106 protein-coding genes, 1 tRNA gene and 1 pseudogene (2 of these 108 only partly in view) are annotated in these 112649 nt (G+C 68.1%); 63 read left to right on the top strand and 45 right to left on the bottom strand.

Annotated features, from left to right (window positions below; all coding sequences use genetic code 11):
- The 4 genes in view from fni to mvk are tightly spaced (each overlapping or abutting the next) and all read right to left on the bottom strand, a layout consistent with a single transcriptional unit that may run on beyond the window.
- A protein-coding gene (gene fni, locus JE033_RS07465) for a type 2 isopentenyl-diphosphate Delta-isomerase (RefSeq protein ID WP_200330476.1) crosses the window boundary here: on the bottom strand, nucleotides 1–1120 show its 5' portion. 53 nt of this gene lie to the left of the window's left edge; the window shows 1120 of its 1173 coding nt (coding positions 1–1120); it begins with the start codon at nucleotides 1118–1120; its stop codon lies off the left edge, out of view.
- Nucleotides 1110–2204, bottom strand: coding sequence for a phosphomevalonate kinase (locus JE033_RS07460; protein ID WP_090146191.1), 1095 nt, complete (start codon nucleotides 2202–2204; stop codon nucleotides 1110–1112). Before JE033_RS07460 ends, fni begins: the two co-directional genes overlap by 11 nt.
- A complete protein-coding gene (gene mvaD, locus JE033_RS07455; protein ID WP_200330474.1) occupies nucleotides 2201–3223 on the bottom strand; it encodes a diphosphomevalonate decarboxylase in 1023 nt (340 codons plus the stop codon). The genes JE033_RS07460 and mvaD overlap by 4 nt, the downstream gene beginning before the upstream one ends.
- A complete protein-coding gene (mvk, locus tag JE033_RS07450) occupies nucleotides 3220–4302 on the bottom strand; it encodes a mevalonate kinase (protein WP_200330472.1) in 1083 nt (360 codons plus the stop codon). Before mvk ends, mvaD begins: the two co-directional genes overlap by 4 nt.
- 318 nt (nucleotides 4303–4620) lie before the next feature.
- Here mvk and JE033_RS07445 point away from each other — a divergent pair, with 318 nt between their 5' ends.
- Nucleotides 4621–6489 carry an ABC transporter ATP-binding protein gene (locus JE033_RS07445; protein ID WP_090146197.1) on the top strand — a complete coding sequence of 623 codons (1869 nt, stop codon included), beginning with the start codon at nucleotides 4621–4623 and terminating at the stop codon, nucleotides 6487–6489.
- Between the two features lie 153 nt (nucleotides 6490–6642).
- On the opposite strand, the gene JE033_RS07440 is transcribed toward JE033_RS07445, so the two are convergent.
- Nucleotides 6643–7257 (bottom strand): TetR/AcrR family transcriptional regulator, encoded by a 615-nt coding sequence (locus tag JE033_RS07440; RefSeq protein ID WP_200330470.1) that lies wholly within the window; start codon nucleotides 7255–7257, stop codon nucleotides 6643–6645.
- Nucleotides 7258–7345: 88 nt separating this feature from the next.
- Between JE033_RS07440 and JE033_RS07435 the strand changes: the two genes are divergently transcribed.
- The 3 genes from JE033_RS07435 to JE033_RS07425 all read left to right on the top strand — a co-directional run bounded on the left by JE033_RS07435 (nucleotide 7346) and on the right by JE033_RS07425 (nucleotide 10968).
- Nucleotides 7346–8203, top strand: a complete 858-nt coding sequence (locus tag JE033_RS07435) for a carbon-nitrogen hydrolase family protein (protein WP_200330468.1) — start codon at nucleotides 7346–7348, stop codon at nucleotides 8201–8203.
- Nucleotides 8200–9546 carry an APC family permease gene (locus JE033_RS07430; protein ID WP_200330466.1) on the top strand — a complete coding sequence of 449 codons (1347 nt, stop codon included), beginning with the start codon at nucleotides 8200–8202 and terminating at the stop codon, nucleotides 9544–9546. The genes JE033_RS07435 and JE033_RS07430 overlap by 4 nt, the downstream gene beginning before the upstream one ends.
- A gap of 198 nt (nucleotides 9547–9744) precedes the next feature.
- Nucleotides 9745–10968 (top strand): pyridoxal phosphate-dependent aminotransferase, encoded by a 1224-nt coding sequence (locus JE033_RS07425; protein ID WP_176698257.1) that lies wholly within the window; start codon nucleotides 9745–9747, stop codon nucleotides 10966–10968.
- Nucleotides 10969–10980: 12 nt separating this feature from the next.
- On the opposite strand, the gene JE033_RS07420 is transcribed toward JE033_RS07425, so the two are convergent.
- Entirely contained in the window at nucleotides 10981–11706 is a 726-nt protein-coding gene (locus tag JE033_RS07420; protein WP_200330464.1) for a hypothetical protein, read from the bottom strand.
- A 123-nt stretch (nucleotides 11707–11829) separates the two neighbouring features.
- On the bottom strand, nucleotides 11830–14433 hold the full coding sequence (locus tag JE033_RS07415; RefSeq protein ID WP_200330462.1) for a metallophosphoesterase family protein: 2604 nt from the start codon (nucleotides 14431–14433) through the stop codon (nucleotides 11830–11832).
- 160 nt (nucleotides 14434–14593) lie between these two features.
- Here JE033_RS07415 and JE033_RS07410 point away from each other — a divergent pair, with 160 nt between their 5' ends.
- The 9 genes from JE033_RS07410 (at nucleotide 14594) to JE033_RS07370 (ending at nucleotide 25123) form a co-directional block, all read left to right on the top strand.
- Nucleotides 14594–15052, top strand: coding sequence for a 23S rRNA (pseudouridine(1915)-N(3))-methyltransferase RlmH (locus JE033_RS07410; protein WP_200330460.1), 459 nt, complete (start codon nucleotides 14594–14596; stop codon nucleotides 15050–15052).
- 47 nt (nucleotides 15053–15099) lie between these two features.
- On the top strand, nucleotides 15100–16002 hold the full coding sequence (locus tag JE033_RS07405) for a PfkB family carbohydrate kinase (protein ID WP_200330458.1): 903 nt from the start codon (nucleotides 15100–15102) through the stop codon (nucleotides 16000–16002).
- Nucleotides 16003–16142: 140 nt separating this feature from the next.
- Complete coding sequence (locus JE033_RS07400; RefSeq protein ID WP_200330456.1) at nucleotides 16143–16547, top strand: hypothetical protein; 405 nt, start codon at nucleotides 16143–16145, stop codon at nucleotides 16545–16547.
- A gap of 262 nt (nucleotides 16548–16809) precedes the next feature.
- Nucleotides 16810–17043, top strand: coding sequence for a glutaredoxin-like protein NrdH (nrdH, locus tag JE033_RS07395; protein WP_090146211.1), 234 nt, complete (start codon nucleotides 16810–16812; stop codon nucleotides 17041–17043).
- Between the two features lie 77 nt (nucleotides 17044–17120).
- A complete protein-coding gene (gene nrdI / locus JE033_RS07390; protein WP_090146214.1) occupies nucleotides 17121–17522 on the top strand; it encodes a class Ib ribonucleoside-diphosphate reductase assembly flavoprotein NrdI in 402 nt (133 codons plus the stop codon).
- 26 nt (nucleotides 17523–17548) lie between these two features.
- Complete coding sequence (gene nrdE, locus JE033_RS07385; protein WP_090146217.1) at nucleotides 17549–19690, top strand: class 1b ribonucleoside-diphosphate reductase subunit alpha; 2142 nt, start codon at nucleotides 17549–17551, stop codon at nucleotides 19688–19690.
- A gap of 53 nt (nucleotides 19691–19743) precedes the next feature.
- On the top strand, nucleotides 19744–20712 hold the full coding sequence (gene nrdF, locus JE033_RS07380) for a class 1b ribonucleoside-diphosphate reductase subunit beta (protein WP_010155851.1): 969 nt from the start codon (nucleotides 19744–19746) through the stop codon (nucleotides 20710–20712).
- Between the two features lie 6 nt (nucleotides 20713–20718).
- The gene (locus tag JE033_RS07375; RefSeq protein ID WP_200330454.1) at nucleotides 20719–23232 is read left to right on the top strand and encodes a tetratricopeptide repeat protein; all 2514 of its coding nucleotides are present in this window, start codon (nucleotides 20719–20721) and stop codon (nucleotides 23230–23232) included.
- Between the two features lie 1096 nt (nucleotides 23233–24328).
- Entirely contained in the window at nucleotides 24329–25123 is a 795-nt protein-coding gene (locus JE033_RS07370; RefSeq protein WP_370567919.1) for an alpha/beta fold hydrolase, read from the top strand.
- A 50-nt stretch (nucleotides 25124–25173) separates the two neighbouring features.
- On the opposite strand, the gene nikE is transcribed toward JE033_RS07370, so the two are convergent.
- The 5 genes from nikE to JE033_RS07345 are packed head-to-tail and all read right to left on the bottom strand — an operon-like array spanning nucleotide 25174 to nucleotide 32081.
- Nucleotides 25174–26784: an ABC transporter ATP-binding protein gene (nikE, locus tag JE033_RS07365; protein WP_200330452.1), complete on the bottom strand. Its 1611-nt coding sequence runs from the start codon at nucleotides 26782–26784 to the stop codon at nucleotides 25174–25176.
- Nucleotides 26781–27701, bottom strand: coding sequence for an ABC transporter permease (locus JE033_RS07360; RefSeq protein ID WP_234037118.1), 921 nt, complete (start codon nucleotides 27699–27701; stop codon nucleotides 26781–26783). The genes nikE and JE033_RS07360 overlap by 4 nt, the downstream gene beginning before the upstream one ends.
- Nucleotides 27698–28765, bottom strand: a complete 1068-nt coding sequence (locus JE033_RS07355) for an ABC transporter permease (protein WP_234037117.1) — start codon at nucleotides 28763–28765, stop codon at nucleotides 27698–27700. Before JE033_RS07355 ends, JE033_RS07360 begins: the two co-directional genes overlap by 4 nt.
- Entirely contained in the window at nucleotides 28765–30411 is a 1647-nt protein-coding gene (locus tag JE033_RS07350) for an ABC transporter substrate-binding protein (protein ID WP_370567918.1), read from the bottom strand. Before JE033_RS07350 ends, JE033_RS07355 begins: the two co-directional genes overlap by 1 nt.
- A complete protein-coding gene (locus JE033_RS07345) occupies nucleotides 30408–32081 on the bottom strand; it encodes an amidohydrolase (RefSeq protein WP_090146225.1) in 1674 nt (557 codons plus the stop codon). The genes JE033_RS07350 and JE033_RS07345 overlap by 4 nt, the downstream gene beginning before the upstream one ends.
- Nucleotides 32082–32247: 166 nt before the next feature.
- Between JE033_RS07345 and JE033_RS07340 the strand changes: the two genes are divergently transcribed.
- Complete coding sequence (locus tag JE033_RS07340; RefSeq protein WP_234037116.1) at nucleotides 32248–32919, top strand: TetR/AcrR family transcriptional regulator; 672 nt, start codon at nucleotides 32248–32250, stop codon at nucleotides 32917–32919.
- 73 nt (nucleotides 32920–32992) lie between these two features.
- A complete protein-coding gene (locus JE033_RS07335; RefSeq protein WP_200330450.1) occupies nucleotides 32993–34366 on the top strand; it encodes a M20/M25/M40 family metallo-hydrolase in 1374 nt (457 codons plus the stop codon).
- Nucleotides 34367–34384: 18 nt separating this feature from the next.
- Here JE033_RS07335 and JE033_RS07330 read toward each other — a convergent pair whose 3' ends face one another.
- Nucleotides 34385–35023 carry an isochorismatase family protein gene (locus JE033_RS07330; protein ID WP_200330448.1) on the bottom strand — a complete coding sequence of 213 codons (639 nt, stop codon included), beginning with the start codon at nucleotides 35021–35023 and terminating at the stop codon, nucleotides 34385–34387.
- Between the two features lie 146 nt (nucleotides 35024–35169).
- Between JE033_RS07330 and JE033_RS07325 the strand changes: the two genes are divergently transcribed.
- The gene (locus JE033_RS07325) at nucleotides 35170–36120 is read left to right on the top strand and encodes a GlxA family transcriptional regulator (protein WP_090146232.1); all 951 of its coding nucleotides are present in this window, start codon (nucleotides 35170–35172) and stop codon (nucleotides 36118–36120) included.
- A gap of 22 nt (nucleotides 36121–36142) precedes the next feature.
- On the opposite strand, the gene JE033_RS07320 is transcribed toward JE033_RS07325, so the two are convergent.
- Nucleotides 36143–37315, bottom strand: a complete 1173-nt coding sequence (locus JE033_RS07320; RefSeq protein WP_200330446.1) for a helix-turn-helix domain-containing protein — start codon at nucleotides 37313–37315, stop codon at nucleotides 36143–36145.
- Between the two features lie 159 nt (nucleotides 37316–37474).
- On the opposite strand from JE033_RS07320, the gene JE033_RS07315 reads away from it, so the two are divergent.
- From JE033_RS07315 to JE033_RS07305, 3 genes are all read left to right on the top strand, one after another.
- Nucleotides 37475–38806 (top strand): MFS transporter, encoded by a 1332-nt coding sequence (locus JE033_RS07315; protein WP_090146236.1) that lies wholly within the window; start codon nucleotides 37475–37477, stop codon nucleotides 38804–38806.
- 87 nt (nucleotides 38807–38893) lie between these two features.
- Nucleotides 38894–40576: a thiamine pyrophosphate-dependent enzyme gene (locus JE033_RS07310; RefSeq protein WP_200330444.1), complete on the top strand. Its 1683-nt coding sequence runs from the start codon at nucleotides 38894–38896 to the stop codon at nucleotides 40574–40576.
- A gap of 10 nt (nucleotides 40577–40586) precedes the next feature.
- Nucleotides 40587–42236: an amidohydrolase gene (locus JE033_RS07305; RefSeq protein WP_200330442.1), complete on the top strand. Its 1650-nt coding sequence runs from the start codon at nucleotides 40587–40589 to the stop codon at nucleotides 42234–42236.
- On the opposite strand, the gene JE033_RS14925 is transcribed toward JE033_RS07305, so the two are convergent.
- A complete protein-coding gene (locus tag JE033_RS14925; protein WP_200330440.1) occupies nucleotides 42218–43375 on the bottom strand; it encodes a PucR family transcriptional regulator in 1158 nt (385 codons plus the stop codon). The two genes, JE033_RS07305 and JE033_RS14925, sit on opposite strands and share 19 nt — an antisense overlap.
- A 156-nt stretch (nucleotides 43376–43531) precedes the next feature.
- Between JE033_RS14925 and JE033_RS07295 the strand changes: the two genes are divergently transcribed.
- The 5 genes from JE033_RS07295 to JE033_RS07275 are packed head-to-tail and all read left to right on the top strand — an operon-like array spanning nucleotide 43532 to nucleotide 48939.
- Nucleotides 43532–44884, top strand: a complete 1353-nt coding sequence (locus tag JE033_RS07295; RefSeq protein WP_234037115.1) for an MFS transporter — start codon at nucleotides 43532–43534, stop codon at nucleotides 44882–44884.
- Nucleotides 44881–45264 (top strand): RidA family protein, encoded by a 384-nt coding sequence (locus JE033_RS07290; protein WP_200330438.1) that lies wholly within the window; start codon nucleotides 44881–44883, stop codon nucleotides 45262–45264. The genes JE033_RS07295 and JE033_RS07290 overlap by 4 nt, the downstream gene beginning before the upstream one ends.
- Nucleotides 45261–45893 (top strand): RraA family protein, encoded by a 633-nt coding sequence (locus JE033_RS07285; RefSeq protein WP_090146244.1) that lies wholly within the window; start codon nucleotides 45261–45263, stop codon nucleotides 45891–45893. The genes JE033_RS07290 and JE033_RS07285 overlap by 4 nt, the downstream gene beginning before the upstream one ends.
- A 48-nt stretch (nucleotides 45894–45941) precedes the next feature.
- Entirely contained in the window at nucleotides 45942–47624 is a 1683-nt protein-coding gene (locus tag JE033_RS07280) for a thiamine pyrophosphate-dependent enzyme (RefSeq protein WP_200330436.1), read from the top strand.
- Between the two features lie 49 nt (nucleotides 47625–47673).
- On the top strand, nucleotides 47674–48939 hold the full coding sequence (locus tag JE033_RS07275) for a M20 family metallo-hydrolase (RefSeq protein WP_090146246.1): 1266 nt from the start codon (nucleotides 47674–47676) through the stop codon (nucleotides 48937–48939).
- A 51-nt stretch (nucleotides 48940–48990) separates the two neighbouring features.
- Here JE033_RS07275 and JE033_RS07270 read toward each other — a convergent pair whose 3' ends face one another.
- Together JE033_RS07270 and JE033_RS07265 are read right to left on the bottom strand one after the other, a co-directional pair.
- Nucleotides 48991–50349 (bottom strand): D-alanyl-D-alanine carboxypeptidase, encoded by a 1359-nt coding sequence (locus JE033_RS07270; RefSeq protein ID WP_200330434.1) that lies wholly within the window; start codon nucleotides 50347–50349, stop codon nucleotides 48991–48993.
- A 108-nt stretch (nucleotides 50350–50457) separates the two neighbouring features.
- Nucleotides 50458–51954 (bottom strand): HNH endonuclease signature motif containing protein, encoded by a 1497-nt coding sequence (locus JE033_RS07265; RefSeq protein ID WP_200330432.1) that lies wholly within the window; start codon nucleotides 51952–51954, stop codon nucleotides 50458–50460.
- Nucleotides 51955–52153: 199 nt separating this feature from the next.
- On the opposite strand from JE033_RS07265, the gene JE033_RS07260 reads away from it, so the two are divergent.
- The 3 genes from JE033_RS07260 (at nucleotide 52154) to JE033_RS07250 (ending at nucleotide 55352) form a co-directional block, all read left to right on the top strand.
- The gene (locus JE033_RS07260) at nucleotides 52154–53326 is read left to right on the top strand and encodes an acetyl-CoA C-acyltransferase (protein WP_200330430.1); all 1173 of its coding nucleotides are present in this window, start codon (nucleotides 52154–52156) and stop codon (nucleotides 53324–53326) included.
- A gap of 34 nt (nucleotides 53327–53360) precedes the next feature.
- Nucleotides 53361–54173 (top strand): polyphosphate--glucose phosphotransferase, encoded by an 813-nt coding sequence (gene ppgK / locus JE033_RS07255; protein WP_200330428.1) that lies wholly within the window; start codon nucleotides 53361–53363, stop codon nucleotides 54171–54173.
- A 72-nt stretch (nucleotides 54174–54245) separates the two neighbouring features.
- Nucleotides 54246–55352 carry an FUSC family protein gene (locus JE033_RS07250; protein WP_090146259.1) on the top strand — a complete coding sequence of 369 codons (1107 nt, stop codon included), beginning with the start codon at nucleotides 54246–54248 and terminating at the stop codon, nucleotides 55350–55352.
- 46 nt (nucleotides 55353–55398) lie between these two features.
- On the opposite strand, the gene JE033_RS07245 is transcribed toward JE033_RS07250, so the two are convergent.
- From JE033_RS07245 to JE033_RS07225, 5 genes are all read right to left on the bottom strand, one after another.
- Nucleotides 55399–55890 (bottom strand): DUF3237 domain-containing protein, encoded by a 492-nt coding sequence (locus JE033_RS07245; RefSeq protein WP_090146261.1) that lies wholly within the window; start codon nucleotides 55888–55890, stop codon nucleotides 55399–55401.
- Nucleotides 55887–56375: a MarR family winged helix-turn-helix transcriptional regulator gene (locus JE033_RS07240; protein WP_200330426.1), complete on the bottom strand. Its 489-nt coding sequence runs from the start codon at nucleotides 56373–56375 to the stop codon at nucleotides 55887–55889. Before JE033_RS07240 ends, JE033_RS07245 begins: the two co-directional genes overlap by 4 nt.
- Before the next feature lie 3 nt (nucleotides 56376–56378).
- Nucleotides 56379–57620, bottom strand: coding sequence for a flavin-dependent oxidoreductase (locus tag JE033_RS07235; protein WP_200330424.1), 1242 nt, complete (start codon nucleotides 57618–57620; stop codon nucleotides 56379–56381).
- A 131-nt stretch (nucleotides 57621–57751) separates the two neighbouring features.
- Entirely contained in the window at nucleotides 57752–58765 is a 1014-nt protein-coding gene (locus JE033_RS07230; protein WP_200330422.1) for an aldo/keto reductase family protein, read from the bottom strand.
- Nucleotides 58766–58848: 83 nt separating this feature from the next.
- Nucleotides 58849–59622 carry an SDR family oxidoreductase gene (locus JE033_RS07225; protein ID WP_200330420.1) on the bottom strand — a complete coding sequence of 258 codons (774 nt, stop codon included), beginning with the start codon at nucleotides 59620–59622 and terminating at the stop codon, nucleotides 58849–58851.
- 112 nt (nucleotides 59623–59734) lie between these two features.
- Between JE033_RS07225 and JE033_RS07220 the strand changes: the two genes are divergently transcribed.
- From JE033_RS07220 to JE033_RS07205, 4 genes are read left to right on the top strand one after another with little or no spacing between them, the layout of a single operon-like run.
- Nucleotides 59735–60481: a 3-oxoacid CoA-transferase subunit A gene (locus JE033_RS07220; protein WP_200330418.1), complete on the top strand. Its 747-nt coding sequence runs from the start codon at nucleotides 59735–59737 to the stop codon at nucleotides 60479–60481.
- The gene (locus JE033_RS07215) at nucleotides 60478–61137 is read left to right on the top strand and encodes a 3-oxoacid CoA-transferase subunit B (protein WP_200330416.1); all 660 of its coding nucleotides are present in this window, start codon (nucleotides 60478–60480) and stop codon (nucleotides 61135–61137) included. Before JE033_RS07220 ends, JE033_RS07215 begins: the two co-directional genes overlap by 4 nt.
- On the top strand, nucleotides 61134–62303 hold the full coding sequence (locus tag JE033_RS07210; protein WP_200330414.1) for a thiolase family protein: 1170 nt from the start codon (nucleotides 61134–61136) through the stop codon (nucleotides 62301–62303). The genes JE033_RS07215 and JE033_RS07210 overlap by 4 nt, the downstream gene beginning before the upstream one ends.
- A gap of 41 nt (nucleotides 62304–62344) precedes the next feature.
- Nucleotides 62345–63136: an IclR family transcriptional regulator C-terminal domain-containing protein gene (locus JE033_RS07205; RefSeq protein WP_200330412.1), complete on the top strand. Its 792-nt coding sequence runs from the start codon at nucleotides 62345–62347 to the stop codon at nucleotides 63134–63136.
- Nucleotides 63137–63146: 10 nt separating this feature from the next.
- Here JE033_RS07205 and JE033_RS07200 read toward each other — a convergent pair whose 3' ends face one another.
- Nucleotides 63147–63581, bottom strand: a complete 435-nt coding sequence (locus tag JE033_RS07200; RefSeq protein ID WP_200330410.1) for a hypothetical protein — start codon at nucleotides 63579–63581, stop codon at nucleotides 63147–63149.
- 128 nt (nucleotides 63582–63709) lie between these two features.
- Between JE033_RS07200 and JE033_RS07195 the strand changes: the two genes are divergently transcribed.
- Genes JE033_RS07195 through JE033_RS07180 form a run of 4 tightly spaced genes read left to right on the top strand, consistent with a single transcriptional unit; the run spans nucleotide 63710 to nucleotide 68420 of the window.
- Nucleotides 63710–64573 (top strand): shikimate dehydrogenase, encoded by an 864-nt coding sequence (locus JE033_RS07195; protein WP_200330408.1) that lies wholly within the window; start codon nucleotides 63710–63712, stop codon nucleotides 64571–64573.
- A gap of 28 nt (nucleotides 64574–64601) precedes the next feature.
- Nucleotides 64602–65930, top strand: coding sequence for an MFS transporter (locus tag JE033_RS07190; protein WP_200330406.1), 1329 nt, complete (start codon nucleotides 64602–64604; stop codon nucleotides 65928–65930).
- An 11-nt stretch (nucleotides 65931–65941) separates the two neighbouring features.
- Nucleotides 65942–67717, top strand: coding sequence for a bifunctional sugar phosphate isomerase/epimerase/4-hydroxyphenylpyruvate dioxygenase family protein (locus JE033_RS07185; protein WP_200330404.1), 1776 nt, complete (start codon nucleotides 65942–65944; stop codon nucleotides 67715–67717).
- A gap of 46 nt (nucleotides 67718–67763) precedes the next feature.
- A complete protein-coding gene (locus JE033_RS07180) occupies nucleotides 67764–68420 on the top strand; it encodes a TetR family transcriptional regulator (protein WP_346728787.1) in 657 nt (218 codons plus the stop codon).
- Nucleotides 68421–68473: 53 nt separating this feature from the next.
- On the opposite strand, the gene ddaH is transcribed toward JE033_RS07180, so the two are convergent.
- On the bottom strand, nucleotides 68474–69244 hold the full coding sequence (gene ddaH, locus JE033_RS07175) for a dimethylargininase (RefSeq protein ID WP_305068651.1): 771 nt from the start codon (nucleotides 69242–69244) through the stop codon (nucleotides 68474–68476).
- Between the two features lie 101 nt (nucleotides 69245–69345).
- Between ddaH and JE033_RS07170 the strand changes: the two genes are divergently transcribed.
- Together JE033_RS07170 and JE033_RS07165 are read left to right on the top strand one after the other, a co-directional pair.
- Nucleotides 69346–69987, top strand: coding sequence for a TMEM175 family protein (locus JE033_RS07170; RefSeq protein ID WP_200330402.1), 642 nt, complete (start codon nucleotides 69346–69348; stop codon nucleotides 69985–69987).
- Nucleotides 69988–70103: 116 nt separating this feature from the next.
- Nucleotides 70104–72275 carry an ATP-dependent Clp protease ATP-binding subunit gene (locus JE033_RS07165; RefSeq protein ID WP_090146295.1) on the top strand — a complete coding sequence of 724 codons (2172 nt, stop codon included), beginning with the start codon at nucleotides 70104–70106 and terminating at the stop codon, nucleotides 72273–72275.
- 24 nt (nucleotides 72276–72299) lie between these two features.
- Here JE033_RS07165 and JE033_RS07160 read toward each other — a convergent pair whose 3' ends face one another.
- Nucleotides 72300–73187 (bottom strand): MurR/RpiR family transcriptional regulator, encoded by an 888-nt coding sequence (locus tag JE033_RS07160; RefSeq protein WP_234037114.1) that lies wholly within the window; start codon nucleotides 73185–73187, stop codon nucleotides 72300–72302.
- 121 nt (nucleotides 73188–73308) lie between these two features.
- Here JE033_RS07160 and JE033_RS07155 point away from each other — a divergent pair, with 121 nt between their 5' ends.
- The 6 genes from JE033_RS07155 to JE033_RS07130 are packed head-to-tail and all read left to right on the top strand — an operon-like array spanning nucleotide 73309 to nucleotide 79637.
- Nucleotides 73309–74523 carry a C45 family peptidase gene (locus tag JE033_RS07155; protein ID WP_200330400.1) on the top strand — a complete coding sequence of 405 codons (1215 nt, stop codon included), beginning with the start codon at nucleotides 73309–73311 and terminating at the stop codon, nucleotides 74521–74523.
- A 21-nt stretch (nucleotides 74524–74544) separates the two neighbouring features.
- Nucleotides 74545–76191, top strand: a complete 1647-nt coding sequence (locus JE033_RS07150) for an ABC transporter substrate-binding protein (RefSeq protein WP_200330398.1) — start codon at nucleotides 74545–74547, stop codon at nucleotides 76189–76191.
- Nucleotides 76192–76196: 5 nt separating this feature from the next.
- The gene (locus tag JE033_RS07145; RefSeq protein ID WP_200330396.1) at nucleotides 76197–77147 is read left to right on the top strand and encodes an ABC transporter permease; all 951 of its coding nucleotides are present in this window, start codon (nucleotides 76197–76199) and stop codon (nucleotides 77145–77147) included.
- Nucleotides 77144–77992 (top strand): ABC transporter permease, encoded by an 849-nt coding sequence (locus JE033_RS07140; RefSeq protein WP_090146305.1) that lies wholly within the window; start codon nucleotides 77144–77146, stop codon nucleotides 77990–77992. The genes JE033_RS07145 and JE033_RS07140 overlap by 4 nt, the downstream gene beginning before the upstream one ends.
- Before the next feature lie 5 nt (nucleotides 77993–77997).
- Nucleotides 77998–78792, top strand: a complete 795-nt coding sequence (locus JE033_RS07135; protein WP_200330394.1) for an ABC transporter ATP-binding protein — start codon at nucleotides 77998–78000, stop codon at nucleotides 78790–78792.
- Nucleotides 78789–79637, top strand: a complete 849-nt coding sequence (locus JE033_RS07130) for an ABC transporter ATP-binding protein (RefSeq protein ID WP_200330392.1) — start codon at nucleotides 78789–78791, stop codon at nucleotides 79635–79637. Before JE033_RS07135 ends, JE033_RS07130 begins: the two co-directional genes overlap by 4 nt.
- Nucleotides 79638–79663: 26 nt before the next feature.
- On the opposite strand, the gene JE033_RS07125 is transcribed toward JE033_RS07130, so the two are convergent.
- From JE033_RS07125 to JE033_RS07115, 3 genes are read right to left on the bottom strand one after another with little or no spacing between them, the layout of a single operon-like run.
- Entirely contained in the window at nucleotides 79664–80236 is a 573-nt protein-coding gene (locus JE033_RS07125) for a hypothetical protein (RefSeq protein ID WP_200330390.1), read from the bottom strand.
- Nucleotides 80233–81099, bottom strand: coding sequence for an endonuclease/exonuclease/phosphatase family protein (locus JE033_RS07120; protein ID WP_200330388.1), 867 nt, complete (start codon nucleotides 81097–81099; stop codon nucleotides 80233–80235). The genes JE033_RS07125 and JE033_RS07120 overlap by 4 nt, the downstream gene beginning before the upstream one ends.
- Nucleotides 81096–81896: a glycosyltransferase family 2 protein gene (locus JE033_RS07115; protein WP_336662676.1), complete on the bottom strand. Its 801-nt coding sequence runs from the start codon at nucleotides 81894–81896 to the stop codon at nucleotides 81096–81098. Before JE033_RS07115 ends, JE033_RS07120 begins: the two co-directional genes overlap by 4 nt.
- 159 nt (nucleotides 81897–82055) lie before the next feature.
- On the opposite strand from JE033_RS07115, the gene JE033_RS07110 reads away from it, so the two are divergent.
- Nucleotides 82056–82964, top strand: coding sequence for a PfkB family carbohydrate kinase (locus tag JE033_RS07110; protein WP_200330384.1), 909 nt, complete (start codon nucleotides 82056–82058; stop codon nucleotides 82962–82964).
- Here the strand turns inward: JE033_RS07110 and JE033_RS07105 are convergent.
- Nucleotides 82951–83235 (bottom strand): hypothetical protein, encoded by a 285-nt coding sequence (locus JE033_RS07105; RefSeq protein ID WP_200330382.1) that lies wholly within the window; start codon nucleotides 83233–83235, stop codon nucleotides 82951–82953. The two genes, JE033_RS07110 and JE033_RS07105, sit on opposite strands and share 14 nt — an antisense overlap.
- 340 nt (nucleotides 83236–83575) lie before the next feature.
- Between JE033_RS07105 and JE033_RS07100 the strand changes: the two genes are divergently transcribed.
- The 3 genes from JE033_RS07100 (at nucleotide 83576) to JE033_RS07090 (ending at nucleotide 86218) form a co-directional block, all read left to right on the top strand.
- Nucleotides 83576–84172: an excalibur calcium-binding domain-containing protein gene (locus tag JE033_RS07100; RefSeq protein WP_200330380.1), complete on the top strand. Its 597-nt coding sequence runs from the start codon at nucleotides 83576–83578 to the stop codon at nucleotides 84170–84172.
- A gap of 97 nt (nucleotides 84173–84269) precedes the next feature.
- The gene (locus JE033_RS07095) at nucleotides 84270–85238 is read left to right on the top strand and encodes an aldo/keto reductase (protein ID WP_200330378.1); all 969 of its coding nucleotides are present in this window, start codon (nucleotides 84270–84272) and stop codon (nucleotides 85236–85238) included.
- Between the two features lie 47 nt (nucleotides 85239–85285).
- Entirely contained in the window at nucleotides 85286–86218 is a 933-nt protein-coding gene (locus JE033_RS07090; RefSeq protein WP_200330376.1) for an aldo/keto reductase family oxidoreductase, read from the top strand.
- A 9-nt stretch (nucleotides 86219–86227) separates the two neighbouring features.
- Here the strand turns inward: JE033_RS07090 and JE033_RS07085 are convergent, their stop codons facing one another.
- Nucleotides 86228–87412, bottom strand: coding sequence for an ROK family transcriptional regulator (locus tag JE033_RS07085; RefSeq protein ID WP_090147360.1), 1185 nt, complete (start codon nucleotides 87410–87412; stop codon nucleotides 86228–86230).
- 98 nt (nucleotides 87413–87510) lie between these two features.
- On the opposite strand from JE033_RS07085, the gene JE033_RS07080 reads away from it, so the two are divergent.
- From JE033_RS07080 to JE033_RS07040, 9 genes are all read left to right on the top strand, one after another.
- Entirely contained in the window at nucleotides 87511–88611 is a 1101-nt protein-coding gene (locus tag JE033_RS07080) for a Gfo/Idh/MocA family protein (RefSeq protein WP_234037113.1), read from the top strand.
- Nucleotides 88608–90146 carry a sugar ABC transporter ATP-binding protein gene (locus tag JE033_RS07075; RefSeq protein WP_200330374.1) on the top strand — a complete coding sequence of 513 codons (1539 nt, stop codon included), beginning with the start codon at nucleotides 88608–88610 and terminating at the stop codon, nucleotides 90144–90146. Before JE033_RS07080 ends, JE033_RS07075 begins: the two co-directional genes overlap by 4 nt.
- Nucleotides 90143–91186 (top strand): ABC transporter permease, encoded by a 1044-nt coding sequence (locus JE033_RS07070; protein WP_200330372.1) that lies wholly within the window; start codon nucleotides 90143–90145, stop codon nucleotides 91184–91186. Before JE033_RS07075 ends, JE033_RS07070 begins: the two co-directional genes overlap by 4 nt.
- Nucleotides 91183–92409, top strand: coding sequence for an ABC transporter permease (locus JE033_RS07065; RefSeq protein WP_200330370.1), 1227 nt, complete (start codon nucleotides 91183–91185; stop codon nucleotides 92407–92409). The genes JE033_RS07070 and JE033_RS07065 overlap by 4 nt, the downstream gene beginning before the upstream one ends.
- Complete coding sequence (locus tag JE033_RS07060; protein WP_200330368.1) at nucleotides 92406–93623, top strand: substrate-binding domain-containing protein; 1218 nt, start codon at nucleotides 92406–92408, stop codon at nucleotides 93621–93623. Before JE033_RS07065 ends, JE033_RS07060 begins: the two co-directional genes overlap by 4 nt.
- Before the next feature lie 84 nt (nucleotides 93624–93707).
- Nucleotides 93708–94592, top strand: coding sequence for a sugar phosphate isomerase/epimerase (locus JE033_RS07055; RefSeq protein WP_200330366.1), 885 nt, complete (start codon nucleotides 93708–93710; stop codon nucleotides 94590–94592).
- Nucleotides 94589–95605, top strand: coding sequence for a sugar phosphate isomerase/epimerase (locus JE033_RS07050; RefSeq protein WP_200330364.1), 1017 nt, complete (start codon nucleotides 94589–94591; stop codon nucleotides 95603–95605). Before JE033_RS07055 ends, JE033_RS07050 begins: the two co-directional genes overlap by 4 nt.
- A 174-nt stretch (nucleotides 95606–95779) precedes the next feature.
- Nucleotides 95780–96439 (top strand): TrmH family RNA methyltransferase, encoded by a 660-nt coding sequence (locus tag JE033_RS07045; RefSeq protein ID WP_200330362.1) that lies wholly within the window; start codon nucleotides 95780–95782, stop codon nucleotides 96437–96439.
- Between the two features lie 227 nt (nucleotides 96440–96666).
- Complete coding sequence (locus JE033_RS07040) at nucleotides 96667–97173, top strand: hypothetical protein (protein WP_200330360.1); 507 nt, start codon at nucleotides 96667–96669, stop codon at nucleotides 97171–97173.
- Nucleotides 97174–97194: 21 nt separating this feature from the next.
- On the opposite strand, the gene JE033_RS07035 is transcribed toward JE033_RS07040, so the two are convergent.
- The 3 genes from JE033_RS07035 to JE033_RS07025 are packed head-to-tail and all read right to left on the bottom strand — an operon-like array spanning nucleotide 97195 to nucleotide 99379.
- Nucleotides 97195–97920 carry a GntR family transcriptional regulator gene (locus JE033_RS07035; RefSeq protein WP_090146332.1) on the bottom strand — a complete coding sequence of 242 codons (726 nt, stop codon included), beginning with the start codon at nucleotides 97918–97920 and terminating at the stop codon, nucleotides 97195–97197.
- 14 nt (nucleotides 97921–97934) lie between these two features.
- Complete coding sequence (locus JE033_RS07030) at nucleotides 97935–98738, bottom strand: carbon-nitrogen hydrolase family protein (protein WP_200330358.1); 804 nt, start codon at nucleotides 98736–98738, stop codon at nucleotides 97935–97937.
- Nucleotides 98738–99379, bottom strand: a complete 642-nt coding sequence (locus JE033_RS07025) for an RraA family protein (RefSeq protein ID WP_090146335.1) — start codon at nucleotides 99377–99379, stop codon at nucleotides 98738–98740. The genes JE033_RS07030 and JE033_RS07025 overlap by 1 nt, the downstream gene beginning before the upstream one ends.
- A 380-nt stretch (nucleotides 99380–99759) precedes the next feature.
- On the opposite strand from JE033_RS07025, the gene JE033_RS07020 reads away from it, so the two are divergent.
- The 4 genes from JE033_RS07020 to JE033_RS07005 are packed head-to-tail and all read left to right on the top strand — an operon-like array spanning nucleotide 99760 to nucleotide 103635.
- Nucleotides 99760–100827, top strand: a complete 1068-nt coding sequence (locus JE033_RS07020) for an extracellular solute-binding protein (RefSeq protein ID WP_090146338.1) — start codon at nucleotides 99760–99762, stop codon at nucleotides 100825–100827.
- A gap of 2 nt (nucleotides 100828–100829) precedes the next feature.
- Nucleotides 100830–101930 carry an ABC transporter ATP-binding protein gene (locus JE033_RS07015; protein WP_090146341.1) on the top strand — a complete coding sequence of 367 codons (1101 nt, stop codon included), beginning with the start codon at nucleotides 100830–100832 and terminating at the stop codon, nucleotides 101928–101930.
- A gap of 10 nt (nucleotides 101931–101940) precedes the next feature.
- Nucleotides 101941–102846: an ABC transporter permease gene (locus JE033_RS07010; RefSeq protein ID WP_200330354.1), complete on the top strand. Its 906-nt coding sequence runs from the start codon at nucleotides 101941–101943 to the stop codon at nucleotides 102844–102846.
- 6 nt (nucleotides 102847–102852) lie between these two features.
- The gene (locus tag JE033_RS07005) at nucleotides 102853–103635 is read left to right on the top strand and encodes an ABC transporter permease (protein WP_090146343.1); all 783 of its coding nucleotides are present in this window, start codon (nucleotides 102853–102855) and stop codon (nucleotides 103633–103635) included.
- A gap of 38 nt (nucleotides 103636–103673) precedes the next feature.
- Here JE033_RS07005 and solA read toward each other — a convergent pair whose 3' ends face one another.
- From solA to JE033_RS06990, 3 genes are all read right to left on the bottom strand, one after another.
- Nucleotides 103674–104858: an N-methyl-L-tryptophan oxidase gene (gene solA, locus JE033_RS07000; RefSeq protein WP_090146345.1), complete on the bottom strand. Its 1185-nt coding sequence runs from the start codon at nucleotides 104856–104858 to the stop codon at nucleotides 103674–103676.
- A gap of 50 nt (nucleotides 104859–104908) precedes the next feature.
- Complete coding sequence (locus JE033_RS06995) at nucleotides 104909–106066, bottom strand: tyramine oxidase subunit B (protein WP_200330352.1); 1158 nt, start codon at nucleotides 106064–106066, stop codon at nucleotides 104909–104911.
- A 149-nt stretch (nucleotides 106067–106215) separates the two neighbouring features.
- A complete protein-coding gene (locus JE033_RS06990; RefSeq protein ID WP_200330350.1) occupies nucleotides 106216–106758 on the bottom strand; it encodes a TetR/AcrR family transcriptional regulator in 543 nt (180 codons plus the stop codon).
- On the opposite strand from JE033_RS06990, the pseudogene JE033_RS14920 reads away from it, so the two are divergent.
- The 3 genes and pseudogenes from JE033_RS14920 to JE033_RS06980 all read left to right on the top strand — a co-directional run.
- A pseudogene (locus JE033_RS14920) lies at nucleotides 106731–107057 on the top strand (Ada metal-binding domain-containing protein); the annotation flags it as partial. The gene JE033_RS06990 and the pseudogene JE033_RS14920 overlap by 28 nt on opposite strands.
- Before the next feature lie 39 nt (nucleotides 107058–107096).
- Complete coding sequence (locus JE033_RS06985; protein ID WP_370567935.1) at nucleotides 107097–108383, top strand: helix-turn-helix domain-containing protein; 1287 nt, start codon at nucleotides 107097–107099, stop codon at nucleotides 108381–108383.
- Nucleotides 108380–108949, top strand: coding sequence for a methylated-DNA--[protein]-cysteine S-methyltransferase (locus tag JE033_RS06980; protein ID WP_200330346.1), 570 nt, complete (start codon nucleotides 108380–108382; stop codon nucleotides 108947–108949). The genes JE033_RS06985 and JE033_RS06980 overlap by 4 nt, the downstream gene beginning before the upstream one ends.
- A gap of 24 nt (nucleotides 108950–108973) precedes the next feature.
- Here the strand turns inward: JE033_RS06980 and JE033_RS06975 are convergent, their stop codons facing one another.
- The 9 genes from JE033_RS06975 to JE033_RS06940 form a co-directional block, all read right to left on the bottom strand.
- The gene (locus JE033_RS06975; RefSeq protein WP_090146358.1) at nucleotides 108974–109174 is read right to left on the bottom strand and encodes a hypothetical protein; all 201 of its coding nucleotides are present in this window, start codon (nucleotides 109172–109174) and stop codon (nucleotides 108974–108976) included.
- A gap of 83 nt (nucleotides 109175–109257) precedes the next feature.
- Nucleotides 109258–109668 carry a hypothetical protein gene (locus tag JE033_RS06970; protein WP_090146360.1) on the bottom strand — a complete coding sequence of 137 codons (411 nt, stop codon included), beginning with the start codon at nucleotides 109666–109668 and terminating at the stop codon, nucleotides 109258–109260.
- A gap of 4 nt (nucleotides 109669–109672) precedes the next feature.
- A complete protein-coding gene (locus JE033_RS06965) occupies nucleotides 109673–110185 on the bottom strand; it encodes a DUF2243 domain-containing protein (RefSeq protein WP_234037111.1) in 513 nt (170 codons plus the stop codon).
- A complete protein-coding gene (locus JE033_RS06960; RefSeq protein ID WP_200330344.1) occupies nucleotides 110182–111042 on the bottom strand; it encodes a cytochrome c oxidase assembly protein in 861 nt (286 codons plus the stop codon). The genes JE033_RS06965 and JE033_RS06960 overlap by 4 nt, the downstream gene beginning before the upstream one ends.
- Before the next feature lie 141 nt (nucleotides 111043–111183).
- Nucleotides 111184–111462 carry a hypothetical protein gene (locus JE033_RS06955; RefSeq protein WP_090146368.1) on the bottom strand — a complete coding sequence of 93 codons (279 nt, stop codon included), beginning with the start codon at nucleotides 111460–111462 and terminating at the stop codon, nucleotides 111184–111186.
- A gap of 449 nt (nucleotides 111463–111911) precedes the next feature.
- Entirely contained in the window at nucleotides 111912–112109 is a 198-nt protein-coding gene (locus JE033_RS06950; protein ID WP_090146372.1) for a hypothetical protein, read from the bottom strand.
- Between the two features lie 98 nt (nucleotides 112110–112207).
- A complete protein-coding gene (locus JE033_RS14765) occupies nucleotides 112208–112330 on the bottom strand; it encodes a hypothetical protein (RefSeq protein WP_255536989.1) in 123 nt (40 codons plus the stop codon).
- Nucleotides 112331–112499: 169 nt separating this feature from the next.
- A tRNA-Gly gene (locus JE033_RS06945) sits at nucleotides 112500–112570 on the bottom strand.
- Between the two features lie 68 nt (nucleotides 112571–112638).
- Nucleotides 112639–112649: the 3' portion of a serine hydrolase gene (locus JE033_RS06940; RefSeq protein ID WP_200330342.1), read on the bottom strand. 1246 nt of this gene lie beyond the right edge of the window; only the last 11 of its 1257 coding nucleotides appear in the window; its start codon lies off the right edge, out of view; the stop codon is at nucleotides 112639–112641.

Below are 112649 nucleotides of genomic sequence, written 5' to 3'. Positions count from 1 at the left end.
GGTCGGCGCAGAATTCCCTGAGCCTGCCGCGCAGGATGACATCGGTGGCGAGCAGATCGTCGCGTGTGACCGCGCCGAGCAGCGCGTACACGGCCCGGGTGCGCAGCTTCCAGTCGTCGACGAGCGCGATGAGGCGCTCGGCGCCGCCAGATGCGCCGTCGCTGCCGATGGCGGCGAGGAAGGCGCCGGCGACGCCGACGGCCTGGGCGCCGGCGGCGAGCGCCTTCACCACGTCGAACGGCGTGCGAACGCCTCCCGATGCGAGCAGCGTCGGCGCGTTCCGCGGGGCGTCGAGCAGGCTCGCGAGCGCCGACTGACCGAAGCCGGCGAGCATCGCGTACTCGCCGGCCGAACGACGCGCGTTCTCGATCCGCAGGAAGTCGGTGCCGCCCCGGCCGCCGACATCGGCGATGCCGACGCCGATATCGGAGAGGTGCCGCAGCGCGCTGCGGCTGAGGCCGAAGCCGACCTCTTTCACGACGACGGGCACCGGCGAGGCGGCTGCGAGCTGCTCGACCGACGAGATCCACGACGAGAAGTCGCGCGAGCCCTCCGGCATCGCCGTCTCCTGCACCGCGTTGACGTGGATCTGCAGCGCGTTCGCGCCGAGCAGCTCGACGGCACGCGGAGCGTCGGAGGCGGGCCGGCCGACGCCGAGATTCGCCATGACGAAGCCGTCGGGGTTCTCGGCGCGGATCACGGCGAAACCCCGTGCAGCGTCTGGATCGTCGAGCGCGACCGATACGGAACCGCTGGCCATCGGCAGACCTGTCTCACGCGCTGCGATCGCGAGCTCGCGGTTGATGCGCGTGGTGCGATCGGTTCCGCCCGTCATCCCGTTGACGTAGAACGGCGTCTCCCAGTGCCATTCGCCGGCGGCGTGCTGAGGGCCGGCGCCGAAGGCGATGCCCACACCGAGATCGACGCGCTCGGCGTCGACGCCGTCGAGCGCCTGATGCACGAAGTCGAGGTCGTCGAATTCGTTGTGCGCGGCGCCGTCGCCCTGCTGTCCGAGCGCGAGGTCGACGTGCTCGTCTTTGCGGGCCGCGCGGGAGCCGTCGGTCTCGAGAGCGGGCGGAAGAGCTGCGGACACCTGGTCCGACTCGAGATCAGAATGCATCGACGCCTCCTGACGCGGGGTGCGGAGCGAGGCTGAGGCGACGGATGTCGTTGGCCTCCCACTCGCGCAAGATGGGGTCGGTCGCGAGATCCGCGTCCGCAAGCACGATACCGCAGTCGCCTCCGCCGGCTCCCGACGGCTTGCCCGCAGCCCCGTGGCGCTCGGCGATGTCGCAGAGCGCTTGCAGTTGCGGCGTCTCGATGGTGATGCCCGATGACGCGCTCAACCGCTGCAGCACTCGGCGAGCCCGTCCGATGACCTCGGGGGCTCCCGCCCCGCCCCGTCCGAATGCGTCGACGAGGGCGTCGACGAGAGCGCTGCTGTCTTCGATGAACGTCGCGTACGGTTGGACCGGTGTGCGGCTGTCCGAGGTGCGCACCTGCTCGACGAGCCGTTCAGTCGAGGCCGGAGATCCGGTCCAGCCCACGAGCAGCTGCACCGCGTCGGGGTGGTCGAGCCGCGTCACGCCGCTTCCGGCCCACTGCTGCGATGCCGCCAGCGCGGCGGAGACGCCGTGCGCGGCGCGGTGCGTGCGCAGTGCGCCCCGGTCGGGGGAGGCGTAGCGGATCCAGCCGCCGAAGGTGCTCGCCGCGAGGTCGCCGCCCGAAGCCGTTGGCGCGACCTCGATGGTCGCCAGCAGGGCGAGCTTGAAGCGGTCGACCCGGCTGAGGCCCAGACTGTAGAACTCGTCGAGCGCGGCGACGACGGCGACGGTCACCGCGGCCGACGAGCCGAGCCCGAACTTGCGGCCGCTGACATCGTCGAGTTCGCTGCTGATGTCGAGATCGTAATAGCGGGGCGGGAGGCTGAGCTCCGAGCGCAGCTGTTCGACGGCGGTGATCGCTGCGAAGACGTAGTCGTAGGGCTGGTGCTCGAGCACGATGCGGTCGTTCGCGTCGTCGCGCACCCATACGAGCGGGGAGCGGCCATAGGCGCTCGAACGCACGCGGCCCACCTGCGATCCCTCGGTGAGCTGCACCGTGATGTAGCGGTCGACCGCGACGATCACGGCGGGCTGCCCCGGATCGACGACGGCGTACTCGCCTGCGATGTAGAGCTTGCCGGGCGCGCGCTGCTCGATCATGCGCCGGCTCCGGGTCTGGCTTCCGCCGCCGCAGTCGCTCCCGCATCGATCAGGCGCGCGCCGTCGCCCGCGCCGACGAGCCGCACCGACCCGAAGCCCGCAAGGGCGTCGCGCAGGTCCTCCGCCTGCTCCGGCCGCACGATGACGGCGACGTTCGGGCCGGCGTCCGCAGTCGAGTACGCCTCGAGACCCTGCTCGCGCAATGCCGCGACCGCGTCGAAGACGGCGACGCTCGTGGGAGCGAGGTAGCGGATCGGCGGGTCGCACGACTGGATCACCGCGTGCATGCGCAGAGCGTGCGACTCGGTGATGCGTCCCACCCGGGTGAAATCGTCGGCGGCGCAGGCCTCGAGCATCGCCGCGAGCGACTCCTCGGTCGATGAGATCCACGCGGGGAAGAACGGCGAGGTGAGCGCGGTCCGCCGCATCGCCGCTCGGCTCGAGACGGCCTTCTGAGCGGTATCGACCGTGACGATCACCATCCGCATATCCGGTCCTGCAACGGCTTCGGCGTACGAATGCGCGTCGTCGCCGGCGTGCCAGACGGCGAGGCCGTCGACGAGGCTGCGCGATGCGGACCCGGATCCGCGGCGTGCGAGGCGGCTGAGGTCGCGGCGATCGAGATCGAGGCCGTACGCGGCGGCTGCGGCGGTCGCGAGGGCGGCGAACCCCGAGGCCGAAGACGCGAGCCCCGCCCCCGTCGGTGCCTCGTTCGTGGACGTGACGGTCGCACGGGTCTCGGATCCGGCGAGCTCGCGCACCCGGTCGAGGAACCGGGTGACCCGCCCTGTCGCGTCGGCGGTCGCGACCGCGCCATTCAGGCTGAACGTGTCGATGCCGGTGTCGGTGCCGGTGTCGGTGCCGGTCGCTGCGTCGAGCGCGACGGTCGTCGTCGTGGGGAAGGCGTCGAGCGTCAACGACAGGCTGCCGGCGACGGGCAGAATCAGATCCTCGTCCTGCTTGCCCCAGTACTTCACGAGGGCGATGTTCGGATACGCGCGGGCGGTTGCGGTCGTCATGCGGCGGGAACCTCCACGGTCCAGGTGCGTTCGGCGCCGGCGCCGCGCATGGCGACGCCGATCTGCTCGGCGTGTGCTTCGGAGTCGGCGACCGCGATGATGCAGCCGCCGAGCCCGCCTCCGGTGAGTTTCGCCCCGGTCGCGCCGGCGTCGCACGCGGCGGCGACGATCGCGTCGAGGCGATCCGAGCTGACGCCGACGCGATGCAGGATCGCGTGGGCTTCGCTCATCGCGGCGCCGACCGCACCGCGATCACCCGTAGCGAGATCGTCGATCGAGTGCTCCGCGATCTCGGCGAGTCGCGAGAGCAGGGCGTCGGTCGACGCCGGCTCGCGTGCGCGCAGCGCCTGCACGGATGCCACCGCCTGAGCGGTGGAGCCGGGGTGGCCGGTGTCTGCGAACGCGAGGATCAGCGGCTCGCCGATCCGGATCGGAGCCACCGAGCCGCGGTTGAACCGGATGGCTCCGGTCGCCGCCACGGTGCGGGCGTCGATGCCGCTCGGCGTGCCGTGGGCGACGCGCTCCGCCGTCTGAATGAGGTCGAAGAGCGTCTCGCTGTCGAGCTCGGCGCCCGCGAGGTCGAACGCGGCGCGCGCGATGGCGGCCGCGACCGCGGCGCTCGAGCCGAGGCCTCGCTCGTGCGGAATGGAGCTCGCGATGGTCACGGTCGCGCCGGGCCCCTCCGCGACCGCGCCGGCTGCGCTGCTGTTCGCGGCGGTGCTGCTGTTCGCGGCGGTGCTGCTGTTCGCTTCGCACCGCGCGAGTTCCGGGAGTCCGGCCCGCTCGAGGGCGGCGCGGATCACCGTGACGACCGGGGTGAGTCGCGCTGGCGCACCCGCGACCGGTCCCGTGTAGAGGGAGCTGGCGATCCGGAGCCCCGCAGCGCCGCCCACGTCGATCGTCGCCTCCGCCGTCAGGCTGTCGACGGGGATGGCGATGGCCGGGGCGCCGTAGACGACGGCGTGCTCGCCGAAGAGAATCGCTTTCGCATGCGCGGCGCCGACCCCGCGGCGCTCGCCCGCTGCCGGAACCGGGGATGCCTGAGCAGCGTGCGGTTCCACGCGGGGGGTCTGGGACATTCGGATCCGTTTCGGTCGACTCCCGGGGCGAAATCCGCGCTCGGGCACGCGTGAAGAGGGCCGGACACCTCCGTCCCCCTGCACGTCAGATCTCTTAGGGTATTCGCAACCGCCTGAAGATGCGACCCGGGGGCACTCGCCCGAGCGTGCGCTGACGTACGGGAACACCAGATGAGGCCCGAGTTCGCGCCGAAAATCCGCTGTCGGCGGACGCGGCGGGGTTGCGCAGCGCGCCGATTCGGTGAGTGTCGCGCACCAGCCTCCGGCGAACACGGCCTCCGGAGTGCATCGCGGCGCGCTATTCTCCGAAGCATGAGCATGGGTGGCGGGCCGGTCGGGAGGGGATCCCGCATCTCGGCGGGAGACGCCGAGCTGCAGCGCAAGCTGAACCGCGACGCTCCCGCCGTCGAGGGGCTCGGGCGGCGCATCGCCGCGCTGTTCCGGCCGTACCGCATGCAGCTCGTCGTCATCATCGCGCTGGTGCTGGTGTCTGCGGCGCTCGCCATCCTCCCGCCCCTGCTCACGCAGCGAGTGTTCGACGACGGCCTCTTCCCGCTCGACGGGGGCGGCCCGCATCTCGCAGTGCTCGCCTGGCTCGTCGGGGCGATGATCGCCGTCTTCATCGTCTCCTCCGGGCTCGGGATCGTGCAGACGCTCTTCACGGCGCGCGTCGGCAACCGGGTGATGGGCGACCTCAGAGTGAAACTCTTCTCCCACCTGCAATCGATGGAGCTCGGCTTCTTCACCCGCACGAAGACCGGTGTGATCCAGTCGCGCCTGCAGAACGACGTGGGCGGCGTCGCCAACGTGCTCACGAACACCGTGTCGAACATCATCGGCAACACCGTCACGGTCGTCGCCGCAGCGGTGGCCATGCTGCTGCTGAGCTGGCAGCTGACGCTGATCGCAGTCGTCGTCATGCCGATCCTCGTGATCGCGCAGCGCCGCGTCGGCCAGATCCGCGCCAAGATCGCGGGTCACACGCAGGAATCGCTGTCGGAGATGAGCGCGATCACGCAGGAGGCGCTCTCGATCTCCGGGGTGCTGCTCGCGAAGACCTACTCGCGGCAGAGCGCCGAGACCGAGCGGTACGCCGCCGAGAACCGCAACCAGATCGACCTGCAGGTGCGGCAGACGATGAGCGGGCAGCTGTTCTTCGCGCTCGTGCAGGTCTTTCTCTCCGCGGTGCCGGCGATCGTGTACCTGGTCTCGGGGTGGCTCATCGCACGCGGCCAGGGGGAGGGGTTCGACCCGGGCATCACCGCCGGCACCATCGTCGCGTTCACCACGGTGCAGTCGCGGCTGCTCTTCCCGCTCATCGCGCTCATGCGCATCACGCTCGACCTGCAGACCTCGCAGGCGCTGTTCGCCCGCATCTTCGAGTACCTCGACCTGAAGCCGGCCATCGTCGACGCCGCCGATGCCCGCGAGCCGTCGGATGAGCCCGGCCGCGCGGGCCGCATCGAGTTCGACTCCGTCTCCTTCCGCTACCCCGACGCGGGGCCCGACGATCGGCCCACGCTCGACTCCGTGTCGTTTCACGTGGAACCGGGGGAGTTCGTGGCCTTCGTCGGCGCATCCGGATCGGGCAAGACGACGATCGGGTCGCTCGTCCCCCGCCTGTACGACGCGACAGCGGGCAGCGTGCGCTACGGCGACGACGATGTGCGCGAACTGCGCCAGGAAGGGCTGATGGATCGCATCGGCGTGGTGACGCAGGAGCCCTACCTCTTCCACGCGTCGGTGCTGGCCAACCTGCAGTACGCGAAGCCCGACGCGTCACTGCACGAGGTGCAGGCCGCCGCCCGGCTCGCGAACATCCACGACACGATCGAGAGCTTCGCAGACGGATACGACACCATCGTGGGCGAGCGCGGCTACCGACTCTCGGGTGGCGAGAAGCAGCGCATCGCGATCGCCCGCGTGCTGCTCAAGAACCCGCGCGTGCTGGTGCTCGACGAAGCGACGAGCGCGCTCGACACCGTGAACGAGCGCATCGTGCAGCACGCCCTCGAGGATGCGCGAAGCGGCCGAACGACCATCGCGATCGCGCATCGCCTCTCGACGATCGTCGACGCCGACCGCATCTACGTCGTCGGCGGCGGGCGCATCCTGGAGCACGGCACGCATCAGCAGCTGCTCGCCCTCGGCGGCGCCTACGCCGAGCTCTACGACCAGCAGCAGTAGCGCCGCGCTCGCGGTTGCCCCACCCCACCCCCAATCTGCGAGCGGGGTCACTCTTCGTGCGTGTCGGCACCGCAACACCCACGAAGAGTGACCCCGCTCGCAGTTTTGGGTCGCTCGCAGAGGGGGTGAGGGCGGCGCGGCGGACGGCCGTGACTAGCCGCGGGCGGCGAGCAGATCCGCCCCCGTCAGCGAGGTCGCCACCGACAGGGTGACCCGCAGGGCCTCATCCGACGGAAGGCGGCCGGCCACGACGGGGATCGCGATCCCGTCTTCGACCGCGAGAATCGCGCGGGCCGTCTCCAGGGCTCCGTAGGGCAATCGCATCGTCCCCTCCGCGACGCCCTGGTCGAGGATCTCGCCGAAGAGTCGCAGCTGCTCGGCCTCGAATTCCAGCCCGGAGGCGACGATCCGCTCCCGCCTGATGGCGAGCGCGGAGAGCTCCATCAGCAGTACGGTGGCCGCGCGTGAGCTCGTGCCCGCGTGCGGAACGCCCAACGCGATGCACTCGACGAGGCGCTCTACCGCTGGTGCGATCTCGGAGACCTGCTGGCGGCGCCGCGTGAGGTACTGCTCGGTCGCCGTCTCATAGGTGTCGGCGTAGAGGTCGGCGAGATCCGGGTAGTAGTAGCTGACGGCAGCGGGGGTGAGCGATGCCGCCTCGGCGATGTCGACGAGGCGAGCGCCTGCCTGGCCCCGTTCGATGAGGAGACGGGATGTGACCGATACGAGCTCCCGCTTGCGTGCTTCTTGATTGCGCGGGCGGGCCATGGGTTCATTCTTCCAGACGCGCAGGCCGAGAGCGTTGACACGCGCGCATTAGTTATTTAAAGTTTCAGTAATTAATGGAAGGAAGGCTATGAGCCGATCACTCGGTGTTGCGCTGGTGCAGCACCACGCCACCACACTGTCCGATTTCGAGGAGCATCTCAGAAGGAGCACCGCCGCCCACCCCGAGATGACACTCTGGGTCTACCCCGAATTGCACCTCGACACCCCGGACGGTTCACCCGACGTCGAGCGCCTCGCCCGGCCACTCAGCGATGAGCGGTTCGTTCGGCTCGCCGCCCTCGCCGCCGAACTCGGGATCTGGCTCGTTCCCGGTTCCTTCTACGAGCGCGCCGAAGACGGCCGCGTGCACAACGCGGCAGTGGTGTTCGGTGCCGACGGCGACGTGCACGCGACGTACCGGAAGATCTTCCCGTGGCGCCCGGCAGAGGCCTGCGCTCCCGGCGGGGAGTTCACCGTCTTCGACATGCCGGGCTACGGCCGCATCGGCCTCTCCATCTGCTACGACATCTGGTTCCCGGAGCACGCACGCCACCTGGGGTGGGACGGGGCTGACCTCATCCTGAATCTGGTCCAGACCAACACGAGCGACCGCGATCAAGAGCTCGCGATCGTCCGCGGGAACGCGATCATGAACCAGGTGTGGATCGCCTCCGTGAACGCGGCCGCGCCGACGGGGCGGGGCCGGTCGCTCGTGGTGGATCCCGAGGGCGCGACCCGCATGAGCTCCGCGACCGCCGAACAGGAGATCCTCACCGCCGTGATCGATTTCGGGCAGGTGGAGGCGGTGCGAGCATTCGGCACCGCAGGAGTCTCCCGGCCCTGGTCGCAGTTCCGGGCGAGCGATGCTCCGATCGACCTCCCGCTGTACGGAGGGCGCATCACGCCGACGAATTGGACGCCCCGGCGAGCGGAGACGAACGCATGAGCGCCGACACCGCGCTGCAGACGGCGCAACCCGCGAAGCTTCTCCCGCGGCTCGGCCTGCTCGGCGTCGTGTTCTTCGGGCTCGCCTACATGTCCCCGAGCATCGTCACCTCGACCTTCGGCGTCGTCTCCGAGACGAGTCGGGGCGCCGCACCCACGGCGTACCTCGTGGCCACTGCGGCGATGCTCCTCACCGCGATCGCCTACGCGGTGCTCGCGCGGGCCTACCCCACTGCCGGCTCCGCCTACACCTACGTCGGCAAGACGCTCGGCCGCGTCGTGGGGTTCTTCGCGGGGTGGGTGATCCTGCTCGACTACCTGTTCCTGCCGATGGTGGCCTGGCTGATCCAGTCGACCTATCTGCACGCGCAGTTCCCGGGGATTCCGCTCTGGGTGTGGTTGCTCGTCAACGTGGGCGCGACGACGGTGATCAACCTGCTGGGCATCGCGCTCGCCGATCGCGTGAACATCGTCCTCACGATCACCGCGATGGCGTCCGTCGCCGCCCTCGTCATCGTGCTGCTCCTCTTCCTCGGCCGAGAGGCCGGCGGGGCTCCGTCGACCGCGATGTGGAACGATCAGACGAACATCGTCGCAGTCAGCTCGGCGGCCGCCGTCGCCGCGTACTCGTTCCTCGGCTTCGATGCGATCAGCACCCTGAGCGAGGAGACGAAGCACCCGCGGCGAGACATCCCTCGGGGAATCGTGCTGGCCGTGCTCATCGGCGGGTGCATCTTCGTCGGGGTGTCGTTCCTCATGCAGCTCGTGCACCCGGGCGGCGTGTTCGAGAACGCCGATACCGCGGGATACACCCTGTCGATCTTCGCCGGCGGCGCCGCGTTCACGAACGTCAACAATCTCGTGAGCGTGATCGCAGGATTCGGATCGGGCCTCGCCATCCAGGCCACATCGAGCCGCCTGCTCTTCGTGATGGGACGCGACGGCGTGCTTCCCCGCGCGGTGTTCGGGCGGCTCAGCTCCGCGTTCCGCGTGCCGTGGATCAACATCCTCCTCATCGGGGCGATCGGCATGCTGGGCATGCTCCTCGACATCGGCAAGGCGACGGCGTACATCAACTTCGGGGCCTTCCTGGCATTCGCGCTCGTGAACATCGCGTTCCTCGTCTGGATCTGGCGGAATGCCGCGCCCGCCCGGCCGATCGCGGTCACGGTGCTGCTGAGCGCGATCCCGGTCGCCGGCTTCGCGGTCGATCTGTATCTGTTCTCGAAGCTGCACCCGGAGGCGTACGCGATCGGCGGCGCATGGCTGCTGCTCGGCGTCGTCATGCTCGCCGTCGCGACGCGCGGCTTCCGGCGCCCCGTCCCGGTGCTCTCGGAGCGCTGAGCGGCCCGCCAGCCGTTCGCCGCCTCCTCCCCCCCCCCTGCGAGCGAGGTCACTCTTCGTGCGTGTCGAACCCGCAACACCCACGAAGAGTGACCCCGCTCGCAGTCTTCCGTTCCCCGCTCGCAGTCTCCCTTTCCCCGCTCGCAGTTTTGGGTGGGCGCAGGCGCACCCTGCGGCCGGCACCGTAGGATCGTGACCGTGCGGAACATCACCCAGTCACGGAAGCTCGCAGGGGTGCGCTACGACGTGCGCGGACCGATCCTCCAGGAGGCCGAGCGCCTCGAACGGGAGGGGCATCGGATCCTGAAGCTCAACATCGGCAACCCGGCGCCGTTCGGGTTCGAGGCGCCGCCCGAGATCGTCGAACGTCTGCAGGAGGCCCTCTCGGAGGCGCAGGGATACAGCGATTCGCGGGGCATCCTGCCGGCGCGCGAGGCCGTCGCGCGGTACTACTCGGAGGAGGGCGTCCCGGGCATCACCCCCGACGACGTGTTCATCGGCAACGGGGTGAGCGAGATGATCTCGCTGGTCGTGCAGGCGCTCGTCGATGAGGGCGACGAGATCCTGGTCCCGTCGCCCGACTATCCGTTGTGGACGGCGCAGGTCACCCTGTCGGGCGGCCTCGCGGTGCACTACCCCTGCGACGAGTCGAACGGGTGGATGCCCGATCTCGCAGCGATCGAGCGCCTCGTGACGCCCGCGACGAAGGGCATCGTGCTCATCAACCCGAACAATCCGACGGGCGCGGTGTACTCGGCCGAGCTGGTGCGCGGGTTCGCAGCGCTCGCCGAGCGGCACGGCATCGTGCTGATGGCCGACGAGATCTACGAGCGCATCCTGTACGACGGGGTGGAGCACGAGCACGCCGCGCTGCACGTGCGCGACACGCTCTGCCTCACCTTCAGCGGCCTCTCGAAGGCGCAGCGCGTGGCGGGCTACCGGGCGGGCTGGCTCGCGATCTCCGGCGACCGCGATCGCGCCCGAGACTTCCTCGAAGGCCTGCAGCTGCTCGCGAACATGCGCATGTGCGCGAACGTCCCCGCGCAGCACGCGATCCCCGTGGCGCTCTCGCCCGCCTCGAACTGGTCGGGCATCGCCGAGCTCTGCGCTCCGGGAGGGCGTCTCCGCGATCAGCGCGACACCGCGCACCGACTGCTCACCGAGATTCCCGGTGTGAGCTGCGAGCTGCCCGGAGGGGCGATGTATCTCTTCCCGCGGCTCGACCCCGAGGTGTATCCGATCGTCGACGATCAGCGGTTCGTCATCGACGTGCTGCGGGCGACCCATGTGCTGGTGACGAACGGCCGAGGGTTCAATCTGCCCACGCCGGATCACCTGCGCTTCGTGACCCTGCCGGCGATTCCGGTGCTCACCGAGGCGATCGGGCGCATCGGCGAGTATCTCGAGACGCGGCGGGCGTAGGCTGCCGCGGCCTCAGTGCGTGAGTGCAGGATCGGGAGAGACTGCGAACACGTACCCGCTCCAGCCGGTTGCAGCTGCGGTGATACCTGCGCGGATCGCGGCATCGGCTTCCGCCGCACGCGCCGAGAACGCGGGCGGCCGGTCGGCGAAGACGGCGCGATCCTCGGCGCCAGGCCAGACCGCGGCGGTGACGTTGTCGGTGGGTTCGGCGAGTTGCGTGCCGAGCATGAGGAACTGCTGATCCAGCGACGCGGCGCTCAGGAGGTCGAAGGCGCCTGCGGTAGCCGGCCCGACTCCGATGATGAGGTCGGGCGACTGCGAGTCGGCAGCGCCATCGAGCACTTGGGCGAGCGCCGTGCGCGGATCATCGGTGACGATCACCTCCGCACCGAAACGGTGTTCCGAAGCGAATCGCTGCATGGCGTCGGTCACGACGACCGATGGCGCATCACCCGTGGTGATCACGGTGACCTGCCAATCGGCGACCCAATCGGGGAGGGCGCCGAGCGAGGTCGCATCGAGGGTGGCCCCAGGTGCGAGAGGAGCAGGGGTCGGTTCGCTCGGACCACTGGGTTCGCTGGCGGATCCGCTTGTCGTCTCCGACCCGACCGGCGTCCCGGCTGATGAGACGCTGCACCCCGCCAGGCCGAGACCGAGTGCGACCGAAAGTGCTACCGCGCAGGTGTTCGTGCGCAATCGCTGACGCAGGAGTCGGTGCCGGAGTTGCTGCTCGAACATGGGTCATCTTCCTCGGGCCGATGAGCGGTGGGGTGGGATGGGGTGCGGCGGGGGTGCGGTGGGCGCGGAAACGCTGAAGCGGGGGCCGGGGGCGCAGAACGCCACCCGGCCCCCGCTCACGCATTACTGCTGAACTGCTTGCGCGCGTCGGCGGGCGAGCAGTACACGGGCGAGGATGAAGCCGCCCAGAGCGAGCAGACCGCCGGCGAGCGCGAGCGCTGCTGTTGCATCGTTCGCGCCGGTCGCCGCGAGGCCGCCGTTCGCGGTGCCTGCGGAATCTGCTGCGCCGTCTGCGATGGCTACCGCACCGGTGCTCGTGCCCGATCCTGCGCCTGCTGCCGTGCCGTTGGCCGCGCCAGTGGCAGACGCGCTCGCAGTGCCGGCAGCGGCGCCCGAGGCGTCCGCAACGCCGTCAGCGCCAGCGCCAGCGCCAGCGCCCGCACCCGCACCTGCATCGCTTGCCGCATCCGCTGCCGCCGCGGCCGTGACCTCGAACGGTGTGGAGAGCTCCGTGCCGTCGGCGCGGATGATGACGAGCTCGTGCGCGCCGACCTCGAACTCCGCGGGAATCTGCCACGTCAGTGAGAGTTCGCCCGCGGCGTCAGTGCTGAAGGAGCCCAGCGACACCGGTTCGGAGCGCACCTCGGCCAGGACCGTTTCGTTCGGTTCGAAACCGGCTCCCGTGACCGAGAGCGTGCCGCCCTGCGCGACGACCGAAGCGTCGAGCGCGACCTCGGGCTCGGGCTGCGGCTCGGGCTCGGGAGAGACGGGGCGTCCCTCGTGCTGCAGCGTCACCGTGTCGACGACGCTGTTCACCGCGTCCTCACCGTGCTGCTCGCTCCGCAGTGTGGTGACGGTGATCTCTGCATCGGTGATCGAGACGTTGGAGTAGTTGCGCACCTTCTCCTGGTTGATGACCGATGCGTACCAGGCCTCGGGATCCCTCACGTCGTAGTACTTCGAGCCGCTGGCGGAGTTCGCGGTGACGTAGAGCACGTCGCCATCCTTCGCGGTGACCACGGACTGCCCGGGCACCTCCTCGGCGTTCGCCAGCTCGCCGTCGTTCACCAGGAAGCTGCGCGTGTAGCTGTGATCGTGGCCCTGCAGCACGAGATCGAATCCAAGGTCGGAGATAATCTCGGGCAGCGCGGCGCGCAGATCCTTGATCTGGTTGTCGAAGACGTGCGATGCGACCGAGTAGATCGAGTGGTGGAAGGCGAGCACCTTCCACTTCGCATCGTCGCCGTGCTCGGCGACCACGCGGTTCATGAATTCGATGTGGCTGGCGGTGTCAGAGCTGTTGGAGTTGAGCACGACGTACAGCACGTCCTTGTACTCGAACCAGTAGTTGCCGCCCGACGACGTGGCGCTGGTGGCGGCACCCGAGTCGGGGTCGAGGTTGGGCACGGTGAAGTGCTGCTCGTAGGCCTTCGAGCCGACGTCATGGTTGCCGTTCACCGGAACGAGTGGGTACTCCTGCAACGCGCTCGGGGAGAGGAACGTCTCGTACTGGGCCTCGTTCGAGGCCGTGTTGACCTGGTCGCCCGACGAGAAGAGCAGTTCGGTCTCCGGGTAGGCGTTCAGAGCGACGTCCATGGTGTCGTTCCACCCGGCCTCGTCGGCGGACAGATTGCCGGATGCGCCGACCTGCGGGTCGCCGAAGAACAGGAAGCTGGTGTCGCCCGAGAACGCGGCGGTGGTGATCGGGGAGGCGGCCGACCAGCCGGAGGCATCGGAGCCGACGCGGTAGAGGTACCCGCTGCGCTCGCTGAGGTCGGTGAGCGTGACGCGGTGGTTGAACTCGCCACTGCTCGTCGCGCCGTCGCTCGCTGCGGCGAAGGTCTGCGCGCGCTCGACGGGGAACTCGGCACCGGACTTCGCAGCCTCGGTCGCGGCCGCGGGCGACGGCATGGTCGCCAGCTGCAGCGACTGTGCGGCGTCGCGGGGCGTGTACCAGGTCACGTTGCGGCTGGTCGCATCGGCGCCGATGGTCTGCACGACATCGGTCGGCAGAATCGGCGGCACCTCGTCGACCGCGATGAGTGACGAGAAGTCGAAGTAGATGTCTGAGCTCGTCGCGCGGTCCTGGTAGAGCGCGACTGCGATCGTGTTGGTGCCGGCTTCGAGCGTGTCGGCGGGAATCGAGAACGTCGAGGTCACCGGGTCGCCGCCCGAGTTGCCCGCGTACATGAGGTTGCGCTCGTTCTCGGGTGCGGCTTCGACGCGTTCATCGACGAAGCCGGCGACCTTCTCGCCGTTCACGAAGATCTGTACTGCGTCGTCATAGGTGACGCTCGCCTGCAGCTCTGCGGTGTCGGCGAGTTCGTCCGCGGTGATGTCGACGTTCGTGCGGAAGTGGTAGGTGCGCACCCCCACCTTCGAATCGCCGACGTAGTGGTTGAGCAGCGTCGTGACCGGGAACGATGCGCCGAGGCCGGTAGGGGCCCCGTTCTTCGCGCCGAAGGGAGCCACGCCCGTCTTGAACGTCGAGTCGTCGAACTCGCCCTGCGTCCAGGCGAGCCGGTCGGCCGAGCCCGCGGCCGGGTCGGTGTCATTGTCGGAGTAGGTCCACTGCGTCGACGCCGTATCGATGAGCGGGGCGTCTGGAACGGCGGCCGCGGCGAGGCCGGGAGCGACGAACGCCGGCGCGATGCCGGCGACCGCGGCGACCACGGCGAGGCCGGTGATGAACCGGCGTCGGATGGGGTGCGGAGAGCGATGATGCATGTGAGGTTTCGAGATCCTTCGCTGTTGACGTTGGCCCAGATTCGGGGCCGAGATCACGCTACGAGCGTCGATTGATCAGCGGGCGAACTGCGAATGACGGGCTGGGAACGGCGCATGGCCCTCAGGTGAACAGGTGCGCGGTGCTGGCAGACTGTGGAGCGTGAGCGTCAGAATCCTCGCCGTCGGCAAGAAGCACGAGAGCTGGGTGTCCGACGGCATCGGCCGGTACGAGAAGCGGCTGCGCAAGCCGTTCGACGCGGCGTGGCAGTTGCTGCCGCATTCGTCGCGGGAGGGCGATGCGGCCCGGGCCGAGGAGTCCGACCGGCTGCTCGGCAAGCTGGATCGCGACGCGTTCGTCGTGCTGCTCGACGAACGCGGCCGCAACGTCGACTCTCCGTCGCTCGCGCGCACCCTGCAGGGGGCGTTCGATTCGGGCAAAACGGTCACGGTGATCATCGGCGGCGCGTACGGCGTGGATGACCGGGTGCGGTCGCGCGCCGACTTCGTGTGGAGCCTGTCTCAGCTCGTCTTCCCGCACCAGCTCGTGCGCCTCATGCTCGTCGAGCAGTTGTATCGTTCGCAGGAGATATCGGCGAACCGCTCGTACCATCACGTGTGATGCGATCCGGATCGCCCGCAGTTCTCCGCTCTCCAGGAAGGTCCGCAATGCCGCGTTCGCCCCGCCTTGCCGTCGTCGGCAGCATCAACATCGATCTCATCGCTCGCACGGCGACGCTGCCGCGCCCCGGGGAGACGGTGGGCGGGGGAACCTTCTCACGATTGCCGGGCGGCAAGGGCGCGAATCAGGCGATCGCCGCCGCAGCGCTCGGCATCACGACTCGGATGATCGGCGCGGTGGGCGACGACCCGGATGGGGCGCTGGTGCGCGCCGCGCTCGTCGATGCCGGGGTGGAGGCGTCGGGGGTGCGCACGGCGAGCGAGCCGACCGGCGTGGCGCTGATCGGCATCGACGCCGCCGGGGAGAATCAGATCAGCGTGTGCCCCGGGGCGAATGCGGCGGTGGCGGTGTCGGCCGACGCGTTCGCCCCCGGTGAGGCGGTGCTCGTGCAGCTCGAGGTGCCGATGTCCGTCGTCGTCGATGCGGCGCGCGCCTGCACGGGTTTCTTCGCGGTCAACGCGGCTCCTGCGGCTGAGCTGCCGGCAGAGGTGCTGCAGCGCGCGGATCTCGTGATCGTGAATGAGACCGAGTTCGCGGCGATCCCGGCCCTGCACGGGGACCGGGCGGGCGGTGCTTCGGGTGCCGGTCGTGAGGCCGCGGGCGGCGACGCTCGCGCCGCCGGCCCGCTCGTGGCCGTCAGTCTTGGGGCCGATGGCGCGAAGCTGCTGCGCGACGGCGTCGTCGTGGCGCGTGCCTCGTCGCGGGCAGTGGCGGTGCGCAGCACCGTGGGCGCGGGTGACGCGTTCTGCGCCGCGCTCGTAGCGGCGCTCATCAGTGGTGTGCCGGAGGACGCGGCGCTCGCCGCAGCTTGCGCGGTCGGGGCCGCTGCGGTCGCCGATGAGCGCTCGCAGCCGGCGCTTCTGGCGTTGGAGGAGTATCTGCCGGAGTGAGCCAGGGTCAGACGGGGTGGCCCGGGGTGAGTCGCCTTCGTGCTGATGTCAGTGACGGGCCGTCACCGCGCGAGCAGAGGCGCTCCATATGACTGTTGGCGCGCCCCATGAATGTCGGTGGGTTCCGCGATCATCGACACATGATCCCCTTCCGCCTCTCAGCCCGGCTGCAACCGCGTTCGGCCGCGGCCCCTGCCCTCGCGGCCGTGGTCCCGCGCGCGGCGGTCGGCGCTGCGGTGTCGGCGCAGGAGGCCTCGCAGGGTGCGGTCGTCGTTCCCTGGCGGGTGGCTCAGCGGTCGGCGAGCGGGGTGATCGAAGTGGAGAACACGAGCGCGATGGCTCTGGATGCGGTCCGCTTCTCCCTCGCGGGCGATGGGCTGCTGGGCCTGTCGCTGCCGCGCACCGTGCTGCCCGGTGAGCGGCTGCGCGTAGTGCTGCGCGGCTCACGGGCCGAGGTCGCCTCCGGCGCTCCCGATGCGCTGCTCGTGCTGCGCTGGTTTCAGGCCGATGGAAGGGAGCTGCTGTGGCCTGTTCCGGTGAGTTGAGGGGTGCTCATCCGACCCCTCGCCCGACACGCCGAGACGTGTGTGGAAAGTGGAATTTTTTGGGGCCGACGACGTTGTGGATAAGTGAGGGAGAAGTGCGAAAACGCGCCGAAAGTTCTCCCCAATCCGGCTCCCGGATCCGGGAAAAGTCGGTGCAAAACTACATTGGTGTAACTACATCATGTTGTGGTCGGCCCCGGTGTGGTTCACTAGATGTAGTGCCTCGGACGGGGCGGAAGAGATTTTTACCGAAGGGCGTGACATGGCGATCACCGTATACACCAAGCCGTCGTGCGTACAGTGCACGGCGACCTACCGGGCGCTCGACAGCAAGGGCATCGAGTACGACATTCTCGATCTCTCACAAGACGAAACGGCGCTCGAAGCGGTGAAGGAGCTCGGCTACCTGCAGGCTCCCGTCGTGGTGACCGACGACGAGCACTGGTCGGGCTTCCGCCCCGACAAGATCTCGGAGCTCGCGGGTCGCCTCGCGTAAGGCTGATGGGACGGGGCGGGAACACGCATGGTTCTCGCCCCATTCAGTATTTTCGGCGCTGGAAGAAGGAGGAGCGCATGGCGGATCTCGTCTACTTCTCCAGCGTCTCCGGCAACACGCACCGGTTCGTCGAGAAGCTCGGCCGTCCGGCCGAGCGGATCCCGGTACGCGCGGGCGACGAGCCGCTCCGGGCGACCGAGCCCTACGTACTGCTGCTCCCCACATACGGAGGCGGCCCGGAAACACGGGCCGTGCCGAAGCAGGTCATCAAGTTCCTCAACGTCGAGGAGAACCGCAAGCACCTGCGCGGGGTGATCGCCGCGGGCAACACCAACTTCGGTGAGGCCTACGGAATCGCCGGCGACATCGTCGCCAGGAAGTGCCAAGTGCCCTTCCTCTACCGATTTGAACTCTTTGGAACGCCGGACGACGTCATCGCCGTCCAAGAAGGATTGGAACAGTTTTGGTCTCGACAGTAACAACGGCTGACACGGCACCTGCGGTGATGGAGCCCGGACTCGAATCGTCGAAGATCAGCGACATGGATTATCACGCGCTGAACGCGATGCTCAACCTCTACGACGCCGACGGGAACATTCAGTTCGACCGCGACCGAGAGGCTGCCCGTCAGTACTTCTTGCAGCACGTCAACCAGAACATGGTGTTCTTCCACAACTTCGAAGAGCGCATGCGCTACCTGATCGACAACGACTACTACGAGTCGGCACTGATCGAGCAGTACGGGGTGCCGTTCATCGAAGAGCTGACGAACGAAGCGTACGCGATGAAGTTCCGCTTCCCGACGTTCCTCGGCGCCTTCAAGTTCTTCACCTCCTACGCCCTGAAGACGTTCGACGGCAAGCGCTACCTCGAGCGCTTCGAGGACCGCGTCGTCATGTCGGCGCTCGGCCTCGCCGAGGGCGACCGTGAACTCGCCCGGGGACTCGTGCGGGAGATCGTGTCGGGCCGGTTCCAGCCGGCGACGCCCACCTTCCTGAACCTCGGCAAGGCGCAGCGCGGCGAGCTCGTCTCCTGCTTCCTGCTCCGCATCGAAGACAACATGGAGTCGATCTCGCGCGGCATCAACTCGTCGCTGCAGCTCTCGAAGCGCGGCGGCGGCGTCGCGCTCCTGCTCTCGAACATTCGCGAGACCGGGGCGCCGATCAAGAAGATCGAGAACCAGTCCTCCGGCATCATCCCCGTGATGAAGCTGCTCGAAGACAGCTTCAGCTACGCCAACCAGCTCGGCGCGCGTCAGGGCGCCGGCGCCGTCTACCTGTCGGCGCACCACCCCGACATCATGCGTTTCCTCGACACGAAGCGCGAGAACGCCGACGAGAAGATCCGCATCAAGACGCTGTCGCTCGGCGTCGTGATCCCCGACATCACGTTCGAACTCGCCAAGAAGGGCGAGGACATGTACCTGTTCTCGCCGTACGACGTCGAGCGCGTCTACGGCGTGCCCTTCGGCGACATCTCGATCTCCGAGAAGTACTCGGAGATGGTCGACGACGCGCGCATCAAGAAGACGAAGATCAACGCGCGCCACTTCTTCCAGACGATCGCCGAGCTGCAGTTCGAGTCGGGCTACCCCTACATCGTGTTCGAAGACACCGTGAACCGGGCGAACCCCATCAAGGGCCGCATCAACATGTCGAACCTGTGCTCCGAGATCCTCCAGGTCAACACGCCGACCACGTACAACGAGGACCTGAGCTACGGCGACATCGGCAAGGACATCTCCTGCAACCTCGGCTCGATGAACATCGCCGCGGCGATGGACGGCGGCAACCTCGGCGGCACCGTCGAACTCGCGATCCGCGCCCTCACCTCGGTCAGCGATCAGAGCCACATCTCCTCCGTGCGCTCGATCGAGGACGGCAACGATCAGTCGCACGCCATCGGCCTCGGCCAGATGAACCTGCACGGCTACCTCGCTCGTGAGCACGTGCACTACGGCTCGGAAGAGGGCATCGACTTCACGAACATCTACTTCTACACCGTGCTGTTCCACGCGCTGCAGGCCTCGAACCGCATCGCGATCGAACGAAAGAGCGTCTTCGGCGGTTTCGAGGACTCGCAGTACGCGTCGGGCGAGTTCTTCGACAAGTACACCGAGCAGGAGTGGGCGCCGGCGACGGCGCGCGTCGCCGAGCTGTTCCAGCAGGCGGGCATCGTGATCCCGAACCAGGCGGACTGGCTCGAGCTCAAGGCCAGCGTGATGCAGCACGGCATCTACAACCAGAACCTGCAGGCCGTGCCGCCGACCGGCTCGATCTCGTACATCAACAACTCGACGAGCTCGATCCACCCGATCGCGTCGAAGATCGAGATCCGCAAGGAAGGCAAGCTCGGGCGCGTGTACTACCCGGCTCCGTTCATGACGAACGAGAACCTCGAGTACTACACCGACGCGTACGAGATCGGCCCGGAGAAGATCATCGACACCTACGCCGCGGCCACGCAGCACGTCGATCAGGGCCTGTCGCTCACGCTGTTCTTCAAAGACACGGCGTCGACGCGCGACATCAACAAGGCGCAGATCTACGCATGGCGCAAGGGCATCAAGACGATCTACTACATCCGTCTGCGGCAGCTCGCGCTCGAGGGCACGGACATGTCGGAGTGCGTCAGCTGCATGCTGTGATGCGCCCAACCCGCGCATAGGTATCGAGAATCCACCGGAGTAGAGAGAACCCGATGAACTTCAAGCTGGGCCACGCCGTGCAGGCGATCAACTGGAACCGGATCCAAGACGACAAAGACCTCGAGGTCTGGAACCGTCTGGTCAACAACTTCTGGTTGCCCGAGAAGGTGCCGCTGTCGAACGACGTGCAGTCGTGGGCGACCCTGACCCCGCAGGAGCAGCTGCTCACCATGCGGGTGTTCACGGGCCTCACGCTGCTCGATACCATCCAGGGCACGGTCGGCGCCGTGTCGCTGATCCCCGACGCGATCACCCCTCACGAGGAGGCCGTCTACACGAACATCGCGTTCATGGAGTCGGTGCACGCGAAGAGTTACTCGTCGATCTTCTCGACGCTCTGCTCCACGCAGGAGATCGACGACGCGTTCCGCTGGTCGATGGAGAACCCGAATCTGCAGAAGAAGGCGCAGATCATCACCGACTACTACGAGGGTGACGATCCGCTGAAGCGCAAGGTCGCCTCGACGCTGCTCGAGTCCTTCCTCTTCTACTCCGGCTTCTACCTGCCGATGTACTGGTCGAGCCACGCCAAGCTCACCAACACGGCAGACCTGATCCGCCTCATCATCCGCGACGAGGCCGTGCACGGGTACTACATCGGCTACAAGTTCCAGAAGGGCCTCGAGAACGAGACCGAGGAGCGCCGCCAGGAGCTCAAGGACTACACGTTCTCGCTCATGTACGAGCTCTACGAGAACGAGGTCAAGTACACGGCCGACCTCTACGACCCCGTCGGCCTGACCGAGGACGTCAAGAAGTTCCTCCACTACAACGCCAACAAGGCGCTGATGAACCTCGGATACGAGCCGATGTTCCCGAAGGAGATGACCGACGTCAACCCGGCCATCCTGTCGTCGCTCTCACCCAACGCCGACGAGAACCACGACTTCTTCAGCGGCTCGGGCTCGTCGTACGTCATCGGCAAGGCCGTCGCCACCGAAGACGAGGACTGGGACTTCTAGACTGCAATGCTAGCTGGTGCGTTGGGCGCAATTGCCGCAAGTCTGACAGCGACGGTTTTTGTAGTGGGCTTCGCGTCAGTTAGAGTTCGAGCCCAGAGGGATCTCGCGATTTCGAGAACGGATTCTGCTCTTGCCACTTTGACTGGTGGAGGTTCGAACGGTGGCGTTACCGACCGGGAAGTTGAGAATACGGCAAGGGCCTTTCGAGATGCGCTTGTCGTTGACTCATTGGCAAGATCACTTCTCCTGCTTGCCTGGTTCATTTGGCTTGTGACGCTTGCCTTCGCGATTTTTGCGCTGCAGAGCTCAAGAATGCAATTCACTCCGTACCCTGCTGAATGGAGTATCGATGCGATCGGCGTGATTTTTGTCTTGGTAATTGCTCTCAGCATTTGCGTCGTGGGGTCGCTCGAGTACTGGTGGACTAAGAGTGATCTAAAAGATCGATCCACTAAAAGCGTCGCGGCGAGGGCATCAAGGGCCGTAAGCGAGTTTCGTTCAGGAGCGTCCGATTCAGCTCTCTCAACAGTTGAAGACTTAATTGTGGAGTTTGAGCGGTGGCCATGGCTCTATGCTTTCCGGGCCCGACTCCGTGCAGCAGACGTCGAACTTGCGTTACGGGATATTGACCGAGCACTAGAGTTTGACAAAAGTAATCTCCTCTACATGGTTCAGAAAGCGGAACTTCTCCTTTCCAGAGAGGACCCGACCGCCGCACTCGAGCTGTTGGAGCCGATGGTCAAAGACCACGCCTTTGAAGCCACAGTTCACCGTCTCTTCGGTGCCGCTTGCATGAGAGCGGGAAGGCGGGAGGATGCTCTTAGTTCTTTTGAATCTGCGGTTCGTCTCGACCCTCAGGATGTGGACGCTCATATGGGACGCGCGGAAGTTCGAGTGAGTGATGATGAGCACGTGTCCTTGAACCTCTCTGAACACCTTCGCACGATCGTCATGGATGACGGTGACGAGATTTCGGTTTCCACGGTGCGAGAAATGGCGGCCAGATCCTTAGGCGTACATGATGCAGAAGCTGCGGTCGCCGACCTGAACTTTGTGCTTCTTATGCGACCTAAGGACACGCATGCGCTGCTTCTAAGGGCGCGTGCTTTTATGTTTCTTGCAGATGAAGAAGCCTCAAAAAGTGACTTCACGGCTGCGCTAGACGCTGGGATCTCTCAGGCACAAGTTCATTTCGAAACAGCGATTGCTCTAATTGATCGGTCACTGTATGGTCGAGCGCTTGAAGAGCTGACACTCGCGGTCCGGGGGCTCGAAGGATTTCGGCAAAAGAGGGCCTTGTTTGCTAGAGCGATGCTGTTCGCTTACAAGGGTCAATTCGAAGATTCGTTAAGTGACTTCGAGGCGCTGGAAGCTCTCGAAGGTGACAAGTACCCTTCAGTCGGAATTTTGATCCATAAAGCCGAGACTCTCGTGCGGGCTGGGCAAATCGACGCCGGTATTTCGCTTTTCGAGCGTCTTACTACCCGTGCGCCCGAAGACCTGCACATTGTGAACACAAGGCAAAAAGTACTTCATCATGTTCAGCTTCATGATAGAGCTTTTGACATCGTGGCTAAGGATATCGAGCGAGGCGCTTTCAATGCGGAAACTTATCGGTTGCGCGCGAGCGGATATGTAGCGTGCCAGAGATTCGCATCCGCGCGAGACGATATTCATACTGCGTCTCTTCTTGAGACTCAGCCAGTGCGACTTGAGCTCGACCTTGCCCACCTCGCGAACTTGCGGGGAAACAGTGACGAGGAACTTCTGCACCTAAATTCAGCAGTTGCCTTGGCTGGTGCTGATGATTTTTTTGTTCTTGCAACGAGGTCTTCCTATTGGAAGAAGAATGGCGACTTGGACAACGCCTTAGCTGACATCGATCGAGCGATAGAGCTCTCTCCAAGAAAGGCCACCCTGCACGTAGAACGAGGGTGCATCCTAACCATGCTGGAGCGTCTTGAAGAGGCGTTGACGAGTATTAACTCAGCAATCGAGATCAACGCCGAGGCGATAACTGCGTTCGAGCACAGGGCAATCGTACATTCGGAGCGACGAGAATTTACTCAGGCAGAAGCCGACTTGGCCACGTGTATAGAGCTTGGCCAGAAGAGTGAAAAGTATGCCGCACAACGCGGACGTGATGCGTTCTCGCAACGACACTGGACGAAGTCTGCAGGCTTCTTAAGGGTCGCGCTTTCGACTGCGGACCTCTCGGAAGAAGTAACGGTGGATTTGAAATGGCACCTTGCGGCTGCGTACGACAACTTAGGTCAGTTCTCAGATGCGGAAATGCTCTTTAGGGAACTTTACGCAAAGACGAGTCAGGGTGAACATCAGATGTCACTCGGAATCACCCTGGCGCAGCAAGGTAAGTTGGCAGAGAGTGTTCAAGCCTTCACGAGTTTCCGTGATGCTGTCGAGGGAGATCCCGATGAGATCTTTGAATCTTCCATCAATAGTGAGTTTCTTCTCGAAGATGAAAAAGTTCGTGAAGCCTGGCGGAAGTCAGGAAGATGACAGGTTGAAGGCGATGCAACCGTCCTTCCGACTTTTCAACCGTGCCTAGGTACGAACTATGTCTCGCAAAATTCGACGTTTCCGAGCTACCGTTTCGAGCCCGTGACGCTTCTCCTCATTATTCCGCGATGGAGTCAGACGCGGCCAGCACCCGCTGCGTTTGTAAGCGCATGAGTTGTCTAGATGAAGAACCGACTCTACGAATGCGGAACACTCCGTGAGTAATCCGTCATGTCGAAGTATAAGAACGCGACCACCACGAGTCCGACCGACAGCACGAGCACTAGAGGACGTGCCTGCCGACTCCCTAAATCGCGATTCAAATAGACGGATGCAGGTAGGTCTAGCCCGGAACGCTCTCCACCGAGCCCTCCGTCGAACGGCGTTCAGCGCAGCGGGCCGAGCGTGCGGAGGCGCCGCTTTGGCTCGAACAGCCACCAATCGGCGCTCGGACAAATCGATGCGAACGCGTGGGTAAGGTTGTCGGTAAAAGAGACCAGCGTGTGTTCGCCCCTGCCGAGGGTTGACGGAACGAGCTCGAAGACACAAGCGGGCACGCCACGGCGACCGCCCTCACCACGACGGCGCTCCAGTACGTCAACGGTGTCGTCTTGCTCTAGGGGCTGACGGTGACAACACGCTGCGCGATCTGGATCACTACCTACCTCAAGCGCAGCAGCTTTCCATTAAGGCGGCTGTTGCGGGTCACGATTGGTTCGAACACTGCGACGCGATATGCGAGAAGGACGCGGCGCCAGGGAATGGGGTCGTCGTCAGCCCCGTCGAAGTGGCGCTAGGCGCCGTACTGATCGGGCACGGTCTGAATCTCCGCAGGGGTTCTATTTGGCCGAGATGCGGGCTCGCAGTGTGAGCAGGCGTGCACGAGGCCCGAGCCCCCCCCGGCACCTTCCCTCACCATCTCGAAGTGTTCATATCACCATCGCGGAACTGGGCACTGCGGAAGCCAGTATTATGCGAATTGATGAGTCCAACAGCAGATGGGCTCGCCCGCTCGTACACTTTGTCCGCTACACCTCGGCGTCTGCGCACCGACCGCGACCCGCCCCCAGCCCCGCGCACCCGCCACAATAGAGGGGTGTCGATCCCGCTGATTCCCGAGATGCCAGAGCCCGTGTATGTGATGTCGGAAGAGGGGTTCCGCCTCGCCACCTATACCTGGGGCGACGATGACGCTCCCGTAGTGCTGGCTGTGCACGGCTTCGCGTCGAGCTGCCGCGACAACTGGGTGAGCACGGGCTGGGTCGGCGGGCTGCTGCGCGAGGGATTCCGCGTGCTCGGCATCGATCAGCGCGGGCATGGCATGAGCGAGAAGCCGGTCGAACCGCGCAACTACCAGATGCCGCTCCTGGTCTCTGACGTCGAGGCGGTCCTCGACACGTACATGATCGACCCGGTGCTCTACCTCGGGTACTCGCTGGGCGCGCGCGTCGGCTGGCACGTGGCGGTCGACCTCGGGGACCGGATCGAGCGAGCCGTGCTGGGCGGTATTCCCGACGGGCGCCCGCTCGGCCGCTTGGACCTCGCGCAGGCGAACGCCTACCTCGAGCACGGCACGCCCGTCACGGACCAGGCCACGCAGAACTACGTCAGGCTCGCCGAGCGCGTGCCCGAGAACGATCTCGGAGCGCTCATCGCCCTCGCAGGCGGTATGCGGTTCGGCGACGAGAACCCCGACATGGGGCGTCCGCCGCAGCAGCCCGTGCTCGTCGCGACCGGCACCGAGGATCGCATCTTCGACGACTCGAAGCAGCTCGCCTCGCAGCTGCCGAACGGCACGTTCGTGGAGATCGAAGGACGGCACCACTTCAACGCGCCGGGCGCGCGAGACTTCAAGCGGTTCGGCATCGACTTCCTCCGCGGCGGGGCATAACCGACGCGGCGCCGCCGAAGCGCTCACCCGCCGCCGAAGCGCCCACCCCCCTACGCCGCCTGCAGCCAGAGCGGTTCGGGCCGTGACGCGATCAGGCGCTGCGTGTACTCCTGCTGCGGGTCGGTGAGGATCTGCGTCGTCGTTCCGTACTCGACGACCTCGCCGCGCTGCATCACGAGGGTTTCAGCGCAGATCCGAGAGACGACGGCGAGGTCGTGCGTGACGAAGACGATGGTGAGCCCGAACTGCTCGCGCACCTCCTCGATGAGTTCGAGTACCTGCGCCTGCACCGACACGTCGAGTGCGCTCGTCGCCTCGTCGAGCACGAGCAGCTTCGGCTTCGCGGCGAGCGCCTTCGCGAGCGCGACGCGCTGCCGCTGCCCGCCCGAGAGCGCCTTCGGCCTCGCGGCGAGCTGGTCGGGCCGGATGCCGACGCGCTCCAGCAGCGCGCCGGCCGCCGACTCGGCGTCTCGACGCGTTCCCCCGGCGTGCAGGCGCACGACGTCGGCGACTGAACGGCCGATCGCGATGCGGGGGTCGAGCGAGAGATACGGATCCTGGAACACCATCTGGGTGCTGGATGCGAGTGTCCGGCGTTCGGATCCCGAGAGCGCGCGATCGGGTCGCGTGACGCCCTCGACCACCAGCTCTCCCTCGTCGGTCTGCTCCAACCCGACGAGGATGCGCGCGAGTGTCGATTTGCCCGAGCCCGATTCGCCGACGATGCCGAGCGATCCGCCGCGCGCGAGCGAGAAGTCGACGTCGAAGAGCGCCGTCACATCGTCGCGCCCCGTCACCCGGTAGCGCTTCGTGAGCCCCGAGGCCACGATCAGCGGGGGGTCCACAGGCGCCGAAGCGCCCGCCGCACCGGTGGCAACCTCTCGCACCTCGATGCGCGGTGTCGCGGCGAGCAGCTCGCGAGTGTAAGCCTCACGAGGCGTTTGGAAGATGGACTCGGTCGCACCCGCTTCCACCACGAGCCCGCCGCGCAGCACGACGACGCGCTCGCACAGCGATGCGGCGAGCCCGAGGTCGTGCGTGATGAACAGCATGCCCATCCCTCGTGCCGCCTGCTGCTCGCGGAGCAGATCGACGATGCCGGCCTGGGTGGTGACGTCGAGCGCGGTGGTCGGTTCGTCGCACAGCAGCAGATCGGGTGAATCGAGCAGAGCTGCGGCGATCATCACGCGTTGCAGCATGCCGCCCGAGAGCTGGTGCGGGTACTGGTCGAGCAGCGAGGCGGCACGCGGCAACCCGACCTGCTCCAGCTGAGCCACGGCGCGCGCCGCGGCGTCGGATCGGCTCAGTCCGTGCCAGCGCACCAGTGTCTCGGTCAGGAAGTCGCCGAGTGTGCGCACCGGGTTGATGCCGGCGCGGGGGTCCTGGAAGATCATCGACGCACGTGTGCGGCGGATCGTGCGCAGCTGCGCCTCGCTCGCCGTCACGGTGTCGATGTCGCCGACGCGTACCGACCCTGCGAGCGATGCGTGGTCGGGGAACAGGCCGAGAGCAGCCCGGGTGGTGAGCGATTTGCCCGATCCGGATTCGCCGACGAGGGCCACGGATTCGCCGGAGGCGACCGACAGCGACACCCCGTTCAGCAGCGGGCCGCGTCCGGGAACGCGCAGGGAGAGATCTGCGATATCGAGGAGCTGGGTCATGAGAAGTTGCCTCCGATGCGGTCGGACAGTTCTTCGCCGATGATGTTGATGGCGACCACCACGAGCACGACGACTGCGGCGGGCACGAACGTCGGCAGGAGCGCCCCGCTCATGAGTGCCCCGCGGCTCTCATTGATCATGGAGCCCCAGTCGGCGGTGGGGGCCTGCACGCCGAGGCCGATGAACGACAGGGCGGCGAGGTCGGCGAGCACGTAGCCGAAGTTGAGCGTCGACTGGGCGCCGACGGTCGGCACGACGTTCGGGAGCACGCGGCGCAGGGCGATCCACGATCCGCGGAACCCGAGCACTCGATAGGCCTGCACGTAGGGGCGGGTGCGCTCCGCCACGATGAGCCCGCGGGTGAGCCGGGCGACGTAGGGGATGTAGGCGATGGTCATGGCGAGCACCGGGGCGAAGAGTCCCTTGCCGAAGAGCGCGACCGCGAGAATCGCGAGCAGCATCGCCGGGAACGAGAACAGGAAGTCGAAGACGCGCGAGAGCACGGCGTCGATCCATCCGCCGCGCCACGCGGCGATGAGGCCGAGCAGGAGGCCCAGCACGGTCGAGCCGATGACGACGATGAGCGGACCGATGAGGGAGGTGCGCGCGCCGAACATCAGTCGGGTGAGCAGATCGCGGCCGAGCGCGTCGGTGCCGAGCCAGTGCGCCCAGCTGGGGCCGGAGAGCACGTTCTGCAGGTCGACGTGATCGGGGTCGTAGGGGGCGATCAGCGTCGCGAGCGCCGCGGCGAGTACGACGATCGCGACGAAGACGAGCGACACCGTGGCCTGGACGGAGAAGCGCCTGCGCCGCAGCGACTTCGGCACGGTGAGGGCGCGGGTGGCGTTCGGCGGGACATCCGGAGACGATCCTGAGGCGGCGGGCCGCGGTGCGGCCTGGGAGGCAGAGGTGCTCATCGGGTCTCCGATCCTGCGGCGATGCGGGGGTCGATCAGCGGTTGGATGAGATCGACGATGGTGTTGATGGTGACGAAGGCGACGACGACGACGAGCACGATGGCCTGGACGACCGGGAAGTCCAGTCGATCGACCGACTGCACGAGCAGCGACCCCATGCCGGCGAGTCCGAACGTCTGCTCGACGATCGCGCTCGAGACGAGGAGACCTGCGACGAGCACGCCGCTGACGAGCAGGATCGGACCGACCGCGTTGCGCAGTACGTGCCGCAAGACCACCGATGACCGGGTGAGTCCGCGGCTGGTGGCCACCTCGACGTGCTCGCGCACGAACTGCTCGTTCATCGAGGAGCGGGTGACCCGGGCGATGAGCGCGACGAACGCGAGGCCGAGGGCGAATGCGGGGAGGATCAGGTGCATGAAGCGGTCCCAGCCGGCGTCTCCGCTGCCGAAGGAGGGGAACCAGCCGAGTTGCACGGCGAATACCGCGATGAGCAGGATCGCGATGACGAAGGCGGGCATCGCGCCGAGCGCCGTCGACGTCATCAGGATCACGCGATCCGTCAGCTTGCCGCGCCGCAGACTGGCGAAGATGCCGGCCGCGAGCCCGAAGAGCACGATGATCACCGCGGCGAGGGCGACGAGTTCGAGGGTGACCGGGAGCCGGGCCAGTAGCACGCTCGACACGTCGTCGCGGTATTGGAGCGAGCGGCCGAAGTCGCCGCGCACCACGCCGCTGATCCACGAGAGGTACTGCTCGATCGGGGGCTTGTCGAGGCCGTACTGCTTCGTGACCTCGGCGATGGCCTCCGGGCTCGGGCTCCGGCCGCGCAGGAGGAAGCGCGCCGGGTCGCCCGGCACGACGAAGCGGGAGAAGAATACGACGAGCGAGGCGGCGAACAACGTCGCCACGAGGCCGACGAGGCGTCCCAGCACGAACCGCGCGGTCGTCCCACCGCGGCGGCCGCGACTGCGGCGCCCCCCGCGCTGAGGGCCGGACGAGGTGCCGTCCTCGCGCAGTCGCACGGCCCGCGTCTCGTTTGCAGCAGCGCCAGTTGATGTCATCACTCCGCCTTCCCGATCGTCGCGGCCCAGGGGTAGTACATGTAGTAGATCGATGGATCGACGCCCGTGATCCGGTCGCCGAGCCACAGGGTCGTCGGTACGTCGAAGAGCGGAATCCAGGGGAGCTCCTCGCTCGTGAGGCGCTGCGCTTCGGCGGCCAGATGGGAGCGCTCGAATGCGTCGTCCGTCTGCAGCGCCTCGTTCACGATGGTGTCGAACTCGTCGTTCGACCACTGGCCGTAGTTCGAGAACTCGCCGGTGCGCAGCACCGCGTACATCTCGAGCGGGTCGGTACTCGAGAGGTACCAGCGCGTCGTCATCAGGTCGACGCCCTCGAGCGCGGTGGGGTCGGAGAACAGCAGCGTGTACGCGTTCGGGGTGCGGGTGTCGATCTCGATGTCGAGGCCGATCTCGGCGCCCGCCGACGCGACCGCCTGGGAGATGACATCGAAGGAGGCGTCGAGCGACGCAGTCGCGTACGTGATCTTCGCGCCCTCGGCGCCGGCCTCCTGGACGAGGCGCCGCGCCTCTTCGAGGTCGTAGTCGTGGTTCCGCAGGTCCTCGAATGCGGTTGTCGCGGCCTCTGGGTCGCCATTGATCCACACCGATTCGGATGTGAGCGCGTCGGTCGGCGTCGCGTAGCCCTGCACGGCGGCGCGCACGAGCGCCTCGCGATCGAGCGCCATGGTCAGAGCCTGGCGCACGCGCACGTCGCCGAGCGGGCCGTCCATGTCAGACACGATGAGGCTCTGCACCGTCGCGTTCAGGCCGAAGTGCACGCTGCCGGTGTCGCTCGCCCGCAGCACGTCGATGGCGTTGCTCGGGATCGTCCACGCGCCATCGATCTCGCCGGTCTGCAGCGCGTTGACGCGCGCGTTCGGGTCGGTGAGGATCACGAAGGTCATCTGCTCGGCCTTCGCGCGCAGCTCGGGATCCCAGTAGTCGTCGAAGCGGTCGAGGGTGATCGACTCGCCCGAGCGCCACTCGCCGAAGGAGAACGGGCCCGTGCAGTTGACCCCGGTCGACTGGTTGCCGTAGTCGGCACCCGCCGCTTCGGTGGTCGCCGCCGACTGGATGACGCCGGGGGCCGCTGACATCAGCTGATTGAACTGCGAGTCGGGTACGACGGTGCGCACGGTCACCTCGTGCTCGCCCGTCTGCTCGATCGTGTCGACGTTCTTGAAGGTGTCGTACCAGAACGACGCCACCTCGGGATCGAGGTGCCGCATCAACGAGACGACGACGTCGTTCGGGGTCATCTCGGTGCCGTCGTGGAACTTGACGCCTTCGCGGATCGTGTAGACCCAGGTGAGCTGGTCGGGGTGCTCGAAACCGGTGGCGAGGCCGGGCGAGACCGACAGGTCGGAGTTCCAGCGGAGCAGGGAGTCGCAGACGTTCGAGAGCACCGTGTTGTCGGCGTAGTCGAATGCATATGCCGGGTCGAGCGAATACGGCTCGGTGCCGAGCGCCCACGTGTACGAGTCGATCTCGCCCACGGGAGCGGGAGTGCTCGCCTCCAGCTCGAAGGTGCCGGCATCCTTGCCGACGGCGCTCTGCCCGCAGCCGACGAGGCCGGTGACGAGCAGGATCGCCGTGCCGACGGCGGCCGTACCGCGCATGCCGCGGCGGGTCAGGCGGCGGGTCACGCTGCGTCCTCCGCTCGCGAGTACACGCGCTCGCCGCCGATCCACGTCTCGTCGACGCGCGCGGTGTGCAGATCTGCAGGGGCGAGGTCGAAGAGATTGCGGTCGAGAATGGCGAGGTCGGCGTAGTAGCCGGGCTCGATGCGCCCGGTGACGTGATCGAGGTGGTTCACTCGTGCCGTGCCCTGCGTGTAGGCGTCGAGCGCCTGCGCGAGGGTGAGCCGCTGCGACTCGGGGCCGAGCGGGGGCAGGTCGTTGTGCGGCGAGCGCCGGTTCACTGCGATGTGGATCGCCTGCACGGGGTCGGGGCTCGAGACTGACCAGTCGCTTCCCGCTGCGAGGCGCGCACCCGATGCGACGAGTTCGCCGAAGGGGTAGTGGTGCTCTTCGGCGTCGTCGGCCAGGAAGGGCAGCGTGAGCGTGTCCAGCTGATCCTCGTGGCACGCCCACAGCGCCTGAATGTTCGCGGTCGCTTCGAGCGGGGCGAAGCGGGCCACGTCCTCCGAGCGCACGACCTGCAGGTGCGCGAGGTGATGGCGGTTTCCGCTCGCGCCGTTCTCCTGTCGGGCGTGCTCCACGGCGTCGAGCGCGTCGGTGACCGCACGGTCGCCGAGCGCGTGGAAGTGCACCTGCATCCCTTCGCGGTCGAGGGCGGCCACGAAGCGCGCCATGTCGCGTGGGTCGAAGAACGAGATGCCGCGATTCTCGGTCGCGTTGCCGTGGTGATCCCGGTAGCACTCGTGCATCGCAGCGGTGAAGTTCTCGGCGACGCCGTCGACCATGACCTTCACGGAGGCGAGCGAGAGCTGGTCGGGGTGGCACTGGCTCGCGACCTCGTCGCGGCGGGCGAGGATCGGCCCGAGCTGGGCGTCGCCGTCCTCCCGGTTCCACCACTGCGCTCCGCGCACGCGCACCTTGAGCGCGCCGTCCCGCGCTGCGCGCAGGTACACCGGCACCGTGTCGGGGCTGCCCATGAATTCGCCGACCGCTGCGTCCTGCCAGGCGGTGATGCCGAAGGAGAGGAGGTGCTGCTGCGCGGCGAGGAGCCCGGCGTACGCCTGCTCGAGTGTGGGCCGCGGCCGCACGGCGCCGAAGAGGCTCATCGCTCCCTCGTGGGCGGTGCCGGCCGGGGTGCCGTCGGGTTCGCGCTCGAAGCGCCCGTCGGCTGGGTCGGCCGTCTCTGCGGTGATCCCGGCGAGCTCGAAGGCGCGGGTGTTCGCCCACGCGCCGTGGTGGTCGCGATTCTCGAGCAGCACCGGCCGGTCGGGCACGATCTCGTCGAGCATCTGACGGGTGGGGGTGCCGCCGGGGAAGGCGTCCATCGACCAGCCGGCCCCCTGGATCCAGGGGAGATCGGGGTGCGCGTCGGCGTACGCGGCGACGACGGCGAGCGTGTCCGCTGCCGTCTCGCAGCCCGAGAGATCGCAGCTCAGCAGCTCGACCCCCGCCATGACGGGGTGCACGTGCGCGTCCTGGAACCCGGCGATCACCAGTCGTCCGTCGAGGTCGACGCGGGTGGTCGCTGATTCGGCGAGGCGTGCCACCTCGTCGGGGTCGGTCGAGAGTATGCGTCCGTCGGCGATGGCGACCCCGCCGTAGACGGGGGAGCTCTCGGTTCCGGTGTAGACCCATCCGTGCTCGAGCACGGTGTCAGCGGTCGGGGTGTGCGTCACCGCAGCCTCCTTCGGCGTATCTTCTTCGATGCGTAGGTGTTCAAGGTATGCGCTATCGAGCGCTGAGTCAACGTTGTTGACATGATCGTTGACCTTCCGTGACGCCGCCTGGTTACACTGATCCCACACCGGAATGCGCCGGATGCACCGATCAAGATGGAGGCCGATGGTGGCGAGTGGTCCGAGCACGAGACGCGTGCGGCTCGATCAGCGCACCATCGTCGACGGGGTGCTCGAGCTCGCCCGCACCGAACCGACCTCGCGGGTCACCTTCAAACGTCTCGGCGAGCATCTCGGCGTCGACGCCTCGGCGATGTACCGCCACTTCCGCAACAAGGACGAACTGGTGCGGGCCTCGCTCGACCGCATCAGCGGCTGGGCGTCAGAAGCCGGCCGTGCATCCTCCGGTACGTGGCGCGAACGGCTCGAGATCGTCGTGACGCGCACCGCGGAGCTGAGTCTCGAGTACCCGGCGATCGGCAAGGAGGGCGCGGTCACCGACCCGGCCGGCCCCGGAGATGCCTCGGCCGTCGAATTCCTGCTCGAGATGCTCGTCGAGGCCGGGTTGAGCGGTGACGCGCTCATCCGGTTCTACGCGGCGATCTCGGGGTTCATGCTGGCGCACTCCTCGGCGATGGCGAACGAGGCCTTCCAGCGGGGCCACGCCGCCCGCGACGGATCGATTCCCTGGATCAGCACCTTCGGGCCCATCACCCTCAGCGACTACCCGCTCGTGGACGCCCACCGCGATGCGCTGCTCGCAGTCGACGGCATGGCGGTGTACCGCGCCGGCGTCTCCGCGATCCTCGATTCCGTCGAACGCGCTGTTACGGCCTGATCCTCGCCGTTTCCATCCCGAGTAGGGTGGAGGGGTGAAGCGGGCGCGGCCCGGGAAGAGGAGGTGGCTGGCGGTGTCTGAACGCGGCGATGCATCGAGTGCTCCGACCTTGACCGCCCCCGCGAGCGGGTCGGCAGCCGACACCATCGCGCTGCTGCGATCGCTCATCCGCGAGGCCTGCGTCAACGACGGCAGTGTCGCATCGGGGCAGGAGATTCGCAGCGTGCGGGTGCTGCAGCGCTTCCTCGCAGAGGCCGTCGCCACGGGCCGCGTGGAGACGCACGTGCTCGAATCGGCTCCCGGCAGGGCCTCGCTCGTCGCGCGGCTGCGCGGAACCGCCCCGGATGCTCCCTCGCTCGGACTGCTCGGGCACCTCGACGTCGTGCCCGTGGATCCCGACGGGTGGACCAGAAACCCCTTCGGCGGTGATCTCATCGACGGAGAGATCTGGGGCCGCGGCGCCGTGGACATGCTCTACCTCACCGCCGCATTCGCCTGCGTGCTGCGCGACGCGGCGCTGGCACCGGAGCCGCCGCGAGGCGACCTCGTGCTGCTCGCGGTCGCAGATGAAGAGGGCGGCGGGGAGTACGGCATCCACTGGCTCGTACGGCAGCACCCGGAGGCGGTGCGCGTCACCGAAGCGCTCTCCGAGTCGGGTGGCATGCGCATGGGGCGTCACGTGGCGATCGAGGTGGCCGAGAAGGGGTCCGCCGGTCGGCGGCTCATCATCCACGGCAAACCCGGCCACGCCTCGATCCCGTACGGCGCGAAAAGCGCGTCGTACCGCGTGGGCGAGGTGCTGCAGCGTCTGGGTGAGGTGATGCCCGCCGCGCAGCTCGGTCCGCTGTGGAACGCGTTCGTCGGCGCGCGTATTCAGGATCCAGCGCTGGCCGAGCGACTGCGCGATCCGGTGCGCCTCGACGCCGCGCTTCCGCACCTCGGCGGCATCGCCGGATACGCCCACGCGGTCTCGCGCATCACCATGTCGCCGACGGTGCTGCGCGCCGGCATGACGCACAACGTGATTCCCGCGATGGGCACGATCGACCTCGACATCCGCACCCTTCCTGGCACGACGGACGCCGAGGTCGATCGCCTGCTGCGCGCCGTGCTCGGGCCCCTCGCCGACGACATCGAGATCGAGCACCTGCGCGGGTGGGCCGCCACGGCCTCGCCGTCGGACACGCCGCTCTTCGCCGCGATCGAGCGCGCGGTCGAGGCGGTCGCCGACGCCCCGGTCGTACCGATCATGGCGGCGGGCGGTTCAGACGCACGAGTGCTGCGCGAACTCGGCATTCCAGCGTACGGATTCGGCTTGCTCGGCCCCGAGTGGAGCTATGAGCGGTACCGCGAGGGCGTGCACGGCAACGATGAGCGCATCGACGTGGAGTCGGTCACCCTCTCGCTCGAAGCCTTGCAGCGCATCGTGGCCGATCGTCTCCGCTGAGCTCGGAGCCGGCTCCCGTTACGACTGCACCGCGTGCTGAGCGCCGGCGATGGCCGACTCGACGAGGTTGCTCGCGGGCACCGAGGTGCCGGCAGCGGTGGCGGTCAGCCACTCATCGGTCGACGCGACGGCGGCCCAGTTGGACTGCAGCAGCGCCATCAGCGTCTGGTGCACGGTCGTGGCCGAGGCCGATCCCGCCGCGTTCGACAGGTGAATCGCTCCGGTCGCGTCTGACAGGACCTCGGTGGTGAAGCCGAGCACCTCTGCCTCCGCAGCCGATGCCAGAATGCAGTTGTTCGTCATGTAACCGGCCAGCGTGACGGTGTCGATGTCGCGCTCGCGCAGCCACTCAGCGAGACCGGTGCCCGGGTAGACGGAGCTGTACTGCTTGACGACGTGCTTCCAGTCGTCGGTGCGGTGCCGTTCGATCTCGGGGTGCAGCGCGAACGACGCGCTGCCGGGGCTGAAGACCGGGGCACCCTCTCCGCCGTCGTGCTGCACGACGACGACGGGCATGCCGGCCTCGGTCGCAGCCGCGATCGCGGCGGTGGTCTTCGCGAGTGAATCGGTGATGCTCGGGTAGTGGATCTCGAGTGGGCCGTCGAAGTACTGCTGCTGGATGTCGACGAGGACGAGGGCGCGGCGCGGGGATGCCATGGGATGCTCCTGGAGGTCAGCGGGTGCGCATCCGGGTGCGGATGCTCTCCCTACGATCTGCCATCGGAGCCCCCCTCACAAGTGGCAGAAATGCCGCGATATGATGGTTTCGGGCCAGACTGAATCTCGGAACGACGGGAGCATCGATGCGGATCGCGATATACGCCTTCCCCGGCGTCACCATGTTCCATCTCGCTGTCCCGCAGATGGTCTTCGATGAGGTGCGCCGCCTCGGTCTCGCCGATTGGCGCACCGAGCTGTTCTCGGGCACGGCGGGCGCAATCCGCACCGCTGAAGGGCTGACGCTCAGCGGGGTGCACGGTGCCGATCGCGCGGATGGGGCCGATCTCATCGTGGTGCCCTCGTGGTACGAGGACGGCCGGTCGCCCGATTCCGGCCTCCTCGACCTGCTTCGACTCGGGCACGCGCGAGGAGCGACGATCGCCGGTCTGTGCCTCGGTGCGATTCCCGTGGCCGACGCCGGAATCCTGGCGGGGCGCCGCGCCGTGACGCACTGGCAGGCGTTCGGCGCTGTATCGGAGCGGCACCCCGACATCGATCTCGACGAGACGGTTCTCTACGTCGACCACGGAGACGTGCTCACGGCGGCGGGCACCGCCTCCGGGCTGGACGCGTGCCTGCACATCGTGAGGGGACGTCTCGGCGCCGACGCGGCGAACCGCGTCGCCCGCAGTCTCGTGGTGGCGCCGCATCGTGACGGTGGGCAGGCGCAGTACATCGATCGACCGCTCCCAGCGGCATCGGCCGGAGATCCGGTCTCGGACGTGCTCGATTGGTCGCTCGCCCACCTGGACCAACCCCTCTCCGTCGACCGGCTCGCGCACCGAGCGCACATGAGTCGCAGAACGTTCGTGCGCGCATTCCACGCAGCGACAGGATCCACGCCCGCCGCCTGGGTGCGCGCGCGCCGCCTCGACGAGTCCCGTCGCCTGCTGGAGACGACCCAGTGGTCGGTCGAGCACATCGCGGAGGCGTGCGGATTCGGCAGTCCCGTCACCTTCCGTCAGGGATTCGCCGCGGCATACGGCGTCGCGCCGTCCCGGTATCGCAAGACGTTCGAAGCGGTGCGCGCCTGACGCGATCGGGGTCGGGCGGCGCCTAGGCCCACCCGACGACGAGGCGCGCGGCGTCTGCGGGCACGAGCGGGTCGACGCCGGTGAGATCGGCGAAGCGGCGCAGTCGGTTCGCGAGCGTGTTGCGGTGGCAGAACAGTGCATCGGCGGCCGCGCCGATGCTGCCGGTCTCGAGGTAGCTGCGCGCCGCCTCCTCGAGCCGCGCTCGCTCTGCCGGCGTGCATCGGGCGAGCGCGTCGTGCACATCGGCGAGGATCGGGTTGCCGGCGTCGAGCAGGCTGCGCGCGGCCAACCGCGCCCAGCCGCGACTCCACGTCATGGCGCCGGATTCGTCGGCGACGAAGGCGCGCGCGAGCGACGCCGCGGTGGTGGCGGCGCGTCGCAGGTCGACAACGCCCCCGGGGGCGAGAGTGATGCCGACGCGCAGGTCGAGCACGCGCACGGCGACCTCTGACAGTCGCGACCCGGGAAGGGCGACCTGGCGCATGAATGCGATGAGCGTCTCGCCGAGGTGGTGCGTGAATACCTTCCCGCCCGCCCGCTCGAGCTCGGAGATGTGCACCCGTAGGGCGGCGACGTCGTCATCGACGGCGGCCACGACGTGGAGCGGAGCAGCGTCGCCGAGCCCCAGGTCTGCGGCGATCGTCTCGAGCCGCTCTGATCCCGGTTGCACGTCTTGGAAGAGCGCCGCGATGAGGCCCTGCCGGACTGACGCCTGCTCTTCGTTCATGCGCTGCAGCTCGGCGAGGTACGCCGCTTCGGTCTGGTGCACGTAGTCGTCGACCGTGCGCAGCACGATGTTCGTGTGCCGCACGATGAGCTGCGCGTCTTCGGCGGTCGCCGCCCGGGTGAGCGCTTCCCACAGCACGGTGAAGTCGTGTCGAATGGCCGTCATGAGGGAGGTGAGCGGGATGCCGGCGCGCGCTCGCGACACGCCGACGTCGGTCGCGACCGGCACTGGCGCGGCGAACCCGCCGGCGCGCAGCCCCTCGATCAGGGAGATGAATGAGAGCGTGCCCGTGCGTCGCAGTTCCGAGACGGGAATGGGCGCCGGGTCGTAGCCGGGCACCGTCCCGACCTGCGCGAGGAACCGGTCGGTGAGCGACTCCGGGTCGAGCTCTGCGAGGAGTTCGAGCCATCGATCCCGGTCGGCTGCCTCGGGGGTGTCGCTGAGCGCGTCGGCGGAACGATCATCCATTCGGCCAGTGTATGTGCACATGCACTGAAATCTTGTCGCGTTCGGGGGCGATATGGCACCCGCGATGTGCGGATTCCCTGCAATGATCGAGTACCGACGCCCGCGCAACCGCGCGAGAGCCGCACCTCACGGATCCCGCATCCTCGACGGAGAGAACGCATGAGCGAGACAACCCACACGGCATCGATCGAATACGGTGCCACGCAAGAACTCAGCGTCAAAGACGCCAACAAGGTCGCACTCGGGGCGCTGATCGGCACCGCACTCGAGTGGTACGACTTCTTCCTGTTCAGCGCCGCCGCCGCGCTGGTCTTCAACGTCCAGTACTTCACGAGCGAGAACGCCACTGCGGCGGCGCTCGCATCGTTCGCGACGTTCGGCGTCGGCCTCGCCGCGCGCCCCATCGGCGGCATCATCTTCGGGCGCATGGGTGACCGCATCGGTCGCCGCAAGGTGCTCATGATCACGATCGTCGGCATCGGCATCGTCACCGGCCTCATCGGTCTGCTGCCCACCTACGCCGCCATCGGCATCGCCGCCCCGATCCTGCTCGTGCTGCTGCGCGTGCTCCAGGGCCTCTTCGTCGGCGGCGAGTGGTCGGGCGCCATGACGATCGTGGTCGAGAACGCGCCGCTGCACCTCCGCGCCCGGTACGCGGCGATCCCGCAGATCGGCTCGCCCATCGGCACGATCCTCTCCTCCGGCGGATTCTTCGTGATGACGCTCATCCTGTCGCAGGAGAGCTTCAGCTCCTGGGGCTGGCGCATCCCGTTCCTGATCGCATTCCCGCTGCTCATCGTCGCGGTCTACATCCGCTCGAAGCTCGAGGAATCGCCGGTCTTCCGTCAGCTCGAGGAGTCGGGCGAGATCGACAAGACCCCGGTGGCCAGCACCTTCAAGCACAGCTGGAAGCAGATCATCGTCGGCATGGCAGCAGCACTGCTCGGCGTGGGCGGGTTCTACCTCGTCACCGCGTTCTGCGTGTACTACGGCGTGAACGTGCTCGGCTACGACTCCTCGCTGATGCTGCTCGGCAGCATGGTCGCCGCCACCGTCGAGATCTTCGTCCTCATCTGGGGCGGTGTGCTCGGCTCCAAGTACGGGGCGAGCAAGGTCATCCTGTGGGGCGGCGTGACGTCTGCCGTCGTGGCGATCCCCGCCTTCCTCATGCTGGCCTCCGGCAACCCCGTGCTGGTCGTGCTCTCGATGACGCTCGCCGTCGCGGCCCTGTCGCTGCCGTACGCGGCGTCCGGCACTGTGCTCACCGGGTTGTTCCCGGCGAAGACGCGGTACACCGGCGTCGGCCTGGCGCAGAACACCGCAGGCATGCTCTCGGGCTTCATCCCGCTGCTCGCGACCGGCTTCGTCGCCGCGGCGGCCAACCACTGGTGGCCGGCTGCCGCGATGCTCATCTTCCTGAGCCTCTTCTCGGCATTCGCAGGCGCCGTCGCGCCTCGCCTGAGCGTGAACCTGCCCGGCTTCAAGCACTGATCGAACGGGTCGGTGCGGATCTCCGGAAGGGGACCGCACCGGCCCTTCTCGTTCTCATCCCGTTGTACCCCGGAAGGATCGCACCACATGTCACAGTCGGCAGGCCACCTCATCGTCCGCACCCTCGAGGCGCACGGCGTGCAGCGCGTCTACGCCGTTCCGGGTGAGAGCTACCTCGACGTGCTCGACGGTCTGCACGATTCGTCGATCGACACGGTCGTCTGCAGGCAGGAGGGCGGCGCCGGGTTCATGGCGCTCGCCGAGGGGCGGCTCACCGGCGTGCCGGGTGTCGCGATGGTGACGCGGGGCCCCGGCGCTGCGAACGCGATGATCGCGATCCACACGGCGTGGCAGGACGCGACGGCACTGGTGCTCTTCGTCGGCCTCATCCCGGTCGCCGACCGCGAGCGCGACTCGTTCCAGGAGTTCAGCCTGACGGGCTGGTTCGGTTCGACGGCGAAACGCGTCATGACCATCGACGATGCGGGTCGCGCGGGCGAGCTCGTGGCAGAGGCCTTGCGCACTGCAGCTGCCGGTCGTCCGGGCCCGGTCGTCATCGGTCTGCCGGAGGACGTGCTGGTGGAGCTGACCGACGCCGCGCCGAGCGCGCCCATCGCGGTACCCGACCCGCAGCCCTCGGATGCGGAGATCACCGCGCTCGCCGAGCGGCTGACCCGCGCCGAGCGGCCCGCGATCGTCGCCGGCGGCGACGGCTGGCACGGCGGCGCGGGGCGCGCGCTGCTGGAGTTCGCCGCCGCGGCGGGCGTTCCCGTCTTCACCGACTGGCGCGCCTACGACGCCGTGCCGCACGAGGGTGCGGCGTGGGCCGGTTGGCTCGGATACGGTCGCGCTGACGCGGTAGCGGCGGGGTACGCGGCGGCAGACCTCCTGGTGCTCGTCGGGTGCGGCAGATCCGATGTGATGAGCGACGGATACCGTCTCGGCTTCGGAGCCGAGACGGTGCTCGTGACGATGGACCCGGAGGCCACGATGCATGCCGGGCGCATCGACCAGCAGGTGCTGTCGTCCCCTGCGTCGTTCGTCGCCGCGCTCGGCGCGCTCGACGCCGCGGACATCCGCGGCGACCGAGACGACGCGTGGATGCGCGACCGGTCGGAGGCGCAGCGGCGCTTCGCGGCGCACCGACCGGATGCGTCAGTGCCCGGTGTCGCCGGCGCCTCCGGGATCCCTGCGGAGACCGAGCACCCGGGCGTCGACCTCGGAGTCGCGTTCGGCGAACTCGACGACCGCCTCGAGGGGCAGGCCGTGCTGACGTTCGGCGCGGGCAACGCGACGATCTGGGCGCATCGATTCGTCACCCATCTCACCCCTGCGAGCCTGGTCGGCGCGCGCAACGGCGCGATGGGCCTCGCGGTGCCAGCAGCTGTCGCGGCATCGCTCGCGTTCCCCGATCGCCGTTCGGTCGCGGTCTGCGGCGACGGCGACTTCATGATGAACGGGCAGGAACTCGCCACCGCCTTCGCGCACGGCGGCACGCCGTTGGTCATCGTCGTCGACAACGGCATCTACGGCACGATCGTGCAGCACCAGGAGCGGCACTACCCGGGGCGCCCATCGGGCACGCGCATGGCGAACCCCGACTTCGCCGAGTGGATGCGCGCCTTCGGCGGGCACGGCGAGCGAGTCGAGCACACCGATGACTTCGCCGGAGCGCTCGATCGTGCGCTCGCAGCCGACCGCCCAGCACTCATCCACCTGCTCATCGACGACAGCGTCATGCCGCCCGCCGCCGACGAGATCGCAGCCTGAGGAGATCCCCATGCAACTCGACCTGATTCTCACCGCTCGCGAGATCCTCACCATGGATCCCGCGCGCCCCTCCGTCACATCGGTCGGCGTCCTGAACGGCCGAATCGTCGGCTTCGACGAGGAGATCGCCGGCCTCGAAGCCGTCACGACCCACGATTTCGGCGACGCGTGCGTCACGCCAGGCCTCATCGATGCGCACTGCCATACCGCCTGGTGGGGGCTCGGGCTCGCGTCGATCGATCTCAGCACGACCCGCGGCCTCGATGCCCTGTACGCCCAGATCGCGGCCGAGGTCGAGCGTCTCGACGCCCTCGGAGACGCCGACGCCTGGGTGCACGGCACGGGCTTCAACCAGGCGCACCACGGCGGGGCGTTCCCCGACATCGCGCGTCTCGACGAGATCACCGGCGAACGCCCGCTCTACCTGCGCCACACCTCCGGCCACGCTTCGATCACGAACAGCGCCACGCTCCGGCTCGTCGGCGCGTTCGGGGCCGACTTCGAGAACCCCACCGGCGGCGTCGTCGTGCGAGACCCGCAGGGCGCGCCCACCGGTCTGCTCGAAGAAGCCGCGCAGGGGCTCGTCCAGGCGCTGCTGCTGCCCTACTCGACCGAGCGACTCGTCGAGGCTCTCGAAGCGGCGACCAGCCGGTACGCCGCGCAGGGGATCACGAGCTTCACCGAAGCAGGCGTCGGCGGGGGATGGATCGGCCACAGCCCCATCGAGGTCGCGGCCTACCAGGCGGCGTCCGAGCGGGGACGGTTGCACGCGCGCGCCCAACTGATGCCCGCGATCGACGCGCTCCGGCCGCTCAGCGGGCACGCCTCCGACTTCGCCGGCGAAGGTGCAGGGGCGGGCCTCGATCTCGGCATCCGTGCAGGCTTCGGCGATGACGCCGTGCGCTTCGGGCACGTCAAAGTCTTCCTCGACGGTTCGCTGCTCGGAGCCACAGCGGCCGTGACCGAGGACTACTGCGGGCACGAGCACAACACGGGCTATCTGCTCGACGAGCCGGCGGTCTACCGCGAGCGCGCACTCGGCGCATACCGGGCCGGGTGGCCGCTCGCCCTGCACGCCATCGGCGACGCCGCGATCGATCTCGCCCTCGATCTCATCGAGGAGGCGCAGGATCGCTACGGACGGCTCGACGTTCCGTGCCGCATCGAGCACTTCGGCATCGCCCGACCCGACCAGGTGGAGCGCGCCGGGCGGCTGCGGGTGGCGGTCACGCCGCAGGCCGGGTTCATCAGCGCCTTCGGCGATCAGATGGCGGATCGCGTCGGCCGTGACCGCGCGGACTGGCTGTACCGCGGGCGGTCCGTGATCGACGCCGGCATCATCCTCGCCGGCTCCTCCGACCTGCCGGTCGCTGACAACAATCTGCGTCGCGGCATGCAGGCGGCCGTCGACCGCCGCACGGAGAACGACACCGTGCTCGGCGAGGCCGAGGCCATCACTCCGGAGGAAGCCCTGCGCACGCACACCGAATGGGCGGCGCGCGCGACGGGGCAGTTCGCCGACAAGGGAACGCTCGAGCGCGGCAAGCTCGCCGATTTCACCGTGTTCTCGGCTTCGCCGCTGACGGCGCCCGACCTGGCCGAACTCGGCATCGTCGCCACCGTGCTCGGCGGTGCGCTGAGCTACGACTCGCGATCCTGATCGATCGGGTTCGGGTTCCGGCCGAACGCCAGCAGGGCTCGCGCTGCCTCGGCCGGCACGGTCGGATCCCACCCCGTCACGCGATGAAATGCCTGCAATCGGTTCACCACGGTGTTGCGATGCACGAACATCTCCTCTGCCGTGCGCTTGATCGAGCCGTTCGCGCAGAACCGCGCGAACGTGTCGAGCAGCCGCGCGCGCTCGTCCGCGCGAACCTGCTGCATCGCGTGACGCGCATGGGAGAAGACCTGCGGCATCGCTGACAGGACCGTGTCGGACGCGAGGGCGAGCCAGAGGTCGTTCTCATCGCTCAGCCGCCCGGGTGTCGCGAAGGGGAGCAGCTGGTGGGCGAACTCGACAGCCGGCGGCACTGCGGCGAGGCCTCGAACCGTGGAGATCTGCACGCCGCCGATGCTCGTCAGCGGATGATCGCCTGCCACGCGCGGTCTGACGAACAGCACGCTGTCGTCGAAGTCCCAGGCGAAGAAGCGCTGCCGGGTGCGCTCGAACGTGATGGCGATGCGGCGGGCGTCAGCAGCCGAGAACGTCGGGATGAGGCAGATCTCGAATATCGCATCGGCCGGAAACCGCAGTCGTGCAGCGATCTCGGCGGCGATGCCCGCCGGGTCGTCTGCGGCCAGCAGCTGCGCGAACGCCCGCGTCTCCTGAGTGCGGCTGTCGGAGGCGAGCGCTTCTCGCTCGTCGAGGAACGCGACCTGCACCGCGTGAATGTAGTCCTCCACGGAGGTCAGCACGGGTTCAGCGTGCTGCACCAGTTCGTCGGCATGAGCATCGCCGGCGATCGAGACGAGGCCGGCCCAGAGCACCCGGTAATCGAGCCGCACGGCTTCCAGCAACTGATCGCGATCGACTCCTTGCCGTGCGCGCCTCACCCCGAGCCGCTGCGGCAGATCGACGAGGCCGCGCGGTACCGGTCGACCGGCCAGTCGCGCGATGAGGTAGGAGAGCGTGTCATGGGCCGTCTGCCGCAGGTCGGCTTCCTGCACGGAGGCGTACCCGCCCCTGAGTCGAGTGAGGCGGGCGAGGAAGTCGTCGACGAGCGCAGGGAGATCGGTCTCCAGCCGCTGCAGCGCGACCGACCACCAGTCGCGGGTCTCGGCGGAGGGTTGAGCAATCACACACCCAATTTTGCTTGATCGCCGCTCGCTCGGCTCGCCCCTTGTGCATTTCACTAGAACTTCGCGGGACTCGTGTGCAGATGCTGCTTGTCGGGGCCTCGGAGCGCTGGGAGGGTGAACTCTGACCCGATCGCCACTCGAATCACAGGAGACTCGATGACTACGACGCCCGCTCAGGACACGGAAGTCCGCAGCGCACGACTGGACCAATCCAAGATGAGGAAGATCGCCACCGCGAGCGTCATCGGCACGACGGTCGAGTGGTACGACCTGTTCCTCTTCGGAACCGCTTCCGCGCTCGTCTTCAATCAGGTGTTCTTCCCCGATCTGCCCCCGGCGGTCGGAACGATCCTCTCCTTCCTCACGTTCGCCGCCGCCTACGTCGCGCGCACCCTCGGCGCGATCCTCTTCGGCCACTTCGGCGATCGTCTGGGGCGCAAATCGATGCTCCTCATCTCGCTGCTGACCATGGGCGGCGCAACGCTCGCCATCGGTCTCGTGCCCGACTTCGCGACGATCGGCATCGCGGCGCCGTTCATCCTCCTGACGCTGCGCATCATCCAGGGCCTCGCGCTCGGCGGTGAATGGGGCGGCGCTGTCCTGATGACCGTCGAGCACGCTCCCCAGGAGCGCCGCGGCTGGTACGGATCGCTCGTCCAGGTGGGCGTCCCGTTCGGAACGCTCCTCGCGAACGTCGCCTTCCTCATCGTCACGGCGACGGTGTCGACGGAAGCGCTGTACACGTGGGGCTGGCGCGTTCCGTTCATCGCATCGGTGCTGCTCGTCGCGGTCGGCATCTACATCCGACTCAACATCGAGGAGACGCCGAGCTTCCAGCAGGTGCGCGAACAGGGCGCCAAGGCGAAGCTCCCGTTCGCCTACCTCATGCGCCACTACTGGAAGCAGGTCATCCTCGGCGGTGTGGCGACACTGTCGACCGGTTCGAGCTTCACGCTCATGGTCGCATCCGGAGTGAACTACGGCACGAGCGAGCAGGGGTACTCCGCGAACCTCATGCTCTGGGTCGTGCTCGTCGCCTGCCTGCTCGGCATCTTCTTCATCCCGTTCTTCGGGCGGCTCTCCGACCGAGTCGGACGCAAGCCGATCATCGCCGCGGGGATCGCTGCTGAGGCCCTGCTCGCGTTCCCATTCTTCTGGTTGCTGAACACGGGCAACCCCGCGGCCGTGTTCCTCGCGTACGGCCTGATGATGATCGCCTTCTCGGCGAACTACGGGCCGATCGCCACCTTCCTCGCCGAACTGTTCGGAGCGAAGGTGCGGTATTCGGGGCTGTCCGTGGCATACATGCTCTCGGGATTGCTGGGCTCGGCGATCACCCCCGCCGTGACCGTGTGGCTCCTCAACCTGACCGGGCAGAGCGATTCGATCGCCTGGTACATCGCCGCCTCAGCAGGGCTGTCGTTCGTGGCGCTCTTCTTGCTGGGGGAGAACAGCCAGAAGAACATCGACCGGGTGGAAGCGACCACCAGCGTGGACGTCGCGCCGTGATCCGGCGGATCAGCGCAGCACCGGGGCTCGCCCCGGTGCTGGGTCCGTATTCGCAGGCGGTCGTCGCCAACGGCTTCGTCTTCACGACGGGCCAGGTGCCCTTCGGCGCAGACGGCTCCGCGCCGGACGATTTCGAAGACCAGGTGGCGCGCTGCCTCGAGAACCTCGTCTCAGTGCTCGCTGCGGCGGGAAGCGGCCTGCAGCACGTCGTCAAAGTCAACGCCTACCTGACATCTCCGGAGCAGCGCGAACCGTTCAACCGCGTGTACGCGCGGTACTTCACCGACGACCTGCCCGCGAGGACGACGGTCTGCGTGTCGATCTGGGAGATCGCGCTCGAGATCGAGTGCGTCGCGGTGGTGCCCGAGGTCGTCGCATGACGCTCGAGCACGCTCAGCTTCTCGACGCTCTGCGCGAGGTCGAGCTGCCGACGCTCGGCCACTTCATCGAAGACGGGTTCGTCGACCCCCGGGTGCATCCGGTCACGCGGAGCCCGCAACTCGTCGGTTTCGCGAGGACCCTCGACCTGCGCGAACCCGACGCGTACGAGGTGAACCGAGCGCTTCTCGCAGCCCGGCCCGGCGAGGTGCTCGTGATCCGGGTCGCGGGCGGTGCGCACGCGCCCGTCGGAGCCGTCACCGCGCGAGCTGCGATCGCGCAGGGTGCGGTCGGCATCGTGGTCGACGGTCCGGTCACCGACGTCCAGGCGCTGCGCGAGACGCAGGATCGGCTCGCCGTGTACGCGACCGGGCTCACCGCTCGAACGACGAAACGCACCGGCGCACTGGCGGGAAGCGCTGTCGACCAGCCCGTCGTCATCGGCGGCGTGCCCGTGTCGACCGGGGACCTCGTGCTCGGCGACGCGCACGGCGTGCTCGTCCTCCCGGGCGGCCGCATCGACCCGGAGGTGCTCAGCGCGGCTCAGGCATCGGATCGCGACGAGCCCGAGCTGCTCGCGCGGATCGCCGCGGGCGAATCGCTCGCGTCCCTGCTCCCGATCGGCCCCTGACCCCGGACTTCACAGTCTCACTCACACCGTTTTTGGAAGGATTATCGTATGTCGCAGTCGGCCGGTCATCTCATCGTTCGCACGCTCGAGCAGCACGGGGTCTCCCGTGTCTACGCAGTGCCAGGGGAGAGCTACCTGGACGTGCTCGACGGTCTGCACGATTCGTCGATCGAGACGGTCGTGTGTCGGCAGGAGGGCGGTGCGGGGTTCATGGCGCTCGCCGAGGGGCGCCTGACCGGCGTGCCGGGGATCGCGATGGTGACGCGCGGCCCGGGGGCGTCGAACGCGATGATCGCGATCCACACGGCGTGGCAGGACGCGACCCCTCTGGTGCTGTTCGTCGGGCTCATTCCGGTGGCCGACCGTGAGCGGGACTCGTTCCAGGAGTTCAGTCTCACCGGATGGTTCGGGTCGACCGCGAAGCGGGTGCTCACGATCGACGACGCCGATCGTGCGGGGGAGCTCGTGGCGGAGGCCATGCGGGTCGCGGCCTCCGGCCGCCCCGGTCCGGTCGTGGTCGGGTTGCCGGAGGACGTGCTCGTGCACGTGACCGAGGCTGCGCCGAGTGGGCGGATCGCCTCCCCGAACCCGCAGCCGTCACGTGCCGAGATCGAGGAGCTCGGTGAACGGATCGCCCGCGCCGAGCGCCCGGCGTTCGTGGTCGGAGGTGACGGCTGGCATGCAGGAGCTGGCCGAGAGGTGCTCGCTTTCGCCGAATCCGCAGGCGTCCCAGTGTTCGCGGATTGGCGTGCGTACGACGCGGTGCCGCACACCGGAGCCGCGTGGGCGGGCTGGCTCGGGTACGGCCGCGCGGATGCGGTCGCTGCCGGGTATGCGGAGGCAGACCTCCTCGTGTTCGTCGGGTGCGGTCGATCCGACGTGATGAGCGACGGATACCGACTCGGATTCGATGCGGAGACCGTGCTCGTCGGCGTCGACCCCGAGGCGACGATGCATGCGGGGCGACTCGATCAGCACCTGCTCGCAACGCCGGAGGCCTTCACGAAGGCGCTCTCCGGTGTCGATGCCGCTGCAGTTCGCGGCGACCGCGACGATTCGTGGATGCGAGACCGGTCAGTGGCTCAGGCGCGGTTCGCGGCGCATCGACCTGACGCGTCGGTGCCCGGTGTCGCCGGCGCTTCGGGGATCCCGGCAGATGTCGAGAATCCGGGCGTCGACCTCGGCGTCGCCTTCGGCGAGCTCGACGAGCGGCTGCGGGGCGAGGCGGTGCTCACCTTCGGCGCGGGGAACGCGACGATCTGGGCGCACCGGTTCGTGAAGCACCTGACCCCGGCGAGCCTCGTGGGCGCGCGCAACGGCGCGATGGGCCTCGCCGTTCCGGCGGCCGTCGCGGCCTCACTCGTGTTTCCCGATCGACGTGCGGTCGCGGTGTGCGGCGACGGCGATTTCATGATGAACGGGCAGGAGCTCGCGACCGCGGTCGCGCACGGCGGGAAGCCGCTGGTGATCGTGGTCGACAACGGGATCTACGGGACGATCGTGCAGCATCAGGAGCGGCACTATCCGGGTCGACCGTCGGGCACGCGGATGGCGAATCCCGACTTCGCGGCCTGGATGCGGTCGTTCGGAGGGCACGGTGAGCGCGTCGAGGCCACAGAGGATTTTGCGGGGGCGCTGGATCGCGCACTCGCGGGAGATGCTCCTGCATTGATACACGTGCTGATCTCGGACAGGGTGATGCCACCGGCATCCGACGAGATCGCGGCCTGAGGCACGCGCGCAGCAGACGACAGTGAAGAACGAGAGAACAGAGACGACCATGACGCAGCACCTCGATGACGCATTCCTCGCAGACTGGGCCGTGCACTCGCGCTTCGGTGCCGTGCCGGGCACGAACGGCGTCGACCGGCAGGCCGCGACCGCAGCCGACGGAGAGCAGCGCGCCTGGTTCGCGCAGCTGCTCGAGCAGCACGGATTCACGGTCGAGCGCGACGCGGCCGGCAACCAGTTCGGGCTGCTGGAACTCGTGCCCGGTGCGCCCTACGTGCTGACCGGGTCGCACCTGGACTCGCAGCCGACCGCCGGCCGCTTCGACGGCGCCTTCGGCGTGATGGCGTCGGCCCACGCGTGCTTCCGCGTGGCCGATGAGCTTCGTGCCGATCCGTCGGCTGCCCGTGTGAATCTCGCGGTCGTCAACTGGTTCAACGAGGAGGGGTCGCGCTTCAAGCCATCGATGATGGGCAGTTCGGTGTTCACCGGCAAGATGCCGCTCGACGCAGCGCTCGCGACGACCGATCCGCGAGGGGTGACGGTCGGCGACGCCCTCGATGCGATCGGGGAACGTGGCGCCGGTGACGTATTCGGAGGCGACTCGGGCCGCGAGGTCGCCTCGTACGCCGAGATCCATGTGCAGCAGGGCCGGAGCATGGAGGAGGACGGCGTCACGATCGGTCTCGTGAATGCGACGTGGGCGGCGCACAAGTTCGAATTCACGGTGACCGGGGCGCAGGCGCACAGCGGGTCGACGCTGATGGTCGATCGGCGCGACGCCCTGCTCGGCGCGGCCAGGCTCGTCGTGGCGGCGCGCGAGCTCGTCGACGAGTTCGAGCCGGGCGCGCTGCACACCGCGTGCGGCGAGCTCAACGTGTATCCCAACTCGCCCGTGGTCGTCGCCAGTGAGGTGCGGTTGCTGCTCGACCTGCGCTCGCCGAGCGCCGACGTGATCCGGGAGGCCCATGCCTCGCTGCAGCGCACGATCGAGCGGGTGCAGCGCGAGGATCGCGTGGAGATCGCCGTCACGGCCGAGCACAGCTGGGATCAGAACCCGTACCCCGAAGCCGGCGTCGAGCTCGCCCGTGAGGTCGCGGAGGAGCTCGGTCTCACCCATGATCGCGTGATGACGGTCGCCGGGCACGACTCGACCAACATGAAGGACACGGTGCCGACCGTCATGCTCTTCGTGCCGAGCGTCGCGGGCATCTCCCACAGCCTCGACGAGTTCACGGAGGAAGCCGATCTCGTCGCGGGAGTCGACCATCTCACCGGCGTCGTGCGCCGGCTCGCCGGTGGCGCGCTGCTCGATTGAGGTCGTTGGGGTCGATTCCCCGTTCTGCAATGGCCCGGATCTGGGCCCGGCTCAGCTCCAGGTGAAGAGCTCGCGGGGGTGCGTGAGGCGCCAGCCGTAGTCGGGCGCGGTGATCGCGGCACCCGTGACGACGTCGAAGGCGCGCTCGTCGGATTCGGTGGGGCCCGAGAGGTGCAGGATGCCCACTCGTCGCCCGGCTTCGGCATCGGCCCCCGTGAGTCCGGCATCCGGCGCGCCGGCCTCGGTGAACCCGCCCGTCTCCAGGGCGACCGTTCGCTCTGCGGCTTCTCCGGGGAGGAGCACGACTTCGGCGCCGTCGCCCGATATCAGGATCGGGATCTCGACGCCGTCGACCGTTCTCGCCGTGCCGACCCGCTCGTCGTGCGCCACGATCTGCGTGCGTGCGGGCGCGGCGTCCAGCGCGGAGAACATGCTGAGGCTCGCGCTCAGGCGATCCTCGGCCGTCGCTCGGCCCAGCACGACCGCGAGCTGGACGACGTCGCGACCCAGCGCATCGCTCGTGCGCGCCGCCGCGAGGTTGTAGCCGGCGACACTCGTGCGCCCGGTCTTCATGCCGATCACACCGTCGAGCGCTCCGTACAGCGGGTTCGTGTTCTCCACGGTGCCGATGCCCCATGGAAGGGAGACCTGCGGCATCGCGACGATCTCGGCGACCGTGTCGTTCGCGAGCGCGAGGCGCGCGAGGCGCAGCACGTCGGACGCGGAGGCCGCATTGCGCTCGTCCATACCGGTCGGCTCGAACAGCGAGAGCGATGCGAGACCTTCGCGGTCCTGCCAGGCCCGGACCGCGGCGAGAAACGCATCATTGTCGCCGAACACCGAGTACGCGTAGGCAGCTGCGAAGTCGTTCGCCGACGGTACGAGCGCGAGCTGCAGCATCTGACGCGCGGTCACCTCGGTGCCGACGGGTATGGGAAACGCGACGCCGTCATCTGCGACGTACCGTGCCTGCCGCGCGGCGTCCTCGGCCGTCCAGACGTGCGTCGGCCCATCGGCGCCCGCAGCCACGGGTGCTGCATCGAGCGCGACGAGCACGGTGACGAGCTTCGAGATGCTCGCGATCGGCGCCGGGCGCTGCGTGTTCGTCCAGATCTCGTCGTCGTGCAGCCATCCGATCGCGGTCGGCTCCGGCTCGGCATCGACCGCCCGTCGCACGTCGGCATCGTCGGCCGAGATCGTGACCGCCGCGGGTGCGTCCAACGTCACCACCGGTTCTGGCAGCGGAGCGATGGCGCAGACGACGGCGTAGCCTGCCGCGAGCACGATTGCGAGGGATCCTGCACCGATTCCGATGACTCGCCCCGCGCGTCGGCGGTGCCCGGCGGCGGTCCGCGGTGCTGTTCCGGAGGAGCGCTCGCCAGGGGGGCTCGGTGCTGCGTTCGGGCTCACTCGACCCACACTAGGGGCTACAGGGGCACTGGACACTCGGGTGCTAGGCGCTGGGATGCTCGGTAGCCCTGATGATGGGAATGAAGATGCGCAGTGTTAGGGGCCGCGTCAGAACGGGTGACGCGCGAAGTCTCGTTCATGCTCGGGTTCTCTGCGTTCACGCTCGGGTTCTCGGCGTTCGATTCGTCGCATCGGCCCCGGTGGCCCGGTCTCTATAAACCTCACACGACTCGGGGGTCGGTCGACGTAGCGCCTGCCCGTGGGGCTGGTCCAGTGCAGTTCACCATCGTTCTTCTGGCGTACGGCCCATTCGGAGTGGTGCTTGAGCACGTGATGGCCACGGCACAGGTGCGCGAGGTTCGCCGTCGAGGTCGGGCCGCCGAGGGCCGCGTCGACGGTGTGGTCGAGATCGCACCGCGCGACCGGCACACGGCACCCCGGGAACCGGCAGTGCTGATCGCGGGCGCCGAGTCGGCGCTTCATCGCTTCGCTTGGACGGTAGCGATCGACCTGGAGCACCGAACCCGATTCCGCATCCACCGTCACCCGCTCCCAAACCGGCGTCGCCGCTGCGAGGTTCCTGGCAGAGGCGAGCGGGATGGGCCCCGCTCCGACGAGCTCTGCCACAGGAGCAGCGCTCCGGCGGGAGGGGGCGAGTGCCGTGACGGGCACGATGACCTGCACCCGAGCCCGTATCGCTTCGCTGCTCGCACACGAGGTCACAGCGCTCGCGTCTGAGCCGAGGAGAAGTTCGGCGAATGCATCGGCCCGAATCTCATCGCGCGAGCGTCGCGCCGAAGATTCCGCCGCCGCCCGCTGGCCCCGCTCGGCGCCCCCGTCACGCTCATGCCGTCCAGCCCGCTCGGCCGACGCAGCCCGCTCGGCCAACCCTGCTCGCTCGCTGCGCTCGACTTCGCGGGCGATCCGCGTCAACCGGTCGTGTATCGCGTACGCCTCCGCGGTGGGCAGATACGCCAGCAGATCGGACATCCCGTCCTCGCGCTCCTGCACGACTACTCGACGCCTGCGCACCTCCTCGTGGTGCCGCTCGTCGAGGGTGTCGCCGGCGTACTGCTCGGCGATCCTGCGCGCGATCGGACGAAGCCGGTTCACCGACTCCCGACGCGCGTACTCGAGCACCTCCGCCTGATACGCCTCCCGCCTCGCGACGACTTCAGGAGCAGCCCCGACGCCGAGACGTCGCCCGGCATCCGCGATCACGCGCGCGTGCGCGGCCGAGATCTCGCCAGCCGCGAGAATCTGATGCGTCATCCCGTAGTCGTATCGCAGCGACCACGCCGCACCCATCTGGGCTTGCACCGCGCGCTCGCTCACGTTCAACGCGGTCGCGAGCTCCGCCCGCACCGAGCGGTAGGCGAGCTCGTTCTCGCCGGCGGGCGCGGAGCCGGAACGCGCGGCACCGGTCGCCATCTGCACCGCGACCGCCATGAGCTCGTACCTGAACGCGTCGAGGGCGCGCTGCCGATACTCCATCTGCTCGAGCAGGTTCACGACCTGTCCAAGCGACAGACTCGCATCAGCCACCGCATCAGCGGGCGCGTCTGTCACCTCCGCCGGGATGCTGCCGATCGTGAGGGAGAACATGACCCCAGTCAACCGGCAACCACCGACATTCACGATCGCCCGAGCCCGAGCCCGAGCCCGAGCCCGATCCCGAGCCCAAGCCCTGGCGCGACCATCGTGCACACCGTGAAGCCCTCCGCCCGTGCAGGTGCGCAGGTGCCGCGGCTCCGCTGGTGCGCGATGATGGATGCACCCCGTTCGACCACCGAGGAGCCAGCCGATGACCGCACTCATCGCGGGATACGCCCGCACCCCGTTCACTCGTTTCACCGGACAGCTCGCCGCGCAGCCGGCTACCGTGCTGGGCGCCCACGCCGTGCGTGCGGCACTCGCCCGTGCAGGCGTTGCCCCTGCTGACGTGGACGCGGTCGTGGTCGGCCAGGTGCTGCAGGCGGGCGCCGGCCAGAACCCGGCCCGTCAGACGGCGGTGGGCGCGGGGATCCCCCTCGAAGTGCCTGCCATAACGCTCAACGCCGTGTGCCTCTCCGGCGCCGAGGCCGTCTCGCAGGCGGTGCGCCTCATCAACAGCGGTGAGGCGGAGATCGTCGTCGCAGCCGGCCAGGAATCGATGTCGCTCGCCCCGCACGTGCTGCCGTTGCGCGCAGGCACGAAGTACGGCGACGCGGCCCTCGTCGACACGGTCGACCGCGACGGCCTGTCGGACGCATTCGACCAGGTTGCCATGGGCGCGCTCACCGAGACCGGCAATACGCCGCTCGGGCTGACCCGTGAGGAGCAGGACGCGTTCGCGGCGGCCTCCCACCAGCGCGCCGCAGCCTCGGCCGAATTCCTCGCCGGCGAGATCGAACCGTTCACGGTGACGTCGCGGCGGGGCGAAACGGTGGTCTCGAGCGACGACGGCGTGCGTGCGGAGACCACCGCGGAAACACTGGCGGGTCTGCGGCCGGCCTTCTCGAAGGAGGGCACCATCACTGCGGGCAACGCCTCGCAGATCACCGACGGCGCTGCGGCGCTCGTGATCGTGAGCGAGGCGGCCGCGGAGCGACTCGGCCTCGCGCCGTTCGCCCGCGTCGAGGCGACCGCATTCGTCGCCGGCCCCGACACGCAGCTCCATTCGCAGCCCGCGCGGGCGATCACGGCTGCACTCGCGAAGACCGGCGCAATCGCCGTCGCCGACCTCTCAGCGGTCGAGATCAACGAGGCATTCGCGGCGGTCGGCGTGCAGTCGGGCCGCGAGCTCGGCCTCGATCCGAGCATCGTCAACCGGCATGGTGGAGCGATCGCTCTCGGTCACCCGATCGGGGCCTCCGGCGCTCGCATCGTCGGCACGCTCGCGCGGCAGCTCGCCGAGGAGGGTGTCGGATCCCTCGGAGCCATCGGCATCTGCGGCGGCGGCGGGCAGGGCAGCGCCATCGTGCTCCGCGCCGTCTAGCGATCGCCCCTGCGCTGCCGATACACTCGCCGCTATGGGACTGCAGCACGCAGCCATCGGCATCGATGTCGGTGGTACGGGTATCAAGGGCGCCGCGATCGATGTGACGACCGGCGAGAAGATCAGCACTCGGCACAAGGTCGCGACCCCCGCAGGCGGTGCGCCGGCCGATATCGCTCGCGAGGTCGGGTCGATGGCCGCTGCGATTCGGGCTGAGCTCGCTGCCGCCGGGTTCGACAGCAGCGCGAACCTCCCCGTCGGAGTCACGCTCCCGGGAGTGGTGCGCGACGGCGTGATGCGCACCGCCGCGAACATCGACCTCAGCTGGATCGGCACCGACGCGCACGCGCTGCTCTCGGCGGCGGTCGCGGCGCCGTGCACCGTCGTGAACGATGCGGATGCAGCTGGCATCGCCGAGGTCGCGTTCGGCGAGGTCAGCGGGCTTCCCGGCGTGACGCTCGTGCTCACCTTCGGAACAGGGATCGGTTCGGCGCTCGTCGCCGACGGCGTGCTTGTGCCGAACTTCGAGCTCGGGCATCTGGAGCTCGACGGGTTCACCTCGATCGAACGCCACACGGCTGCGAAGGTGATCGAGCGCGAAGGCATCACGCTCGACGAGTGGGCGTCGCGCGTCTCCCGGTACATCGGTTACCTCGAGAAGATCCTGAACCCCGACCGATTCGTACTCGGCGGCAGCATCAGCAAGGCATCCGACAGTTTTCTTCCGTTCGCGGGTGTCACGGTGCCGGTCGTTCCGGCGCGACTGCGCAACAACGCCGGCATCATCGGCGCCGCCCGGCTCGCAGCGGAGGCGATCGATCCCGAATCGAGCAATTCCGCGCCCTGAACGCAACGCCTGAGCGCCCCGAGTACTCCGCACCTGGGAGAATGGACGGGCGCGAGCAAGATGGAGGCGAGTATGGCGGAAGCGGTCGGAGATGGTGAGTCCTCTCGACCCGATCGCCGTACGCCGCCCACCGCCGTGATCAAAGCGGTGCGCAGTCTCGTCGAGATGCCCGCCGGCCCGGGCCCGAGACTCTGGATCGCGCTGCGAGCGGCGCTCTCCATCGGCGTACCGTTCGGCGTGCTGACCGCACTGGGATACGAAGGCATCGGGTTGCAGACCGCTGCCGGAGCCTTCGTCGCACTCTTCGCCGCCAGCCTCGCCGCTGCGGAGCGGGCCAAGGTGCTGCCGTTCGTGGCACTCGCCCTCATCGGCTCTGCCGCGCTCGGCGCGGTGCTGTCGCCGTGGCCGGTGCTGCTGGGCATCGGGCTCGTCGTCGTCGCCGGAGCGACTGCGGCGCTGTCGTTCGCCTTCCGGCTCGGCCCGCCCGGTCCGGTGTTCTTCGTGCTGAGCTACGGGCTGGCCGGCAACATCACCGCAGTGGTCGATGGCGAACGACTGAACTCCCCGCTCATACTCATCGCGGCGCTCGCGGGTGGTGCGCTGTTCTCGTACCTGCTGGCCCTCGCCCCGTTGCTCCGAGACGCCGAGCGGGCGAAACCGGTGCGGCCCCTCGGCGAGCTGCTGCCCGGGCCCTGGTTGGGACCGGGCGAGCGCCGGCTGATCCTGCGCATTCTGATCGTCGCCGTCGTCGGCACGGTCGTCACGATGCTCTGGATCGATCCCCATCGCGCCTATTGGACGGTCTCCGCGGGTGTCGCCGTCATCGGCTTGAGTGCGGTGCGCCGACACTCGCTCGCCCGCGGGCTGCATCGCACCGTCGGCACCCTCGTCGGCGCGGTGCTCTACCTCGCGATCGCCCCGCTCGGGGCCTTCCCCCTCGCGCTCGTGCTGCTACTCACCGGGCTGCAGTTCATCATCGAGCTCGTGGTGGTGCGCAATTACGCTCTTGCCCTCGTCTTCATCACGCCGCTCGTGCTCCTCCTCACGGGGGCAGCAGCCGGCGGAGGCGATCTCATGGGCGCTGCGACCGAGCGCGTGCTCGACACGCTCATCGGTTCGGTGATCGCGGTGGTCACGGCGCTGCTGCACCGGCGAGTGGTGAAGGATCGGCCGGAGTGACCGTGCGTCAGCCACTCGGGCGTGCGACGCGACGCACCGAGTCGTGTCACACGAAGCGGTACGTGGCGTAGCGCACAGCGCTCGCCGTGCGCTGGGCGACGGCGAGGTACAGCGATCGTTCGAGGTGCGCGAGCGCCGGTGCCGAGGTCTCGATCGTGACCACGGTGCGGAAATAGTACTCGGAGGGGTCGACCGTCTCGCCCTTGAGCAACGATTCGAGCACGTGCGGTTCTCCGCTGCGCACCCCCGACGCCTGCAGGTAGAGCAGCTCGCCGTCGGCGGTGCGCGCCGAGTAGCGGCCGTCGATCTCGATCGAGCCGTCGGTCCGCACGATCTGCCAGTCCGCGCCGCCCGGCAGGATCTCGGCCTTCACGTCCCCGGAGATGCTGCCCCCGAGAATCGGGATGACTCTGCGGTGGCCCGCTCGGGTCCGACCGTGATCCTCGATCGCACCGAGCTCGACGGAGACGTCGAACACGTGCTCGAGGCCGGGAGCCGGAAGCGCAGATTCCGACGGGCGCGCTGCGGGAGGGGTCATGAGGTGCTCCGTTCTTCGGTGGCGCGGGGGAGACTCGGATCGTGTGCGCTGAGGAGTGCGCAGAGCAGCCGTTCGAGTGCGGGCAGTGCAGCGGCGATCGAGGTCAGGTCGTCGCCGGCGAGCGTTTCGAGTGATTCCCCGAGAATGCGGGTGCTCGCACGGTCGTAGGCGGTGAAGAGCGCCCTGGCTCGTTCCGAGGTCGTCACCAGTACGCGTCGGCCGTCGGCCTCGTCCGGTCGGCGCTCGACGAGCCCGGCTCGCTGCATCGAGGCGAGCAGGTTGCTCACCGTTGAGCGGTCGAGGTGGAGCGCCTCAGCGAGATCGCTGGGCGCGAGAGCCGTGCCGGAGGGGAGTGCGCGGATGATCTGAATCTGAGAATCGGGAATCTCCGGAAGATCCCCGGCGGCCCGCGCGGCGCTGAGCAGCGCACGCCGCAGGGGCGAGATGACGCCGGCGAGGCGGGCGGAGTCGACGATGCCGGTCATCGGTCAGCGTTCGACGGACAGCGAAGCGCGCGCGTTCAGCATCTCCGGGTGGAACCCTGCGGCTTGCTTGTAGGCGGTCGCGACTTCCGCCAGCTCGGTCTCGGGAATCACGTCGTGGATGTGCGAGAAGCCCTCAGGCGCACGCTCCGCGGCGAGCACCATCACCTTCTCGGGGCCGGCCTGGCGCGTCTGCTCGAGCAGTGCAGCGGTGGCCGGTCGGCGATCGGCTTCGTACGCGCGGAGGCCGTCCCGCGGGGTGGGGGCGTGGGCGAGGTGGAATGCCAGCGTGCGGGCGTCGAGGGTCGCTTGCGATCCGCCGTTCGAGCCGTTGGGGTACATCGCATGCGCGGCATCTCCGAGGAGCGTGGTGCGCCCGAACGTCCACTGCGGGAGCGCGTCGCGATCCACCATCGGATATTCGAGGATCTCGTCGGCGCTCGCGATGAGGCCGGGAATGTCGATCCAGTCGAACGCCCACTTGCGGAAGAGTTCGACGATGGGCTTCGGGTCGATGGGGTGGTTCCAGTCCACCTGGCCGGATCCTGCTCCCCGCTGCTCAGCGATGAAGTTGATGGGCATGCGCCCGTCGTCTCCGACCTGGCCGAGGGGGTACGCGACGAACTTCTGCTCGCCGTCGCCCACCATCACCATCGTGCTGCCGTCGAGGAACGGTTCGGCGTACGCGACACCGCGCCAGAGGGTGAGCCCGTTGGAGGGGGGAGCTCCCTCTTCCGGGTAGCGCTCTGCGCGCACAGCCGAGTGGATGCCGTCGGCGGCGATCACGATGTCAGCCGACACGGTGACCTCGCCGGCCTCCGTCGTGAATCGCGCCAGATCCTGCTCCTCCCCGTGTTCCACGGAGACGACCCGGTGCCCGGTGCGGATGATGTCGCCGACGCGCTGCTCGACGAGGTCGCGGAGCGCGATCTGCAGCCGCCCCCGATGCACGGAGAGCTGGGGCCAGGCGTACCCTGCGGCGGTGCCGCGAGGCTCACTCCAGATGGGCTGACCGTGGCGGTTGTAGTAGGCGAGCGTGCTCGGCTCGACCCCGAGTGCGGCGATGTCGTCGACGATGCCGAGCTCGGTGAGCTCGCGGACCGCGTGAGGCAGCAGGTTGATGCCGACGCCGAGGCCGCGGATCTCCTCGGATCGCTCGTAGACCTCGATGTGCTCGAAGCCGGCGGCGTGCAGGCTGAGTGCGCTGAGGAGGCCGCCGATGCCAGCGCCGATGATGACGATCTTCATTGATCACTCCAGTTCATGGGAGGTCCCCAAGTAGTTTTGCGGCAAAACTAACACGGGAGAGTGCGGTGCGCAAGCGCATCGCACTCTCCCGTGCTCGGCGGAGAGCGGCAGGCCGGAAGCGGCCGGCCGGATCAGACCAGACGGGTCTTCGGCGACACCTCGTACGTGTCCTCGGCGTCGCGATTGGGAATGTCGCCGAGCGCATCGTCGATGGCTGCGAGCGTGTCGGCGTCGAGCACGACTCCTGACGCCTTCACCGTGTCGGCGAGCTGCTCGGGGCGCGAGGCCCCCACGAGGGCCGCGGCCACGTTCGGATTCTGCAGCACCCAGGCGATCGCGAGCTGCGGCATCGTGAGCCCGGCCTGCTCGGCGATCGGCTTCAGGCCCTGCACGGCCTCGAGGATCCGGTCGTCCAAGAACTTCCGCATGAACTCCGCACCGCTCTTGCCATCGGTCGCGCGCGAACCCGAGGGCACCGGCTGTCCGGGAAGGTACTTGCCCGAGAGCACGCCCTGCGCCATGGGTGACCAGACGATCTGCGAGATGCCGAGCTCCTCGGACGCCGGAACGACCTTCCCCTCGATCACGCGGTGCAGCATCGAGTACTGCGGCTGGTTCGAGATGAGCTGCACGCCGAATTCGCGCGCGAGCTGGTGCCCCTCGCGCAGCTGCTCGGCGGTCCATTCCGAGACGCCGATGTAGAGCGCCTTGCCCTGCCGCACGACGTCGGCGAACGCCTGGAACGTCTCTTCGAGCGGCGTCTCGTAGTCGAAGCGGTGAGCCTGGTACAGGTCAACGTAATCGGTGCCGAGGCGGCGGAGCGAGCCGTTGATCGATTCGAGGATGTGCTTGCGGCTCAGCCCGGTGTCGTTCGGCCCCTTCTGGCCGGTCGGGAAGTACACCTTCGTGAAGATCTCGAGACCCTCGCGTCGCTGCCCCTCCAGTGCGCGCCCGAGCACGGCCTCGGCCGCGGTGTTCGCGTACGTGTCGGCGGTGTCGAACGTGGTGATGCCGGCGTCGAGCGCCGCGTGCACCGTCTTGATCGCCGCGTCGTCGGCGACCTGAGACGCGTGCGTCACCCAGTTGCCGAACGTGATTTCCGAGACCTTGAAGCCGCTGTTTCCGAGATACCGATAGTTGACCATTGCCTCAGCCTATGCCCGCTCGGCGTGCGCGGGCAGTGAGTCGGATTAATGTGCGGTGCGGGCCGCGCGGGTGCCGCTCGGGCTCAGTTCAGCGCGCCGTCGTTCGTCGTCGACGTGCGCTCGAGCAGTCGGTCGGGCAGCACGTGGATGAGCGGCGCGAGGAGTCGGTAGCGCCAATCGGAGATCAGGACGCTCCGGCCGCGTCGAACTGCGGAGAGTCCCTCCTGCGCGACGCGGGCGGTGCTCGCCCAGGCGATCCGTGGGAGGCGGGGCAGGTGATCCTCTCCCATGCGCGCATGGAATTCGGTGTCGAGCAGGCCCGGGCAGAGAGCGGTCACGCGCACGCCGCGACGGCGGTAGCGCGCGTTGAGGGAGCGCGAGAGCGACACGATCGCCGCCTTCGCGGCTCCGTAGGTGCCCGTCGGCGTGAATGCGGCGACGCTGGCGACGTTCAGGATCCAGCCGTAGCCCCGGTCGAGCATTCCCGGGACGGCGGCGTGCGACAGGTGGAGCGGCACCCATGACAGCAGTTCGTGCAGCCTCCGCTCGTCGTCGAGTTCGCTCGTCTCGAAGCCGTCGGCAACACCGAATCCCGCGTTGTTCACGAGGATGTCGACGGGACGATCCCGCGCGCTGAGTCGGCCCGCCACCCGCTCCAGGTCGGGAGCGCGGGTGAGGTCGGCGGGCAGCGCGGAGGCGTCGATGCCGTGGCGATCCCGCAGCTCGGCGGCCAGGATCTCGAGCCGTTCGCGGTCGCGTGCGACGAGCACGAGGTCGACGCCCGCGGCGGCGAGCTGCCGGGCGAACTCGGCTCCGAGTCCGGTCGATGCGCCGGTGATCAGTGCGGTAAGAGGCATCGGCCCAGTCTGCCAGCACGCGGTGCGGACGACCAGGGGTGTGCCCCACCGCCGCAATCGGGTAGTGTGTTCGCATGACGAACTTTACTTCGCTGTGCGAAATGACGCGTTCATGATCGACAAGACGGTGCCGGATCCTGCGGCCGCGGTGGCGGGCATTCACGACGGCGCTACGGTGATGATCGGCGGATTCGGCAGAGCCGGGCAGCCCATCGAGTTGATCGACGCACTCATCGCTCACGGCGCGAGCGACCTCACGATCGTGAACAACAATGCGGGAAACGGTGACGACGGCCTCGCCGCGCTGCTCGCCGAGCGTCGCGTACGCAAGATCATCTGCTCGTTCCCCCGACAAGCGGATTCCTGGGTGTTCGACGGGCTCTATCGTGCAGGCGCAATCGAGCTCGAACTGGTGCCGCAGGGCAACCTCGCGGAGCGGATCCGCGCGGCCGGCGCCGGCATCGGCGCCTTCTACACCCCCACGGGCGTCGGCACGGAACTCGCGGCAGGCAAGGAGATCCGCGAGATCGCTGGGCGAGCATACGCGCTCGAGTACCCGATTCGCGCCGACTTCGCGCTGATCAGTGGGTGGAACGCCGATCGCTGGGGCAACCTCGTCTATCGCGAGACCGCGCGCAATTTCGGTCCGATCATGGCGGCGGCCGCGCAGACGACGATCGCGCAAGTCGACACGGTGGTCCCGCTCGGCGACATCGATCCCGAGGTCGTGGTGACTCCCGGCATCTACGTGGATCGCGTGGTCGCCGTCGGCGAGCGCCGTTGGTTGCGCGACAGCGTCTTCGTGGGAGGCGTGGACCTCGCAGGAGCGCCGGTGCAGACCGAGGGGGACGTCGCATGAGCACCCGCATCACCCGAGAGGAGCTCGCGGCACGCATCGCGGCCGACATCGCCGAGGGGTCCGTCGTCAACCTCGGCATCGGTGCGCCGACTCTGGTCGCCGACTACCTGCCGGACGACGCCGAGATCATCCTGCACACCGAGAACGGCATGCTCGGCATGGGTCGAGCACCTGCCGCCGGACGCGTCGATCCCGATCTCATCAACGCAGGCAAGCAGGCGGTGACCGCCGTCGCCGGCGCCGCCTACTTCCACCACGCGGACTCCTTCGGCATGATGCGCGGGGGTCACCTCGACGTGTGCGTGCTCGGGGCGTTCCAGGTCGCCTCCAACGGGGATCTCGCCAATTGGTCGACCGGGGCTCCCGGGGCGATTCCGGCCGTCGGCGGGGCGATGGATCTCGCGATCGGGGCGAAGCACGTGTACGTGATGACCGACCTGCTGACGAAGCAGGGGGAGTCGAAACTCGTCGCGGCCTGCTCGTATCCGTTGACCGGCACCGCGTGTGTCTCGCGGGTCTACACCGATCACGCCGTTTTCGAGGTGATCGAGGACGGGTTCGCCGTGCGCGAGCTGTTCGGCGACAACTCGATACCGATGCTCGAGGCAGCCACGGGCCTGCGCCTCACGGATGCGACTGCGGAGGGACGATCATGACCGGAGCATTCATCTACGATGCGGTGCGCACGCCGTTCGGCCGCGCCGGAGGAGCTCTCTCCGGAGTGCGCCCCGACGACCTCGCTGCCGCCGTGATGCGGGCGAGTGCGGAGCGCACCGGCATCGACCCCGGGCGCGTCGACGATGTGATCTTCGGCGATGCGAATCAGGCGGGCGAAGACAACCGCAACGTCGCGCGCTTCGGCGCCCTGCTCGCAGGCTTCCCCACCACCGTCACGGGAACGACCGTCAATCGGCTCTGCGCATCGTCGGTCGAAGCGGTGATCCAGGCCGCGCGAGCGGTCGAAACCGGCGACGCTCAGATCGTGCTGGCCGGCGGCGTCGAATCGATGAGCCGGGCTCCCTTCGTCGTTGAGAAGTCGGCGAAGCAGTGGCCGTCGGTCGGCAACCAGACGATGTGGAACACGTCCATCGGGTGGCGCATGGTGAACCCGGCGTTCCCCGCGCCGTGGAGCATCTCGAACGGCGAGTCCGCCGAGAGGATCGCAAGCGAGTGGAGCATTTCGCGCGAGCGCCAGGACGCGTTCGCGGTGCGCTCGCATCAGCGGGCGGCGGCGGCGTGGGCGGACGGAGTGTTCGACGACGAGATCGTGCAGGTGCCGGGAGCGGAGCTCGCTCGAGACGAGGGGATACGCGACGGTTCGACCGTCGAGAAGCTCGCCGCCCTACGACCGCTGTTCGCGGCCGACGGGACCGTCACCGCGGGGAACGCCTCGTCGATCAACGACGGCGCATCGGCGGTCCTCATCGGCGGCGAGGGGGCGATCGCCGCAGAGCCGCTCGCCCGCATCACGGGGCGCGCGACGCACGGCGTGGATCCCGACCTCTTCCCCATCGCCCCGATCGAGGCGGCGAATCGGGCGCTCGCGCGATCCGGGCGCAGCTGGGCCGACGTCGACTTCGTCGAACTGAACGAAGCCTTCGCGTCGCAGTCGCTCGCCTGCCTGGCCGGGTGGCCGGAGCTCGACCCGGAACGGTTGAACGTGCACGGTGGCGCGCTGGCGATCGGGCACCCGCTCGGAGCATCAGGGGGGCGCATCATCGGGCGGGCGGCTCACGGGTTGCGGCGTCTCGGCGGGGGCGTCGCCGTGGTCGCGATCTGCATCGGAGTGGGGCAGGGGCTCGCCGTCGTGCTCGAACGATGACACGTGCGGAGGCCACCGGGTCGGGCCGGTAAGGTGGGCGCGTGAATGCGCATTCAAAACCCGCGGGCGAGGCGGCGAGCGGCGACTTCGTGCAGTCGCTCGCGCGCGGGCTCGCCGTGATCCGGGCCTTCGACGCGGAGCATACGGAGCTCAGCCTCAGCGACGTTTCACGGCGGGCCGGAATTCCTGCGGCGGCTGCGCGGCGGTTTCTGCGCACGCTCGAGACGCTCGGGTACGTGCGGACGGACGGACGCGCCTTCGCCCTGACCCCGCGAGTGCTCGAACTGGGGTTCAGCTACCTCTCCGCCCTTTCGCTTCCCGAGGTGATGCAGCCGCACCTCGAGCGGCTCTCACGTGAGACCGGCGAATCGGTGTCGGCCGCGGTGCTCGCGGGCAGCGACATCGTCTACGTCGCCCGGGTGCCGACACGGCGCATCATGACCGTCGGCATCACCATCGGCACCAGCTTCCCCGCCTACGCGACGAGCATGGGGCGGGTACTGCTCGCGGCGTTGCCCGAATCGGAAGCCGAGACCGTGCTCGCGCATGCTCCGACGCCCGCGCTCACGCAACGGACCCTCACCGACCCCGAGCGGCTCCGCGCTGAACTCCAGCGCGTGCGCGAGCAGGGGTGGGCGATCGTCGACGGCGAGCTCGAGGTGGGGCTGCGATCTGCGGCTGCCCCGGTGCGTCGCCGCGATGGGTCCGTCGCCGCGGCGGTGAACGTGTCGACGAGTGCGAGCAGAGACTCGCTCGCTCGGCTCCGCGAGGAGCATGTTCCGCGTCTGCTGGAGACGACCGCCGCGATTGCGGAGGATCTGCGGCACGTGTAAACGCCGGCGCTCAGCGCCCGCGTCGCATCGCCTGGAGTGCTCCGCACGACCACAGGGCCCAGAGCACGAGGAGCGGTTGGAACACCAGCCGGATCCCGCGCGCGGCATCGCTGTCGAGCCCGAACGCGTCTGAGCGGGTCACGAACTGCGAGATGTTGCCGGGGAACACTGCGATGAAGAACCCCGCGATCACCCAGCCGATCGGCACCCGCAGCCTGCCGAGGACGGCGACCGCGCCGCCCAGGCTGATCTCGACGATGCCGGAGGCCACGACCACGAAATCCTTGTCTGCGGGCACCCAATCGGGCACCTGCGCTTGGAAATCGCGGCGTGCGAACGTGAGGTGAGCGATCCCTGCGAACAGGAGCGCGAGCCCCAGAAGCACCCGGGCGGCATGCTGCAGGGGCGTCGCCCGGGGTGGTGCGGTGGTGATCAGTGCGCTCATGCGTGGCCTCCCGGCGGGTGATGGATGGGGCCAGCGTACGCCTCTTCTTGACACGGAGCCGCCGCGGCGTACCATGTACGTAACGGTTAGTACATTAGCCGGCAACGCTGACGACACAGAGGAGTGACGTGCATCACGATTCCCCGATCCTCGCGGGTCTGATCGGCTCCGGCACTGCCCCGTCGTTGACGCCGGCACTGCACATGGAGGAGGGGCGCCGCCAAGGCCTGACGTACGTCTACCGGCCGATCGATCTCACCGCGCTGCACCTGAATGCCGACGATCTGCCGAGCGTGCTCCAGTGGGCCGAACGCCTCGGGTTCACTGCCGTGAACGTCACCCACCCCTGCAAGCAGGCGGTGATCCCGCTCCTCGATCGGATCGATCCTGTCGCCGCACGTGTGGGGGCCGTCAACACGGTGCGATTCGGGCCTGACGGCCGCACAGGGTTCAACACGGACACGACAGGCTACGAGTGCGCCTTCCGCGCTGCCATCCCGACCGTCCGGCTCGGTCACGTGACGCAGATCGGCGCGGGCGGGGCAGGGGCGGCCGTGGGAGACGCGCTCCTGCGCCTCGGCGCGCAGCGGCTCACGATCGTCGACGTTGACTCGTCGCGTGCGGCCGAACTGACCGACGCATTGGCCGGACGTCACGGCGCCGACGTCGTCGCGGCCGGCGTCGATGCGCTCCCCGAACTCTTGGCGGCCTGCGACGGCGTCGTGCAGTGCACTCCGATCGGGATGGCCCACCATCCTGGCGCCCCATTCGATCTCGGACTGCTCCGCCCGGAGCTCTGGGTGTCCGATGTGATCTATCGCCCGATCGAGACCCCGCTGCTGCGCCGCGCGAGGCAGATCGGATGCGCCACGCTCGACGGCAGCGGCATGGCCGTCTTCCAAGCCGTCGACGCCTTCCGGATCATCACGGGTCATGCCGCCGATGCCGGCCGCATGACTCGCCATTTCCAATCCCTGATCGCAGCAGAATGATCGACCCATGAACAGGAGAACCACGCACATGTCAACGCAGACACGAGCGGATGTGCCGCAGAAGACACCGGTGAGAGCCGCGCTCGCGAGCTTCATGGGAAGCGCCGTCGAGTACTACGACTTCTTCATCTTCGGAACGGCCTCGGCGCTCATCTTTCCGCATATCTTCTTCCCAGACGGCGATCAGGCCGCACTGGTGATGTCGCTCGCGACCTTCGGGTTCGCCTACATCGCCCGCCCGTTCGGCGCCGTGATCCTCGGCCACTTCGGTGACCGCATCGGTCGGCAGCGGGTGCTGATGTTCACGCTCGTTCTCATGGGGGCGGCCACCTTCGTGATCGGTTGCCTCCCGACGTTCGCGCAGATCGGGTGGGCGGCACCGATCCTGCTGGTCTTCTGCCGGCTTCTGCAGGGGCTCTCAGCGGCGGGAGAGCAAGCCGGTGCGTCCTCGATGTCGCTCGAGCATGCGCCCGATCACCGCAGGTCGTTCTTCACCTCGTGGACCCTCACCGGTACCCAAGGGGGCCAGATCCTGGCCGCACTCGTCTTCCTGCCGGTGACCATGCTGCCCGACAATGATCCGTTCAAGTACGAGTGGGCCTGGCGCATCCCGTTCTGGTTGAGCGCCGTGGTGGTCGTCGTCACCTTCTACATCCGACGCACGCTGCACGAGACGCCGACGTTCGAGGAAGCGAAGGCGCAGGGCGAGATCGCGAAGATTCCGCTGATGCCGTTGCTCCGCGATCACTGGCGCGATGTGCTCCGCGTCGTCCTCTGCGCCTTCATCGCGGCCGTCTCCACGGTCTTCGGAAACCTGGCCATCGCCTACGGAGTCGAAGTGGGCCTCGCGCAGAACATCACGCTCTGGCTCGTGGTCGTTGCGAACGTCGTCGCGCTCGGAACGCAACCGCTCTTCGCGATGCTCGCCGACAGGGTCGGCAGGAAGCCCGTCTTCATCTACGGTGCGATCTCGTCAGCCGTGTTCATGCCCTTCTACATGCTCTCGATGAGCAGCGACAACATCGTGCTCACCTTCGCGCTCGCGATTCTGACGTTCTCCTGCGGCTACGCGGCGGCGAATGCCGTCTGGCCATCGTTCTACGGCGAGATGTTCTCCGCCCGCGTGCGGTTCTCGGGTCTTGCGATCGGAACGCAGCTCGGCTTCCTCATGGCCGGATTCGCGCCGTCGATCGTCGCGGCGCTCGGAGGCGTGCAGGAGGGCGGCTGGGTCGTCATCTCGATCTTCACCGGCGTGATCTGCCTCATCGTCGTGCTCGCCGCGCTGACCGCTCGAGAGACGAAAGACGTTCCGACGGACACGCTCGGCATTCGGGTGCCGGTCGAGCAGGGGCGATAGGAAGCATGGGTATGCGGACCTCAATCGCCACCGTCTGCCTCTCCGGGCAGCTCGCCGAGAAGTTGCACGCCTGCGCAGAGGCTGGTTTCGACGGGGTCGAGATCATGGACGCCGACCTCGTCGCAGCGCCCGAATCGCCCGAGGAGATTCGGGCCCTCTGCGCGAGGCTCGGACTGCGCATCGACATGTTCCAGCCCTTCCGCGATGCCGAGGGCGTGCCCGAGAGCGACTTCGCCGAGGTGCTCCGTCGCGCGGAAGCGAAATTCGAAGTGATGGAACGGCTCGGCACAGACCTGATGCTGCTCTGCAGCAATGTCGCCACCGCAACGATCGGGGATGACGAGACGCTGGTCAGGCAGCTGGGAGAGTTCGCCGACCGCGCTGCGGCCCGCGGCATCCGGATCGCTTATGAAGCGCTTGCCTGGGGCCGCTTCGTGCAGGACTACCGGCATGCCTGGAATCTCGTGCGGCGAGCCGATCGTCCGAACCTCGGCGTATGTCTCGACAGCTTTCACATTCTGTCGCTCGGTCTCGATCCTTCGGGCATCGAGCAGATCGACGCCGAGAAGATCTTCTTCCTGCAACTCGCGGACGCACCGGACCTGGATCTCGATGTGCTCTCCTGGAGCCGGCACCATCGACTCTTCCCCGGCGAAGGCAGCTTCGAGTTGCCGGCGTTTCTCTCGTACGTGCTGCGCGCCGGGTACTCGGGACCGCTCTCACTGGAAGTGTTCAATGACACGTTCCGGCAGACGGACGCACGGGAGACGGCGGATCACGCGCTTCGTTCGCTCCGGTGGCTCGCCGACCAGACGGCCGCCGCCAACGGGTGGTCGGAGGACCGCCTCCAGGCCCCGCAGGTTCCGCGCGGAGTGGACTTCGTCGAGGTCGCGGGCGAAGATCTGACGGAACTCGACCAGTTGCTCGACCAATTGGGGTTCGTCTTCGGCGGGCGGCACCGGAGCAAGCCGGTCAGGCTGTGGAGCAGGGGTTCGGCACGAGTGATCTTGAACGAGCAGGCTCGTGAGTCGCAGCCTCGACTGGCGAGCGTCGGAATGCTCGTGGATGACACCGAGGCTGCGATGCATCGCGCGCTCGGCATCGGCGCGGACGAGGTGTTCCGCAGAACGTTCGCAGGAGAGCAGCGACTGCGAGGCGTCGCATCGCCGGACGGCACGCAGGTGTTCTGGAGCGACCGCCCGCCGTCGGCGTCCTGGATCCAGGAGTTCGCAGGCGGTGAGACCGAACACGCGGGCGCTGCTGCTGGCGGCGCGGTCGACCACATCAATCTCGGCTACTCGTGGGAGCGCTTCGACGCGGCCGTACTGTTCCACACGAGCGTGCTCGGGCTCGAATCCGAATCCACCGCGGAGCTGCCCGGGCCGAGGGGCCTCGTGCGGAGCACGGTGATGCGCACTCCAGACGGCGCGGTGCAGCTGGCCCTGAACCTTGCGCCGCCGAGCGCGCCCGCGCTCGCCCGTCACGTGGCGATCCGCGTCGATGACGTGACGGACGTGGCGCGCCTCGCCCGGGACCGGGGGCTCAGCCTGCTGCGCATTCCGCAGAACTACTACGACGACCTCGGCGCACGTTTCGATATCGACCCCGCGGAGCTCGCCGAGTTGCGAGAACTCGGCCTCCTCTACGATCGCGACGAGCACGGCGCGTTCGTCCACTTCTACACGCCGACCTTCGGCGGAGTGTTCTTCGAAATGGTCGAGCGTCGCGGCGGATACGTCGGGTTCGGCGCCGCGAGCACCCCGGTGCGGCTGAATGCTCAGCAGTGACGCCTGTCTCGAGGTGCTGCCCGCCCTCATGCGGCAGAATGGGGGCGTGACGCAGACCAAGGACCGGCAGCGGGACGCGGATCGGACACGCGCCGAACTGCTCGAGATGGCGACGGCGGCGTTCTCGGAGTCGGGGTTCACGGGCACGAGCGTCGATGAGATCGCGATGCGCACGCGCACCACGAAGCGGATGATCTACTACTACTTCGGGAGCAAAGAGGGCCTGTACGTGGCGGTGCTCGAGCAGGCGTATCTCGGTATTCGCGAGGCGGAGCGAGGGCTCGACGTCGCGGGGCTCGCGCCGCTCGAAGCGGTGCGCCGCCTCGCCGAGCTCACCTACGACCACCATCTCGAGCACGAGGCGTTCATCCGCCTCGTCGCGGTCGAGAACGTGCATCACGGGCGCTTCATCCGCCGACTCGATTCGCTTCGCGAGGCGAGTCGGCCTGCGCTCGGAATTCTCGAGGACGTCTTAGCGCGCGGGTGCGCTGACGGGGTGTTCCGCGACGACGTCGACGCCCTCGAAGTGCACATGCTGATCAGCTCGTACTGCGTGTTCCAGGTCGCCAACCAGCACACCTTCGGATTTCTGTTCGGCGTCGACATGCGCGACGACGAGCGCCGGGAACGGCTGCGCGGCGTCATCGGTGACATCGTGGTCTCCTGGCTGACGAACGGAGCGTCGGCGGGCCGACGCGACTGATCCCGCGCGGCGTGCGCGAGGAGCGGCTCGGGGCGCGGGATCAGCTCGACGTCTCAGTGGGCGTTGCGCACCCGCACCGAGAGGCAGGTGGGGCAGCCCTCGAGCTTCTCGTACTCCGCGAGCGCGACCTCCGTCACGGTGTACCCGAGGTCGCGCAGCATCTCCGCGGTCCGGGGAGCGGAAGCGGAGATGATGAGCTCGGATTCGCTCAAGCAGACGACGGCCGTGCCGTGCGGCTCCGGCACGGGGAGGAAGCGATCGAAGATGTCGGAGTTGTCGACGAACTCCGGGTAGCCGATGACCGTGCCGTCGGGGAGCGCGGTCACCGCGGTCTTGAGGTGCAGCACTTTCGTGACCGGGACGCCGACGACCTTCGCGCCCAGCGGGGCCAGGATGCGACGCAGCTGCGCGACGCCCTCGGCGTTCGTGCGGCCGCCGCGGCCGACGTAGACGGTGTCGCCGACCTTGAGCACGTCGCCGCCGTCGAGGGTGCCGGGTTCGCGAATCTCGGCGATCGGCAGGCCGAGCTCTTCGAGTGCTTTGCGCGTGCCGGCGGTCTCGGGCTTGCGGCTGTCGGCACCGGGGCGCGAGATCACGGCGACGTTGCGGAACATGACGACCGTGTCCTCGATGAACACGGAATCCGGGCAATCGTCGGCGGCATCGACCTCGATCGTCTCCCAGCCGTGCGAGCGCAGCGCCGCAACGTACCCCTGCCACTCCTCGAGCGCGCGCTCGAGGTCCACCGCCACCTTCTCGATGTGGTCGACGATTCCGTTGTCGAGCAGGGGGCTGGGCTTGCGCACGAGGGCGATCTTCGACATCAGTGTGATTCCTTCGAGGTCGGGTACGGGTCGTACCCAGGCTATCGGGCGCCGGAAGACGACAGCTGCGCGTGAGGGACGCCCGCGCTTACACTGACCACATGGCAGCTGAGGCCGTACCCCGTGAGCAGGTCGGATCCGGCGCTGAGCGCGTCACCGCGTTCGTCGACGGCGTCGTCGCGATCGCCCTCACGCTCCTGATCCTGCCGCTCATGGAGAGCGTGGGCGAGGTCGCCGGAGCCGGCGACGATGCGCTGACCTGGCTCGGTGATCACACGGGGCAGCTGCTGAGCTTCGTGCTGAGTTTCGTGCTGATCGCCATGTTCTGGATGATCCATCACCGGCTCTTCGCCGATGTCGAGCGCGTGACGTCGTCATTCATGTGGCTGCTGGCGGGCTGGCTGCTCACGATCGTCTGGCTTCCCGTCGCCACCGCGATCGCCGGGCGCATGGATGATGACGACGGCGTCGCGAGAACGCTGTACATCGGCAGTCTGGTCCTCGCCGCTCTGGCATCCCTGTTCGTGCGCCTCTTTCTCCGCGCGCACCCCGCACTGCACCGCGCGCCCCGCGGCGCCGTGCTCGAAGGGCTCGCGCTCGATCTCTCGCTCGTGATCCTCTTCGGCGCTGCGCTGCTGCTCGCGCTCGCGATTCCCGCTCTCGGGTACTGGTCGATGCTCGTCATGCTGCTGTCGGCGCCGGCGCAGCGGCTCATCGGACGGATGATCGGAGTCCGGTCCTAGCGCATTCTTGCAGGAGCGGCTAAACTTGAGTCATTATCACTCAAGTTTGCGGGACTTCCTGATCACCGACCAGAAAAGTCGCCCGCACACCGAGATTGATCGAGAGAGGACCCCACATGCAGGCCAATTGGACGCCCGCCCAGGGCGAAGACGAGCAGCAGTCGGCGCTCGAGCAGTTCGGAGTCAACCTGACCGAGGTCGCCCGGTCGGGCAAGCTCGATCCAGTCATCGGACGCGACTCCGAGATCCGACGCGTCAGCCAAGTGCTCACGCGTCGCACCAAGAACAACCCGGTGCTCATCGGCGACCCCGGCGTCGGCAAGACCGCCGTGGTCGAAGGGCTCGCCCAGCGCATCGTCGCGGGCGACGTCGCGGAGTCGCTGAAGAACAAGGAGCTCATCTCCCTCGACATCTCAGCACTCATCGCGGGCGCCAAGTACCGCGGCGAGTTCGAAGAGCGCATGAAGGCGGTGCTGCAGGAGATCAAGGATTCCGACGGCAAATTCATCACGTTCATCGACGAGCTGCACACGCTCATGGGGGCAGGCGGCGGAGAGTCCTCGGTCGCGGCGTCGCAGATGCTCAAGCCGATGCTCGCCCGAGGCGAACTGCGGCTCATCGGAGCCACCACCCTCGACGAGTACCGCGAGTACATCGAGAAGGACGCCGCGCTCGAGCGTCGCTTCCAGCAGGTCTACGTCGGCGAACCGTCCGTGACGGACACGGTGGCGATCCTCCGCGGGTTGAAGGAGCGGTACGAGGCGCACCACAAGGTGACCATCGCCGATTCCGCGCTCGTCGCTGCAGCGGCTCTCTCCGACCGGTACATCACGGCCAGGCAGCTGCCGGACAAGGCCATCGATCTGATCGACGAGGCGGCGAGCCGCCTGCGCATGGAGATCGACTCCGCTCCGGTCGAGATCGATGAGCTGCGGCGTGCAGTGGATCGCCTGAAGCTCGAGGAACTCGCTCTGAAGAAGGAGAAGGACGACGCCTCGAAGGAGCGCCTCGCGAAACTCCGTGACGATCTCGCTGCGAAGCGGTCGGAGCTCGACGAGCTCGAAGCGCGGTGGGAGCGCGAGCGCGACTCGCTGAACCGCGTCGGCGCGCTCCGTGAGAAGCTCGACCAGTTGCGGATGGAGGCTGAAGTCGCCCAGCGCGAGGGCAAGCTGGAAAAGGCGTCCAAGCTGCTGTACGGCGAGATCCCCGTCATCCAGAAGCAGCTCACCGAGGCCGAGGACGCCGAAGCGCAGGGAGCGGTCGACGGCGAGGAGCGCATGGTCAACGACCAGGTCACCGACGAGGACATCGCCGGTGTCGTGGCGGCGTGGACGGGAATTCCCGTCGGGCGCCTGCTGCAGGGCGAGACCGAGAAGCTGCTCGCGCTCGAGCACGAGCTCGCGAAGCGGCTGGTCGGCCAGGGCGAGGCGGTGCGCGCCGTCTCCGACGCCGTGCGACGCACGCGCGCCGGGATCGCCGACCCGAACCGGCCAACGGGTTCGTTCCTGTTCCTCGGGCCGACCGGTGTCGGCAAGACCGAGCTCGCCAAAGCGCTCGCCGAGTTCCTCTTCGACGACGAGCACGCCATGGTGCGCATCGACATGTCGGAATACGGTGAGAAGCACTCGGTCTCGCGTCTCGTCGGTGCGCCTCCGGGGTACGTGGGCTACGAGCAGGGCGGCCAGCTGACCGAGGCGGTGCGTCGCCGTCCCTACTCGGTGGTGCTGCTCGACGAGGTCGAGAAGGCGCACCCGGAGGTGTTCGACGTGCTGCTGCAGGTGCTCGACGACGGACGGCTGACCGATGGGCAGGGCCGCACGGTCGACTTCCGCAACGTCATCCTGATCCTCACCTCGAACCTCGGCAGCCAGTACCTGATCGACCCCGACATGGTGTGGAGCGACAAGGAGAGCGCGGTGCGAGAGACGGTGCGACGTGCGTTCAAGCCGGAGTTCATCAACCGACTCGACGAGATGGTGATCTTCCGACCGCTCAGCGAAGCCGATCTCGCTCAGATCGTGGAGCTGTCGATCGACCGTCTGCAATTGCGGCTGGCGGATCGACGCCTCACGCTCGCCGTCACACCCGACGCGCGCAGCTGGCTCGCATCGCGGGGATACGATCCGATCTACGGCGCCAGGCCGTTGCGGCGTCTCATGCAGAAGGAGATCGACGACCGGCTCGCGCGTGCGATCCTGTCGGGAGAAGTGCGCGACGGTTCGGCGGTGCGCGTCGATGTCGCGGCCGACGGCGACGCGCTGGAGCTCTCGGTGATGCCGGGCGTGTAGGGCGAGCGGATCTGCGGGTGCGCCTCAGTAGCCGAGGCGCCCCCGCAAGTCGTTGAGGGCCTGGGACGAGCGGAGCGCGGTGTCCGGGCCGACGGCGGAGACGCCTTGCACGAGCACGTCGCCCGTGAGAATACCGGCGATGCCCTCCGCGGTGAGGCCCGTCGGCGTGTGCGGTGCGGTGAGCGATGCCGTGACCCGTGCTCCGAGCTGCTCGTGCAGTTCGTCCGTGATGAGCAGCGCGCTGGCGCCCACGAGCTGAGCCTGGTCGAGCAGGGCCTCGATGTCGCGCGTGACGCGTCCCGGTGCGAAGATCACCAGCAGGTCGCGCGCGCCGAGGCTCATCACCTCGTCGGCGAGCCTGAAGCCGTCGGTCGCGAGTCTCCGCGTGCCGACCCCGATGCGGCGCAGGCGCAGTGCGAGGTGGTCGGCCGCGACGCCCGACGCGCCCAGTCCGTAGCAGAACACGGTGTCGGCGTGCACGATGAGATTGACCGCGGTCGAGTACTGGGCGTCGCTGTTCGCGCGGCTCGCGAGTGCCACCAGATCCTGCGCCTCGCTCCAGATCTCGCGCTGGATCTGACCGAGGTCCTGCCCGAGGTGCTCGAGGCGGCTGCGAAGTCTGACCTCGGGCGCAACGCTGGAGCTGAAGGGCGCCGCGACCTCCTGCTTGAGTTCCGAGAGGCCTGCGTAGCCGAGCGTCTGCAGCGTCCGCACCACCGACGCGTTGGACGTCTTGCTCTGCGCGCCGAGTTCGGCGGCGCTCGCATAGAGCAGCCGCTCCGCCGACATCGCGGTGAGCACCCGACTCACCGCGCGCTCCGATTTGGCGAGTCCATCCCAGCGCTCCGCGATGCGCTCCCTGAGGCGGGTCAGCGCACGGTTCTCCGTATCACTTGTTACAAACGGTTCCATTGCTGTATCGTTCTGTCCTAATGATGGTAATTCCGTAATGGATGTTCCACTCATCATTCTCCCGGGAGCGGGAGAGCGCAAGCGGGATCGCCGGAGAACGGTGATCGGATAAGGGGTCAGGATGGGCGCAGCAACCGGCATTCGAGTGCTCGAGGTGAGCGGAACGCCGCGTGAACGCGGCCGCCAGTACGGCGCCGGAGCGAGCGACCTCATCGCAGCAGCCATCGGATACTACTCGGAAGCGCTCACGCAGCAGACCGGGATGACCTGGGCCGAGATCACCGAATCCGCGGCCCAGTGGTTGCCGGTATCGGAGCGACTGGCACCCCACCTGGTCGATGAGATGCGGGGCATCGCCGAAGGGGCGGGCGTCTCATTCCTCGAGATCGTGACGCTCAATGTGCGCGGAGAGTTCGTCTACAACCATCAGACGCGCAGCGCGGAGTCCGCAGCGGCCGACGACGAACGCGACGCCGTTGACGGCTGCACATCGTTCTTCCTCACCGGGCAGGCGAGTGGTACCGGGCACACACTGGTCGGCCAGAACTGGGACTGGCGCACGCTGACCGCTGGCACCACCCTCGTGCTCCGCATCGTGCAGGATCCCTTGCCCACCGTCATCATGCAGCTCGAAGCCGGCCAAGTCGGTCGGCACGGCGCGAACTCCGCAGGGATCGCGCTGAACGCCAACGGCCTCGGCGGCAGTTTTGGCAGCGAGATCGGCCTCCCGCAGACGATCATCCGCCGCCTCGTGCTCGACCGGAACGACCTCGCAGGCGCACTGAAGACACTGGTGAAGACGCGCCCCCACATCGCGAGCAACGCCCTGCTCGCCCACCGGAGCGGATACGGGATCGACCTCGAGACCACCCCGCACGGCGTCGACTGGATCTTCCCCGATGCGCAGGGCGTGATCGCGCACACCAACCATTTCCAGGCCTCGGTGCCGCCCCAGCTCGCCGGGCACTACCGGCCCGTTTCCGCTGATTCACTGCTGCGCCTGCCGCGTGTGAAAGCCGGCCTCGACCGCGTGGCCGCAGCGCGAGACGCCGACGAGAGCCTGGCACTCGTGCGTGCGGCGATGTCGGATCACCTCGGATTCCCCGAGGGCGTCTGCACGCACCCCGACTCGAGCTCCCCGCGCCTGAAGCAGTGGTCGACGCTGCTGTCGAGTTGCGTCGACCTCACCACCGGCGAGTACCGTGTGGCGCCCGGCTTCCCGTGCGAGACCGAGTACGAACTGCTCCCCTGGAACCTGTACGACGGCCCCGGTGGCTCGGAGCACGACGAGATCCCCGAAATCCGCACGCAACACATCGCTGTAGACCAGCACTGAAGCTGAGAAGGAGACATTTCAATGAAGAAATCACTGCAGACGGGAGCCCGGGTGGCCCTCGGGCTGAGCGCGGCCGCCGCGCTCGCGCTGACCGGTTGCTCGGGCTCGGGCGGATCCTCCGCTGAATCAACTCCGCTCGAAGCGCCTTTCGGCGACATGACGCCCGCCGCGGCGGGCCCGATCGATTCCGTCACCTGGATGCTGGGCAGCGAGCCCACCACCATGGATTCCGACATCGACGCCACCACCGCCGACGACACCGTGCTCGCGAATGTCTGCGACCGGCTCATGCAGGTGCAGCCCGATCTGACGCTCGGCAACGGCATCGCGTCCGAAGCCGAGTGGATCGATGACACGCACGTCGTGTTCACCATTCGACAGGACGCGACCTTCCACGACGGGAGCCAGGTCTCGACGGGCGACGTCCTCTGGAGCATGCAGCGCCATGCTGCAGAGGGCGCCGCGGAATCGGACGAGTATCAGAACGTCGTCTCGATGGACCAGACCGGTGACGACCAGATCACGGTGACCATGACGCAGCCCGACGCCATCTTCCTGCAGGCGATGGCGGGCGACGGCGGAATCGTGTGGAACCCCCGGGTGATCGAAGCCGAGGGCGACGACTTCGGCGGGCCCGGCTCCGCTTCAGCGTGCAGCGGCCCGTACCAGATCACCGCGTGGGAGCCGGGATCCCAGCTCACGATCGAGAAGTTCGACGGATACTGGAACACCGACATCGATGCGAGCGCCGAGCAGGTCGTCTTCCGCTGGGCAGACGAATCGGCCATCGCCAACAGCCTCACGGCAGGAGAAGCGCAGGGCGCGTACCTGGAGAACGCCGGATCGGCTGCCGCCTTCGCGCAGAGCGCCGACGTCTCGGTCTTCCAGGGGCCCTCGACGAACGCGTGGGTGCTCGAGACGACCGATCGAGGGATCCTGACGGACGCCGCTGTACGACGCGCCCTCTCCCTCGCCCTCGACCGCGAAGGTGTCGCAGCCGCGGCATTCAGCGGGCTGGCGCAACCGTGGAAGACGCCGGTCGGTGCAGGCGCCTGGGGCTACGAGGTCGAGGCGTTCGAAGCCGCGTTCGACGAGCTCGACGGAGCTCCCGCCACACCCAGCGAAGACGATCTCGCGCAGGCCGAGCAGCTCATCGCCGACGCCGGTGCCGCAGGTGAGCAGCTCGTCGTCGCATCGAACGGGTCGTCATCGCACAACGTGATCGCCAACGCCCTGGTCGCCGCTGCGAAGGGCATTGGGCTCGAGGCGGAGATCCTCGTGGTGCCGCAGGCGCAGTACGGCGACTTCTACTCCGACGCGGAACTCCGAGGTCAAGCAGATCTCTGGCCCGACGAGTACTACATCTCGAAGAACGACCCGCTCGGCTTCTACAAGAACGGGAAGTCGGATGCGAGCGTGAACTTCGGCGTCTTCCAGGATCCCGAGTACGACCGGATCGTCGACGAGGCGTACGCCGCGACCGACGATGCCGAGCGCGCGGAGCTCACCATCGACCTGCAGCAACGATGGGTCGAGAACGCCGTCTGGATTCCGGTCGTCGCCACGCCATCCACGCTGGTCATGTCGGACGCGGTGACCGGAGTGCCGTCCTCGGCGGCCTTCATCTACTACCCGTGGGCCGCCGACCTCGGAACGGCGGAGGGCTGATCCCGATGGTCCGCGCCCTGCGACGGGTCGGCGGCATGCTGCTGACCCTCGTGATCGCCTCCTTCATCATCTTCGCCGCGATGTACGCGGCGCCGGGCGATCCCGTCACCTTCCTCATCGGCAATCCTGAGAACCTCACACCCGAACGCATCGCGAGCGTTCGCGCGCAGTACCACCTCGACGAGCCGCTGCTCGCGCAGTACTGGCACTGGGCGTCGGGCGTCGTCACCGGCGACTTCGGCCGCTCGTTCCAATACCACCAGCCGGTCGGCGACATCCTCGCCGCACGCGTGCCGATCACGCTCTCGCTCGTCGCGTACGCGTCGATCCTGCTCGCCATCGGCGGTATCGGACTCGGCGTGCTCGCCGCGGTGCGCCGCGGAAAGCCCACCGATACCGCGATCGTCGGCGGTACGACCCTCGCCGCGAGCATCCCATCGTTCGTGCTCGGCATCGCGCTGGTGTCGCTCTTCGCCGTGCAACTGCGCTGGTTCCCGGTCGCGGGAGCGGGATCGGGCGGTGCCGAACGCGTCTGGGCGCTCACGCTGCCCGCCCTCACGCTCGCGATCGGCGCACTCGCCATCGTGAGCCGCGTCACCCGCCAGTCGATGATCGAGCAGTTCTCGTCGGAGCACGTCGAGGCCGCACGGGCGACGGGACTCGCGGAGCGCTTCGTCGTGCGAGACCACGTGCTGCGCGGCTCGTGGGGGCCGATCATCACGATGGTCGCGCTCGTCATCGCCAGCATGATCGCGGGCACGGTCGCGGTGGAGACCGTCTTCGGCATCTCAGGCGTCGGCTCGCTGCTCGTCGACGCGATCAACACCCACGACTTCCCTGTCGTGCAGTCCGTGCTGCTCTTCATGGTCATCGCGTACATGGTCGTGACGACGGTCGTCGACCTGCTGCTGCCCGTGCTCGACCCTCGCATCAACCGAACGGCGGTGTCCGCATGACCGCACTGATCCTTCCGCGACTCCAGAGCAAACGCCGGCGCAGCACTGCGCTCGGCACGTGGGTCTCCGCAGCTTTTCTCGCGCTCGTGACAGGGGCCGCACTGCTCGGCCCCGTACTCGCTCCCTACGACGCCGACGAGATCGACTTCGCCGCGATCTGGGCCGGGCCGGGCGGCGGTCATCTGCTCGGCACCGACCAGCTCGGGCGCGACCTGTTCTCCCGTCTGCTCATCGGGGCCGGCGAGACGCTCATCGGGCCGGTACTCCTCTTGGTGCTGGCTACGGTGCTCGGCGTCACCATCGGCGTCGTCGCCGCGTGGCGGGGCGGCTGGGTCGACACGCTCCTCGCCCGCATCACCGATGTCATGTTCGCCTTCCCCGGCTTGCTCTTCGTCGTGCTGGTCATCGCCGTCTTCGGCAAAGGGCCGGTGACGGCGATCGTCGCCCTCGCCCTCGCGTACGCTCCTGTGATCGCGAAGTACACTCGCAGCCTCGCCCTGAGCGAGATCGCGCGCCCGTACGTGGACGCCTACCGGGTGCAGGGCATCGGCGGGCTCGGCATCTGCCTCCGCGCCATCGTGCCGAATCTGCTCCCAGCGCTCGTCGGGTACCTCGTCGTGCTCTTCGGGGAAGCGCTCATGAGTCTCGCGACGCTCAGCTTCCTCGGATTCGGTGCGCAGCCGCCCAGCTCCGAGTGGGGGCTGATGGTCCAAGAAGGGCAGGCGGGCATCATCCAGGGGCACTTCCTGCCCACGCTCATCCCCGGCGCCGCCATCGCCCTCGTAGTGATCGCCGTCAACATCATCGGCGTGCGCGTCGCCGACCGACTGCTCGCGAAAGGGTGAGCCGCATGCTCTTGGAAATCGAACAGCTGCACCTCTCGTTCGTCGCGGGCGACACTTCAGCCCATATTCTCACCGGCATCGACGTGGACGTAGCACCCGGCGAGCTCATCGGGCTCGTCGGTGAATCCGGCTCGGGCAAGTCGACGACGGTGCGCGCCGCGCTCCGGCTGTACGGCGACGAGGCGGAGATCTCCGGCCGCATTCTGCTGGACGGCGTCGACATGGTGCAGGCGGATGCGACGGAGCAGCGTCGCGTGCGGGCGTCATCGGTCGCGCTCGTGCAGCAGGATCCGCGAGCGGCGCTCAACCCGGTGCGCCGCATCGGGGATTCGCTCGCCGAGCGACTGGTCAAGGTGCACGGAATGCGTCGGGCCGAAGCCGACGAGCGCATCCTGTCGCTGCTCACCGAGGTCGGACTCACGCACCCTGAACGCCGGATGCGGCAGTACCCGCACGAACTCTCGGGCGGCATGCTGCAGCGCGTCGTCATCGCGGGGGCGTTGAGCACGGATCCGAAGCTCATCCTCGCCGACGAGGCAACGAGCGCGCTCGATGTGACGACGCAGGCCGAGATCATCGCGATGTTCCAGCGCCAGATCCGCGAACGCGGGCTCGGCATGCTCTTCATCACGCACGACCTGCATCTCGCAGGAGCGATCTGCGACCGGATCCACGTGCTGCAGCGCGGAGAGATCGTCGAAACGCTGCAGCGTCCCGGTCTCTTCGACGCTGCATCGCACCCGTACACGCGCACGCTCATCGAGTCTGCGCCAGCTCTCGCTCGGAAGGGGCGCTCATGAGTCTCGTCGAAGTCGATGCCCTGCATCGGGTATTCCGCATGGCCCGCCGCACCGAGGGCGTGACGGCCGTGAACCGGGTCTCGTTCAGCATCGGCGCCGGAGAAGCGGTGGGGCTCGTGGGCGAGTCGGGATCGGGCAAGTCGACGATCGCGCGGATTCTCGTCGGGCTGGAGCGCGCCGATTCCGGCACGGCCACCATCGAGGGTGTCGACTGCCTCACCCCCGCTCGCGGCCGCGCCGCGCGACTGCGTCGGGCACGGGCGGTGCAGATGGTCTTCCAGGATCCGAACGGGTCGCTGGATCGACGGTTGCCGATCGGTGAGATGCTGCAGCGAACGCTCCGGCTGCACGGGCGCTCGGCGTCGACGGCCGCCGCGCGTGCCGAGGCGCTGCGGCTCCTCGATCAGGTGCGGTTGAGCGAACGGCATGCGGCGGCGAAGCCGCATGAGCTCTCGGGCGGTCAGCGCCAGCGGGCGGCGATCGCCCGCGCACTCGCCGTCGAGCCGAAACTGGTCGTACTCGATGAGGCGGTCTCCGCTCTCGACGTCTCGGTCCAGGCTCAGGTGCTCGACCTGCTGGCCGAGATTCAGCGGGATTCCGGGGTCAGCTACCTCTTCGTGAGTCACGATCTCGCCGTGGTGCAGCAGCTGTGCCAGCGCACGCTCGTGCTGTTTCGCGGGGCGATCGTGGAGCAGGGCCCGACCGGGCGAGTGCTCGACACCCCGCAGCACCCCTATACGCAACTCCTCATCGCGTCCACTCCCGGCGCCGATTGGGATCCGGAGCGCGTGGTGCGCGATCGCATGACGTTCACGCAGCGCATGGCGGTGCTGTCGGAGGAGTGACGCGCCGCACGGAACGCCCGGTCCGATCACTCCCGGTCGAGGCGCACCCCTGCGAGCACGATGCCAGCCGCGAGCGCCCCGAGCGCCCCGACCGCCATGTCGCTGATCGTGTCGTGGTACTCCACGAAGATGTCGTCGCTGACGAAGACGAATCCGGCCCATTCGATCATCTCCCAGACCGCGCCGAGCGCCAGCCCGAGCATGGGGTAGAGCACGATCGGCACGCGCTTGCGGAAGGTCGGGGACGACGTGGACGGCACGATGCTCCAGTGCGCGAGGAGGAGATACGCGATCGGCACGAGCGCGCCCATGCAGACGACGTGCATCACGATGTCCCAGCCATCGACGGTGCGATAGAGATCGATGACGTTGCTCCACGCGGCGAGCAGCACGATGATCGAGAACGGGATGTCGAACCCGGCGCGCGCCCCGAGGAACCGCGGTGCGACGAGCGCGGGAAGGGTGAGCGCCAGAATTCCCGCATCGGTGGGCTCGAGCCAGATTGCCGCACCGATCACCCCGAGCAGGCCGATGATGCGCAGGGCGTCGGCCAGGTACTCCGCGCCGCCCCGCGGGGGGCGCAAGAAGTTCGCCTTCATCCGGTTCCCCTGCCTCTCCTGAGGAGGTGCGTCGGGAGTCGCTGCGGAAGTCGCATCTCGGCGAGCACGGGCAGATGATCAGACGGCCAACCGCCCAGCACGGGCTCCGTCAGCATCTCCACGCGATCCACATCGATGTCGGTGGTCGTCACGATCCAGTCGAGCCGACGCCCGAGCCTGGGAGTGCGGTAGTTCGCGTAGGTGGCGTACTCGGCGCTGCCTCGTTCGCCCGCGCTGCGCCACGCGTCGTCGAGCGCGCCCCCGTCGAGAAGCGCATCGAGGGCTGGGGATCCCGGACCGGTGTTGAGATCGCCGGTGAGGATCGCCGGACCAGCCTCGGCCGCGATCTCGTCGCGCAGGTACTCCAGGGAACGCAGCCGCGAGCGCCCGCTCAGATGATCGAGATGCGTGTTGATGCAGCGGAACTCCGTCGACGTGAGACGGTCGCGGAGATGCGCGACGACCGCGACGCGCGGGATCAGGTTGCCCCAGCTGCGTGAACCGGCGCGGTCCGGGGTGTCGGAGAGTGCGACCTGGCGCCAGTCGAGCAGCTCCAGCCGGGCCGCGTCGTAGAACACGGGGCAGCCTTCGCCGCCACCGCAGGCGCCTCGGCCGTGGCCGACGAAGCGATAGCCCTCGCCGAGCGATTCGCGCACCCATCGCGTCTGACTCGGCAGCGCCTCCTGCGCGCCCAGCAGATGCGGGCGTGCGATCTGGAGCTGTCGCCGCAGCCGATCACGGCGCAGCGGCCACCGGTCGGCCCGTCGCGTCCAGCAGTCGAGACGCCGGCGGATGTTCGCGGTCATCACACGCACGGAGGGTGACGGCTCGGCGGTCGCATCCCCGAGGATCCCCGCACTCACGCTCGCGCCTGCCGCGTCCGTGCTGCGCGCGGAGTCGGGACGCCCAGCCGATGCAGCACGCGCCGCAACGCGAGGCGGATCCACCGCACCGACGGAAAATCGGCGGGCCAGTGCAGCAGCACCGTGCGGAACGCCCATGCGGTGCGTCGCGCGAACCCGCCGACCGACGACAGCGGCCGCATCGACATGCCCATCACCGGCGTGCGCACACGACGAATGCGGTGCCGCTCGCCGAAGTGATACGCGAGGTCCAGGTCGTCGTGGATGCCGGCGTGCAGATGCACCTCGTCGCGCACGGCGAGCCAGGCCGAGCGCCGGAACCCGAGGTTCGATCCGAAGACCGGCGAGTGTCCGAGCGCCGGAGAGGTCGTCGCGACGTACATGCCCAGATAGATCGCCGCGGCGATCCGCCGGAGCGGCTTCGGCCCGTCGACGAAGTGCGCGCCTCCGGTGACGACGGCGACATCGCGCCGCGCGTCGAGCGCCCCGGCGAAGGTCGCGATCCACGTCGGCTCGGGCAGGCAGTCCGCGTCGAGGCGCAGCACGTAGTCGCTCGACGCCGCGTCGTAGCCGGTCGCGCTCGCCGCCGGAATGCCCGGCGCTGCGCAGGGAACCACGGTCGCGCCGGCGTCACGTGCGACTCGGGCAGAGTCGTCCTGGGAGTTGTTGTCGACGACGATGATCTCGTGCGGCGCGCGCGTCTGCTCCGCGAGTGCGCGGAGGCAGCGGGCCAGCAGCGGCGCGTCGTCTTTCACGGGAATCACGACGGATACGGTCGAGTCATGATCCCCGTCCACGCGCCACCCCCAGGCCTCTTGCTCTGCAGGCCAGCGTAGCGGGGCGAGCGCGGCGATCGCTGAGGGGTGCCCAGCAGCGGCGCGCATTCGGTCTACCGGTCGCCTCAGGCGTCGGCAACCCTGTGCCGCCGGTCATGAGCGCGATCTACCATGATCGACATGGTCGCCGAGAATTCGCACCGCGTGGTCGTCCTGGGGTCTGCCGGGAGGGATCTCGCGCTGGGCGCGACGACTCTTCCAGAAGCCGGCGCGTCGGTGAGCGTCTCGGAACGCATGGAACGACTCGGCGGAAAAGGCGCGAACATCGCCTCCGGGGTTCGGCAGCTCAGCCCCGAGTGTCACGTCACGCTGATCGCGGCGCTCGGCGCCGACCGGGCCGGCGAGGCGGTACTCGAAGATGCGCACGAACTCGGCATCGACACTGCACCGGTTGCGCGGCGCGGTGCGACGTCGTTGTTCCTCGATCTCGTGACCGGCGCCGGCGAGCGCCGGATCTTCGAGCACGTGCCGCCGGAAGCGGACGTGCGTGAGGAAGACCTCCGCCGCGCCGCACCGGTGCTCGAAGCGGCGCGCGTGGTCGTGCTCCAGCTGCGCCAACCCGCCGCGGTGCTGCTGCGCGCGGCCCAACTCGCGCCGAATGCCCGAATCGTCCTCGACGGTGCCGTCGAAGGTGGCGCCGACGGTGCATACGGGGCGCCCCTGCTCGCGCACGCACACGTCGTCCGAGCGAATGCAGACGAAGCCGAGGCGCTCACCGGGCGCACGATCGCGAGCACGGACGATGCCCAGCGGGCGGCGGAAGAGCTCCTGCGCCGCGGCCCGTCCGTCGTCGCACTGTCCGTCTCGGGGGCGGGTGATCTCGTGGCCTGGGAAGGGGGCTCTCAGTTCTTCCCGTTCGGGGACGCTCCCGTCGTCGACCGCACCGGTGCCGGCGACGCCTTCGTCGCGGGTCTCGTGACGGGTCTGATCCGTGACGAATCAGCGCGGGATCTCGGCCGACGCGCCTCCGAGGCTGCGTCGACCGCGGTGCAGCAGTTCGGAGGGTTCACCCGCTTCACCCATGAATGAGCGGAATGGACCCGTCCCCTGTGGGGCGTACCGTATCCGCATAACGACGCGCCGATGCGTCCGGGATGCGCGATGTCGTGCGGCCCGCCTCCCGCATTGCGGCCTCCCAGCGTGCTTGGCGCTCCCGAGCCATGCGTGCCAGCACTTCCCGTTGTTCCTCCGTCGGCAACTCGGAGAAGGGGTGTTCTGCGTACTCGATAGCCATGCGCTTGTTCAGCCTTTCTTGCAACTCGATCAGAGCGATATGTGGAGCGTGCGCCATGAGGTTCATCGTCGGTCTCACTTTTCCTCTCGTTCTGGGATTCAATGGTCGCCGCTATACAGGGAATCCGAGGAGTGCTGTCAAAAGATCGCGTTGTGACGTATAATTCCGCGGTTGATGCGGCGAGATGGTGCGGGGCGGTGCGCGACTGTCGCACCGCCCCGTTCGACGCGGCCGCTTCGGCGACACCGGGAGCACGATGCTGATGGGTGCTCCTGCCGTTTCGGCGCGTGGGCGCGTCGGGTGAAATAGCGGGTTAAATGCGGCCGTCGGCGCTGCGCGCGGCCGCCTACGACCATATTCTGAACATTTGTCTTCCACATGAACGCCTCAGAAATGGGTATACGCAATGACGCAATGGGCTCCCCACGCACCTCAACAGGCAGGTCAGCCGACCTCGGCCGATCCGCGCAAGCGCAGCAAATGGCTTTCGGTCGGTGTTCCGTTGATCTGTTCCGTGCTCGCCTTCGGTCTGGGATCGGCAACGGGTGCGACTGGCAGTGCGGCAGAACGCAGTTCGCTCGCCGGCGCTGAGCAGGATCTCAAGTCGGAGCTTGTGAACGCGAACCTCGCAGCTGCAGAGGCAGAAGAGTTGGCGGACGATGCGGAGCAGGAATCAGTAGACGCGCACCGAGAGCTCGAGGAGCAGGTGGAGCGTACGAGTGAACTCGAAGCCGAAGTGCAAGCGAACCTGTCGCGGGTCGCGGAGCTGGCGAGCAGCAACGAGGTGCTGACGGCTCAAGTGGCCGAGCTGGAAGCCTCGTCTCAGCCAGTGCAGTTCGTCGAGACGCCTGTGGTGGAGGAGGCAGCTCCGCCCACGACGACGGCAACCTACTACGAGAATTGCTCTGCGGCACGCGCTGCTGGTGCGTCGCCGCTCTACGCCAGTTCGCCCGGGTATGCATCGCATCTCGATCGTGACGGAGACGGCGTCGCCTGCGAGTGACTCGTCGCACCGCGTCACAAAGGAATGCGCGCGCGGGGCGCCCTGTTAGCTTCCAGTGGAAGCACCGCAGGGTGGCCCGAACCGCGAAGGAGATCTCATGACCCAGGCTGGACAGTCCGCACGGACCCGCATCGGCACCTCCGACCTCGACATTGCACCGCTCGCACTGGGCGGCAACGTCTTCGGCTGGACCGCGGATCGAGCCGCGTCGTTCGACGTGCTCGACACGTTCTTGGCGGGTGGGGGTGATTTCGTCGACACCGCTGACGGATACTCGGCGTGGGCGCCAGGCAACTCCGGCGGTGAGTCCGAGACGATCATCGGCGAGTGGTTCGCCGAGCGCCGCAACCGCGATTCCGTCGTTCTCGCGACGAAGGTGTCGACGCACCCCGACTTCTCCGGCCTCGCCCCGGCGAATGTGCGCGCCGCGGCAGATGCTTCGCTGCAGCGGTTGCAGACGGATCGCATCGACCTCTACTACGCGCACTTCGATGACGCCGAGACCCCGCTCGAGGAGACCGTCGCCGTCTTCTCGGAGCTCGTCGATTCGGGCAAGGTGCGGGCGATCGGCGTATCGAACTACACGGCCGATCGGGTCGCCGAGTGGTTCCGGATCGCGAGGGACGGGGGATACCACCTGCCGGTCGCGCTGCAGCCGCATTACAACCTCGTCGAGCGCGATTTCGAGACGAATGGTCTGCGCGCGGTCGCCGAGGAGGAGGGACTCGCGGTGTTCCCGTACTTCTCCTTGGCGAAGGGGTTCCTCGCGGGCAAGTACCGCGACGCCGATGACGCAACCGCTGCTGGCGCGAGCCCGCGCGCGGGTGAAGCGGCTGAGTACCTCGACGACCGGGGCCGTGCCGTGCTGGAGGCGTTGGACGCCGCGGCCGCAGCCCACGACGCGCCCGTCGCCGCGGTCTCCCTCGCCTGGCTGCGGCAGCAGCCGACGGTCGCGGCGCCAATCGCCAGCGCACGCAACCTCGAGCAGCTGCCCGCCCTGCTCGCGTCGCTGTCGCTCGAGCTCTCGGATGCGGAGCTCGCGAATATTACGGCCGCTTCCGCCTGACGGGAAACCCGCTGACGTGATCGCCGTCGCCCGGTAGTGTGAGCCGCATGCGGACTTTCACACTGCCGGGCACCGACCTCATCGTTTCCGACGTCGTGCTGGGGCTGATGCGCATCCAAGACAAGTCAGACGACGAGGTGCGTACGCTCGTGGGAGCCGCGCGCGATGCCGGCATCACCTTCCTCGACCATGCCGACATCTACGGGGACCCGCTGCACGGGTGCGAGCGCCGTTTCGCGGAGGCCCTGCGTCTGACGCCGTCGGAGCGGGAGCAGTGGGTGATCCAGTCGAAGGCTGGCATCGTGAAAGACGGCCCCTACTTCGATTTCTCGTACGAGCACATCGTGGAGTCGGTGCACGGTTCGCTCGACGCCCTCGGCACCGACTACCTCGACATTCTGCTGCTGCACCGGCCCGACGCGCTCGTCGAGCCGGAAGAGGTGGCGCGGGCGTTCGACGAGCTCTCGGCGTCAGGCAAGGTGCGCGCCTTCGGTGTCTCGAACCACACGCCTCGGCAGATCGACCTGTTGCGCAAGTACGTGACCCAGCCGCTCGTCGCGAATCAACTGCAGCTGTCGATCACGCATTCGCCGATGATCGCCCAGGGCATCGCCGCGAACATGCAGGGCCTACCGCAATCCGTGACCCGCGACGACGGCGTGGTCGACTACTGCCGGCTCCACGACATCACCGTGCAGGCCTGGTCGCCCTTCCAGGCGAACTTCTTCGACGGCCCCTTCCTGGGGTCGGATCGCTATCCCGAGCTGAACGCGGTGATCGAGCGCCTCGCCGCGCAGTACGGGGTGCCGCCGGAAGCGATCGCCGTTGCGTGGATCACCCGCCACCCGGCGCGCATGCAGGTGGTGCTCGGAACGACGTCGCCCGACCGCGTCGCCGCCGCGGCCCAGGGCTCGGATGTCACGCTGACGCGCGCCGAGTGGTACGAGCTCTTCCGTGCGGCAGGGTACACCGTTCCGTAACGGGATTCGTTACCCGCCGAGGGCTGCGGTGATGCGTTCCGGTGCGAGTGCGGCGTCGATGGCGAGCTGCGCGGCGCCGTAGATCGCGGCGTTGCCTGCGGCGAGCGACGGCGCGATGGTGAGCTGCTCCGTGGAGAGCGGGATCGACCGCGCGTAGACGACCTCGCGCACGCCGGCGACGAGATGCTCTGCCGCCTGCGCCATGGTGCCGCCGATGACGATGGCCGAGGGGTTCATGATCGAGACGCACGCGGTCAGCACCTCTCCGATGTCGCGCCCCGCCTGCCGGATCAGCTGAATGGCGTGCACGTCGCCGGCTTTCGCGAGCGCGACCACCTCGCTCGGGCGGTGCAGGGGCGTCTCCTCGGTGCTCAGCTCGCGGGCGAGCGCGCGCCCCGAGGCGACGGCTTCGAGGCAGCCGCGGTTGCCGCACGGGCACGGCGTGTCTGCAGCCCGGGCGAGGGCGATGTGCCCGATGTCGCCCGCAGCTCCGTTGGCTCCGCGGCGGAGTGATCCGCCCGAGACGATTCCGGCGCCGATCCCGCTCGCGACCTTCACGAAAATGAGGTCGGTGACCCCGTTCCACGAGGTGGAGAGTTCACCGAGGGCCATGATGTTCACGTCATTGTCGACGAGCACGGGCGCGTCGATCCGGGCGCGGATGGCTGAGGGGATGTCGAAGCGGTCCCATCCAGGCATGATGGGCGGATTGATCGGCCGCCCGGTCGAGAACTCGACGGGACCGGGGACGCCGATGCCGACTCCGGCGACCTGCGAAACGTCGTAGCCGAGGCTGGGGAGGAGCTCTTCGGCGGAGTCGAGGATCCAGTCGATCGCCGCCTCGGGGCCGGAGGAGATCTCTCGCGGTGTCGAGATCTCGGCGAGGAGTTCGCCGCGCAGGTCGGTGACCGCCACGCGGGCGTGCAGGGCGCCGAGGTCGGCTGCGAGGACGACGCGGGCGCGCGGGTTGAAGGCGAGCTGCGCCGAGGGCCGTCCACCGGTGGAGGCCGCGTCGGCGACGGGGGCGATGAGACCGAGGTCGATCAGCTGGTCAATGCGCTGGGCGACGGTGGGGCGTGACAGTCCGGTGAGTTGGGCGAGATTCGCCCGTGTGCGTGGCGCTCCGTCGCGGAACAGCTGCAGGAGCGCTCCGGCGGTCGAGGCTCCAGGTTCTGGGGGCGCAGATGGCACGATCACACTTTCAGTAAACCACAGGTCGAACTTGGGTAACGGTTTGATTACTTATGAAGAATAGTTGACAAAAGTGGGGAGGTGGGAAACACAATAGTCACATGTCCCCGCAGACGCTGGAGTCTCGCCGGGCACCGAGCGTAGGAATGCTCGGTGCCGGGTTCATGGCCCGCACACACACCCACGCCGCCCGGCTCACGGGCGCGCGCCTCGCGGCGCTCGCCGCCTCGAGTCGCCAGAGCTCCGAACGCGCCGCCGTCGCTCTGGGCTATGAGCGCGCGTCGAGCGCGGAGCAACTGCTGGCCGAGGCCCTCGACGTCGTGCACATCTGCACGCCGAATACGAGTCACCTCGAATTCGCGCGGGCCGCACTCCTCGCGGGCTCGCATGTGATCTGCGAGAAGCCGCTTGCGACGTCGGCCGCGGATGCCCGGGAACTCGTCGAACTCGCCGACTCGGAAGGGCGCGTCGGCGCCGTGCCGTTCGTGTATCGCTACCACTCGATGGTGCGCGAGGCGCGCGCCCGCATCGCCGGGGGAGCGCCGGGCGCCGTGGTCACCGTGTCCGGTCAGTACTTGCAGGACTGGCTGCTCGGCGCCCAAGACGACAACTGGCGGGTCGCCGCCGACGCCGGGGGCCCCTCGCGCGCATTCGCGGACATCGGATCGCACCTCGTCGACCTCGTGGAGTTCGTGAGCGGCGACCGCATCACGCGCCTCGTCGCCTCGACCCGCACCGTGCACGCGGAGCGCAACGGGCAGGAGGTGAGCACGGAGGACGCGGTCGCGCTGACGCTCGAGCTCGCCGGCGGCGGTATCGGTTCGCTGCTCGTCTCCCAGGTCGCGCCCGGGCGCAAGAACGGCCTCGTACTCGAGATCGCCGGTGCCGAGGAGAGCGTGCGCTTCGAGCAGGAGGATCCTGAACTGCTCTGGGTGGGGCGCCGCGATCAGTCGCTGCTGCTGCGACGCGACCCCGATACGCTCTCACCCGACGCCGCGCGGCTTTCGAATGTCCCAGCGGGTCACGCGCAGGGCTATCAGGACGCCTTCAACGCGTTCGTCGCCGACGCATACGCGGCCGTCGCAGGTGAACAGCCCGAGGGGCTTCCGACCTTCGCCGACGGATACCGCGCCGCGCAGATCACGGACGCCGTGCTCGCCTCCGCGCGCGAGGGTCGCTGGGTGGAGGTGGACGCCGCATGAGCGTGAACGAGGCACCAGCACCCGCGCCAACCGCCACCACCGGCGCACCGGTGCTTTCGGTGATCGACATCCGCAAGCAGTTCTTCGGCAACGAGGTGCTCCACGGCATCTCGCTCGATCTCGTGCCCGGCACCGTGCACGGGCTCGTGGGCGAGAACGGCGCCGGCAAGTCGACGCTCATGAAGATCGTCGCCGGCGTCTACCGGCGCGACGGAGGCGATGTGCGCCTCGACGGCGCGAGCGTCGACTTCGGGCACCCAGTCGAAGCGGCGGCCGCCGGTGTGGCAACGGTGTTCCAGGAGTTCAACCTCCTCTCCGACCGGTCGGTCGCGCAGAACGTCTTCCTCGGCCGCGAGCCCCGTCGCCGTGGCCTCATCGACACCGCGGCCATGCGGCGCGCCACCGCTGACCTCCTCGACGACCTCGGCATCGCCGGAATCGACCCGGGCTCGCAGGTGGGGAGCCTGACGGTCGCCGAGCAGCAGATCGTGGAGATCGTGAAGGCGCTCTCGGTCGACGCGCGGGTCATCTCGATGGACGAGCCGACTGCGGCGCTCGCAGACCACGAAGTCGCGATCCTCTACCGAGTGATTCGACGGCTTCGCGATCGAGGCGTCGCGATCCTGTACGTCTCCCACCGGCTCAAGGAGATCTTCGATCTCTGCGACACCATCACCGTGATGAAGGACGGCTCGCTGGTGTCGAGCGACCCCGTCGGGGCGCTGGATCAGCCGACGCTCGTGCGACGCATGGTGGGGCGCCCGATCAGCGCCTACTTCCCTGATCCGGTGCCGGGCACGGCGCCCGGCGAGGTCGTCGTGCACGTGCGCGACGGGGGCAACACGCAACTCGACGGCATCGACCTCGATGTGCGTGCGGGGGAAGTCGTCGGGCTCTCGGGTCTCCAGGGCTCGGGTCGCACGGAACTCGTCGAAGCGATCTTCGGAGCGGCTCCGTTCACCCGCGGCACGCTCAAGATCGCCGGGTCCGCCCGCGCCATCCGCTCCCCGCGCCAGGCCGTGCGGTTGGGCATCGCCCTCGTCACCGAGGATCGGAAGCGCACCGGTCTCGCACTGAATCAGTCGATCCTCGACAACGCACTGCTCGCGATCCGCAGCGTCTTCCCGCGCCGGACGCGCCGAGAACGCGCCACGATTCCCGGCGTGTTCGAGTCGCTCGAACTCGTGAGCCGCGGCCCGAAGCAGGAGGTGCAGGCGCTGTCGGGAGGCAACCAGCAGAAGGTCGTACTCGCGAAGTGGCTGGCCACCGAACCCCGTGTGGTGCTGCTCGACGAACCGACCCGCGGTATCGATGTCGGCGCGAAGGTCGCCGTGTACCGTCTCATCCGCGACCTGGCGAAGCGCGGGGTGGCGATCCTGCTCGTGTCGAGTGAACTCCCGGAGGTGATCGGCATGGCCGATCGAATTCTCGTGATGCGCGATGGACGCATCGCCGGCGAGCTGCCGGCCGGCTCGTCAGAGGAAACCGTGCTGGCGCTCGCGACCGGCGCCGTCGAAGCGGGAGGTGCGGCATGAGCATCGCACTCCCCGCGCGCCTCAAGCGCCTCGACACCACCGCGATCGTCTACATCGCTCTGATCGTCGTGCTCGTGCTGAGCGCGATTCTCGTCTCCACCGTCGGTCGCAACCTCTTCAGCCCGGGGAGCATCCGCGACATCCTCACCGGCATGAGCGTGCTCGGGTTCGTCGCGATCGGGCAGACCCTCGTGATCCTCGGCGGATCGCTCGACCTCTCCGTGCCCTACGTGGTCAGCCTGACGAGCCTCATCGCGGCGCAGACCATGAACGGCGAGACCGGCATGGTGCTGCCTGGCGTGCTGCTCGCGCTCGCCGTCGCTGCGCTCGTCGGGCTCGCCAACGGCATGATCGTCACCTTCCTGAACGTGCACGGCTTCGTCACGACGCTCGGCGTCGGCCTCATGCTCAAGGGGTATCTCGACACCAACTACCAGGGCACGGCCGGTGAAGTGCCATGGGCGTTCCAGCTCTTCGGCGCCACAGGGGTCGGCCCCGTGCCCGTCTCCACCATCGTGATGCTCGCACTCGCCGGCCTCGTCGCCTTCATGCTCGCGCGCAGCAGCTTCGGGCACCACCTGTTCGCGGTGGGAGGCAACTCGGAGGTCGCCCGACTGTCGGGCGTGCGCACGCGCCGACCGCTGATCTGGGCGCACGTGCTGTGCTCGGTCTTCGCCGGGATCGCCGGTCTGCTGCTCGCCAGTCGTCTCGGCGTCGGCAGCCCGACCGTGGGCGTTCAGGGCGGCTACGATCTGCTCTCCATCGCGGCCGTGGTCCTGGGCGGCACCCTGCTCGCCGGCGGACGCGGATCGATCTGGGGCACCATCGGCGGGGTCGCGATCTTCGCGGTACTCGACAACCTCATGAGCGTGCTGCAGGTGAACCCGTTCCTGAAAGACGTGGTGCGCGGCGCAGTCATCGTCGTCGCGGTCGCGATCTACTCGCGTCGCCGACTCGTCGCCCGTCGTGAGCGCTTCACGCGATCCGGGGAGGCGGCGCCAGTGCCGGCCGATGTCACCGCAGAAGGGGGATCGCGATGAGCGCCACCGATCCGAGCGTCACCCGCCCCGTCGAGACTCCGGCCGCAGCCCCCGCTCCCGGTGGACTGGCCCGCTTCGCGCGCGCCGCCATCAGCCCGCGCGGCGCGGTCTACCTGCTGCTGCTCGTGCTGCTCGTCGCCGTGGCGATCCTGAACCCGTCGTTCGCGGAACCCGGTCAGCTCGTCCGCTACATCCAGCGCGTCGCTCCCATCGCGCTCGTCGCGATCGGCCAGTACTTCGTCATCGTCAGCGGTGAGTTCGACCTCTCGCAGGGGTCGCTCGTCACCACCCAGGTCGTCCTCGCGGGCACGCTCATCGGGCAGGACGACGCGAAGGTGATTCCGGTGCTGCTCCTGCTGATCGTGCTCGGCGCGGTCGTCGGCATCGTGAACGGGATCGTCACCACCTTCCTGAAGGTGCCGTCGTTCATCGTCACGCTCGGCATGATGTTCGTGCTCTACGGCGGAGTGATGTGGTGGACCGGCGGGGCGGCGACGGGCAACCCGGCCGACTCGTTCCGGCAGGTCGGCCGCGGCGGCATCGAGGGGCTCCCCGTCATCGGGCTGCTGCCCTGGGCCGTGCTGGTGCTCGCGGCGGTCGTCTCCGTCGCGGCCTGGCTCTCCCGCCGTCCCTTCGGCCGCACGCTCGTGGCGATCGGCGACAACTCGGCTGCCGGCGTCTTCGCCGGGGCTTCGGTGTGGCGCACCAAGACGGCCGCGTTCGTCATCTCATCGCTCTGCGCCACGGTCGCCGGCGTCCTGCTCGTCGGGTACGCCGGAGTGCACCCCTCGGTCGGTCGCGGCTACGAGTTCATCGCGATCACCGCGGTCGTGCTCGGCGGCGTCGTGCTCGGCGGCGGGCGCGGATCGGTGTGGGGGGCGCTCGCCGGCGCCTTCGCCCTGGAGACGCTGTTCACGCTGCTGAACTTCACCTCCGTGCCGTCGACGATGCGCGACGCCATCCAGGGAGCGATCATCATCGCCGCCGTCGCATACTCGGGCGCCGCGTTCCGCGCACGCCGCAAGCGGCCGACATCGGGCCTCGGGGCGGTGGCCGACGCCGGCGCCCTCGGTCCGGTCGTCGACGCGGACGCAGGTGCCTCCGCCGGCACTCACGAACCTCCCGGAACCTCCGGGATAGATCCGACGGGGAGCACCCCGTCACCCGATCCCGCCGGCACCGCTGCCGTGCGGGGCGAACAGAAGAAGGAGAACCGATCATGAAACGATCGCTGAGCATTACGGCGAGCCTCGTCGGTGCGGCATCGCTGATCCTGCTCGCGGGGTGCACCACCGATCCGTCGGTGGAGAACTCCGCTGAAGAAGCACCTGCCGAGACCTCTGAATCGACCGACTCGACCGAGTGGTTCGACCAGGAGCTCTTCGACAAGCAGGACGAGGAACGCGGCGTGACCCCGGAAGGGCCGGACGACGAGCCCTACCTCCAGATGATCAACGCCGAGATGAAGGACACGTCCGACTTCGCGTCCGACGGGGCGAAGAAGGTGTGCTTCGCGAACGCCTCGATCTCGAACCCGTGGCGCCAGACCGGCTGGATCACGATGAACGAGCAGCTGAAGGTGCTGCAGGAGTCTGGCGCGATCTCCGAGATGGAGACCCGCGACGCCAAGGACAGCGACGACACCCAGATCGCCGACATCGACTACTTCATCGCGGAGGGCAACTGCGACGGCTTCATCATCTCGCCGAACTCGACCGCGGCGATGACGCCGGCCGTCGAACGCGCCTGCGAGACCGGGAAGCCCGTCGTGGTGTTCGACCGCGGCGTCGAGACCGACTGCGCGGTCACGTTCATCCACCCCATCGGCGGATTCGCCTGGGGTATCGACACCGCCGAGTTCTTGATCGACAACCTCGAAGAGGGCGACAAGGTGATCGCGCTCCGCATTCTGCCCGGCGTCGACGTACTCGAGCAGCGCTGGGCCGGCGCCGAGAAGCTCTTCGAGGAGGCCGGAATCGAAGCGGTCGACTACTTCTCGGGCGGCGACCCTGCCGAGATCAAGAAGATCATCTCCGATGAGCTCGCCAAGGGCGACGTGCAGGGCGTCTGGATGGACGCCGGCGACGGTGCGGTCGCTGCGATCGAGGCGTTCGAGGATGCCGGCAAGGAGTACCCCGTGATGACGGGCGAGGACGAGCTGAGCTTCCTGCGCAAGTGGAAGGACACCGGCCTCACCGCTCTCGCGCCCGTGTACTCGAACTTCCAGTGGCGCACGCCGCTGCTCGCACTCGAGAAGATCTTCGACGGTGAAGAGGTGCCGGCCGAGTGGGTGCTGCCGCAGAGCCCGATCACCGACGCTGACCTCGACGAGTTCCTCGAGCTCAACGAGGGCATGCCCGATGGTCACTACGCGAAGTTCGGCGGCGAGAACCTGCCGAGCTACCCGAAGGTCTGGCAGGATCGCCAGATCCCGTAAGCGGGTGCGACGCCGGAGGGAGCGGGGACGAACCGCGCTCCCTCCGGCGCATCCCGTCGACCGATCGCTCTGGAGAGGAGCATCATGCGGAGAACCCTCGGCGTGAACACGTGGGTGTGGACCTCCCCGCTCGGAGACGCATCGCTGCTGAGGATCGCGGAACGCGCCCGCGGCATCGGGTACGAGCTGCTCGAGTTGCCCGTCGAGTCACCGGGGGACTGGTCGCCGGAGCTGGCGGCCGAACGCCTGGGAGCGCTCGGCATGGGCGCGCGCGTCGTCGGGGCGATGGGAGCGGGGCGCGATCTGCTCGACGACGCGTTTCGGGCGTCGACGCAGGCCTACCTGCGGCACTGCGTCGATGTCGCCGTCGCGGTCGGATCGCCGACGGTCGCCGGGCCCTTCACCGCTCGCACCGGCCGCGTCTGGCGGATGGGCGCCGACGAGCGCGCGGCAGCGATCCGAGTGCTCCGCGAAGCCCTTCGGCCGGTCGCCGCGTATGCGGCGGAGCGCGGGGTGACGCTCGCGATCGAACCGCTCAACCGGTACGAGACGAGTCTCATCAACACGGTCACGCAAGCGCTCGACGTGCTCGACCCGCTGCTGGGCTCCGCTGACGCAGGGGCATCCGGCATCGCGCTCGCACTGGACGCCTACCACCTGAACATCGAGGAGCGCTCGCCGTCGGCAGCCATCCGCGCGGCCGGCGCGCACCTCGCCGTGGTGCAGGTCTGCGGCAACGATCGAGGCCCGGCCGGCCCCGATCACACGGACTGGGGGGCCTTCTTCGACGCGCTCGACGACGTCGGGTACACCGGCCCGCTCACGCTCGAGAGCTTCACCGGGGACAACGACACGATCGCGACCGCAGCGTCGATCTGGCGACCGCTCGCCGAGTCGCAGGACGCGCTCGCGCGCATCACCTACGATTTCCTCACCGACCACCAGCTGCAAAGGAGCGGCCGTCTATGAGCCACGAAGCAACGCACCCCGTCACCCTCTTCACCGGGCAGTGGGCGGACCTGCCGTTCGAGGAGGTCGCACGCCTCGCCTCGGAGTGGGGCTACGACGGGCTCGAGATCGCCGCCTCCGGCGATCACCTCGACCTCGCCCGCGCCGATGAGGATGACGCGTACCTGCAGTCCCGGCTCGACACGCTCGACCGGCACGGGCTCAAGGTCTGGGCGATCTCGAACCACCTCGCGGGGCAGGCCGTCTGCGACGATCCCATCGACTTCCGGCACGAGGCCATCGTGCGCCCCTACGTATGGGGCGACGGCGACCCGGAGGGTGTGCGGCAGCGCGCAGCCGCCGACATGCAGCGCTCCGCCCGCGTCGCCCGCAAACTCGGCGCCGACGTGGTGACGGGATTCACCGGGTCGAAGATCTGGCCGTACGTCGCGATGTTCCCGCCCGTGCCCGCATCGGTGATCGACGAGGGGTACGAGGACTTCGCGCGGCGGTGGACGCCGATCCTCGATGTGTTCGACGGGGAGGGCGTGCGGTACGCGCACGAGGTGCACCCCTCTGAGATCGCGTACGACTACTGGACGACGGTGCGCGCGCTCGAAGCCATCGACCACCACCCGGCGTTCGGGCTCAACTGGGACCCCAGCCACCTCGTGTGGCAGGGCGTCGACCCGATCGGGTTCATCGTCGACTTCGCGGATCGCATCTGCCACGTCGACTGCAAGGACACGCGGGTGCGCCCCCAGACCGGCCGCTCCGGCATTCTCGGATCGCATCTGCCGTGGGGCGACCCGAGGCGCGGCTGGGACTTCGTCTCGACCGGGCGAGGCGACACCCACTGGGAGGACGGGTTCCGCGCACTCGACAGCATCGGCTACACCGGGCCGATCTCGATCGAGTGGGAAGACGCGGGCATGGACCGCCTGCATGGCGCGGCGGAGGCGATCGAGCGGATCCGCTCCCTGCTCTGGAAGCGCCCGACGGCCTCGTTCGACGCCGCCTTCTCCCACCAGTAGGCGCCGCCGCCGCGCCGCGCCGCGCTGCGCTGCGCCGCGCCGCGCTGCGCCGCGCCGCGCTGCGCCACCTTGCGCCACCTTGCAAGCGGGGTCACTCTTCGTGCGTGTCCCGCGCCCGACACGCACCAACAGTGACCCCGCTCGCAGAAGGGCCGCGCGTGGGAGAATCTACGCGTGAACGACGCAGCGCCCCTGGCCAACCCGACACCCGAGCGCTCGACCTCCGGGGTCGGGCCGTGGCCGGGAGGGCGCGACGCCTGGCCGACTGGAGCGCAGTACGACGCTGAACTCCTCGAGCACGGCGACACGCGCAACGTGGTCGACCGCTACCGGTACTGGAACATGGCCGCCATCGTCGCCGACCTCGATGAGCATCGTCATCCCTTCCACGTCGCCATCGAGAACTGGCAGCACGACATGAACATCGGGTCCATCGTGCGCAGCGCGAACGCGTTCGCTGCCGACACCGTGCACATCGTGGGTCGCCGCCGTTGGAACAAGCGCGGCGCGATGGTGACCGACCGGTACCAGCACGTGGAGCACCGCGAAGATGTCACCGCGCTCGTCGGGTGGGCGCGGGGCGAGGGGATCCCGATCATCGCGATCGACAACGTGCCCGGCTGCGTGCCGATGGAGACCTTCGACTGGCCGGAGCGCTGCGTGATGCTCTTCGGTCAGGAGGGACCGGGCCTGACCGCGGAGGCGATCGCGGCGGCCGACGCCGTCGTCGAGATCACCCAGTACGGGTCGACGCGCTCGATCAATGCTTCGGCCGCTGCGGCGGTGTCGATGTACAGCTGGGTGCAGCAGCACTCCCCGCTCCGCCCGCGCTGACGGCGGCCCGCGCTCGCCCGCTCTGCCCGCGCTCGGCATCAACCCTCGGTTTCGCGGAAGTAGGCGCGCACGCGACGGTTCAAACCGCGGACGATGGCGGCGCCCGTGCGTAAAGACGCTCCTGCCGAGGCCGAAAGGTCGACATCTCGCACATGCGTTCGGCCGCGCGCGGAAGGCTCGGAACTGCGAGCATGCATGCCGCCGAGACGAAAGAGGGTGCGATCAGTATGAATTGGCCGAGCTGGCTGGGAGACCTTCCGACATGGGTGACGGCGGCCGCCGTGGTGTTCGCTGCGGGGTCCTACAACCTCGATCGCGCCCGCCAGCGTGCCGACGAAGAGCGTGACGCTCGAGAGCAAGCAAGCCGACTTTCGGCGTGGGTGGTCACTGACCCTGACGAGAGGAAACGCACGTACGGCGTGATTCTCGACAATTGCTCGGGATCCGCGTTCCGCGATGTCAGTGTGGTTGTCCGAATGTTCGACGCAGTGATCGACAGGCCGATTCGACTCGTCATGCTGCCGCCGGGGCGATACTTCGTCGAGCTGAGCAAAGACTCGAAGACGTACACGTGGAAGTTCGCTGCGGAAGTGCCGAGTCACACGGGCGATCGTCTCCGCCCCATCATGCAATCGGCGAAGTATCAGGTCCATGCATTGGAGTTCACGGACACTCGCGAGCAGCGCTGGCGCCGAGATGAATCATTCGTGCTGTCGAGAGCGCGAGAGAACTGAGCGGAGAGCGCGACCTCAGCCCTAGTTCCGGAAGATGCCCGATACCTCAGGGAGGCTTCCGACAAGATGCGACTCGAGCAGAGCGGTGGCCGTGTCGAGATCGAACTGCTCGATGGCCTGTGCGATCTCGAGGTGCTGTTCGACAGCCGAGCATCGCCGTGAGGGCACGGCCTGGAACATGGCGATGCCGATCCTCACCTGGCGATCGTGAATGGAGTTGTAGAGCTGGGCGAACTCGGTGTTTCCGGTCGCCTGCACGAGCGTCCAGTGAAACTCCTTGTCGGTGACCACCATGTCGACGATGCGTTCGGGGTCGTCCTCGAGAATCGCTCGCTGTTCTTCGATGAGGTGGAACAGGCGACCGGCGATGGGCACGCGGTGGTCGCAGACCCACTTCACCCCGTGTCCCTCGAGCACGACGCGAGTCATGGCCTGTTCCTGGATGGCGCGGAGGGTGATCTCGGGTACGAGGGCGCCGCGGTGCGGGATGAGGGTGAGGAGCTGCTCGGACTGCAGACGGGAGAACGCCTCCCGCACCGGAGTGCGGGAGACGCCTGTCGCCACTGCGATCTCGTTCTCGGTGATGACGGTTTGCGGAGCGAGCTCGAGCGTGATGATGAGGTTCTTCAGGTATCCGTAAGCGTAGTCCGCAGCTTTGATGCCGGGGGGCCGCACGCCCGGCGGCAGCGGTGCCTTCACCGACCAGCCGCCGAACCGGGCGTGCGATACATCCGGGATGAGCTGCATGCGTAGATCGTAGCTCAGGCCAGAGGGCCCACGGTGAAGCGCCGATTCTCGAGGCACGGATTGGTGCGGCGCACCTGCGCAATGCGGTCGGAGCTGACCACTGCCGTCGCGAACGTCTCGGTCTCCTCGCCCGCTGAGGCGCGCGTGATTCCGAGGGGGTCGATGATCTGACTCTGGCCTGTGCAATGCGGGCCGGTCTGGCCCGCCGCGGCGACGTACGTGGTGTTCTCGATCGCCCGCGCCCGCAGCAGCGACTCCCAGTGCAGTTCCTTCATCGGCCCGACGGCCCAGGCGGCTGGGTAGACGAGCACGTCGGCGCCGTGATCGACGAGCCATCGCGCCATCTCCGGGAAGCGCAGGTCGTAGCAGGTCGCCGCGCCGACGGTGATGCCGTTCACGTCGAAGACGAGAGGCGAGTCCGCGCTCGCCGCCGTCACCGAATCGGATTCCCGGTACCCGAAGGCGTCGTACAGGTGGATCTTGCGATACACGCCCTCCAATTCTCCGGTCGGCGAGATGTGCACGAGCGTGTTGTACGGGTGCGTACCAGCGTTCGTCTCCGTGAGCCCGGCGACGACGTGCGTGCTGCCGGCGGCCGCCGCGCTGCGCAGGGCGGTGACGAAGTCTCCGTCGAGAGATTCCGAGTACCCCTCGTCGGGGCGCTCCTTCGTCGGATCGGAGTACATCGCGTTCTCGGGGATCACGACGAGGTCTGAGTGCGGGGCCGCCTGTTCGATCAGGGAGACCGAGAGGTCGCGGTTTCGGGCGACGTCGAGCGTGGCGGAGAATTGGGCGACGGTGAGGCGGAACTCGTTCATCAGGCTGCCCCGCTCGTCTGGAAGTACTGAGCCGCACCGCTCCACTCCGAGAGTTTGAGGCCGGCGGTGATCTCGGCCTTCTTCGCCGGCTCGGCGCCTTCTTTACCGCGCAAGTCGGTGACGATGTCGTCGATCTCGTCCTCGGTGAGCACGGCGATGCCGTCGGAGTCGGCGAAGATCGCGTCGCCCGGTGTGATGACGACGCCGCCGACGGTGATCGGCACGTTGATGGCGCCTTCGATGCCGAGGATCCGGGTGGTGCGTGCGGAGACGCCGCGCGAGTAGACCGGGAGCCCGAGTTCGAGGACCTCGTCGAAATCGTTCATCGCACCTGCCAGGATCACGCCTTCTGCTCCGCGGGTCTTCGCCGTGAAGGCGACCATTCCGCCGAAGCTCGAGCGCTCGTCACCCGATTGCTCGACGACCAGCACGTCGCCGGGGCGCAGGTGATCTGCTGCGACGTGCAGCGCGCTGGAATCCATGTGGGGGAGTCGCACGGTCACTGCCGTGCCGGCGAACTGGATGGGGCGCCGGTTCGGCGTCAGCCCGCGCACGAAACCGAAGTCGCGCAGGTGGCCGAGCGTCGACGTCTGTACGGTGAGGAGCGACTGTCGCCGCTCTTCGGAGATCTGCTGGGGCATGGGGAGGAATTGGAACACGGGTTCGTGCCTTTCCGGTGCGGGTTCCGCGAGGGTTCGCACACCTCTTCGTGTGGGATCGTGCAGAGCTGACCAGGCCTGTCGCACGGATTGTGTACGTGTTGTATACACGTGCTATGCACCGTAGCAGGCGGAATGCGACAAGGGAAGATCGATCCCCATCACCTCAGAGAAACCCCAGATTAGATCCTAGAAAAATGCGCGCACGGGCGATGGGTCGCCGCGTGCTTCGTGCGCAAAGCGTTACCAAATCGCACCTTGCGCGATCCTGAGCCGCCGCGTATCGTCGCTCAGGACCAGGCTTGTCGACATGGGTGCAAGAGGCGGGGAAGACCCGCATCGGACTTCAAAGGAGAAGCACCATGTCACACAAGACCGCGCTCGGCGTCTCAGCCGTGATGATCACCGCGCTCGCGCTCACGGGCTGCAGCGGCTCGGGAGGCGGCTCGGGATCGTCGAACCCGGATGCCGTCGAGATCAATGTGCTCGGCTACGCCGCGCTCTTCGAGGATCAGTACACCACCGCTGTGATCGACGAATTCAACGCTTCGCAAGACGACATCGTCGTGAACTTCGTCCCGGCTCAGCACAGCGCTGAGATGCTCGGCAAGCTCCGCAGCGAATCAGCGAGCCCGACGGTCGACCTCGCCATCATGGATGCCTCGGTGGCGCACACCGGCAACCAGGAGGGGCTGTTCTCGAAGGTCTCGGCGGACGATGTTCCGAACATCGCCAATGTGGTCGATCTCGGGCAGAGCGCCGACGGCTTCGGCCCTGCCCTCACATTCGACAACCTCGTGGTGCTCTACAACACCGCCGAGGTGAAGACGCCCCCGAAGGGCATCGAGGATCTCTGGGACGCTCCGGAGAACTCGGTGTCGATCCCCGCGCCGCCGGATATCCAGGGGCACACGCTGACCATCCTCACGGCGAACAACCTGGGAGACGATTACCAGGAGAACATCGAGCCGGCGATCGAGAAGCTCTCGGAGCTCGCGCCGCTCGTGAACACCTGGGAGCCCGTGCCCGACGTGTACCAGCCGGTGATCTCGGGAACGTCGCAGTACGGCGTCGGCTGGAACGCCCGCGCGCAGTACTTCGCCGACGACTCCGATGGTGCGATGGGCGTGGTCCAGCCCGACGACGGGATCGGGTTCCAGATCAACACGATCAATCTCGTCGAGGGAACGGAGAACGCGGACGCGGCTCGGGAGTTCATGGATTACGCGCTCTCGAAGGAAGCGCAGGAGTCATTCGCCGAGGCGCTGTTCTACGCGCCCGTCGTCTCGGACGCCGAGGTGCCGGAGGCCATCACCGATCGGGTCGCCGACTCGGCTGATCCGAATATCGTCGACATCGACTGGATCTGGCTCGCCGATGAGCGCGACGCGTGGACCGAGCAGTGGCGACGCAACGTCATCGGGGGTTGATCATGACGGAGCAGCTCGATCCGGAGTACCTGTCGATCCGCAACCTGCAGAAGACCTATCCGAAGACCACCGCGCCAGCGGTGAACGATGTGAACCTCGACGTGCAGCAGGGCGACCTCGTCGCCCTGCTGGGCCCCTCCGGCTGCGGCAAGACGACGACGCTGCGCATGGTCGCCGGGCTCCTCGAGCCCACCTCGGGGGAGATCTACGTCAATGGGAAGGACGTCGTCTCCACTCCGGTGCACAAGCGCGGCATGGGCATGGTGTTCCAGTCGTACGCGCTGTTCCCGCACCTCACGGTGGAGGAGAACGTCGCGTTCGGACTGCAGATGCACAAGGTGCCGCGCGCCCAGGTCGCGCCGCGCACGGCCGAAGCGCTCGAGAACGTGCAGCTCGGGCATCTCAAGGCGCGCAAGCCGGCCGAGCTCTCGGGAGGCCAGCAGCAGCGTGTCGCGCTCGCCCGAGCGCTCGTGATCCACCCGACGCTGCTGCTGCTCGATGAGCCGCTCTCGAATCTGGACGCGAAGCTGCGGGAGGCGATGCGCCGGGAGATCCGCAACATTCAGCAGGAGTCGGGAACCACGACGCTGTTCGTGACGCACGATCAGGATGAGGCGCTCGACATGGCGGATCGCATCGCCATTCTCAACAACGGTGTGATCGAGCAGTACGACCGTCCGACGGCGATCTACGAGAGCCCGGCGACGAAGTTCGTGGCGAACTTCGTCGGCAAGGCGAATTTCTTGGAGGTCGGCTCGGTGTCGGGCGGATCGGGCGGGAGCTATCAGGTGCAATCCGACCTGTTCGGGAGCTTCGCCGTGGCAGGTGCCAGCGGGATCACGGGCGAGGCTTCGCTCGTGGTGCGCCCGCACCGGGTCTCCGTCGAGGCGGGTGGCGACCGCATGGGGACGCTGCCCACGGCTCGGGCACGGGTCATCGCATCGAGTTACACGGGCAACGTGCGCAGCTACGACCTGCGGCTGGACGGCGGGCAGGTGATGCGCGCCGACAAGCTCAGTTCGCCGCAGGACGAGTTGCGCATCGGCGACGAGGCGTACGTCTCGTTCGAACCGGGCGACGCGCATCTCGTGCCGGAAGGGTGAGGTGAGTCCGATGACTGCAACGCACACCAACACCGAGCTCATCAGCGTCGGCATGAAGTCGAACCGGGCGCGCAACCGTTCCCGGCTCTCCGCCTACGGACTCGTGCTTCCCGGAGTGATCGGGCTCTTCGTGAGCTTCCTGGTGCCCCTGTTCGTGATGATCCGCATGTCTCTCAACGAGAACGGATCCGGCGGCCAGCTCATCGAGACCTTCACCGTCGCGTCCTACGGCAAGGCGCTCTCCGATCCCTTCTACTGGGAGGTCGTCGGCAACACGCTGATGCTCGGGCTCGTCTGCGGGCTCGCCGCCGTGGTGCTCTCCTACCCGATCGCGCTGTTCCTCACGCGCACGACGTCCCGCTGGAAGGGCGTGCTGATCGCACTCGCCATCGCACCGCTCCTCACGTCTGCGGTGGCACGAACCTTCGGGTGGATGGCCATTCTCGGCGATCAGGGGGTCATCAACGCGGCCCTCATGAACATGGGGCTCCTCAGCTCGCCGCTCCGGTTGAGCAACAACTTCCTCGGCACCTCGATCGCGCTGGTGGAGATTCTCATGCCCTACGCGATTCTCGCGATGATCTCGGGGTTCGGGCGCATCAACAGCTCACTCGAAGAGGCCGCCGGATCGCTCGGCGCCTCAAAGGTCAAGGTGTTCCTGCGAGTGACGCTTCCGCTGTCGCTCCCCGGCGTGTTCACCGGGTTCCTGCTCGTCTTCGTGCTCGCGGTGAGCTCCTTCGTCACCCCGAAGCTGCTCGGCGGCGGACGCGTGTTCATCCTCGCGACCGAGGTGTACAGCGAGGCGACGCAGACGCTCAACTGGCCGTTGGCTTCGGCCCTCTCGGTCATTCTGCTCGTGGTGTTCGGCGCGATCGTCGCCGTGTATCAACGACTCATCAAGCGATTCGAAGGGTGATGCGCCATGGCTAAAATTCTCAATCGGATCATCGTGACGATCGTGTACCTGTTCCTGCTCGCCCCGATCATCGCGGTCGTCATCATCTCGTTCAACGATTCGAAGAGCCTCGCGATCGAGTTCGGCGCACCGTCGTTCGAGTGGTACCAGAGCATCCTCGAGAACACCGATCTGATGGACGGCGCCCGCGTCAGCCTCATCACCGCGGTGATCACGGCGGTGGTCGTGCTGCTGCTCGGCGTGCCCGTCGCGCTCGCGATCGCCCGGTACGAGTTTCCCGGCAAGGCCGCGGTGTCAGGGTTCTTCCTCTCGCCGCTGCTCGTGCCCGGCGTTGTGCTCGGCCTCGGGCTGCTGCTGGTGTTCCAGCCGGTCGGTCTCGTGGGGACGTATCCGGGCATCGTGCTCGCCCACTTCGGGGTGACCGTGCCCTACGTGATCCGTACGACGCTCTCGAGTCTGACGACGAGCGACATGCGATGCGAGGAGGCGGCTCGAGTGCACGGTGCGAACTCCTTCACCACGTTCCGGCGCGTGACGCTTCCGATCATCGCTCCCGGCATTCTCGCGGGCGGCGTGATGGCGTTCATCATCTCATTCGACGAGGCGGTCATCTCGCTGTTCGTCGCCGGATCGGGCCATACGACGCTGCCGGTCGAGATGTTCCGATACCTGCAGTACCGCTCGGACCCGGGCCTCGCCGCACTGTCGGCGATCCTCATCGCACTGTCGGTGGTCATCGTGCTCATCATCGAGCGCGCCGTCGGGTTGAGGAAGGTGGTGAACTCCTAGCGGCGGGTGGGCACTGACGCTCGGGCGCAGGCCCGCGGTCAGTGCCCGCCGCCGGTGTAGGGGCCGGTCACCGCGAGCCGCTCGAGGTGCGCGGGGAGGGCGAAGCGCGGATCCCACCCCGTCACCGCGTCGAGGTCGTCGCCGGCGGCGAGCTGCGCCGCCCATTCGCCGAGCTGCGGTGAGAACTTGAAGCCATGGCCCGAGAGTCCGGTCACCGTGACCACCCGGCCGCTCGCGCTGCGGTCGACGACGGGCAAGCGGTCAGGGGTGTACGCGCAGTGGTGCACGCTCTGCCGCACCGGCTCAGGGTTGATGCCGGGGAAGAGTTCGGAGGCGCGCTGGCCGATCTTGATGAGCTCGGCGCGCGTGTGCGACACGGGCACGTCGTCGACGTCGCGGAACACCGGCCACTCCGGGTTCGTGCACGCTTTGAAGGAGTAGCCGTCGAAGCTCGGCGCCCCGAAGAAGTGGATCGGCCCGGCATCGCGCAAGAAGGCGGGGAACCGCTCTGGCACGAACTGCTCGGGGTGCCGCGGCATGAACCAGGTGAGGCCGAGCACCTGCAGGCGCAGCAGATCGTTCAGCTCCGGGGAGAGGCGCGTCGACCAGGATCCCGAGGCGACGACCACCGTGCGGGCGAGCCAGGCGCCCTGCGTCGTGCGCACCACGACGCCGTTGCCGCGCTCCTCGAGCTCGAGCACCGGGGTGTTGAAGTGCAGCTCGGCGCCGTTCGCCTCGGCGAGGTCGAGCGCCGACATCACGGCGACCTCCGGGCGCAGGCCGCCGCCGTGCTCGTCGAGGAGTGCGACGTCTCCGTCGGCGATGCGGTGCTGCGGGTACTGGGCGCGCAGGTCTTCCGTGCTGAGGAGGCGGTGCGGAATGTCGAATTGCCGTACGGTGCCGATCGCCGTCTCGAGATCGGGGAAGCCCTCGGGGGCGATGCTCAGGCAGCCCACCTCGGCGTAGATGTCGCGGCCCGATTCCCGCTCCAGCTCGCGCCAGAGTTCGCGCGAGCGTTGGATCATGCCGACGTAGGTGCCGCCCTCGTGCACGGCGGTGCGGAAGACGCGGGATTCGCCTGCGTAGGAGCCGTGCGGGTGCACGCGCCCGTACTGCTCGATGCCGACGACCGTGAGGCCTTCGCGCTTGCTGAGCTGCCAGAGGGCCATCGAGCCGACAGTGCCGGCGCCGATGACGATCACATCTGCGTGCTGAAGTTCCATGAGTCCTCTATCTCCTGTGGTGTCGTGGCTCGTGCGGTGTCGCGGGTCGCCTAAGCGAGTGCCGGAGTGTCCCAGAGGTTCAGCTTCGTGCCGATTCCGTCGCGCACGGCATTGCGGTAGACCTGCGTCGCCCAGGCGACGTCTTCGACCGGCATGCCGCCCACCGAGTAGATGAAGATCTCGTCGTCGTCGGTGCGGCCGGGGGTGATTCCGCGGATGATCTCGCCAACGTCTTCGAACTGCTCTGGCGCCATCCGGCCGTCGCGCACGCGGTCGACGAGATGGATGCCCCAGATGCCGACCGTCTCATGGGCGGGTTCCGGCAGTTCCTCGGCCCACGCCTGGTAGATCTTCCGAGCGTCTGCGACGTGGCGCGAGCGCTGTACGAGCGACTCCTCGACGGCGAGATGCGCCGAGCAGCAGATGAAGGCGCCGGGCTTCACCCATTCGTCGCGAACGAGGGGGTAGTGCTGCGAACCCGACTGACTGGGCACTGCGATGCTCACGATGTCGGATCCGCGCACGGCGGCTTCGAAGCTGTCGACCTGCTCGATGGTGAGCTGCGGAAACTTCTCGGTGGCCCAGGCGATGAAGGTGTCGATGCCGCCCTGGCTCCGGCCGAAGACGCGCACCGTGTCGATGCCGGGTCGCACGGCGAGAAACGACTCGAGCGAGGTCCGGTTCATCGGGCCGGGCCCCACGATGCCGACCACCCGGGCGTCGTCGCGGGCGAGGTAGCGTGCTCCGACGCCGGGAATCGCGCCCGTGCGGTACGCGCTCAGCAGGTTCGCCGACATGATGGCGAGCGGCGCGCCCGTGTCCTTGTCGCTGAGCGTGAACATCAGGATCGAGCGCGGCAGACCGCGCTCCTTGTTCGCCACATTCGACCCGTACCACTTGCATCCGGCCGCCTGGTAGTCGCCGCCCAGGTAGGCGGGCATCGCCATGAAGCGGCGATCCGGCCCGTCCACGGGCATCCCGGGGAAGGTCTCGTGCTCCGGGAAGAAGATCTGCGCGCCGTGCGAGTTGTTCTCGGTGCCGGCCATCCGGTAGTCGCCCGCCGCGAAGAGGCCGAGCATGTCCGACATCGTGTCGACGCAGGCGGGCATGTCTGTGACCCCGGCGCGGATCATGTCGGGTTCGCTGAGGTACAGGAAGTCGATGCGGGTGTCGTTCGCGGTGTCACTGGCGGTCTGGGGCTGCGGCACGTCGGTGTGTCCCTTCGATCGTTCCCGGCTGCGGTGCTCGGGATGGTCTGCGCGTGCAGACTCGGGTCGGGTGGGACCACCCTAGAACTATCCATATGGATAGTCAAGTGCGCAGCGCACCTCGGAGGCCCCGGATCGCGCGCGCCGGTTCAGTCCGCGCTCTGGGCCTGGGCCACGAGGGCCCGGAGCCGCGCGAGCGCCGGCTCCACGCCCTCCGGCAGCACCAACTGCTTGAACACGATGCCATCGAGGGTGAACCAGATGAGCTCGGTCAGCTCAGCGTCGCGCACGCCGAGGCGGGCCAACTGACGTGAGATCGCCTCCCGGTACGCGAGATAGTGGCGCTCCGCGAGCGGCCGCAGTTCGGGTCGACGTCGGGACTCGAGCAGGAGTTCGTACTGGAACGCCTGCATCCCGCTCTCGCGATCGGCCAGCGACTCGATGCCAGCGGCGAACGTCGCTGGCGTCAACGCGTCTCCGACCATGTTCGAGCCTCTGAGGCTCTCGTCGATGGCGTACTCCATCGCCTCGGCGACGAGCTGATCCCGCGTTCCGAAGTGGTGGCGCACCAGCCCGTGAGAGACGCCGGCCTCGGCGGCGACCGCGCGATACGTCAGCGCCCGGAGTCCGCCGGCGGAGACGACGATCACGGTGGCGCGCAGCAATGCCTCGCGGCCGGAGAGGTCTTTCATGCTGTCGAGCGTACTCGTCGCACCGCCATGTCCGATTCCGGCGTGCGCGGCGGGCTCCAGCCAGCGAAGATAGTCACGTGACCCCGCCGCCCCCAGCCCTCCCGCTCGATTTCGACGCCTGCTATCGTGCGGCTTCCGGACGCGACGGACGGTGGGACGGGCGGTTCTACCTCGGGGTGACGAGCACGGGAATCTACTGCAGGCCGTCATGCCCGGCCAGAAAACCGCTGCCGGGGAACTGCCGTTTCTTCCCGAGCGCGGCTGCATGCGTCGCCGCAGGATTCCGGGCGTGCAAGCGGTGCAGGCCGGAGGCCGTGCCGGGCACGCGGGAGTGGGACGTGCGCGGTGACCTGGTCGGCCGAGCCGTGCGCCGCATCCGCGATGGCGCCGTCGACGCGGCGGGTGTCGCAGGGCTGGCGAGGGAGCTCGCGGTGAGTGAGCGGCACTTGCGCCGCATCCTCATCGAAGAAGTCGGCGCCGGGCCGCTGCAGCTCGCGCTCACGCGCCGCGCGCACGCGGCACGGGCGCTCATCGACGAGACCGATCTCCCGCTCGCGGATATCGCGTTCGCGGCGGGGTTCGGCAGTCTCCGGCAGTTCGGCGAGGTGATGCGCGAGCAATTCGGCGTGGCGCCGTCGAAGCTGGCTCGGCGTCACGGCGAGGCCGCCTCCGGACCGAGCTCCGACGAGCGACCCATGCTCGCACTGCGGATGCGCACCCGCGCACCCTACGACGCGGCCGCCCTGCGAGCGTCGCTCGTCGCTCACGCCATTCCGGGACGAGACGTCATCGGACTCGACGGCTCGACCGAGCACGCACTCGACGTCGGCGGAGGCACCGCCGTCGCGCGTGTGCACTGGGGCGAAGTGCCGGAGGCAGCGGGGGAGCCGGCCGAGCACGGAGCGACGATCGCGATCCCGGTGGCCCTCGAGCTGCCGTCTCTCTCCGACGCGATGCGCGCCATCGAGATCGTGCGGCAGATGCTCGACCTCGACGCCGACCCCCTGCAGATCTCCGAAGCGCTCGGCGCAGATCCTCGGCTCGCGCCCCTGGTAGCCGCACGCCCCGGCCTGCGCATGCCGGCGGCGCGGTCGGCCCATGAGACGGCGCTCGGCACGGTGCTCGGCCAGCAGGTGTCGCTCGCCGCCGCTCGCACCCTGCAGGGGCGTCTCGCGGCGCGCTTCGCCCGGCCCCTCACCGGGGTCGCCGCAGCCGCCGGATTCCACGGTGGGATCGACGTCGCTGCGATCGCCCGAGAATCGGCCGACGAGCTGCGCGAGGCGCTCGGCCTCACGCGCAGTCGCGCCGAGACGCTGCGTTCGCTCGCCGTCGCCCTCGCCGGCGGGCTCGATGTCAGTGCGAGCGCCGACCGCGAACATGCGCGGCGCGAACTCGCCGCGCTGCGCGGGGTCGGGCCGTGGACCGTCGAGATGATCGCGATGCGGGCGCTGGCCGATCCCGACGCCTATCCCGCCGGAGATCTGATCCTGCGCCGAGCGCTGGGCGATCCTGCCCCGAGGGCGGCCGAACGGATCGCCGAACCCTGGCGGCCCTACCGCAGCTACGCGACCCAGCACCTCTGGGCCGACTTCCTCGCCTCGTCTGCACGAAAGGACCTCGTATGACCACCAGCCCACTCACGCGCACCGTCGTCGATATCGTCGGAGCGCCGTTCCACGCGATCTGGTCGCCCGAGGACGGGGCCATTCGCGCCGCCGGTTTCGCCACCGAGCTGGATCCTGATGCTGAGTCGCTCACGGCGCGTCTCCGCAGCATCGACGCGGGCGTCGCCGAGCGCGGGATCACCGACGCCGCTGCGGCCCCTGGCCCGGTTGCCGACCCGATCGCCTACGCGCTGCTGGCCTACGCCGACGGAGACGTGACCGCCATCGATGGACTGATGGTGCGTCAGCCGGAGACGCCGTTCCGCGGCGACGTGTGGCGCGCGCTCCGCGAGGTGCCGGCTGGCCGGGCCGTGACCTACACCGAATTGGCCGGGCTCGCCGGTCGCCCGTCTGCGGTGCGAGCGGCGGCGTCGGGCTGCGCCAACAATCTCGTCGCTCTGGTCGTGCCCTGCCACCGCATCGTGCGCAGCGACGGAGGTCTGGGCGGCTACCTCTTCGGCGTGGATATCAAAACGCGCCTGCTGCAGCACGAAGGTGCGCTCCGGCGCGAGCTGTTCTCCGATTGAGGCCGCCGGAGTCGGGCGGGAGGCTCAGGCCGGCGAGTAGCGATTGCGCAGCTCTGCTGCGCGGCGAATGTCGCCCTCGAGCGCGGCGGTCTGCTCGGGAGCGAGCGTTCCGTCCTTCTTCGCATTGTCGAGGCGCTCGAGCCCGGCCTGCACTTCGTTGTCCAGGCCATCGAGCACGATCTGCTGAATGCTCTTCGGGAGGCGCTGAAAACTTGTCGTATCCATACTGACAAGTTACAAGGTGTCGGGCGCATCCGTCACATTGCGGTAGAAAATCTGTGCGTGTTGTGCGCGAATCGGCGAGCCGTTTACTCCACCGAGACGTCGATCAGCGCTGTTCTCTGCTCGGTCGGATCGTCGGGCACAGCGCCGCGGAACTGGTATTCGAACTGGATCTTCGTCATTCCGGTGCCGGTCGCGGTGAACCGGTACGCGAGTTCGCTCGGTCCGCCCACGCTGCCCTCCTCGCCGGCGTACTCGCTCACCTTCTCCCCGTGCGTCAATATGGAGGGGTCGGGTTCACTGATCATCACCCAGTCCGAGCCGACCGACGCGTTGACCTCGCCGAAGTCGATGACGAGTTCCGTCCCGTCCTCGATCGTGACCGATGACTCCTCGTATCCGACGGTGACGCTCGCCGGAGCAGCGCACCCCGAGAGCACGACTGCTGAAAGTGCCGCGGCTGCGAACGCAAGGGCGGGCAGCGCGCGAGATCTCATGCGCTCACGATATCGGCTGAGGCGTCGCACTGTCTTCCGCTCTCTCGGGCGTTCCCCGTCTGGCGAGCACCGCGGTCCAGATGAGGCCTGAGACGAGGAGCAGCGCACCGGCGACATTCCAGGCGACATCGTAGGGCAGCAGTTCGACCCCGTAGCGGATCTGGTGGAGCCGAAGGATCTTGTGGTCGACGATCCCGTCCCAGAGCTGGAACAACCCGAGCCCCACCAGAAACCCCGCCCAGGCGGCGGCCGCCCAGAACGTGCGACGCCGACGCGCGTCGAGCATGAGGAAGAACCCGAAGACGAAGCCGAAGAGCTCGGCCGCGTGCAACAACCCGTCGGAGAGGATGGCGATGTCCGGGCTGGCGTTGTCGTAGAAGTGATGCCAGGCGAGGATCTGGTGGAAGACGATCTCATCGATCGCCGCCATCATGGCCACGCCGAGCAGGAAGCCGGCCCAGTAGGAGCGGAAACGCAGCGGAGACCCTCCCATCCGACTGCTCGTGCCCATCATCATGATGCTCCCTTCGTGCGTCGGCTCCCGCCCTGCGCGTCTGTCGCTGTGCGCCGGACGACTGACATGGTGGTGGTCGTGGCCCCCAGACGTCGGCCCGTCGCGCGATACCATTCCGCGCAGAGCAGCACGATCAGCACGAAGTCGACCGCGTCGCCGCCGGTGAACATGAGCCGAGCTCCGGTATGCGCATCCGCTACGGGGACGCCGGGTGGGGGATGCGCGTAGAGCACCTTCGCCAGAATGCCGTGCGCAGCGAGCGAACTCACCAGGACGACGCTGCGCATCACGAAGCCGGAGCGGTGGGGCGACGGATCGATCCCGACCAACGCATACGTGTAGAGGTATCCGGCAGCCAGAACGTGGAGCATCACGAGCAGGTGCACCAGCACGTCCCGCTGCATCAGCTCGTACAGCGGTGTGCGGTACAGCACCCACAACCCGCCCACGTTCAGTGCGGCGGCGACGACCGGATGCGTCAGCACGCGCGCGAGCGGGCTGCGGAGCAACCAGCTCAGACGCCGAGCCGGATCGACGCCCAGGGTCCGCAGCGCCAACGTCATGGGCGCGGAGAGCACCAGCAGGAGGGGTGCGGCCATGCCGACCAGCAGATGGGCCGCCATGTGCGCGACGAATGACTCGTGCGCGGCTGCGGCGAGCGGACCGATGAAGCCGGCTGCTGCGGCGAGCACGCCGGCGATCCAGAACACCGTGCGGAACCACGGCCATGATCGTCCGCGCTGCCGACCGATCGCGGTCGCGGCGAGGTAGACGGCGATGGCGACCAGCACCGGGATCAGAGCGATGAGGTCGGAGCTGACACCGCTCGACGGGGAACCGTGCGTGTGTGCGGGGATCACGGTGCTCCGCCTGCGGTTGTGCAGGTGATGGGGTCACCTGCTCGCGCCAGTTCGCTCGCCCAGCGGGGTCGGTGCAGGGGGCGTGAACTCATGCCCAGAGGCTACGTGCGAGTGGGTGTACTGAGAGGAGGGTTGACTTCCTCAGCTGCCGAACGTGCGCGTGAGTCGCACGACGAGCAACCCGATCGCCATCAGCAGGCCCAGGTAGCTCAAGACCAGACCGATGATCGCGGTCCATACGAGGGGCCCTGAGCGGAGGATCGCCTGATGGCCGACGGCGACGCCACCGCAACTCAACCCGAGAAGGATCACGTACGTGGTCACATCGCCCGCCTGCACGAACAGGTACAGGATGCAGAGGAGACCGAGCGCGAGCGCGATCAGATGCCGCACGCGGTGATCCTGCTGCGAACCGGTCATGCATTCGAGCCTACAGTTCGCTCGGAACGCGCGTGACGCGCGTTCTCTATCGAGCCCGAGGGTTTCAGCTGAGCGCGAGGCGTCACGCCCGTTCCGAACCCGCGCTCTCGGCGCGACCCTCCTGTTCGGCGCTACTGACCTGACGCGCCGCTCACGCGAGCCCTTCTGGTACGTCGGTCTTCGAGGGCGGCGCTGACGAACCCCGCGATGGAGAGGTTGATGCCACGGCGGCGTTCTCCGGCTCGTTCAGGGCGGCGGCGCTCGTATCGCTGCAACTCCGGCGTCAGTTCTTGCGGTCTCGCATCCTGCGGACGAGCACGACGATGCCGAGGAGTGCGAGGCCGAGCCCGAGGATCATGCGGCAACGGTAACAGGCGAACGCGAGAAGCTGATCGCCGAAGCTCGTTCACGCTGCAGCGTCGTTCCCGCACGTCGTCGACTCGCGTTCATCAGCTCAGCGGAGATCCGGAGTTCCGACGACGCTCGGCCTGCTCCTCGGAGTGCTTGCGGAGGGCGGAGAGCGTGGCACCGCGGACGATCACCCAGAGCAGGCCGAGCCAGACGAGGCTTCCGATGATCGAGGCGACGACAGTGAGGACCATGATCGTGTCGATACTGGGAAGGAAGGGGTTCGGCTGCGGCTGCATGCGGCCAGCCTACCTAGCCGCCAGCGGGCAACCGTAGCCGATGCTTCTCACTCCTATAGATGGCAGGTGCCGCCCGACGAGGTCGGGCGGCACGCGGCCTACTTGCCCATCTTCAGCGTGTTCGCTGCGGCCTGGTTCTTGTCGCGCTTCGCCTGCTTCTTCTCTTTCGCAGTCGAAGCGGCAGGCTTCTTGGCGGCCTTCTGGCCTTTGTCTTTGGACATGATGATGCCTCTTTTCCGGGTGCGACCACCCTGACCCGACCATAGCCCACCCAGGCTCGGAGGTCACGGACGAGGAATGGGCGACGGAACCCCTGTTGCTCGGACGGGGCACGAAGGAACCGGGGAAAACGAAGAACGGGCCCAATCGTGGAGGAAAGGGCCCGTTCAGAGGGGATGACGGGAATCGAACCCGCGCTATCAGCTTGGGAAGCTGAAGTTCTACCATTGAACTACATCCCCGATACGGAATCACGAGGATTCCGACTCACCCACCGTAGCAGAAAGTGGCTGAGTACTCGGCACCGCCGCTACTGGCAGA

This window comes from Leucobacter sp. L43 (assembly GCF_016597785.1).
Taxonomy (GTDB): Bacteria; Actinomycetota; Actinomycetes; order Actinomycetales; family Microbacteriaceae; genus Leucobacter; species Leucobacter alluvii.
The sequence above is the reverse complement of the archived record's forward strand: the minus strand, read 5'-3'. Positions and strand labels throughout refer to the sequence as shown.

Bases quoted from the DNA above. Each gene is read 5' to 3' on its own strand.
- JE033_RS07075 (WP_200330374.1), top strand. From the start codon at position 88,608: ATGAGCGTGAACGAGGCACCAGCACCCGCGCCAACCGCCACCACCGGC.
- JE033_RS07240 (WP_200330426.1), bottom strand. From the start codon at position 56,375: ATGACCGGCATCGTCGACTCCGCCCGCCTCGCCGGCGTCATCTCGCCC.
- JE033_RS06975 (WP_090146358.1), bottom strand. From the start codon at position 109,174: ATGGATACGACAAGTTTTCAGCGCCTCCCGAAGAGCATTCAGCAGATC.
- JE033_RS07460 (WP_090146191.1), bottom strand. From the start codon at position 2,204: ATGATCGAGCAGCGCGCGCCCGGCAAGCTCTACATCGCAGGCGAGTAC.
- JE033_RS07145 (WP_200330396.1), top strand. From the start codon at position 76,197: ATGGTCCGCGCCCTGCGACGGGTCGGCGGCATGCTGCTGACCCTCGTG.
- ddaH (WP_305068651.1), bottom strand. From the start codon at position 69,244: ATGTCGAAGATCGCCCTCGTGCGCAAGCCCAGCCCCCTGCTCGACAAC.
- JE033_RS07200 (WP_200330410.1), bottom strand. From the start codon at position 63,581: ATGAGCGCACTGATCACCACCGCACCACCCCGGGCGACGCCCCTGCAG.
- JE033_RS07105 (WP_200330382.1), bottom strand. From the start codon at position 83,235: ATGAACCTCATGGCGCACGCTCCACATATCGCTCTGATCGAGTTGCAA.
- JE033_RS07435 (WP_200330468.1), top strand. From the start codon at position 7,346: ATGAGCCGATCACTCGGTGTTGCGCTGGTGCAGCACCACGCCACCACA.
- JE033_RS07155 (WP_200330400.1), top strand. From the start codon at position 73,309: ATGGGCGCAGCAACCGGCATTCGAGTGCTCGAGGTGAGCGGAACGCCG.
- JE033_RS07440 (WP_200330470.1), bottom strand. From the start codon at position 7,257: ATGGCCCGCCCGCGCAATCAAGAAGCACGCAAGCGGGAGCTCGTATCG.
- JE033_RS07170 (WP_200330402.1), top strand. From the start codon at position 69,346: ATGGCAGCTGAGGCCGTACCCCGTGAGCAGGTCGGATCCGGCGCTGAG.
- JE033_RS07315 (WP_090146236.1), top strand. From the start codon at position 37,475: ATGAGCGAGACAACCCACACGGCATCGATCGAATACGGTGCCACGCAA.
- JE033_RS07330 (WP_200330448.1), bottom strand. From the start codon at position 35,023: ATGGCATCCCCGCGCCGCGCCCTCGTCCTCGTCGACATCCAGCAGCAG.
- JE033_RS07445 (WP_090146197.1), top strand. From the start codon at position 4,621: ATGGGTGGCGGGCCGGTCGGGAGGGGATCCCGCATCTCGGCGGGAGAC.
- JE033_RS06970 (WP_090146360.1), bottom strand. From the start codon at position 109,668: ATGAGATCTCGCGCGCTGCCCGCCCTTGCGTTCGCAGCCGCGGCACTT.
- JE033_RS07285 (WP_090146244.1), top strand. From the start codon at position 45,261: ATGACGCTCGAGCACGCTCAGCTTCTCGACGCTCTGCGCGAGGTCGAG.
- JE033_RS07275 (WP_090146246.1), top strand. From the start codon at position 47,674: ATGACGCAGCACCTCGATGACGCATTCCTCGCAGACTGGGCCGTGCAC.
- ppgK (WP_200330428.1), top strand. From the start codon at position 53,361: ATGGGACTGCAGCACGCAGCCATCGGCATCGATGTCGGTGGTACGGGT.
- JE033_RS07060 (WP_200330368.1), top strand. From the start codon at position 92,406: ATGAAACGATCGCTGAGCATTACGGCGAGCCTCGTCGGTGCGGCATCG.
- JE033_RS07355 (WP_234037117.1), bottom strand. From the start codon at position 28,765: ATGACATCAACTGGCGCTGCTGCAAACGAGACGCGGGCCGTGCGACTG.
- JE033_RS07400 (WP_200330456.1), top strand. From the start codon at position 16,143: ATGATCCCCTTCCGCCTCTCAGCCCGGCTGCAACCGCGTTCGGCCGCG.
- JE033_RS07015 (WP_090146341.1), top strand. From the start codon at position 100,830: ATGACGGAGCAGCTCGATCCGGAGTACCTGTCGATCCGCAACCTGCAG.
- nrdH (WP_090146211.1), top strand. From the start codon at position 16,810: ATGGCGATCACCGTATACACCAAGCCGTCGTGCGTACAGTGCACGGCG.
- JE033_RS07100 (WP_200330380.1), top strand. From the start codon at position 83,576: ATGACGCAATGGGCTCCCCACGCACCTCAACAGGCAGGTCAGCCGACC.
- JE033_RS07125 (WP_200330390.1), bottom strand. From the start codon at position 80,236: ATGAAGGCGAACTTCTTGCGCCCCCCGCGGGGCGGCGCGGAGTACCTG.
- JE033_RS06955 (WP_090146368.1), bottom strand. From the start codon at position 111,462: ATGACCGGTTCGCAGCAGGATCACCGCGTGCGGCATCTGATCGCGCTC.
- JE033_RS07150 (WP_200330398.1), top strand. From the start codon at position 74,545: ATGAAGAAATCACTGCAGACGGGAGCCCGGGTGGCCCTCGGGCTGAGC.
- JE033_RS07340 (WP_234037116.1), top strand. From the start codon at position 32,248: ATGGTGGCGAGTGGTCCGAGCACGAGACGCGTGCGGCTCGATCAGCGC.
- JE033_RS07135 (WP_200330394.1), top strand. From the start codon at position 77,998: ATGCTCTTGGAAATCGAACAGCTGCACCTCTCGTTCGTCGCGGGCGAC.
- JE033_RS07225 (WP_200330420.1), bottom strand. From the start codon at position 59,622: ATGCCTCTTACCGCACTGATCACCGGCGCATCGACCGGACTCGGAGCC.
- JE033_RS07405 (WP_200330458.1), top strand. From the start codon at position 15,100: ATGCCGCGTTCGCCCCGCCTTGCCGTCGTCGGCAGCATCAACATCGAT.
- JE033_RS07245 (WP_090146261.1), bottom strand. From the start codon at position 55,890: ATGACCCCTCCCGCAGCGCGCCCGTCGGAATCTGCGCTTCCGGCTCCC.
- JE033_RS07165 (WP_090146295.1), top strand. From the start codon at position 70,104: ATGCAGGCCAATTGGACGCCCGCCCAGGGCGAAGACGAGCAGCAGTCG.
- JE033_RS07375 (WP_200330454.1), top strand. From the start codon at position 20,719: ATGCTAGCTGGTGCGTTGGGCGCAATTGCCGCAAGTCTGACAGCGACG.
- JE033_RS07055 (WP_200330366.1), top strand. From the start codon at position 93,708: ATGCGGAGAACCCTCGGCGTGAACACGTGGGTGTGGACCTCCCCGCTC.
- JE033_RS07110 (WP_200330384.1), top strand. From the start codon at position 82,056: ATGGTCGCCGAGAATTCGCACCGCGTGGTCGTCCTGGGGTCTGCCGGG.
- JE033_RS07040 (WP_200330360.1), top strand. From the start codon at position 96,667: ATGAATTGGCCGAGCTGGCTGGGAGACCTTCCGACATGGGTGACGGCG.
- JE033_RS06965 (WP_234037111.1), bottom strand. From the start codon at position 110,185: ATGATGATGGGCACGAGCAGTCGGATGGGAGGGTCTCCGCTGCGTTTC.
- JE033_RS07090 (WP_200330376.1), top strand. From the start codon at position 85,286: ATGCGGACTTTCACACTGCCGGGCACCGACCTCATCGTTTCCGACGTC.
- JE033_RS07320 (WP_200330446.1), bottom strand. From the start codon at position 37,315: ATGGATGATCGTTCCGCCGACGCGCTCAGCGACACCCCCGAGGCAGCC.
- JE033_RS07210 (WP_200330414.1), top strand. From the start codon at position 61,134: ATGACCGGAGCATTCATCTACGATGCGGTGCGCACGCCGTTCGGCCGC.
- JE033_RS07030 (WP_200330358.1), bottom strand. From the start codon at position 98,738: ATGAACGAGTTCCGCCTCACCGTCGCCCAATTCTCCGCCACGCTCGAC.
- JE033_RS07010 (WP_200330354.1), top strand. From the start codon at position 101,941: ATGACTGCAACGCACACCAACACCGAGCTCATCAGCGTCGGCATGAAG.
- JE033_RS07190 (WP_200330406.1), top strand. From the start codon at position 64,602: ATGTCAACGCAGACACGAGCGGATGTGCCGCAGAAGACACCGGTGAGA.
- JE033_RS07325 (WP_090146232.1), top strand. From the start codon at position 35,170: ATGCGGATCGCGATATACGCCTTCCCCGGCGTCACCATGTTCCATCTC.
- JE033_RS07050 (WP_200330364.1), top strand. From the start codon at position 94,589: ATGAGCCACGAAGCAACGCACCCCGTCACCCTCTTCACCGGGCAGTGG.
- mvk (WP_200330472.1), bottom strand. From the start codon at position 4,302: ATGTCCCAGACCCCCCGCGTGGAACCGCACGCTGCTCAGGCATCCCCG.
- JE033_RS07310 (WP_200330444.1), top strand. From the start codon at position 38,894: ATGTCACAGTCGGCAGGCCACCTCATCGTCCGCACCCTCGAGGCGCAC.
- nikE (WP_200330452.1), bottom strand. From the start codon at position 26,784: ATGACCCAGCTCCTCGATATCGCAGATCTCTCCCTGCGCGTTCCCGGA.
- JE033_RS06990 (WP_200330350.1), bottom strand. From the start codon at position 106,758: ATGAAAGACCTCTCCGGCCGCGAGGCATTGCTGCGCGCCACCGTGATC.
- JE033_RS07360 (WP_234037118.1), bottom strand. From the start codon at position 27,701: ATGAGCACCTCTGCCTCCCAGGCCGCACCGCGGCCCGCCGCCTCAGGA.
- solA (WP_090146345.1), bottom strand. From the start codon at position 104,858: ATGGAACTTCAGCACGCAGATGTGATCGTCATCGGCGCCGGCACTGTC.
- JE033_RS07235 (WP_200330424.1), bottom strand. From the start codon at position 57,620: ATGAAGATCGTCATCATCGGCGCTGGCATCGGCGGCCTCCTCAGCGCA.
- JE033_RS14765 (WP_255536989.1), bottom strand. From the start codon at position 112,330: ATGTCCAAAGACAAAGGCCAGAAGGCCGCCAAGAAGCCTGCCGCTTCG.
- JE033_RS07065 (WP_200330370.1), top strand. From the start codon at position 91,183: ATGAGCGCCACCGATCCGAGCGTCACCCGCCCCGTCGAGACTCCGGCC.
- JE033_RS07215 (WP_200330416.1), top strand. From the start codon at position 60,478: ATGAGCACCCGCATCACCCGAGAGGAGCTCGCGGCACGCATCGCGGCC.
- JE033_RS07415 (WP_200330462.1), bottom strand. From the start codon at position 14,433: ATGCATCATCGCTCTCCGCACCCCATCCGACGCCGGTTCATCACCGGC.
- JE033_RS07430 (WP_200330466.1), top strand. From the start codon at position 8,200: ATGAGCGCCGACACCGCGCTGCAGACGGCGCAACCCGCGAAGCTTCTC.
- JE033_RS07185 (WP_200330404.1), top strand. From the start codon at position 65,942: ATGCGGACCTCAATCGCCACCGTCTGCCTCTCCGGGCAGCTCGCCGAG.
- JE033_RS06950 (WP_090146372.1), bottom strand. From the start codon at position 112,109: ATGCAGCCGCAGCCGAACCCCTTCCTTCCCAGTATCGACACGATCATG.
- JE033_RS07080 (WP_234037113.1), top strand. From the start codon at position 87,511: ATGTCCCCGCAGACGCTGGAGTCTCGCCGGGCACCGAGCGTAGGAATG.
- JE033_RS07025 (WP_090146335.1), bottom strand. From the start codon at position 99,379: ATGCCCCAGCAGATCTCCGAAGAGCGGCGACAGTCGCTCCTCACCGTA.
- nrdI (WP_090146214.1), top strand. From the start codon at position 17,121: ATGGCGGATCTCGTCTACTTCTCCAGCGTCTCCGGCAACACGCACCGG.
- JE033_RS07260 (WP_200330430.1), top strand. From the start codon at position 52,154: ATGACCGCACTCATCGCGGGATACGCCCGCACCCCGTTCACTCGTTTC.
- JE033_RS07005 (WP_090146343.1), top strand. From the start codon at position 102,853: ATGGCTAAAATTCTCAATCGGATCATCGTGACGATCGTGTACCTGTTC.
- JE033_RS07035 (WP_090146332.1), bottom strand. From the start codon at position 97,920: ATGCAGCTCATCCCGGATGTATCGCACGCCCGGTTCGGCGGCTGGTCG.
- JE033_RS07250 (WP_090146259.1), top strand. From the start codon at position 54,246: ATGGCGGAAGCGGTCGGAGATGGTGAGTCCTCTCGACCCGATCGCCGT.
- mvaD (WP_200330474.1), bottom strand. From the start codon at position 3,223: ATGACGACCGCAACCGCCCGCGCGTATCCGAACATCGCCCTCGTGAAG.
- JE033_RS07140 (WP_090146305.1), top strand. From the start codon at position 77,144: ATGACCGCACTGATCCTTCCGCGACTCCAGAGCAAACGCCGGCGCAGC.
- JE033_RS07220 (WP_200330418.1), top strand. From the start codon at position 59,735: ATGATCGACAAGACGGTGCCGGATCCTGCGGCCGCGGTGGCGGGCATT.
- JE033_RS07130 (WP_200330392.1), top strand. From the start codon at position 78,789: ATGAGTCTCGTCGAAGTCGATGCCCTGCATCGGGTATTCCGCATGGCC.
- nrdE (WP_090146217.1), top strand. From the start codon at position 17,549: ATGGAGCCCGGACTCGAATCGTCGAAGATCAGCGACATGGATTATCAC.
- JE033_RS07020 (WP_090146338.1), top strand. From the start codon at position 99,760: ATGTCACACAAGACCGCGCTCGGCGTCTCAGCCGTGATGATCACCGCG.
- JE033_RS07295 (WP_234037115.1), top strand. From the start codon at position 43,532: ATGACTACGACGCCCGCTCAGGACACGGAAGTCCGCAGCGCACGACTG.
- JE033_RS07420 (WP_200330464.1), bottom strand. From the start codon at position 11,706: ATGTTCGAGCAGCAACTCCGGCACCGACTCCTGCGTCAGCGATTGCGC.
- JE033_RS07095 (WP_200330378.1), top strand. From the start codon at position 84,270: ATGACCCAGGCTGGACAGTCCGCACGGACCCGCATCGGCACCTCCGAC.
- JE033_RS07230 (WP_200330422.1), bottom strand. From the start codon at position 58,765: ATGGTCAACTATCGGTATCTCGGAAACAGCGGCTTCAAGGTCTCGGAA.
- JE033_RS07305 (WP_200330442.1), top strand. From the start codon at position 40,587: ATGCAACTCGACCTGATTCTCACCGCTCGCGAGATCCTCACCATGGAT.
- JE033_RS06980 (WP_200330346.1), top strand. From the start codon at position 108,380: ATGACCACCAGCCCACTCACGCGCACCGTCGTCGATATCGTCGGAGCG.
- JE033_RS07160 (WP_234037114.1), bottom strand. From the start codon at position 73,187: ATGGAACCGTTTGTAACAAGTGATACGGAGAACCGTGCGCTGACCCGC.
- JE033_RS07265 (WP_200330432.1), bottom strand. From the start codon at position 51,954: ATGTTCTCCCTCACGATCGGCAGCATCCCGGCGGAGGTGACAGACGCG.
- nrdF (WP_010155851.1), top strand. From the start codon at position 19,744: ATGAACTTCAAGCTGGGCCACGCCGTGCAGGCGATCAACTGGAACCGG.
- JE033_RS07070 (WP_200330372.1), top strand. From the start codon at position 90,143: ATGAGCATCGCACTCCCCGCGCGCCTCAAGCGCCTCGACACCACCGCG.
- JE033_RS07280 (WP_200330436.1), top strand. From the start codon at position 45,942: ATGTCGCAGTCGGCCGGTCATCTCATCGTTCGCACGCTCGAGCAGCAC.